This window comes from Lentzea sp. NPDC102401 (assembly GCF_044765805.1).
In the GTDB taxonomy this organism is placed as follows: domain Bacteria; phylum Actinomycetota; class Actinomycetes; order Mycobacteriales; family Pseudonocardiaceae; genus Lentzea; species Lentzea sokolovensis.
Window position 1 is genome coordinate 1 of the sequence record NZ_JBIWKS010000002.1, and the last position, 115343, is coordinate 115343.

General features: G+C 69.0%; 102 protein-coding genes and 1 pseudogene (1 of these 103 running past the window's edge). 58 read left to right on the forward strand and 45 right to left on the reverse strand.

Annotated features, from left to right (window positions below; genetic code table 11):
• Nucleotides 1-739: 739 nt before the first annotated feature.
• From ACIRG5_RS06080 to ACIRG5_RS06105, 6 genes are all read right to left on the reverse strand, one after another.
• Nucleotides 740-1906 carry a hypothetical protein gene (locus ACIRG5_RS06080; RefSeq protein WP_402900928.1) on the reverse strand — a complete coding sequence of 389 codons (1167 nt, stop codon included), beginning with the start codon at nt 1904-1906 and terminating at the stop codon, nt 740-742.
• A 183-nt stretch (nt 1907-2089) separates the two neighbouring features.
• Nucleotides 2090-2767 carry a hypothetical protein gene (locus tag ACIRG5_RS06085; protein WP_402900931.1) on the reverse strand — a complete coding sequence of 226 codons (678 nt, stop codon included), beginning with the start codon at nt 2765-2767 and terminating at the stop codon, nt 2090-2092.
• A gap of 82 nt (nt 2768-2849) precedes the next feature.
• Nucleotides 2850-3107: a phosphopantetheine-binding protein gene (locus ACIRG5_RS06090; protein ID WP_402900934.1), complete on the reverse strand. Its 258-nt coding sequence runs from the start codon at nt 3105-3107 to the stop codon at nt 2850-2852.
• A 291-nt stretch (nt 3108-3398) separates the two neighbouring features.
• Nucleotides 3399-3527 carry a hypothetical protein gene (locus ACIRG5_RS06095; RefSeq protein ID WP_402900936.1) on the reverse strand — a complete coding sequence of 43 codons (129 nt, stop codon included), beginning with the start codon at nt 3525-3527 and terminating at the stop codon, nt 3399-3401.
• A gap of 180 nt (nt 3528-3707) precedes the next feature.
• Nucleotides 3708-4448 carry a PIG-L deacetylase family protein gene (locus tag ACIRG5_RS06100; protein ID WP_402900939.1) on the reverse strand — a complete coding sequence of 247 codons (741 nt, stop codon included), beginning with the start codon at nt 4446-4448 and terminating at the stop codon, nt 3708-3710.
• Nucleotides 4449-4575: 127 nt separating this feature from the next.
• Nucleotides 4576-5919: a condensation domain-containing protein gene (locus tag ACIRG5_RS06105; protein ID WP_402900942.1), complete on the reverse strand. Its 1344-nt coding sequence runs from the start codon at nt 5917-5919 to the stop codon at nt 4576-4578.
• A gap of 227 nt (nt 5920-6146) precedes the next feature.
• Between ACIRG5_RS06105 and ACIRG5_RS06110 the strand changes: the two genes are divergently transcribed.
• From ACIRG5_RS06110 to ACIRG5_RS06120, 3 genes are all read left to right on the forward strand, one after another.
• Nucleotides 6147-8030 (forward strand): ABC transporter ATP-binding protein, encoded by a 1884-nt coding sequence (locus ACIRG5_RS06110; protein ID WP_402900944.1) that lies wholly within the window; start codon nt 6147-6149, stop codon nt 8028-8030.
• Nucleotides 8030-9814: an ABC transporter ATP-binding protein gene (locus ACIRG5_RS06115; RefSeq protein WP_402900946.1), complete on the forward strand. Its 1785-nt coding sequence runs from the start codon at nt 8030-8032 to the stop codon at nt 9812-9814. Before ACIRG5_RS06110 ends, ACIRG5_RS06115 begins: the two co-directional genes overlap by 1 nt.
• A 107-nt stretch (nt 9815-9921) precedes the next feature.
• Nucleotides 9922-10971, forward strand: coding sequence for a ParB/RepB/Spo0J family partition protein (locus ACIRG5_RS06120; RefSeq protein WP_402900949.1), 1050 nt, complete (start codon nt 9922-9924; stop codon nt 10969-10971).
• Nucleotides 10972-11016: 45 nt separating this feature from the next.
• Here ACIRG5_RS06120 and ACIRG5_RS06125 read toward each other — a convergent pair whose 3' ends face one another.
• Genes ACIRG5_RS06125 through ACIRG5_RS06145 form a run of 5 tightly spaced genes read right to left on the reverse strand, consistent with a single transcriptional unit; the run spans nt 11017 to nt 16219 of the window.
• Entirely contained in the window at nt 11017-12192 is a 1176-nt protein-coding gene (locus ACIRG5_RS06125; protein ID WP_402900952.1) for an MFS transporter, read from the reverse strand.
• A gap of 8 nt (nt 12193-12200) precedes the next feature.
• A complete protein-coding gene (locus ACIRG5_RS06130) occupies nt 12201-12695 on the reverse strand; it encodes a GNAT family N-acetyltransferase (RefSeq protein ID WP_402900955.1) in 495 nt (164 codons plus the stop codon).
• Nucleotides 12688-13878, reverse strand: a complete 1191-nt coding sequence (locus tag ACIRG5_RS06135) for a type III PLP-dependent enzyme (protein ID WP_402900958.1) — start codon at nt 13876-13878, stop codon at nt 12688-12690. The genes ACIRG5_RS06130 and ACIRG5_RS06135 overlap by 8 nt, the downstream gene beginning before the upstream one ends.
• Nucleotides 13875-15185: a DUF6271 family protein gene (locus ACIRG5_RS06140; protein WP_402900961.1), complete on the reverse strand. Its 1311-nt coding sequence runs from the start codon at nt 15183-15185 to the stop codon at nt 13875-13877. The genes ACIRG5_RS06135 and ACIRG5_RS06140 overlap by 4 nt, the downstream gene beginning before the upstream one ends.
• The gene (locus tag ACIRG5_RS06145; RefSeq protein WP_402900964.1) at nt 15167-16219 is read right to left on the reverse strand and encodes a phytanoyl-CoA dioxygenase family protein; all 1053 of its coding nucleotides are present in this window, start codon (nt 16217-16219) and stop codon (nt 15167-15169) included. Before ACIRG5_RS06145 ends, ACIRG5_RS06140 begins: the two co-directional genes overlap by 19 nt.
• 314 nt (nt 16220-16533) lie before the next feature.
• On the opposite strand from ACIRG5_RS06145, the gene ACIRG5_RS06150 reads away from it, so the two are divergent.
• The 8 genes from ACIRG5_RS06150 to ACIRG5_RS06185 are packed head-to-tail and all read left to right on the forward strand — an operon-like array spanning nt 16534 to nt 24426.
• Nucleotides 16534-18009 carry a glycoside hydrolase family 3 protein gene (locus tag ACIRG5_RS06150; RefSeq protein WP_402900967.1) on the forward strand — a complete coding sequence of 492 codons (1476 nt, stop codon included), beginning with the start codon at nt 16534-16536 and terminating at the stop codon, nt 18007-18009.
• A 26-nt stretch (nt 18010-18035) separates the two neighbouring features.
• Entirely contained in the window at nt 18036-18734 is a 699-nt protein-coding gene (gene pgl / locus ACIRG5_RS06155) for a 6-phosphogluconolactonase (protein WP_402900969.1), read from the forward strand.
• A complete protein-coding gene (locus ACIRG5_RS06160; RefSeq protein ID WP_402900971.1) occupies nt 18731-19801 on the forward strand; it encodes an ROK family protein in 1071 nt (356 codons plus the stop codon). The genes pgl and ACIRG5_RS06160 overlap by 4 nt, the downstream gene beginning before the upstream one ends.
• Nucleotides 19798-20931, forward strand: a complete 1134-nt coding sequence (locus ACIRG5_RS06165) for a sedoheptulose 7-phosphate cyclase (RefSeq protein ID WP_402900974.1) — start codon at nt 19798-19800, stop codon at nt 20929-20931. The genes ACIRG5_RS06160 and ACIRG5_RS06165 overlap by 4 nt, the downstream gene beginning before the upstream one ends.
• Nucleotides 20928-22025, forward strand: a complete 1098-nt coding sequence (locus ACIRG5_RS06170) for a hypothetical protein (RefSeq protein WP_402900977.1) — start codon at nt 20928-20930, stop codon at nt 22023-22025. The genes ACIRG5_RS06165 and ACIRG5_RS06170 overlap by 4 nt, the downstream gene beginning before the upstream one ends.
• A 22-nt stretch (nt 22026-22047) precedes the next feature.
• On the forward strand, nt 22048-23139 hold the full coding sequence (locus ACIRG5_RS06175; protein ID WP_402900979.1) for a DegT/DnrJ/EryC1/StrS family aminotransferase: 1092 nt from the start codon (nt 22048-22050) through the stop codon (nt 23137-23139).
• 16 nt (nt 23140-23155) lie between these two features.
• Nucleotides 23156-23821: a ribulose-phosphate 3-epimerase gene (locus ACIRG5_RS06180; protein WP_402900982.1), complete on the forward strand. Its 666-nt coding sequence runs from the start codon at nt 23156-23158 to the stop codon at nt 23819-23821.
• Nucleotides 23818-24426, forward strand: a complete 609-nt coding sequence (locus ACIRG5_RS06185; protein ID WP_402900985.1) for an HAD-IA family hydrolase — start codon at nt 23818-23820, stop codon at nt 24424-24426. The genes ACIRG5_RS06180 and ACIRG5_RS06185 overlap by 4 nt, the downstream gene beginning before the upstream one ends.
• A 40-nt stretch (nt 24427-24466) precedes the next feature.
• Here the strand turns inward: ACIRG5_RS06185 and ACIRG5_RS06190 are convergent, their stop codons facing one another.
• From ACIRG5_RS06190 to ACIRG5_RS06200, 3 genes are read right to left on the reverse strand one after another with little or no spacing between them, the layout of a single operon-like run.
• Entirely contained in the window at nt 24467-24718 is a 252-nt protein-coding gene (locus ACIRG5_RS06190) for a phosphopantetheine-binding protein (protein WP_402900988.1), read from the reverse strand.
• A complete protein-coding gene (locus tag ACIRG5_RS06195; protein ID WP_402900991.1) occupies nt 24708-27149 on the reverse strand; it encodes an acyl-CoA dehydrogenase family protein in 2442 nt (813 codons plus the stop codon). Before ACIRG5_RS06195 ends, ACIRG5_RS06190 begins: the two co-directional genes overlap by 11 nt.
• Nucleotides 27146-28630 carry a class I adenylate-forming enzyme family protein gene (locus tag ACIRG5_RS06200; protein WP_402900994.1) on the reverse strand — a complete coding sequence of 495 codons (1485 nt, stop codon included), beginning with the start codon at nt 28628-28630 and terminating at the stop codon, nt 27146-27148. Before ACIRG5_RS06200 ends, ACIRG5_RS06195 begins: the two co-directional genes overlap by 4 nt.
• Before the next feature lie 217 nt (nt 28631-28847).
• Here ACIRG5_RS06200 and ACIRG5_RS06205 point away from each other — a divergent pair, with 217 nt between their 5' ends.
• The 4 genes from ACIRG5_RS06205 (at nt 28848) to ACIRG5_RS06220 (ending at nt 32907) form a co-directional block, all read left to right on the forward strand.
• Complete coding sequence (locus tag ACIRG5_RS06205; protein ID WP_402900996.1) at nt 28848-29780, forward strand: hypothetical protein; 933 nt, start codon at nt 28848-28850, stop codon at nt 29778-29780.
• A gap of 505 nt (nt 29781-30285) precedes the next feature.
• Nucleotides 30286-31242 (forward strand): ParB N-terminal domain-containing protein, encoded by a 957-nt coding sequence (locus ACIRG5_RS06210; RefSeq protein ID WP_402900999.1) that lies wholly within the window; start codon nt 30286-30288, stop codon nt 31240-31242.
• A gap of 44 nt (nt 31243-31286) precedes the next feature.
• On the forward strand, nt 31287-31865 hold the full coding sequence (locus tag ACIRG5_RS06215; RefSeq protein ID WP_402901002.1) for a hypothetical protein: 579 nt from the start codon (nt 31287-31289) through the stop codon (nt 31863-31865).
• Between the two features lie 64 nt (nt 31866-31929).
• Complete coding sequence (locus tag ACIRG5_RS06220) at nt 31930-32907, forward strand: hypothetical protein (RefSeq protein ID WP_402901005.1); 978 nt, start codon at nt 31930-31932, stop codon at nt 32905-32907.
• A 20-nt stretch (nt 32908-32927) separates the two neighbouring features.
• Here ACIRG5_RS06220 and ACIRG5_RS06225 read toward each other — a convergent pair whose 3' ends face one another.
• Genes ACIRG5_RS06225 through ACIRG5_RS06245 form a run of 5 tightly spaced genes read right to left on the reverse strand, consistent with a single transcriptional unit; the run spans nt 32928 to nt 37942 of the window.
• Nucleotides 32928-33467 carry a hypothetical protein gene (locus ACIRG5_RS06225; RefSeq protein WP_402901008.1) on the reverse strand — a complete coding sequence of 180 codons (540 nt, stop codon included), beginning with the start codon at nt 33465-33467 and terminating at the stop codon, nt 32928-32930.
• 7 nt (nt 33468-33474) lie between these two features.
• Entirely contained in the window at nt 33475-34014 is a 540-nt protein-coding gene (locus tag ACIRG5_RS06230; protein ID WP_402901011.1) for a hypothetical protein, read from the reverse strand.
• 52 nt (nt 34015-34066) lie between these two features.
• Nucleotides 34067-35566, reverse strand: coding sequence for an aldehyde dehydrogenase family protein (locus tag ACIRG5_RS06235; protein ID WP_402901014.1), 1500 nt, complete (start codon nt 35564-35566; stop codon nt 34067-34069).
• A 26-nt stretch (nt 35567-35592) separates the two neighbouring features.
• On the reverse strand, nt 35593-36711 hold the full coding sequence (locus ACIRG5_RS06240) for an alpha-hydroxy acid oxidase (RefSeq protein WP_402901017.1): 1119 nt from the start codon (nt 36709-36711) through the stop codon (nt 35593-35595).
• Nucleotides 36712-36769: 58 nt separating this feature from the next.
• A complete protein-coding gene (locus ACIRG5_RS06245; protein ID WP_402901020.1) occupies nt 36770-37942 on the reverse strand; it encodes an SPL family radical SAM protein in 1173 nt (390 codons plus the stop codon).
• A gap of 471 nt (nt 37943-38413) precedes the next feature.
• Here ACIRG5_RS06245 and ACIRG5_RS06250 point away from each other — a divergent pair, with 471 nt between their 5' ends.
• From ACIRG5_RS06250 to cysC, 3 genes are all read left to right on the forward strand, one after another.
• The gene (locus tag ACIRG5_RS06250; RefSeq protein WP_402901023.1) at nt 38414-40135 is read left to right on the forward strand and encodes a carbamoyltransferase; all 1722 of its coding nucleotides are present in this window, start codon (nt 38414-38416) and stop codon (nt 40133-40135) included.
• Between the two features lie 100 nt (nt 40136-40235).
• Nucleotides 40236-41129, forward strand: a complete 894-nt coding sequence (gene cysD / locus ACIRG5_RS06255; RefSeq protein WP_402901025.1) for a sulfate adenylyltransferase subunit CysD — start codon at nt 40236-40238, stop codon at nt 41127-41129.
• The gene (gene cysC / locus ACIRG5_RS06260) at nt 41129-42958 is read left to right on the forward strand and encodes an adenylyl-sulfate kinase (RefSeq protein ID WP_402901028.1); all 1830 of its coding nucleotides are present in this window, start codon (nt 41129-41131) and stop codon (nt 42956-42958) included. Before cysD ends, cysC begins: the two co-directional genes overlap by 1 nt.
• Before the next feature lie 70 nt (nt 42959-43028).
• Here the strand turns inward: cysC and proS are convergent, their stop codons facing one another.
• Nucleotides 43029-44477: a proline--tRNA ligase gene (gene proS, locus ACIRG5_RS06265; RefSeq protein ID WP_402901031.1), complete on the reverse strand. Its 1449-nt coding sequence runs from the start codon at nt 44475-44477 to the stop codon at nt 43029-43031.
• A gap of 28 nt (nt 44478-44505) precedes the next feature.
• Nucleotides 44506-45348, reverse strand: a complete 843-nt coding sequence (locus tag ACIRG5_RS06270; RefSeq protein WP_402901033.1) for an alpha/beta hydrolase — start codon at nt 45346-45348, stop codon at nt 44506-44508.
• A gap of 214 nt (nt 45349-45562) precedes the next feature.
• Between ACIRG5_RS06270 and ACIRG5_RS06275 the strand changes: the two genes are divergently transcribed.
• Entirely contained in the window at nt 45563-47350 is a 1788-nt protein-coding gene (locus tag ACIRG5_RS06275) for an AMP-binding protein (protein WP_402901036.1), read from the forward strand.
• Between the two features lie 74 nt (nt 47351-47424).
• Here ACIRG5_RS06275 and ACIRG5_RS06280 read toward each other — a convergent pair whose 3' ends face one another.
• Entirely contained in the window at nt 47425-48201 is a 777-nt protein-coding gene (locus ACIRG5_RS06280) for an SDR family NAD(P)-dependent oxidoreductase (protein WP_402901039.1), read from the reverse strand.
• A 516-nt stretch (nt 48202-48717) separates the two neighbouring features.
• Between ACIRG5_RS06280 and ACIRG5_RS06285 the strand changes: the two genes are divergently transcribed.
• The 5 genes and pseudogenes from ACIRG5_RS06285 to ACIRG5_RS06305 form a co-directional block, all read left to right on the forward strand.
• Entirely contained in the window at nt 48718-49872 is a 1155-nt protein-coding gene (locus tag ACIRG5_RS06285; protein ID WP_402901042.1) for a cystathionine gamma-synthase, read from the forward strand.
• A 218-nt stretch (nt 49873-50090) separates the two neighbouring features.
• Nucleotides 50091-51287, forward strand: coding sequence for an amidohydrolase (locus ACIRG5_RS06290; RefSeq protein WP_402901044.1), 1197 nt, complete (start codon nt 50091-50093; stop codon nt 51285-51287).
• A 70-nt stretch (nt 51288-51357) separates the two neighbouring features.
• Nucleotides 51358-52467: an aminotransferase class I/II-fold pyridoxal phosphate-dependent enzyme gene (locus ACIRG5_RS06295; RefSeq protein WP_402901047.1), complete on the forward strand. Its 1110-nt coding sequence runs from the start codon at nt 51358-51360 to the stop codon at nt 52465-52467.
• On the forward strand, nt 52467-53981 hold the full coding sequence (locus tag ACIRG5_RS06300) for an NAD(P)-binding protein (RefSeq protein WP_402901050.1): 1515 nt from the start codon (nt 52467-52469) through the stop codon (nt 53979-53981). The genes ACIRG5_RS06295 and ACIRG5_RS06300 overlap by 1 nt, the downstream gene beginning before the upstream one ends.
• Nucleotides 53978-54673 (forward strand): annotated as a pseudogene (locus tag ACIRG5_RS06305) (nitrilase-related carbon-nitrogen hydrolase); the annotation flags it as partial. The gene ACIRG5_RS06300 and the pseudogene ACIRG5_RS06305, both read left to right, overlap by 4 nt.
• 28 nt (nt 54674-54701) lie before the next feature.
• Here the strand turns inward: ACIRG5_RS06305 and ACIRG5_RS06310 are convergent.
• The 3 genes from ACIRG5_RS06310 to ACIRG5_RS06320 form a co-directional block, all read right to left on the reverse strand.
• Nucleotides 54702-55646 carry a sporulation protein gene (locus tag ACIRG5_RS06310; RefSeq protein ID WP_402901051.1) on the reverse strand — a complete coding sequence of 315 codons (945 nt, stop codon included), beginning with the start codon at nt 55644-55646 and terminating at the stop codon, nt 54702-54704.
• Nucleotides 55647-55844: 198 nt separating this feature from the next.
• Nucleotides 55845-56114, reverse strand: coding sequence for a GlsB/YeaQ/YmgE family stress response membrane protein (locus ACIRG5_RS06315; protein WP_402901053.1), 270 nt, complete (start codon nt 56112-56114; stop codon nt 55845-55847).
• A gap of 102 nt (nt 56115-56216) precedes the next feature.
• Nucleotides 56217-56978, reverse strand: a complete 762-nt coding sequence (locus tag ACIRG5_RS06320; protein WP_402901056.1) for a DUF998 domain-containing protein — start codon at nt 56976-56978, stop codon at nt 56217-56219.
• A gap of 33 nt (nt 56979-57011) precedes the next feature.
• Here ACIRG5_RS06320 and ACIRG5_RS06325 point away from each other — a divergent pair, with 33 nt between their 5' ends.
• The 3 genes from ACIRG5_RS06325 (at nt 57012) to ACIRG5_RS06335 (ending at nt 59059) form a co-directional block, all read left to right on the forward strand.
• Nucleotides 57012-57458, forward strand: coding sequence for an alpha/beta fold hydrolase (locus tag ACIRG5_RS06325; protein WP_402901059.1), 447 nt, complete (start codon nt 57012-57014; stop codon nt 57456-57458).
• Between the two features lie 105 nt (nt 57459-57563).
• Nucleotides 57564-57911: a hypothetical protein gene (locus tag ACIRG5_RS06330; RefSeq protein WP_402901061.1), complete on the forward strand. Its 348-nt coding sequence runs from the start codon at nt 57564-57566 to the stop codon at nt 57909-57911.
• Nucleotides 57912-58525: 614 nt separating this feature from the next.
• Nucleotides 58526-59059 carry a hypothetical protein gene (locus ACIRG5_RS06335; protein WP_402901064.1) on the forward strand — a complete coding sequence of 178 codons (534 nt, stop codon included), beginning with the start codon at nt 58526-58528 and terminating at the stop codon, nt 59057-59059.
• Between the two features lie 133 nt (nt 59060-59192).
• On the opposite strand, the gene ACIRG5_RS06340 is transcribed toward ACIRG5_RS06335, so the two are convergent.
• Nucleotides 59193-59846: an integrase core domain-containing protein gene (locus ACIRG5_RS06340; RefSeq protein WP_402901067.1), complete on the reverse strand. Its 654-nt coding sequence runs from the start codon at nt 59844-59846 to the stop codon at nt 59193-59195.
• Between the two features lie 494 nt (nt 59847-60340).
• On the opposite strand from ACIRG5_RS06340, the gene ACIRG5_RS06345 reads away from it, so the two are divergent.
• Nucleotides 60341-60490 (forward strand): hypothetical protein, encoded by a 150-nt coding sequence (locus tag ACIRG5_RS06345; RefSeq protein WP_402901070.1) that lies wholly within the window; start codon nt 60341-60343, stop codon nt 60488-60490.
• Nucleotides 60491-60559: 69 nt separating this feature from the next.
• On the opposite strand, the gene ACIRG5_RS06350 is transcribed toward ACIRG5_RS06345, so the two are convergent.
• The 3 genes from ACIRG5_RS06350 to ACIRG5_RS06360 all read right to left on the reverse strand — a co-directional run bounded on the left by ACIRG5_RS06350 (nt 60560) and on the right by ACIRG5_RS06360 (nt 63437).
• Nucleotides 60560-62140 (reverse strand): MDR family MFS transporter, encoded by a 1581-nt coding sequence (locus ACIRG5_RS06350; protein WP_402901073.1) that lies wholly within the window; start codon nt 62138-62140, stop codon nt 60560-60562.
• 144 nt (nt 62141-62284) lie between these two features.
• Nucleotides 62285-62902, reverse strand: coding sequence for a TetR/AcrR family transcriptional regulator (locus ACIRG5_RS06355; protein WP_402901076.1), 618 nt, complete (start codon nt 62900-62902; stop codon nt 62285-62287).
• A gap of 178 nt (nt 62903-63080) precedes the next feature.
• Nucleotides 63081-63437: an integrase core domain-containing protein gene (locus tag ACIRG5_RS06360; protein ID WP_402901079.1), complete on the reverse strand. Its 357-nt coding sequence runs from the start codon at nt 63435-63437 to the stop codon at nt 63081-63083.
• Nucleotides 63438-65048: 1611 nt separating this feature from the next.
• On the opposite strand from ACIRG5_RS06360, the gene ACIRG5_RS06365 reads away from it, so the two are divergent.
• From ACIRG5_RS06365 to ACIRG5_RS06390, 6 genes are all read left to right on the forward strand, one after another.
• Nucleotides 65049-66575 (forward strand): hypothetical protein, encoded by a 1527-nt coding sequence (locus ACIRG5_RS06365; protein WP_402901081.1) that lies wholly within the window; start codon nt 65049-65051, stop codon nt 66573-66575.
• Nucleotides 66576-66638: 63 nt separating this feature from the next.
• Complete coding sequence (locus ACIRG5_RS06370; protein WP_402901083.1) at nt 66639-67043, forward strand: hypothetical protein; 405 nt, start codon at nt 66639-66641, stop codon at nt 67041-67043.
• A 145-nt stretch (nt 67044-67188) separates the two neighbouring features.
• A complete protein-coding gene (locus ACIRG5_RS06375; protein ID WP_402901086.1) occupies nt 67189-68619 on the forward strand; it encodes a sialidase family protein in 1431 nt (476 codons plus the stop codon).
• Between the two features lie 364 nt (nt 68620-68983).
• Nucleotides 68984-70495: a sulfatase gene (locus ACIRG5_RS06380; protein ID WP_402901089.1), complete on the forward strand. Its 1512-nt coding sequence runs from the start codon at nt 68984-68986 to the stop codon at nt 70493-70495.
• 1 nt (nt 70496) lies between these two features.
• Entirely contained in the window at nt 70497-72485 is a 1989-nt protein-coding gene (locus ACIRG5_RS06385; RefSeq protein ID WP_402901092.1) for a hypothetical protein, read from the forward strand.
• Between the two features lie 61 nt (nt 72486-72546).
• Nucleotides 72547-72960, forward strand: coding sequence for a cysteine/serine endopeptidase inhibitor (locus tag ACIRG5_RS06390; protein WP_402901095.1), 414 nt, complete (start codon nt 72547-72549; stop codon nt 72958-72960).
• Between the two features lie 176 nt (nt 72961-73136).
• On the opposite strand, the gene ACIRG5_RS06395 is transcribed toward ACIRG5_RS06390, so the two are convergent.
• The 4 genes from ACIRG5_RS06395 to ACIRG5_RS06410 all read right to left on the reverse strand — a co-directional run bounded on the left by ACIRG5_RS06395 (nt 73137) and on the right by ACIRG5_RS06410 (nt 76482).
• A complete protein-coding gene (locus ACIRG5_RS06395; RefSeq protein ID WP_402901098.1) occupies nt 73137-73919 on the reverse strand; it encodes an IS630 family transposase in 783 nt (260 codons plus the stop codon).
• Complete coding sequence (locus ACIRG5_RS06400) at nt 73808-74278, reverse strand: helix-turn-helix domain-containing protein (protein ID WP_402901101.1); 471 nt, start codon at nt 74276-74278, stop codon at nt 73808-73810. Before ACIRG5_RS06400 ends, ACIRG5_RS06395 begins: the two co-directional genes overlap by 112 nt.
• Nucleotides 74279-74351: 73 nt before the next feature.
• Complete coding sequence (locus ACIRG5_RS06405) at nt 74352-75311, reverse strand: response regulator transcription factor (protein WP_402901103.1); 960 nt, start codon at nt 75309-75311, stop codon at nt 74352-74354.
• On the reverse strand, nt 75301-76482 hold the full coding sequence (locus ACIRG5_RS06410) for a LuxR C-terminal-related transcriptional regulator (RefSeq protein ID WP_402901106.1): 1182 nt from the start codon (nt 76480-76482) through the stop codon (nt 75301-75303). Before ACIRG5_RS06410 ends, ACIRG5_RS06405 begins: the two co-directional genes overlap by 11 nt.
• 129 nt (nt 76483-76611) lie before the next feature.
• On the opposite strand from ACIRG5_RS06410, the gene ACIRG5_RS06415 reads away from it, so the two are divergent.
• From ACIRG5_RS06415 to ACIRG5_RS06440, 6 genes are all read left to right on the forward strand, one after another.
• Nucleotides 76612-76842, forward strand: coding sequence for a hypothetical protein (locus ACIRG5_RS06415; protein ID WP_402901108.1), 231 nt, complete (start codon nt 76612-76614; stop codon nt 76840-76842).
• A gap of 97 nt (nt 76843-76939) precedes the next feature.
• Nucleotides 76940-77407: a MarR family winged helix-turn-helix transcriptional regulator gene (locus tag ACIRG5_RS06420; protein ID WP_402901111.1), complete on the forward strand. Its 468-nt coding sequence runs from the start codon at nt 76940-76942 to the stop codon at nt 77405-77407.
• A 44-nt stretch (nt 77408-77451) separates the two neighbouring features.
• A complete protein-coding gene (locus ACIRG5_RS06425) occupies nt 77452-78186 on the forward strand; it encodes a thaumatin family protein (RefSeq protein WP_402901114.1) in 735 nt (244 codons plus the stop codon).
• 11 nt (nt 78187-78197) lie between these two features.
• Complete coding sequence (locus ACIRG5_RS06430; RefSeq protein ID WP_402901116.1) at nt 78198-79034, forward strand: glycoside hydrolase family protein; 837 nt, start codon at nt 78198-78200, stop codon at nt 79032-79034.
• Nucleotides 79031-79711: a chitinase gene (locus tag ACIRG5_RS06435; protein WP_402901119.1), complete on the forward strand. Its 681-nt coding sequence runs from the start codon at nt 79031-79033 to the stop codon at nt 79709-79711. The genes ACIRG5_RS06430 and ACIRG5_RS06435 overlap by 4 nt, the downstream gene beginning before the upstream one ends.
• 60 nt (nt 79712-79771) lie before the next feature.
• The gene (locus ACIRG5_RS06440; protein WP_402901121.1) at nt 79772-80281 is read left to right on the forward strand and encodes a peptidase inhibitor family I36 protein; all 510 of its coding nucleotides are present in this window, start codon (nt 79772-79774) and stop codon (nt 80279-80281) included.
• Here the strand turns inward: ACIRG5_RS06440 and ACIRG5_RS06445 are convergent.
• The gene (locus tag ACIRG5_RS06445; RefSeq protein WP_402901124.1) at nt 80173-81054 is read right to left on the reverse strand and encodes a helix-turn-helix domain-containing protein; all 882 of its coding nucleotides are present in this window, start codon (nt 81052-81054) and stop codon (nt 80173-80175) included. The genes ACIRG5_RS06440 and ACIRG5_RS06445 overlap by 109 nt on opposite strands.
• Nucleotides 81055-81181: 127 nt before the next feature.
• On the opposite strand from ACIRG5_RS06445, the gene ACIRG5_RS06450 reads away from it, so the two are divergent.
• From ACIRG5_RS06450 to ACIRG5_RS06470, 5 genes are all read left to right on the forward strand, one after another.
• Complete coding sequence (locus ACIRG5_RS06450; RefSeq protein WP_319973659.1) at nt 81182-82033, forward strand: SDR family oxidoreductase; 852 nt, start codon at nt 81182-81184, stop codon at nt 82031-82033.
• Nucleotides 82034-82058: 25 nt separating this feature from the next.
• A complete protein-coding gene (locus ACIRG5_RS06455; RefSeq protein ID WP_402901128.1) occupies nt 82059-82760 on the forward strand; it encodes a type 1 glutamine amidotransferase domain-containing protein in 702 nt (233 codons plus the stop codon).
• 1 nt (nt 82761) lies between these two features.
• Nucleotides 82762-84213, forward strand: a complete 1452-nt coding sequence (locus ACIRG5_RS06460) for an NAD-dependent succinate-semialdehyde dehydrogenase (protein ID WP_402901130.1) — start codon at nt 82762-82764, stop codon at nt 84211-84213.
• Nucleotides 84213-85577, forward strand: coding sequence for a 3-carboxy-cis,cis-muconate cycloisomerase (gene pcaB, locus ACIRG5_RS06465; RefSeq protein ID WP_402901133.1), 1365 nt, complete (start codon nt 84213-84215; stop codon nt 85575-85577). The genes ACIRG5_RS06460 and pcaB overlap by 1 nt, the downstream gene beginning before the upstream one ends.
• Nucleotides 85578-86120: 543 nt before the next feature.
• Nucleotides 86121-87005, forward strand: a complete 885-nt coding sequence (locus ACIRG5_RS06470; RefSeq protein ID WP_402901135.1) for a peptidoglycan-binding protein — start codon at nt 86121-86123, stop codon at nt 87003-87005.
• Nucleotides 87006-87133: 128 nt separating this feature from the next.
• Here the strand turns inward: ACIRG5_RS06470 and ACIRG5_RS06475 are convergent, their stop codons facing one another.
• Nucleotides 87134-88105, reverse strand: a complete 972-nt coding sequence (locus tag ACIRG5_RS06475; RefSeq protein ID WP_402901138.1) for a helix-turn-helix transcriptional regulator — start codon at nt 88103-88105, stop codon at nt 87134-87136.
• A gap of 110 nt (nt 88106-88215) precedes the next feature.
• Here ACIRG5_RS06475 and ACIRG5_RS06480 point away from each other — a divergent pair, with 110 nt between their 5' ends.
• Nucleotides 88216-88896, forward strand: coding sequence for an alpha/beta fold hydrolase (locus ACIRG5_RS06480; protein ID WP_402901140.1), 681 nt, complete (start codon nt 88216-88218; stop codon nt 88894-88896).
• A gap of 183 nt (nt 88897-89079) precedes the next feature.
• Here ACIRG5_RS06480 and ACIRG5_RS06485 read toward each other — a convergent pair whose 3' ends face one another.
• Nucleotides 89080-89742 (reverse strand): response regulator, encoded by a 663-nt coding sequence (locus tag ACIRG5_RS06485; protein WP_402903064.1) that lies wholly within the window; start codon nt 89740-89742, stop codon nt 89080-89082.
• A complete protein-coding gene (locus tag ACIRG5_RS06490) occupies nt 89742-91064 on the reverse strand; it encodes a sensor histidine kinase (RefSeq protein WP_402901142.1) in 1323 nt (440 codons plus the stop codon). The genes ACIRG5_RS06485 and ACIRG5_RS06490 overlap by 1 nt, the downstream gene beginning before the upstream one ends.
• A gap of 138 nt (nt 91065-91202) precedes the next feature.
• Between ACIRG5_RS06490 and ACIRG5_RS06495 the strand changes: the two genes are divergently transcribed.
• From ACIRG5_RS06495 to ACIRG5_RS06505, 3 genes are read left to right on the forward strand one after another with little or no spacing between them, the layout of a single operon-like run.
• Nucleotides 91203-91982, forward strand: a complete 780-nt coding sequence (locus tag ACIRG5_RS06495; RefSeq protein ID WP_402901145.1) for an ABC transporter ATP-binding protein — start codon at nt 91203-91205, stop codon at nt 91980-91982.
• A 3-nt stretch (nt 91983-91985) separates the two neighbouring features.
• Nucleotides 91986-93926, forward strand: coding sequence for an FtsX-like permease family protein (locus tag ACIRG5_RS06500; protein WP_402901147.1), 1941 nt, complete (start codon nt 91986-91988; stop codon nt 93924-93926).
• A 13-nt stretch (nt 93927-93939) separates the two neighbouring features.
• Nucleotides 93940-94110: a hypothetical protein gene (locus ACIRG5_RS06505; RefSeq protein ID WP_402901148.1), complete on the forward strand. Its 171-nt coding sequence runs from the start codon at nt 93940-93942 to the stop codon at nt 94108-94110.
• A gap of 53 nt (nt 94111-94163) precedes the next feature.
• Here ACIRG5_RS06505 and ACIRG5_RS06510 read toward each other — a convergent pair whose 3' ends face one another.
• The 6 genes from ACIRG5_RS06510 to ACIRG5_RS06535 form a co-directional block, all read right to left on the reverse strand.
• Entirely contained in the window at nt 94164-95705 is a 1542-nt protein-coding gene (locus ACIRG5_RS06510; protein WP_402901151.1) for an AAA family ATPase, read from the reverse strand.
• 15 nt (nt 95706-95720) lie between these two features.
• The gene (locus ACIRG5_RS06515; RefSeq protein WP_402901154.1) at nt 95721-96230 is read right to left on the reverse strand and encodes a hypothetical protein; all 510 of its coding nucleotides are present in this window, start codon (nt 96228-96230) and stop codon (nt 95721-95723) included.
• Nucleotides 96231-96235: 5 nt separating this feature from the next.
• Nucleotides 96236-96388 carry a hypothetical protein gene (locus tag ACIRG5_RS06520; protein WP_402901157.1) on the reverse strand — a complete coding sequence of 51 codons (153 nt, stop codon included), beginning with the start codon at nt 96386-96388 and terminating at the stop codon, nt 96236-96238.
• 2 nt (nt 96389-96390) lie between these two features.
• Nucleotides 96391-98070, reverse strand: coding sequence for a hypothetical protein (locus ACIRG5_RS06525; RefSeq protein ID WP_402901160.1), 1680 nt, complete (start codon nt 98068-98070; stop codon nt 96391-96393).
• 56 nt (nt 98071-98126) lie between these two features.
• Nucleotides 98127-98585 carry a hypothetical protein gene (locus tag ACIRG5_RS06530; protein ID WP_402901163.1) on the reverse strand — a complete coding sequence of 153 codons (459 nt, stop codon included), beginning with the start codon at nt 98583-98585 and terminating at the stop codon, nt 98127-98129.
• A gap of 81 nt (nt 98586-98666) precedes the next feature.
• Nucleotides 98667-99233, reverse strand: a complete 567-nt coding sequence (locus ACIRG5_RS06535; RefSeq protein ID WP_402901166.1) for a hypothetical protein — start codon at nt 99231-99233, stop codon at nt 98667-98669.
• An 86-nt stretch (nt 99234-99319) separates the two neighbouring features.
• Here ACIRG5_RS06535 and ACIRG5_RS06540 point away from each other — a divergent pair, with 86 nt between their 5' ends.
• Both ACIRG5_RS06540 and ACIRG5_RS06545 read left to right on the forward strand, forming a co-directional pair.
• Nucleotides 99320-100138, forward strand: a complete 819-nt coding sequence (locus ACIRG5_RS06540; RefSeq protein WP_402901168.1) for a hypothetical protein — start codon at nt 99320-99322, stop codon at nt 100136-100138.
• A 27-nt stretch (nt 100139-100165) separates the two neighbouring features.
• On the forward strand, nt 100166-100921 hold the full coding sequence (locus tag ACIRG5_RS06545) for a hypothetical protein (protein WP_402901171.1): 756 nt from the start codon (nt 100166-100168) through the stop codon (nt 100919-100921).
• A gap of 44 nt (nt 100922-100965) precedes the next feature.
• Here ACIRG5_RS06545 and ACIRG5_RS06550 read toward each other — a convergent pair whose 3' ends face one another.
• Nucleotides 100966-101604, reverse strand: a complete 639-nt coding sequence (locus ACIRG5_RS06550; RefSeq protein WP_402901174.1) for a TetR/AcrR family transcriptional regulator — start codon at nt 101602-101604, stop codon at nt 100966-100968.
• A gap of 66 nt (nt 101605-101670) precedes the next feature.
• Here ACIRG5_RS06550 and ACIRG5_RS06555 point away from each other — a divergent pair, with 66 nt between their 5' ends.
• Complete coding sequence (locus ACIRG5_RS06555; protein WP_402901177.1) at nt 101671-103737, forward strand: 2Fe-2S iron-sulfur cluster-binding protein; 2067 nt, start codon at nt 101671-101673, stop codon at nt 103735-103737.
• Here ACIRG5_RS06555 and ACIRG5_RS06560 read toward each other — a convergent pair.
• Nucleotides 103727-104698 carry a helix-turn-helix transcriptional regulator gene (locus ACIRG5_RS06560; RefSeq protein ID WP_402901179.1) on the reverse strand — a complete coding sequence of 324 codons (972 nt, stop codon included), beginning with the start codon at nt 104696-104698 and terminating at the stop codon, nt 103727-103729. The two genes, ACIRG5_RS06555 and ACIRG5_RS06560, sit on opposite strands and share 11 nt — an antisense overlap.
• A gap of 62 nt (nt 104699-104760) precedes the next feature.
• On the opposite strand from ACIRG5_RS06560, the gene ACIRG5_RS06565 reads away from it, so the two are divergent.
• The 6 genes from ACIRG5_RS06565 to ACIRG5_RS06590 form a co-directional block, all read left to right on the forward strand.
• The gene (locus tag ACIRG5_RS06565) at nt 104761-105222 is read left to right on the forward strand and encodes a VOC family protein (protein ID WP_402901182.1); all 462 of its coding nucleotides are present in this window, start codon (nt 104761-104763) and stop codon (nt 105220-105222) included.
• A 173-nt stretch (nt 105223-105395) separates the two neighbouring features.
• A complete protein-coding gene (locus tag ACIRG5_RS06570; protein WP_402901184.1) occupies nt 105396-106406 on the forward strand; it encodes a beta-ketoacyl-ACP synthase III in 1011 nt (336 codons plus the stop codon).
• A gap of 139 nt (nt 106407-106545) precedes the next feature.
• Nucleotides 106546-107295 carry a PP2C family protein-serine/threonine phosphatase gene (locus ACIRG5_RS06575; RefSeq protein ID WP_402901187.1) on the forward strand — a complete coding sequence of 250 codons (750 nt, stop codon included), beginning with the start codon at nt 106546-106548 and terminating at the stop codon, nt 107293-107295.
• Nucleotides 107292-108452 (forward strand): FHA domain-containing protein, encoded by a 1161-nt coding sequence (locus tag ACIRG5_RS06580; RefSeq protein ID WP_402901190.1) that lies wholly within the window; start codon nt 107292-107294, stop codon nt 108450-108452. Before ACIRG5_RS06575 ends, ACIRG5_RS06580 begins: the two co-directional genes overlap by 4 nt.
• Entirely contained in the window at nt 108449-109918 is a 1470-nt protein-coding gene (locus ACIRG5_RS06585) for a serine/threonine-protein kinase (protein WP_402901193.1), read from the forward strand. Before ACIRG5_RS06580 ends, ACIRG5_RS06585 begins: the two co-directional genes overlap by 4 nt.
• 105 nt (nt 109919-110023) lie before the next feature.
• Nucleotides 110024-115343 carry the 5' portion of an Ig-like domain-containing protein gene (locus tag ACIRG5_RS06590; RefSeq protein ID WP_402901195.1) on the forward strand. It continues 839 nt past the right edge of the window, so 5320 of the gene's 6159 nt are visible here — the first part of the coding sequence; its start codon is at nt 110024-110026; the stop codon falls past the right edge of the window.

Genomic DNA, 115343 nt, shown 5'->3' on the forward strand with positions numbered 1-115343 from the left:
GAACCCGCCAGCACCCGACACCCCGGACCCGCCACCATCCGGTTCTACCCACTTCAACCCCACACCAAGATCAACTTAAGCTACGTGGCATTGGGTCAAGGGGTCGCAGGTTCAAATCCTGTCGTCCCGACGGTCTGAATCAGCCCGCTGATTCTGGGTGAAAGTCCAGGTCAACGGGCTTTTTTATGCGCTCGAAACGATCTTTGCTTGATCATCAATTCCGTGATCAACAGGCAGATCAAGGAGCGAATCAGGAGCCGCTGGCTCCTTATTTTTGACCAACGGCAAGTGGGGTCGTCCACGAACGGGTGAACTTGCCAAACGGCGCTGAATCGGCGCGAACTGACCTGATCGACCTCGAACTGAGCTGTCCCGCAGCCCACGTGTGTTGGTCTCGGCGCAGTTCAGGTTCCTTGCAAGCAGCCTGTTGACGAGCTCTTCGCTCGGACACAGTATGAAGGGCGGTACTACGTCCAGACATCAAATGCTGTCTACGCCCGGCCACTCGCCTCCACCTGTCCATTCGCCGGTAATGAGCCAGATCTCGTAGTGGTAGAGCCATTCGGCCGTCCATGGCAGGACAGTGTCGGCAATGGGCTTGTTCGATCGCCACTCGCCAGGTTCGTACAGGCAGAGCTTGTCACCGGGATAGACGTGTGGCAGTCCTGGCACGTGAGGCTGAGCAGGAGTCCCTACAGACCGGCGGCCGCGTTGTAGGCGGGGACGACGACGCTGATCTTCACGACAGCGCCTCGGCGGTGACCTTGTCGCCCTGGTTCCAGCGGGGCCGGATCTCGTGCTGGTCCGGCCGCCACAGCGCCGCGAGTCCGGGCCAGTGGTCCACCGCAGAGAAACCGGAGCGCATCGCGGAGATGCACAGCGGGGTCAGCTGCTCGGCCAGGCGCGCGAGGACGGCACGGGGGTACGTCCGGCGCAGCGCGCTCGCGGGGAACGTGCTCAGGGCGGTCCGGGCCCAGCGGTTGCCGTCGAGCGCCGCGTCGAAGTCGAGGGAGCCCTGGTCGCAGAGCATCGCCCTGGCGACGTGGCCCTGGATGAATGCCGCGGTCCACAGCTGGAACAGGAGGCTCTCGCTCAGTCCGTTCGCGGTCGCCTCCGGGTGGTAGTCCAGGTCGCTGGCGAACGCCTCGCCCAGCTCGACAGCGGTCATGCCGTAGGTCATCAGGACCTCGGGACCCGGCGCCGTCGACGACCGCGGCCAGCCGATCAGTGGGTCGTAGTGGCAGAACGACTCGAAATCGCCCCGCCCCAGGTTCGCGACCGCGGGCGGTGTAGCGATCCGCTCGGTGAACGGTGCCGGACCCACGTCGGCCGACGCCGGGAACACCGTGGAGTGACGCGCCCCGTAGAGCAGGTCGTTGAGCAGCAAGCTCTGCGTGGGACGGTGCTCCACCAGGTTCGGCACCGAGACATAGGTGGTCAGGTCGCGGTCGGCCAGGTACTCGGCCATCGCCCGGTTGTCGGGCTTGTCGCTGGCGTACTGCTCTGCGAAGCCCGCGAACCCGCGCGCCACCTCGGCGGGCAGGACCAACGCCAGGGTGGGCGTCCACGAGTCCACCACCGGTGTCCACGAGGCGCCGCACACCGCCGCGAGCCGTATCGCCTGCGCGGTGGACATCGTCCAGCACGCGAAGAACGAGATCGCACCTTCCGGCGCGACCTGCAACCCGTGGTGCATGAGGGAGCTGAAGTCGGTGCAGAGCTGCACGTCCTCCTGCAACACCATGTGGTGCGTGGCTCCCTCGCGAATCTTGCTCCACGCGAGCTTCGCGGTGCGCAAGGTGGCTGGTTTCCCGTCCGGCTCCGGGTCCAGCACGATCTCGATGCCGAGGTCGGGATGGCGCCGCTGGAGCTGCTCCGCCTGGTGCAGGCGAGCGGGGTGAGTCATCACCACGGTCGAAACCCGAATTTCCCCCACCGTCTTCACACTCATGCCTTTCGTCTGGTTAGGAGCGGTGACCGTCTTCGTCAGCCGGCGCGGTGGCGCAATGCGAACACGGACCACGAACTGCGGTTGGACGCGAGCACGAGGATCGGCGCGCCGTCTGGCAGCGGCCGGTCCTCCACGAGATCAGCCAGACCTCGCAGCACATCTGTGGAATGGCAGTGTCCGGCCGTGACGGCCGGCACGACTGGCGCGCGATCCCGGACGCGTGTGCGAGAAATCGCCGTGCCCCGACGAAGTACGCGCCGACCAGCATTCCCTCCACGTCCTGTGCCGTCCACCCCGCGGCGTCGAGCACGACACCGGTGGCCCGCTTGACGCCGTCGTCCGCAGCGCGGCGAGCTGGAAACCAGGGTCGGCCGGAGGTCCGGCGGTGACGGTGCAGACACCGACGGCATCACCGAGGAGGCTCATGCTGTCGGTCAGCACCCGCACGTCAGGATGGGCCCTGTCCGCAGACACGACGGCGACTGGGCCCGTCCGCCGGCACTGCTCGGCGGCGTTCAGCAACGCGAATCCCAGGTTCGCACAACCGTTTCCCGTCACCGCGCAGGCGGGAGTGAGCTCGCGCCCCGACAGGTGCATGAGTCTGCCGATCAGGTCCGACGGCGCGGAGCCCTCGAAGTTCTCCGTCGTGTATACGACGCTGGTGATGGCCTCTTCCCGGTCCTGTGCAAGGCGCAAAAGGCCGGCCGCCGTCACCACCGCCGGTTCGTCCGACACTGCCGCACCGGTGGCTCCGGCATCGCGAAGTGCCTCGCGGTTGGCCACGACGTTAGCGCCTTGCAGCTCGTCGAGCGGCACGGTCTGTCCTAATGCGACTCTGATGTCTGACAGGTGGACCCCGGTGTCGCCGCTGGATGTCATGTGGCCGGCTGCTCGCTCGTCAGCGAGCGACGACGGCCGCGATCGAGCCGGCGGACTCGAACGTCTCCAGGCGCAACGCCGAGTCGGGCAGTTCGACGGCGAACGCCCGCACCAGCGCGATGAGCACCTGCATCAGCCGGAACGAGGTCATTCCGAGGTCCAGCAACCTGTCGTCCGGCGTGAGGTCGGTGCCGCCGGGCAGCGAGCCGAGGATCTCCCGCAGAATTCCCACCACGAGCTCCTCTGTGGACCCGGAGCCGGTCCACGAATCGATCATGGACTGGTCTCTTTCGGTTTGCGCGCGTTCCGCGAACTCGGACAAGCCGCGGAAGTGTTGCCACGCCGAGGCTTCCAGACACTCGTTCAACCGCACACGGATCCCCGGTTGAACGACGCGGGGTCCTCGATGTGTCACGACGTCCGTGCCATGCTGCGGCCGGTGCGCGCACGCGGGACAGCGGGTGAAAGGCACCACGTGATGTCCGGTTCCGAAATGATTGCACTCAACATTCGTGAACATCGACTTGGGCGATCAAGCCCCGCCGTCATCATTCACGAACAACCGCCGTCAGAGAACGCGGATAGCGCCACCCTCGACATGGTCTGCTTCGCGTGCGAAGTACTCCTCCGGGACGAACATCGGGAAGTAGGCATTCTGGACGCCGGCCGCCTTGATCCGCGCGTCGATCTCACTCACCACGCGCTCCCACAGCGCACAGCCCGTCGGCCGGATCACCATCGTCCCCCGCACCGGCCCGTTGTCGGCCAGCTCCGCATTGCTGATGATGTCCTGGTACCAGCGGGGGAAGTCGTCGGCCCGCCGGGTGAGTACGTTCGCCTCGGCGCAGACTCCACCCGAGGGCCGGCACCCGATCGGTCAAGCGGTGTGGACGACCTGGAAGGCCTCGACGAGCCGCCCTTCGGGCAGCCCGAACCGCTTGGCCGTGAGTCCCATCCACTCGGTGGTGTACGCCTCCACGTCGAGGTGGGCGACCTGTGAAACGTGACTGCTGAGCGCTGCCACCTTGCGCTTGACGACGTCGGTGACGTCCACCGTGTGATCGGCACGCTCGGTGCCGTAGAGCCACACCTCGCTCGCCGCCCACGCCTGGAGTCCCTCGTCGTCCAGCAGTTCCGGGAAGGCGAACGGGTTGCGGGCGTCGGGGTACACCGCGCGCAGCGTCGCCTCACCGGTCGCCAGGTGGTCGGGGTGTGAGTTGTCGATCCACTGCCAGTTCCGCTCGGGCGAGCTGGTGACGACCCGCTGCGGCCGGACCTCCCGGATCACCCGTGCGAGGTCGCGGCGCAGGTCCAGGCTCGGCTCCAGCCGGCCGTCCGGGTACCCGAGGAACCGCACGTCGGTCACGCCGACGGCGGCCGCCGCGGCGCGCTGCTCGGCCTGGCGCAGCGGTCCGATCTCCTCGCGCGCCACCTTCTCGTCGAAGCCGCCGGCGTCGCCGTCGGTGAGGATGCAGTAGGTGACCTCGGTGCCGGCCGCGGTCCACGTCGCCACGGTGCCCGCACTGCCGAAGTCGAGGTCGTCCGGATGTGCGGCCACGCACAGCGCGCGCTCGACGTGCTCGACCGGCCCGGACGGACGCTGGAATAAGTTGCTCACTCCTCCGAGCCTAACTGCGACGACGGCATCGGACGAGTGGCGCGCGGCGACCGCGTGTTTCAGAAAAGGTTTGACAGGAAGGAAAAGTCTGCTCGCACTCGCGAGCAGACTGGACGAACTCCCGATCTCACAAGGGTGTTGCGGCCGACACGACGAGGTTCTCGATCTCCCGAAGCAGGTGTTCCGTTCGTTCCCTGGACAGGACGTGCGTGTCAACCAGGGCGTGGTGGACGTCGACTCCTTCGAAGTTGCTGACCCAGTACCAGAGTTTCGTCTCCTGGCGCGGGAACGGTTCCTCCCACTGCAGCTCGGTGGGGCTGAGGGGGTCGAAAGCCGGTTCGTCGTCGGTGGGCGCGGGTGTGCGGATGTCGTTGAACCCGCAAGCCAGCTCGATGTCCACCTCGCCGCGTTCGGCACTGACGTCGGCGCGAAGTTCCGCCAGCGCAACAGGATTGCACCGGGCTCTGCGGTAGGCCCGCATCGATGCGCCGGCGGTGTCGCGGATGACCTCGGCGAAGGTCCTGTCGCGGGTCGGGACCAGGACGACGGTGCTGCCCAGGGCGATGCCCACGAGGTCACGGAGGCCGGCGAGGCCGCGGTTGGACGCGATCAGCTTCAGCGGCACGGCTTCCTTGGAGGTGACTCGGCAGAGCACGACGCTCAGCGCCGCCATCAGCACGGTGGTGCTGCTGACCTCCAGCCTGCTCGCCACCGTTCGGGTGGCCGAGGTCAGAGCGGGTGAGGTCATGGTGAGCTGGGCGAACCTGCGCGGGTCGTCCTCTGGTGGTGGAGGCTCGCTCGGCGAGTCGAACGTGGTGGCGGGTGCGGCGCGGAGCACCTGTTCCCAGTACCCCAGTGCGGCGGCCGATCGCTGCTGATCCAGCTCCGTCGCCTCGCTCGCGGCCTGGTCGAACGGCTGGTGCCGCGGGGCGGCCGGGGTGTCGTCGCCGGCCAGGAGGGCTTTCAGCTCGTCGGTCAGCAGGCCCAGACCGGCGTAGTCGATCGTGACGTGGGACAGCACCAGCACCAGGTGCGCGGGCTTCTCGTCACTGGCCACTATGGACACACGCAGCGGCAGCTCGGCCGACAGGTCGAACCGTTGGGCGCGCAGGCGCTCGCACAGTGCGGAGGCGGCCTCCTCGTCCGGTTCCGGTGTCTCGTAGACGGACACCGAGAACTCTTCGGTCGGACGCAACTCCTGATACGGGGCTCCGGTCGCGTCGACCGGATACCTGGTGCGGAGACATTCGTGCTTTCGCACCAGGTGGGCGATAATGTCCGCCACGCCCGGCAGGTCGTGTCCGGGAGGAACGGCGATCACTCTGCCGTGGTTGAAGTGATGATCGTGCGGCTTCATCCACTCCGTGTCGTTCCACTGCACGCGCTGCGCCCACGTGAGAGGAGCCTGGCCGGTGCGGTTGTCGGTGACGGACAGCGGAAGGGACTGCGCGGGAACGGAATGGTCGCTCACCTCGCCCATGCTCAGTGCGGTGTCCCGAAATCGTCAATCGACGCGTGTTCAAGTGGGGGACGTTGGCGGTTGAACGCGACCAGGTTGTCCCTATTCGTCTGCGGTGACCGGACACGGCCAACCGGAAACGTCGCGACGCGCCGATTCGCCTTGACAGTGCACATGTCTGCTGACACGGTTTTGGTCTGAACCAGTACGGTCACTTTGGGGGAGGGACCAGGTTGGTAGTGCTTTTACGTGCGCACAAGCTGTCGGTGGCACTCGGCAGGCGATGGCAGCACTGGCAGTCGATCTGGCGCCTCGCGCTGGAAGCCGGCTCCGCACGCGTGGTTACCGCGCTGGTCATCAACGTCGTCCTCGGCCTGCTTCCCCTGTGTTTCATCGTGCTGATGGCGGACGTCCTGGCGCGCGTACCGGTGATCGTCTCGCAGTTCGCCGCAGACCAGCACTGGCAGCAGGCCACTGCGGCGGTGGTGCTCGCGGTCGGGGCCTTCGCGGTGGAACAGGTCGCGACGCCCTTCCGCTTCGCCGTGGCGGAAGGCATCGCACGGCGGGTCGACGATCACTGTGCCGCACGCCTGATGTCGGCGGCGTTGTCCCGCGTGCCGTTGCGCTCACTGGTGCGGCAGGACAGCCAGGACCTGCTGGAACAGACCAGGGGAGGGTTCGAGAAGTACTCGCTCTCCCCCGGCGACGCGGTCGCGGCGACGCTCCTGCTGGTGTACCGGTACGTGAACCTCGCGGGGGCGGTCGTGCTCATCGGCGTGGTGCTGGGTGCCGGGCCCGCCGTGCTGGTCGGCCTCACTGCGCTGGCGATCCGCTTCGGCCAGCGAGGATCCCTGGGACGCTTCGGCGCGCTGTGGGACCGCCTGGCGGCCAACCGCCGTCGCCTGCACTACCTGGCGGACCTGTCCTCCGGTCATCGCATCGCCAAGGAGGTGCGGGTGCTCGGGTTGCTGGACTGGCTGGTGCGCCGCCTGGGCACGGAGACCGAGGGCTTCCTGCGTCCGTTGTGGATCGGTAGGAGAAAGCTGCTTCTCTGGCCGTTCGTCCTGCTCGGCGTCGCGGGCCTGCTCGGCGCGGCCGCGGCTTTCCTCGTGCTCGCGCAGGCGATCTCGCGCGGCGGCACGTCCCTGTTCGAACTGGCGATCGTGCTGCAGAGCGTTCTCGTCCCGCTGCGGTTCGGCGTCTACTTCCCGGAGAGCGACACCAAGACGCAGTACGGGATGAGCGGGTTCAGGTCGTTGCGGGAGTTTGAGAAGCTGGCGACCGATCCGGTCGCGGACAGCGGCAGCACGGCGGAACTGCCGGGCACCATCCGGTTCGAGGACGTCGTGTTCCGCTACGACGACGGCGAACGGACCGTGCTCGACCACCTCGACCTGGAGATCGAGGCCGGGCGATCCACTGCGATCGTCGGGCTGAACGGCTCTGGGAAGACGACCCTGGTGAAGGTGCTGACCCGGTTGCACGATCCGGAGTCCGGGCGGGTGACCGCGGGAGGGGTGGATCTGCTTGACGTGCACCCGCGGGTGTGGCGACGCCGGTGCGCGGTGGTCTTCCAGGACTTCGCGCGGTACGAACTGTCCTTGCACACCAACATTCGCATGGGCGCGCCGCACGTGACCGAGCCCGGTGCGGTCCGCGCCGCGCTGGAGCGGGCGATCGACAGAGCGGGACTGCGCGCGCTCGTCACCGAGCTGCCCCTCGGCGGTGAGACCGTCCTTTCGCGACAGTACGAAGGCGGGCGCGAGCTGTCCGGCGGGCAGTGGCAGCGCGTCGCTCTCGCACGAGCCTTTTACGCGGTCGAGCACGGCGCCCGCGTGCTCGTGATGGACGAGCCGACCGCACAGCTGGACGTGCGCGCGGAGGCGCGGTTCTTCGACGAGTTCCTGGAACTCACCCGCGGCCTGACGAGCGTGGTGATCTCCCACCGGTTCTCCGCGGTGCGACACGCGGACCAGATCGTGGTGCTGGAAGAAGGAAGAGTTCTCGAACGCGGGTCGCACGACGAACTCGTGGCGGCCGGAGGCCGATACGCCGAGCTCTTCCTGTTGCAGGCCAGCCAGTTCGAGGACACGGTGGACCGCATCGCGGCGGGTGGTGCCTGATGCGCACGGCCTTCGGCGCCGTCTTGCCGGTGCTCATGCCGTCCTTCCGCGCCCATCCCCGAAAGATGCTGGGCGCGGCACTGCTCCTGGTGGCCGGCTACCTGGCCACTCCGGGGATCGCCCTGCTGCTGAGGGAGATCACCGACGCGGCGGTCGGCGGTGCGTCCGGCGTGGTGGTGTGGCTCGCGGTCGCGACCGCCGTGGTGCTGGTCGTGGAACTGCTGATGGGTCACTTCGCGCACCTGCTGTACTACGAAGCCGGTGAGTCCCAGGAAGCGGCGCTGCGGGAACGCCTGGCCCGGATCACCAACGGGGTGCCGGCCATCGCGCACTTCGACGACGAGAAGTTCGCCGACACGCTTTCCGTGGTGCGCAGGGACCTCTCCGACACCCGCGCCGCTCTGGAGGCGGCGCTTCAGCTGTGCGGCCTCGTCCTGCAAGCACTCGTGACCATGGTGCTGCTCGGGATGCTGGTGCCGTGGCTCGCTCTGCTGCCCGTGGCGGCCGTGCTGCCGGTGCTCGCCAGCCGCCGGGCCGACGCGATCTTCGACGGCGCCAAGGTCGCGAGCGCGGCGGACGAGCGCCGCGCCATGCACCTCCTGACGTACGCGACCTCTGCGGACACCGTTCGCGAGTTGCGGTTGAACGGTGCCGAAGACGAGATCGTGCGGCTGTACCGGGCGAGCCGGGCCAGCGCGAACCGGCTCGCCAACAGCGCCCAGCTGCGCGCCGCGGTCACGCGCGCCCTGGGGCAGTTGTTCTTCGCGCTCTGCTACGGCACGGCGATCGTCCTCGTGGTGAGCGCTGCGCTGCAGGGCCGGGCGGGAGTCGCCGACCTCGTCCTCGTCGTGGTCCTCGCGGTCCAGGTCAGTGCGCAGGTCGCCGCCGTGCTCAGCCTGCTGAGCACGGTGCAGAGCGCCGGGCGCACGCTGTCCCGGCTCGCCGACCTCGAACGCATCGCCACCGGGGAACAACGGCGCCCGGCCACGTCACCGGCCCCTCGTGCGTTGTCCCGCGGCATCACGCTGGAAGGCGTCGGTTTCCGCTACCCCGGAGCGGGGGAGAAGCGGCTCGACGATGTCAGCCTCACCCTTCCCGCCGGAAGCACCGTCGCGCTCGTCGGCGAGAACGGCGCGGGGAAGAGCACACTGGTCAAGCTGCTGTGCGGGATGTACCAGCCCACCAGCGGGCGCATACTCGCCGACGACACCGATCTGAGCGACATCCCGGCACCGGAGTGGTCCGCTGGAGTCGCACCTCTCTTCCAGGACTTCGCCCGGCTGGAGCTGCTCCTGCGCGAGAACGTCGGCGCCGGCGCCCTGGCTCACCTCGACGACGACCACCTGCTCCGCGAGGCGGTGCGGTCGGCCGGCGCCGGACAGCTGCTCGACCTGGTGCCCGGTGGGCTGGACGGTCTGCTCGGGCACGGCTACGGCGACGGCGCGGAGCTGTCCGGTGGGCAGTGGCAGAAAGTCGGCCTTGCCAGGGCTCTGGTGAGACGGGGACCGCTGCTGCTGGTCCTGGACGAGCCGGCCTCTGCGCTGGACGCGACCGCGGAATCCGCTTTGTTCGCACGGTTCCACGAACTGGCTCGCTCCGGTGCGAAAGCGCGCGGAGCGGTCACTTTGTTCGTCTCCCACCGGTTTTCGACGGTGCGCACGGCGGACCTGATCGTCGTGCTCGACGGAGGACGGGTGGTGGAAGCAGGTACGCACGCGGAACTGGTGGACAGCGGCGGAACGTACGGCGAGTTGTTCCGGCTGCAGGCGCGTGCTTATCAGTGAACGGGGGTACACCGGCACAACAGTTCGCCACGTGGGCGCGGGGGGCCGCGCTGAGAGCTTGGCCGAGCTGAGATGAAATCCGTACGATTTGGGGGCTACGGAAGAACATGACCATCGTTGAGAACCCGGCGGAGACAGGTGTGATTCTGCTCGGCCAGTCCGGTGCGGGAGAGGTGCTGTCGGTTCCGATCGCCTTGTTGCACACGGCCGACTCACCGCGCTTGCAGGCGGAAGATCCCGACTACGTGCGCATGTTGACGCAGGTGGAAGGTGAACTCCCGCCCATTGTGGTGCACCGGCCGACGATGCGCGTCGTCGACGGCATGCACCGCGTCCGCGCCGCACTGCTGCGGGGGGACGACCGAATCGCCGTGAGGTTCGTCGACCTTCCGGAAGAGGACCTGTTCCTGCTCGCCGTGCGCCTGAACGCCGACCACGGGATGCCGCTCTCGCCCGCGGACAGGCGAGCCGCGGCCGTGCGGATCCTGGGGTCGCACCCACACCTGTCGGACCGGGCGGTCGCCGCGGCCACCGGACTGGCCTCGAAGACCGTGCGGAACGTTCGCGCGCAACACGGAGCGAGCTCGTCGGCATCGCAGACCCGCATCGGACGAGACGGCCGGCGCCGCCCGTTGAGCGCGGCGGAGGGGCGCAGGTCGGCGGGTGCGTTGATCAGGGCCGATCCCCGCACGCCGCTGCGGCAGATCGCGAAGCAGGCTGGCATCTCGCTGGGCACCGCGGCGGATGTGCGGGATCGCGTGCTGCGCGGTGAGAACCCGGTGCCCGGCGAGGAGAGGACGGGCACCGCGGCGGCGGGCGTCGAGGAGGGGGCGAGCGTCGAGAGCGACTCCCACACAGCGGCGCCGGTCGTGTCCACCCAGCGCAGGGTCCCGCTGCCGGAGTTCGGCGGGCAGCGGGACGCGGCGGTGGTGATGCGGATCCTGGTCAGTGATCCGTCGCTGCGGTTCACCCAGAGCGGCAGGGAAATGCTGCGCTGGCTCAGCACCCGCGTCATCGACCCGCAGGACTGGCGGGCACTCGTGGACGAGATGCCCGCCCACTGCACCGGCACGGTCGCGGACCTCGCCCGCCGGTGCAGCGACACCTGGCGGGACTTCGCCGACGAGTTGGAGCGACGGCACCGCACCTCGGCCTGACTGATTTCCGGTGGTGGTGGCGAACCTGCCGCCACCACCGGAACCTCAGCTGCTCGTGCTGCCCGCCGGCACTGCGTCCATGCGGATCGGCGTGACACAAAGCGTCACGAGGAACGCGGACAGCGCAACCGCTCCCATGCCCCACACCATGCCGGACGCGTTGGCGACGAATCCGATCACCGGCGGGCCGACGAGCAACCCCGTGGTCCCCATGGTGGCCACCAGTGCCAGCGCGTTCGTGCCCTCCTTCGTCGCGGCGACGTAGAGGCTGGGCGTGACGGCGGCCATGCCGAGGCCGACGCAGGCGAACCCGAGCAGCGTCGGGACCAGACCGCCCAGCACGAGCGCGACCGTGAGTCCGGAGAACGCCAGCGCGGCGCCGACGAGCACGACTCGCCGGTCGCCCCAGCGGGCGCGCCACCCGTCGGCGAAGAGCCGCGCCAGCAGCATCATCGCGGACACGGTGGCCACCCCCAGCGGCACCAGTTCGGGCGCGGCGTCGACGACGTCTTCCAGGTACAGCGCGGACCAGTCGTTCATCGCGCCTTCGGTGACGGTCCCGAACACCATCGCCGCGCCCAGCCACAGGGTGGTGCGGTTCGGCAGTGCCCACCGCTTCTTCTTCTCCTTCGGCGCGGCGTCCGGGAGGTCGTCGGCGGGCAGGCCGCCGCGGGCGAACGCGGTGAGCACCACCATGACCGCGATCGCGAGTCCGAAGTGGACGAACAGGGACGACGTGGCGGCGGTGACGGCGGTGGCCAGCAGGGCCGCGAGGAACGTCCCGCCGCTGAAGACCGCGTGCAGCTTGGCCATCGTGCTGCGTTCGTACCGCACTTCGAGCGCGGTTCCCTGCGCGTTCATCGCCACGTTGAGACAGGCCACGGCCACGCCGTCGACGAGCATGATCACCAGCGCGGCGGGGTAGCCGGGCAGCGCCGCCAAACCTGCCAGCGCGACCATCAGGACGGCACAGGAGACGATTGCCAGCCGCCGCGATCCCAGCCGCCGCATCAGCACCGCCACCGCCGGGAACGCCGCCACCGCGCCGATGCCGGTGGCCAGCAGCAGCACCCCGATCTGCGCCGGGGTCAGGCCGAGCTCGTCCTTGATCGCGGGCAACCTGGTCGCCCAGGTGGCGTACTGGAAGCCGAGCAGGCCGAACAGGGCTCCGGTGGCCAATTGGGCACGCCGGAAGCCGCCTGCGGCATCGATCATGGTCATCCGCCTCGTCAGATAGGTTTGGACATGTAGATCGCGTTCTCGCCGTAGGTGCCGGGCACCTCGACGTCGGCGTCCGGCTGGAATCCCGCGGCGGACCAGAAGGTCTCGCTGCCCGCAACGGCGACCAGCGAGATCCGTTCGTACGCCTGGGTTCTCGCGATCGCGGCGAGCCTGCGGAACAACAACGCCCCCAGGCCTGCCCCGCGCGACTCCTCGGCGATCACGAGGTCGTGCAGGTGCAGGTTGTTCGACCGGAACGCCGTGTGCTCGCGCCGGGTGAGGTCGGGAACCTGCGCGGCGGGGTACGGCAGAGCGATGACGTACCCGGCCACTCCGTCGCGGGTTTCCAGCACGAGACACAGCTCCGGCGTGGTGCCGGCCCGGGAGGCGAGCACGGCCGGGCCCTCCGACAGGCCGGCTGCGGCGTAGGCACGCTCTTCCAGCTCGGTGATCCGATGCCAGTCGCCGGCCTGCATCCGCCGCGTTCGGACGTCGTCAGACATGTGCCTGAGACTTCAGGGCGCCGTGCAGTGCGGTGACCCGCAGCGGGGCGATTCCGTTGAACCCCTGCGTCATGTAGCTCGTGGCGTACGCACCGCTCGACAACACCCACACCGGATCCCCGGAAGCCACGGCGGGCGGTACCAGGAGCCGGGTCTGGCCGCGCCCGAACGTGTCGTCGCTATCGCAGGTGGGCCCGGCGACCACGGCCGGAACCCGTTGTTCCGCCGGATGGCCGGGGAACACCAGCTGGTAACACAGCTGATCCATCTCGTACAGGCCGTTGAACTTGCCGCAGCTCAGGTACAGCCAGGAAGAGGTGGAACCGTCGGGTCGCTCTCTTGTGGACAGTCGTACCGCGTGCGCCCGGATCGCACCGTGATCGGCGACCAGGTGGCGGCCCGGCTCCACGATGAACGTGAGCGGCGAGCGGGAAATCCGTTGCAGCCCTCGCATGCCCGCCCGGATCGACGCGAGGATGCCGGCCAGCGGCGGATGCAGCGGCGTGCCGTCGCGGTCGAGGTAGCCGAGTGCGGGCAGCCCGCCGCCCAGGTTGACGTGATCGACGTGGACACCTGCGGCGTTCAGCTCGACGAGCGTCCGCGCCAGGTGGTCGAAGGCGTCCTCCCAGGCGCGCACGGTCATCTGCTGCGAACCCACGTGGATCGCGAGGCCGGACGGGACGAGGCCGGCGTCCCGCGCCGCCGTGAGCACCTGCACGGCGTTCCCCGCCGAGCCACCGAACTTGCCGGTGAGTCCCCACAACGCGCCCTGCCCGCTGGTGGCGAGGCGGCAGAACACCCTCGCCCCTGGTGCGTTGGCCGCGATCCCCGCGACGTCCTCGACGCTGTCGGTGGCGAAGTCGCGCACGCCCAGGCGGTAGACCTCGGCGATGTCGCGATCGGACTTCACCGTGTTGCCGTAGTGGACGTCCTCGACCGGCACGCCCGTGGCCAGTGCCTGCGCGATCTCGGGCGGACTCGCCGCGTCGAAGCCGGCGCCGCGGCGTGCCAGGCACGCCAGCACGTCGTCGACCGGACAGGCCTTGATGGCGAAGCGGATGTGCACGCCGGGCAACTCGCCGGCCAGTGCGTCGTACGTCGCCTCGACACCGGCCAGATCGAAGAAGATCTGGTCCTCGGTGGCGGCGATCAGTGCAGCCCGCAGCCGTGTGCTCAACCTCATCGCGCTGACCGCACCTGAGGCAACGGGACGGCCCTGCTCCGGAGAACGAGCGTCTCCCACTCCTCGGTCAACGTCGCGAAGTCGGCGATGTCCTGCTCCGCCTCGGCGAGCAGCCGCGGTCCGCGCTCGGCGACGAGCGCGGCCACGTCCGCGTACCTGCCGCCCAGCTTGCGGTACGAACGCACGAGAACGTCGACCCGTTCGGCGTTCTCACCCTTGGGGAGCGCGGTGCTCTCCCTGATGATCTTCGCGACCAGCGGCGCGCGGACGTCGAAACCGTCGTCCAGCAACGAGGAACCGGCTTCGGCCATCCTGTCGTAGATGAAGTTGAGGTAGTGCATCGACAGGAAGAACTTGGCCAGCCGCAGCTGGTACGCCGCGAACCCCTGCGGCGTCTTCCTCTCGGCGGTGTGGAAGTTCACGATGTGCCGGTTGTGCACGACGCTGGGCAAACCGGTGTGGTGCACCAGGTGGTGCAGGAAGTAGTCGCTGCCGATGGTGTCGGTCGCGGGAGCCAGTGGTACCTGATCGTGCACCCGGTGGAACGCGATGTTGCACATGTCCACGCGCATCGGATCCACAACGGACAGTGTGGAGCGGTCGCGCTCGAACACCTCGTCGCGGGCGCCGGCGAAGGCTTCATCGACGAGTTCCTTCTTGCGGTGCTCCGGCCAGTCACGCGGTGCCCACAGGCTGACGACGTCGTAATAGACGTCCGGTGCCTGGCTCGCGACCTCGCCGAGGTCCACCGAGAGCTCACCGACGAACGAACCACCCACCAGCACCACGGGTTTGCCGCTGTCCGCCGGGTCGAGCCGGACCTCGGTGACGCCACCCGCCGCGGCACCGGCCCGCTTGCCGAGCGAGGTCAGTTCGTGGTGAACGGGGTAGACAGGGGTGCCACCGATCCACTGGTACCTGCTGTCGGAGTCCCTGCGGTGCACCGAATCGCAGCCGAGCGCGGCGGCGATCAGGAACGCCCGGTTGGTGCACGCGCCGTAGGACAGGCCGGCGGGCAGCAGGAGATCCAGCAGCAGGTCCGGCTTGGTGCCGTCCTGCACCACCGAGGTGAGGAACTCCCGCTGGGCGTCCTCGTCCAGGTGCAGGACGGTGACGTTCGCGGGCAACGGGGTCTCGGCGATGGTGCGGGCGTGCCGAGCCCGCGTCGCCTCGTCCGACGAGTCCAGGATCAGCAGGGTCACCTCGACCGGGAAGTGCTCGGCCGCGTACACCGCCTCCCCCGCGACCGCGGTGATCGTCTCGGCGCAGGCCCGGTTCGTGGGCAGCGTCAGGCAGACTTTGCGCATTCGGGACCTCCGATCGCGCTGTCCGCTCTCGCCCAGTCGTCCAGTCCCAGCAGCCGGCGGCCGAGCCCGTTCAACGTCGCGGCGGGATACCGCTGCGACTCGTGCCGCACGGCGTCGCCGAGGAGCGTCTGGTTCCACTCGGGTGTCGAGAGATCGCGCCATGAACGGACGCGGGACTCCCGCAGCTCCTTGTGCGACTCCAGCGCGGGCATCATGGCGAGGTACTGGACCGCGCGCACCCCGTCGCGAGAGGTGTTCGGTGCCACCCCGTGCGCGAGCATGCCGTTGAAGATGAGCAGATCACCTGCTTCGAGTTCCGGGCGCCGCACGGGGTACTCGGTGCGATCGGCGGCGGGGCGGTACGGGTCGCGCCCGTCCGGTTGGACCGCCTTCCACCGGTCGAACTCGCGGAACAGCTCGGGGGAGCACTGGAAACCGCCGTGCCCCTCCTCGGTGTCGGTGAGCGCGATGATGCCCTGAACGCGTTGCGGTGGAACGGAAAGAGTGGTATCGACGTCCCAGTGCAGGGTGATGTCGAACCCGGTGTCGGTGGTGGGGATGAGCGCGCGGTCGCGGTTGCCGACGTTGGGAGGGTTGAGGTTCAACCTGTCCAGCGACACCCACAGCTCCTCGCAGTCCCAGACGTCGACGAACGCGTCGTAGACCCGTTGTGCCTGACGGCTGTCCCACAGGAGTTGGTGCTGGTAGGCCTCGACGAAGCCGTAGACGTGCAGATCGCGGTCCAGATCGGATCGATACGGCCGCTCCGGGTACCAGGTCTGCGGGCGTTCCGGGTCCATGCCCTGGAAGTCCCAGGTGAACCGCAGGAGCGCCGCGGCGGCGGAGCGGGCGATCGCCTGCTTGACCACGACGTAGCCGTAGGTCTGCCAGTGCTGGAAGTCCTCGTCGGACAGCACGCGCAACGGCAGTGACTTGGTCAGGTCCCGCAAGGGTGTTCTGGCGAGGTACGTCTCGGCGTCCGCGCTGAAGTAGGGAGTTTCCGATGTCGCTCGATGCAGAAAAGGTTCAGACATTGGGAACTTTCCAGGACTCGAGGCGCGGTCTGCTCGGACGACCGAGGCCGCGCGGCGGCGAATGAATGACGAATCCGGAGTCGGTAGGAATTCCAGCCAACGGTCACTCGACTGTCAAGGATTAACCATCTGTGGTGGAACGGTCGGCCTTGTTCAAGTGCTGAGCCGTCCTCGGTCGAACGCTCGCAACGGTGGGCGCACTCGCGTTCAACTGCTCCGTGCGGGGTCGGACGCGTTGCGCGCCAATAGGTGTGGGATGTCTACTGCGGTTCAGGTCGCCGAGCGCCTGACCCGGAGAACCGCGAGGTATGCCGATGACGTCACTGTCCACTTTGGTCAATTCCTGCCTGCTGCCCGCCTACGGCGGCGCGGTACCCGCTGACTGGCTGAAGCGCGACCTGGACGACGGACTCGCGGGCATCGTGTTGTTCGGTGCCAACCTCGACCTGATCGACGGCCAGATCCGTGCCGTCGTCGCGGAACCGTTGCGCGCCCACCAACCCGACGTGATCATCGCGCTCGACGAGGAGGGCGGTGACATCACCAGGGCGGAGTACCACCGGGGCAGCAACTACCCCGGCAACTTCGCGCTCGGCGCGGTGGACGAACCGGAGCTGACCTTCGAGGTGGCCGCCTCGATCGCTGCGGACCTGATCGAGGCGGGTGTCTCGGTCAACCTCGCGCCCAGCGTCGACGTCTGTCCCGGGCAACGCATGCCGCTGATGGGCACCCGGTCGTTCGGCGCCGACGCGGCCAGGGTCGCCGCACACGCGGCCGCGTTCGTCGAAGGCGTCCAGCGGCACGGTGTCGCGGCGACCGCGAAGCACTTCCCCGGCATCGGGTCCACCTCGGTCGACTCCCACTTCCAGCTGCCCACGGTGCACGACCCGGAACCGGTGCTGAGGGCCAGGGACCTGCTGCCGTTCGAGGCGTGCGTCCGCGCCGGGGTGCGGGCCGTGATGACCGGCCACGTCGTCGCGCGCGCGATCGACCGCACACCCGCGACGTTCAGCAGGCGGTTCATCACCGACGTCTTGCGCGGCGAGCTGGAGTTCGACGGCGTGGTGATCAGCGACGCGCTGGACATGACGGCGGCACGAGGGGACGCCGGGTTCGCCGTCGCGGCCGTGCGGTCCCTGCAGGCGGGCGTCGACCTGATGATCCTCGGACCGCAGGACGGCGAGGAGACCTGCGCGCTGATCAGGGACGGTGTCCGGCGGGCGGTCGAGGACGGCGGTCTTCCCCTGTCCCGCCTGGAGGAAGCGGCGCGGCGGGTCGCCGCGTTGAAGGAGTGGAGCAGCGCACCGCGCGGTCCGGAGGCGGATCTCGGCGGGGTCGGGTTGAGTGCGGCCCGGCGCGCGCTCCAGATCGGCGGGCCGACGCCGGTACCCGCGTCGTGGTTCGTCGTCGAGGCGCGCGGGGAGCCGAACATCTCCTGCGGCAGCGTGCCGTGGGGACTGCAGGAAGTGTTGCGCAGACTCGGTGGCACGGTCGGTGGCGTCCAGATCCACGAACGCGGTGACATCGCCGGAGTGCGGTTCCCCGCTGATGTCCCGGTCGCGGTCGTCGTCCGCGCCGAGACCGCCGACTCGTGGCAGCACCAGGTCGTGGCGGCAGTGCTGCGCCAGCGCGCCGACGCTGTAGTGGTCGACATGGGTTTCTGCGACGTGCCGGTCCCGCCGGGTACGTCGGTGGTCAAGACCCGGGGTGCCGGTCTGGTCAACGCGGTGGCGGCGGCCGAACTGCTGTCCGGCCACCGGACGACGGGCGCGCCGAGGAACTGGTTGTGAGAACGGGCATGACTTCTATTGGGGGTATGAGGGTGGATTCCGGTCGTTCACGCATTTTCCAGACCGCGGACGACGTGGCGGACGCCGCGGCCGACCTCGTCGCGGACGTGGTGCGGCAGACCGTTGCCGAGCGCGGATCGTGCGTTCTCGCGCTGACCGGGGGCAACACCCCGGTCGCGACGTACCAGCGGCTCGCGAAGCACGACCTGCCTTGGCACGCGGTCGACGTCGTGCAGACCGACGACCGCGTGCTGCCCGACGACGAGCGGGGCCTGAACTGGAAAACGATCACCGAGCACCTGCTCGACGTCGCCGCGGTGCCGGCCGAGCGACGGCATCCGATGCCGGTGCACGGCGATCCGGCCGCGGGTGCCGCGGCGTACGCGGAACTGCTGAAGTCGTTGACTCCCAGCGGAAGCGCTGACCTGGTGCTGCTGCAGCTCGGCCCGGACGGTCACCTCGCGTCTTTGTTCCACGGCGAGTACGACCCGGCGGACCCGTCCGGTGTCGTGGCGGTCGCAGCCAAGGCTGGTGTGGTGCGGATGACGCAGACCCTGCCCTCGCTGACCGGCGCGGCGACGCGTCTCGTGCTGGCGACCGGAGCGGGGAAGGTCGAGGCGGTCGCGAAGGTGCGGGCGGAGTCGGCGGACACGCTGGCCACTCGCACGTTCCTCGCCTCCGGTGGCCTGCTGCTGCTCGACGCGGCGGCGGGCGAGACTCCGTGACCGCTGGCCTGGCCGCCGGCTTCCGCGCTGAGCAGGCGCGGGCGAGCGAGCAACCGGTGCTGGTGCTCGACCTCGGCGGCACCTGGTTCCGATCGGGGGTGCTGACCGGCGCCCGTGACGTCGTCGAGGTCGAGCGCTCGCCCGCGATCACCGTCCGCTCGTCCGCCGGTTCGGGTGAACAGGTGAGGCAACAGATCGTCGACTGGCTCGTGACCACGTTCGACCGGGCCTCCCGACGTGTGCGGTTCGAGCGCTGCGCGGTCTCGCTCGGCGCGGCCGTGGACGCCAGGATGGGCCGGGTCGTCGGCGCGGCACCGTTGTTCGGCGCCGAGCAGGTCGACTGGTGGCCGGAGGCCGAGTTGAGCGCGCTGCGGCCGGGCGTGCGCTGGACGGTCGTCAACGACGTCTCCGCGCTCGCGTACGCGTTGCTGCGGGAAGAGGAACTGGACCAGACGGTCACCGCCGCCGCGGTGACCATCAGCACCGGGATCGCCTACCGGACGATCGAACTGCCGACCGGCCGCATCCCGTACGACTCCGACCACGGCCTGCAGGGCGAGATCGGACACCTGCCCGCCTGGGTGAGCTGGGACGGCGAACCGGTCTCCGCCCGGTGCGACTGCGGGCGACCCGACCACGTGAGCGCGTTCGCCTCCGGCCGCGGCATCGCCGAGTTCCTGCGCAGGGTGCCGGTGTCGCGCTGGGGCGCCGAGAACGCCGACGTCGAGTCGTTCCGCCGATCACTCCACAATGGACACGCGGGTGCGGTGGCGGTGCTCGACGCGGTGACGATGCCGATGGCCCAGGTCCTGCTGGCCCAGGCGACGCTCAACCCGCAGGTCGAGCGCACCGTGCTCAGCGGCGGCGTCGTGGACAACCTCGGCGAGCACTACCTGACGAGCCTGATCGGCAACCTCAACCGCCTGGGCCTGTACGGGATCTCGGAGGCAGACCCGGGCTATTTCGCCAGGAGGATCGTCCGCGGGGACTCCGACGGACTGAACGCACTGCGCGGCGCGGGTGTCTACGCGCGCGGGCTTCCGGACGAAGGAGCAGGCCCGGCATGAGCTTCGGTGATTGGACGGTTCGCGCGGCCAGGCAGGTCTCCTACCGCGTCACGGAAGTGACCGACCTGCTCGCCCCGGACAACGACGCCCTCGCGGAGGCCGCGCGGCTGAGCGCCGGCGCGTGCCGGCTGGTCCTGGTCGACGAGAACGTGCTGGCGTTGCGCGGCACCGAGATCGAGGACTACTTCCGCGTCCGGAACGCCAGGGCGCAGGTGCTCGGCATGCCCGGTGGCGAGGAGAACAAGACGCTCACCTGGGTGGAGGAGATCGTGCTGGCCGCCGACTCGGCCGGCATGTCGCGCCGGGATCCGATCGTCGCCATCGGCGGCGGTGTGGTGACCGACGTGGCGGGAACGGCGGCCAGCCTGTACCGCAGGGGAACCCCGTACGTCCGCGTGCCCACCACCCTGATCGGCCAGATCGACGCGGCGATCGGCGCCAAGACCGCTGTGAACGTGCACGGCACCAAGAACAAGCTGGGGGCCTACCACCCCGCCGACCACACGCTGGTCGACCGGTCGTTCCTGAAAACGCTGGGGGAGCGGCACATCCGCAACGGGCTCGCGGAGATCATCAAGATGGCGCTCATCCGCGACGAGTTCCTCTTCGCGCTGCTCGACGCGGAGATCGAGCAGCTGGTGCGGTGCCGCCTCGACGGAGTGGCGGGGCAGCGGGTCGTGCACCAGGCGATCACCGGCATGCTGGAGGAGCTCCAACCCAACCTGTGGGAACACGATCTGCGGCGGGTGGTCGACTTCGGTCACACCCTCAGCCCGGCCGTGGAGATGGCGACCCAGCCAGGTCTGCTGCACGGCGAGGCCGTGTCGATCGACATGGCCATCTCGTGCGCGCTCGCGGTGGACCGGGGCACGTTGGCACGCGCTGACGCCGTCCGCGTGCTGAACCTGTTGCGCCGGACCGGTCTGCCGGTCTGGCACCCGGTCTGCGAGGTGCCGTTCCTCTGGTCCGCGCTGGGCGAGTCCGTCCGGCACCGCGACGGCGCTCAGAACTTCCCGCTGCCCCAGGGGATCGGCGGGTGCACGTTCGTCAACGACCTGACCGAGGCAGACCTGGCGCGTTCGGTGTCGTTGCTGCATCGGATGCTCGACAGCGCGGGGATCATGGCATGAGCGACCTGGCTTGGACGCGGACCTCAGACGGTGGGCTGCGGCTGGTGCCGCGCCCGGATGCGGCGTCACACCGACTCAGGATGCTGCGGGTGGGGATCTGCGGGACGGACCTGCAGATCCAGCGCGGCGCCAGGAGCGACGTCGCCGCCGTGCTCGGGCACGAGGGGCTCGCCGAGCAGCGGACGGCGGACGGGGTCTCCAGGGTGATCTTCAACCCGGTCGCCTCCGACGACCAGGACAGCATCCTCGGGCACTCCTACGACGGCGTGCTGTGCCGGAGTTTCTTCGCCGCACCAGGCGATGCCGTGCTGCGCGACCTCGTGTCGGCACTGCCGGGACTGGCCGCGGACCTGGCTGCCCTGGTCGAGCCGCTCGGCGCGGTGCTCTACGGGTGGGATCTCGTGGACCCCGCCGGCGCCGTGGGGATCTGGGGCGGCGGCACGACCGCCGTTCTGGCCGCGCTGGTGGGTGAGCTCGAAGGACGGCCCGTCACGCTGGTGCACCATCGCGCCGACCGACTCGACTACCTGCGCCGCCGCGAAGTGTTGCCGTACGCGGACTTCCGCACCCAGGGCCTGTTCGGCGAACTGAGCGGCGCGTTCGTCTGCCTGCCGAGGGAGGCTGCCCCGCAGGCGCTCACGCAGGTGGTGCACGCCTTGGCGCAAGACGCGACCGCCGACCTGCTCGGAGGGTTCAGCGTCGGCTCGCGGCACGAGCTCACCGGAGCTGTCGACCTCGGTGAGGTGCGGCGCGCCAACGCCTGCGGACTTCCGGTACCGGGTGCCGTGTCCCCGGTCGTGCTGCCCACCGGCAAGCGGGTGCGGCTCACCGGGCACCGGGGCACCTCGGCGCGGCACCTGGTGCGCGCCCAGGAGTTGTTGTGCCGCCATCCGGAACGGTTTGGCAGGGTGCTGAGCCACGTCTGCTCCCTGGAGTCGGCGGGGCCGGTGCTGCGGTCGATGGCGACGGACCCGCCGGGCCGGAGGATCACCGGGGAGCACCTCAAGGTGGTGATCGACCCGACGTTGCCACCGGGTACGAGCCGGGTGCCGGATCTCACCACGACCGTTGCCGATGTCCCGTGTGGACTTTGACCCGATCTCGCGGAGGAACGTCATGTTGGTCGCGCGCTACGGATATCCCGCGCAGTTCACCGACCTCGAAGGGCTGAGCGGGCAGATCACCGAGCTGCTGCTGTCCGGAGACTACGTCAGCGGTCGGCCCGTCGCGGCGTTCGAACAGCGGTTCGCCGACTACCTCGGCGCCGAGTTCGCGGTCGCGGTCAACTCGGGCACCGACGCCCTCGTTCTCGCGTTGCACGCGCTGGACGTCGGGGCGGGCGACGAGGTCATCACGGTGGCCAACACGTTCCACGCCACCGTGCTGGCGATCGCGCGGACCGGCGCCCGGCCGGTGCTCGTGGACTGCACGGACACGGACTACCTGATGGACGTCGAGCTGATCAAGGCCGCGATCACGCCTCGCACCAAGGGAATCGTCGTCGTCCACATGTTCGGCGAAGTGCTCGACATGACGAGGATCGCGGCCTTGGCCGACGAACACGGGCTCGTGCTCGTCGAGGACTGCGCCCAGGCCGTCGGCGCCCGCTGGTCCGGCCGGTCGGTGGGCACCTTCGGCGACATCGGCTGCTTCAGCTTCCACCCCTCGAAGAACCTGGCCGCCGCCGGAGACGCCGGGGCCGCGGTGACCGGTTCACCGGAACTGGCCGCGCGGCTGCGCCGGTTGCGCAACCTCGGCCAGCAGGACCAGAACCACCACACCGAACTGGGTTTCAGCAGCCGGATGTCCTCGATCCAGGCCCTGGTCCTGGACCACAAACTGTCCTTCTTGGACGACTGGAACCAGGCCCGGCGCGAGATCGCCGCCCGGTACACCGAGGCGCTCGCGACCAGTCGGGCACGGGTGCCGGCGGCCAGCGAGGACCACGTCTTCCACATGTACCAGGTGATCGTGCCCGACCGGGACAGGATCCTGGCGGAGCTGCGGGATCGGGGCATCGACGCCGTGGTGCGCTATCCGGAGCCCATCGCGCGGCAACCCGCGTTCGCCGCCTTCGGGTTCGACCCGGCCGCGTTCCCGAACTCGGACTTCCTCGCCGTCAACGCGTTGTGCCTGCCGTTGCGCCCGGACCTGACCTCGGCCGAGGTCGATCTGGTCACCAGCACGTTCCTGTCGATCGTCGGTTGAACCGAGGAGATTCCTGATGCGTGACACGACCATCGTGCCGTCGTTGTTCGGCGCCGACCCGCTCGAGTACGGACAGGCGGTTGCCGACGTGGCCGCTGTCGACGTCGAGATCCTGCACCTCGACGTGATGGACGGGGTGTTCGTCCCGGACATCAGCTTCGGCCTGAAGGCGATCAAGTCGATCCGCAAGGCCTTCCCCCGGCGGCTCGACGTGCATTTGCAGGTGGACCGGCCCGAGGCGTACCTCGACGGGCTGGCCGCCGCCGGTGTCGATCTCGTCTCGGTGCACGTGGAGGGCACCGCGCACATCGGGAGGGTGTTGCGGGACCTGGAGAAGGCCGGCATCGCCCGCGGTGTCGTGCTCAACCCCGGCACGCCGGCCTCGGCGATCGAGGAGATCGCCCACCTGGTCGAGCAGGTGGTCGTGATGGCCGTGAATCCGGGAACCAGCGACTTCCTGCCCTACACCGTGGACAAGATCCGGCGACTCCGCGCGGACCTCGACAGCAGGGGCCTGCAGCACGTTCGCATCGCCGCGGACGGCGGCATCACGGCCGAGCGAGCGGCCGCACTGCGGGAGGCCGGCGCGGAACGCCTGATCGTGGCGTCGGCGTTGTTCCAGGGTGCCGCCGGGGTCGCGGAGACCTACCGGGCGTTGAGCAGGAGGGCGAGCGGCGCGTGACCCCGACGTTCCTGTTCGACATCGACGGCACGCTGGTGGACTCCAGCCTGCTGATCAGCGACGTGTGGCGGCAGGTGGCGGAGGAGTTCGGCGCCGACGTGCAGGAGATCCTCGCCGTGTGCCACGGCCGCCGCGACAGCGAGATCGTGCCGATGTTCTTCCGCGACGCGGACGTTCCCGCCGTGCTGGCGCGCATCCAGGAACTGGAGGGCGCGGGCACGGATCTCGTCCGCGCCATGCCGAACGCGCTCGCGTTGCTGGAGCGGCTGCCTGCGGACCGGTGGGCGGTGGTGACCTCTGGGCCGCGTGCGTTGATGGCGGGACGGCTGCGCAGCTCCGGGCTGCCGGTGCCGGCGGTGTTCGTCGCGGCCGAGGACGTGACGAAGGGCAAGCCCGACCCGGAGGGCTACCTGGCCGCCGCGTCGGCACTCGGCGCGGACCCCGGCCGGTGCGTGGTGGTGGAGGACGCCCCGGCGGGGGTGGCCGCCGGGCGACGCGCCGGCATGCGCGTGATCGCCGTGACGACGACGCACCGCGCGGACGAGATCCAGGAAGCCGATGTGATCGTCGGCGGGCTCGCTGAGATCGATCTCGTGACCGAATGAGTCAACGCTCGGGCGGGTCGTCCCCGCCCGAGCGTTGACGTCAGTTCTGCGTCAGTTCGTCGAGAGCCGCCCAGATCGCGTCAGGAGTCGCGAAGACGGCCGGGGTGAGCATCTCGTCCGGAATGGACACCTGGAACTCGTCCTCCAGGCTGATCAGCAGCTGCACGGTGCCCAGCGAGTCGAGACCGAGCTGGGCGAGCTTCGCTCCGGAGGTCAGCGGGTGATCGGGTGCCAGCAACGGCAGGTGTTCCCGCAGCACCTTCTCGAACGCGTCCGTCCACTCAGGACTCATCTGGTTCTCCGATCTGTAGTGGCCGGGTGTCGCCCAGCAGCCGCACCGCCTGGTCCGCGAGACACAGGGTGCCGGTGGCGACCAGCAGGCGGTCGTTGGAGTAGTTCAGGCTCGCCGACCGCAGATCACGCAGGTGACGTTCCAGCGGGACGGGGGAGTCGGCGCGGTAGCCGAGACCCATGCCCGCCAGCTGGACGCAGTTGTCGGCCGCGCGGTAGGTGAGCTCGGACGCGAGCACCTTCAACGTGTTGAGGTGGATCTGGACGGAAGTGTCGGTGACCTCGGCATCCCCCGCGCGGCAACGGATGATCTCCCGTTCGGTCTGCCGCAGGTAGGCGCTCACGGCCTCGACGTCGGCGCGGATCCGCGCGAGCCGCTCCGCCACCAGATCGGACTTCAGGTCCACAGAGGACGGACGTCGGGGCGATCGGAACGTGGCGATCAGATCGGCGAGTCCCTGCCGTGCGGCGCCGAGCCAGCACGCCGCCCAGCCGAGGTGGCCGAGCGGGATGAAGCTGCTGACGGCGACCTCGGAGAACTCGCCCCTGGTGCCTACGATCTGATGCGGCGGCACCACCCCGGACAGCCGCAGCGCGACGCTGTGCGTGCCTCTCATGCCCATCGGGTTCCACTTGCCGCTCGCCTGCACGTCGAGCTGCGCGCGTTCGGCGTACACCAGGGTCACCTGCCGGGCCGGCGCGTCCGGCCCGTCGCGCATCGTGAGCAGGAACCCGTCGGCCACCGCGCCACCTGTGACGACGGGGCCCTCCCGCTCGACGAGGAGGCCGTCCGCGACCTCCCGCAACGGCGCGGCGCTGGTGAGCAGGTGACCGCCGGTCTGCTTCTCGGACGTGATCGACGCCAGGTAGACCTCGCCGGCCGCGATGCGGGGGAGGAGGTCCGCCCGCAGCTCCGGTGTGCCGAACCGGACGACGGCGTCCACCTGCTGGCAGTGCATCGACCAGATCATGGCCGTGGACAGGCACACGGACGCGAGGATCTGGGCCACGTCGAGGAGTTCGGTGACGCCCAGGCCGAGACCGCCGTACCGGGCGGGGACGAGCAGCCCCATGAGGCCGCTCTCGCGCAGTGCCGCCAAGGACTCGGCCGGAAACCGGGCTTCGGTGTCCGCCCGGCGCGCGTTCTCCCGCACCACAGGCAGAATCCGCCTCGCGCGATCGGTCGCGCTCTGGTCCCGCGGCGGCCGGGTGAGTGCGACTCGGTGCAGCTTCAACCGGGACGCGGACACGACCTCGCCGTCGAGGACGGCGACCTCCGCGGGCGCCGGCCTGGACAGAAAACCGACCAGGCTCGCGGTCAGTCCGTACGCGCCGGTGTTCGGGATGGTCAGCAGATCACCCTGCTCCGGCAGCGGCAGGACGACGTCGCGGCCGACTACGTCGCTGGGCGTGCACAGCGGGCCCACGAGCGTCACCTCCTGATCAGCCGCCGTGCCGCCGACCACGACCGGGTCCGCGTGCACCGGCGGCAACCGGCGCAGGCCGCTGAGGCCGCCGAGCGCGTTCACGCCGGCGTCGAGCACCACGAACGTGCGGTTCTTGCTCTGCTTGACGTCGACGACGCTCGTCAGCAGCTGACCGCAGCCGCCGCTGAGATGGCGCCCCGACTCGAACGCCACCTCCACCGCACCGGTGCGCCAGAGCGGGAAGTGCTCGTCGAGCTCGTCCTCCAGGGCCGCGCGCAACGTCGGATAACTCGGCCGGTCGCCGCGGACGGCGTACGGCTGCGCGAACCCGCCGCCCAGGTCGAGGAACTCCACCGGAATCCCGTGCTCGACCTGCAGTCGCCTGGCCGTGCGCACGTTCTCGGCGAGCTCCCGGACCAGGCTGGCCTCGTCCGCCGCGTTCGTGATGCTGAACAGGTGCAGGCCCACCACCTCGATCTTGGCGTCCTGGGAGAGCTCGGCGACCTCGGGCGCCCACCGCGCCACGTCGGCGAGGTCGAGCCCGAACTGCGAACTGGCACCGGTCATGCGTTGACCGGCCAGGCCTGCGGCCGAGTCGCCGTTGATCCGCACCAGGCACCGGGCGGTGACGCCCTCCCGTGCGGCTGCCGCGCCGATGCGCCGCAGATCGCCGACCGACTCGGCGGAGTAGAGTCGGACGCCGGAGCTCATGGCGTGATCGAGTTCCGCCGTGGTCTTGCCAGGGCCGGTGTAGAGGCAGACCGCCGCGTCGTGCCCGGCGAGCAGCGCGGCGTCCAGTTCGCCGGTCGAACTGACCTCCGCGCGGCAACCGGCGACCCGCAGCGTGCGCACGATCTCGGGGTGAGGATTCGCTTTGAGCGAGTAGAAGAGGGTCGATCCGGTCGGGAGCTGCCCGCGCAACGCAGCGGCGGACGCACTCGCCCGTGCCAGGTCGTAGACGTAGAGGGGACTCCCGAACTGCTCGACGAGCGCGTTCGCGTTCATGCCTTCGTGCTCCTCACCGCGTCGGCCAGCCGCTTCTTGTCGACCTTCTGGTTGGGCGTGAGCGGAAGTTCGTCGAACGTCACGCACCGGTCCGGGATCTTCGCGGGCTCCAGCCGTTCCACGAGCCCGCGGACGATCACGTCGGACTCGGTGCCGGTCGTCGCGACGCACAACACGAGCACGCCGTCGTCGACGACCAGTGCGGCGGCGGCCCGGACCCCCGGGATGTCCACGGCCGCGGCTTCGATCTCCGTGAGGCCGACCCGCACACCCTTGCGTTTGACGATGTCGTCCTGGCGTCCCGCGAAGTACAGGTGGCCGTCCTCGTCGAGGTAGCCGTAGTCGCCGGTGTGCAGCACGACCTCACCGGTGTCGCGGTCGCGCCGGAAGCGTTGTTCGGTGAGCTCGGCTGCACGCCAGTACCCGTTCATGACGTGCGGCCCGCGGACCACGAACTCGCCGTGCTGCCCCGGTGGCTGCACCTTGCCGTCCTCGTCGACGACGACCACGGCGGTGCCGGGGAGGGGACGCCCCACCGAGCCCGGCTTCGTCAGGTCGCCGTCGGGAGCCAGGATCGAGATCCGCTTGCACTCGGTCGTGCCGAACATCAGCACGATCCGCGCGCCGGGAAAACCGTGGCGCAGCGCCGCGCGAAGAGGCTCGGTCAGCACGGCGCCGGTGTTGGTGAACATCCGCACCGCCGTGGGTGAGCCGTCTCTGGCCGTGAGGTGCGTGAGCAGCTGCGCCAGGGAGGGGACGACCGGCACGATCGTCGCGTTCGCGGCGCGGAGCCTGCGCAGGAGCGTCGTGTCGTGTCCCGCCGGGGCGAGCACGACCTGTGCGCCGCTCAGCGCGCCGAGGAAGATCTGGTAGAGCCCGTAGTCGAACGAGAGCGGGAGGCGGAGGAACACGACGTCGTCCTCGCGGTACCGCAGCACGTCGTTGATGGAGTGGGCTGCGAACACCACCTGCCGATGTGGGCACACCACGGCTTTGGGCGCCGACGTGCTGCCCGACGTGTAGATGAGCAACGCGATGTCGTGGGAGGTCACCGGACCGGCACCGCCCGCGTGCGGTTCGGTCTGCTCGATCTCCTGCCACGCCTCGTCCACGCCGAGCAACGGTGCTGCCGTGAGAGACCGCACCTCGCCGGTGTCCTCGGCCAGCACCAGCTCGGGACTCGCGTCCGCCAGCACACCGGTGAGGTGGAACGGCTTCATGTCCGGGTTGACCGGGACGAGCACGGCGCCGACGCGGGAGGCGCCGTACAGCAGCGCCACCAGTTCCCGCCGGTTCGGCAGCCGGGTGAGGACCCGGTCGCCGCGGCGGATTCCCCGGCGCAGCAACCACTCCGCGACCCGCAGACTCACCTCGCGCAGCTCCGCGCAGGTCCACGATCCCGCCTCGTCGGAGACGGCCACCGAGTCCGGACGTCCAGCCGACGCGTGGTCGAGCAGATCATGGACGAAACCGTGAACCATGCCGTCCTCCGGGTGCCGTCCTGACGGGCGCGTCATAAAGCCCGGGGATGACATTCGGGCTGTTCTTTCGCAACGTCAACCGTTCAAGCCCGCAGCTCGTGTTCAAGTGCTGAAAGCACGTGGTTGAACATGGTTGGCATCCATTGACGGTGTTCTGATCGGATAAGTGTGAGAAATGGGGCTCACTGAATCTGACGCCATCGAGAGAAGGCAGTGGATGAACCGCGACAACACGGCCGTGTACCTGTCCGCGATCGGGTCCGCCCTCGGTGAGCGGACTCCGCTGGACCAGGTGGCAGCGGAAGACCTCGACGGGCAGCGCGAGACGTTGCTCGCTGAGGGTCTGCGGCACGTGCTGGTGTCGGACCGCGCGGTGCCCGATCTCGCCGTCGAGAGCGCCCTGCGCACGTTCGCCGCCGCGACCGTGCCGGTCGACTCGGTCGTCTACTGCACCGACACCCGGCCCGACGTGTCGGCGACCGTCGACCTGCGCACGTTCTTCCGCGGGATCGAGCGCGTCGACCTCACCGGCACCGTGGTCGGCGGGGCGGACTGCGGCAACTTCGGCCTGGGCCTGGCCGCAGCCAGGGGAACCCTGCTCGCTGGCCAGGCCGACGCCGTGCTGCTCGTCACCGCGGACCGCGTCCTCGGCGGGCGGCGCTACCTGGCCAACGGTGTCACCGTGCTCAGCGACGGCGCCGCGTCGTGCGTCGTCAGCCGGCGGCGCCCGGAGCGCGGGCCTGCCCTGCGCGTCCTCTCCGCGGCCACCACCGTCCAGCGCGACGTGGCGGACTCGGACCGGCCGCTGACCGTCGCCCGCACGACCAGCAGGGCGATCTCACGGGTCGTGCGGGCATCCCTGGAACCGTTGTCCCTCACCGCGACGGACGTGCGTCACCTGGTGACCGGCCACTACGGCGACGGCTCGCGGTCGTTCCTGGCCATGGCCGCCGGGGTGAGTCCTGAGCGCGCCCACGGGCCACGGCGGGCCGAGGTCGGTCACTGCTTCGCGGCGGACGTCCTGCTCGGGGCGGCCGGCCTCCTCGACGGCGTCGCCGAGCCGGGGGACCTCGTGCTGCTGCTGGCCTCCGGGCCGGACACGTGGTCGGCGGTGGTCGCCGAGTGCGTCCCAGAACTCAGCTCAGAATGATCGTGGTCGAAAGTGGATTGGATTCGTGATGTTCAAGCGAGGAACGTACTCGGTTGAACGCGGCTGTATGCCTCCGCCGGGTGCGGTTACCGTTCTGAATTGCCGTGAGGCGCAGACCGGTCTTGACGCCGTTTGGTGCTGCTGAGACGGTTTTGGTGGCGTGCGCACGCCCGGCAGAACGGGGGTTGGCCCACCCGCCGCAGTCGCATACGTTAAATGCAATTCGTTTAGATCAATCGTTTGTGATCGCTACGTCAAGTTTGGGCCGCAACAAGGTTGATCAGCTTTATGGCAGCTGTCGATGCCAACGTGTTGCCACCCGTTGTCCGGGCTTGGCTCATATTTGCCGCGTGTCAGTTCGTGTAGCGCTGTCGCTACGAGCGCGTGGGGTTGCCTGCTTGAGCGACGAAGTATTGGGGGAACTGTGGTTGACCAGCGGTCCGGGGAGGACGAGGGGCCCGAGGGCGGGCTCCCGTTCAACGCGATGATCCGCCAACTTCCGGTTATGGCTGTGCCGGTACGGCTCTTGCACTCGGCTGATTCGCCTAGGCTTGAAGGTGCGGATGACGCGCATGCGAACGTCCTCGCTGAATCTGAAACGCGTTTACCTCCCATTCTGGTACACCACAACACAATGCGCGTCATCGATGGCGCGCACCGGCTGCGCGCCGCGACGCTGCGCGGTGAGCAGGAGATCCAGGCCAGGTTCTTCTGCGGCAGCGAAGCCGACGCCTTCGTCCTCGCCGTCGAGGCCAACGTCACCCATGGCCTGCCGCTCTCCCGAGCAGATCGCCACGCGGCCGCCGAGCGGATCATCAACTCCCACCCTCAGTGGTCCGATCGGACTGTCGCCACCACCACAGGCCTGGCGGCGAAGACGGTCGCCTCGATCCGCAAGCGCGCCACCATCGCGGGAGAAGTCCCTCTGTTGTCCGCCAGGGTGGGCCGTGATGGTCGGGTACGGCCGGTCGATGCCGCGAACGGGCGGCGCAAGGCCGGAAGTCTGTTGCGGGAGAACCCGACTGCGTCGGTTCGCCAGATCGCCGCCAGGGCCGGTGTCTCGCAGGGCACGGTCCGCGACGTCCGCGACCGCCTGGCCCGCGGCGAGGACCCGCTGCCGCCCCGACAGCGTGCCGACTCGAAGCCGGACGGGGGCTCTGAGAGCCCTGCCGGGTCGGTCGCCCGCCGCCGAATACCCGAGATCGCCGCGACGTCGCAGACCCGAGTCGTGCTCCTCGAACGCCTCAAGCAGGATCCCTCGCTTCGCTTCTCGGAGGCAGGGCGTCGCCTCATCCGCCTGCTGGACGTCCACTCGGTCGGCGAACCCGAGTGGGACCGGTTGCTCGGCGCTGTCCCCGCGCACTGCCAGCTCACCGTCGCCGAGCTAGTGCGGGCTTGCGCGGACATGTGGCAGGACCTCGCCAGCAAGATCAGCCAGGACACCCACACCGAAGCCCGCTGAGAACACTGCGGAGTCGAGGAACTGGACGGGGAACGGTGATACCGATGCTGGAGAAGGTCGAACCGCCGGCCCTCGAACTGCCCGCACGGCCGCACCCGCTGCCCGTCGAACCGGCTGCGCCCGCGCGTGTGATCGACATCGTCGGTCTCTACCTGGGACAGCCGGAGCACGTGCTCGCCCTTGCGGTCCAGCGGGGCGGCCACGGCAGTGTGTCGCCTCCGATCCTGCCCATGGACCTCGGGGTGTCCTCTCTGCTCGACGAACTGGCCGCGGTCACGTCGATGCTGACGCCGCAACGCCCTGGTGTCGGCCAGCTGTCGGCGCACCGAGCCTTTCTGTCCGATGTGGACCGTGCCGTACCGGTCGAGTTGGACGTGCACCTGATCTGCCTGGCACCCGCGGCGGGGCCGGCGGTTCGCCACGCCGGGCGCTTCTCCACCTCCCGCGCGGCTACGGAGAAGCACTGGGGCGACCAGATCAGCCACTTCCTCGGGCATCGCGGCGCCCGGCGGCTGCGGGGGCGCACCGGGCAGATCAGCGCCGCGCTGCACAGATGGCTCAGCACGCGTACTGCCCAGCAGCGGCACTTCGCCTGGGTGTGCGAGCAGAGCCGGCGCGGTTGACACCGCATCACCCAACGCACGGGGATTCCCGTTGACACGTGGTCAACACAGTGGAGGTGAAGGAATGCCGGAGAACCTGGCCGACCTGGCCAATGCCGGGTACATGCCCACGGAGGTCGACCTCGACGGCGGCGTGGTGCGACTGGCGAGGTTGGCGGCGGCCGATTTCGGGGAGGTCTGGTACAACGACACCGCGGCCGCGACCGGCCACACCAGGAGCGTTTCGATCGCCGCGTTCGTGGAGCAGTTCGGCGAGCGGCGCGCCGGCGAGCACCTCCGGCTGATCGCCCACGTCTCCCGGTGCGGCTCGACGCTGTTGGCGAACCTGCTGACCCTGCGTCCGACGACGATGGTGCTCAAGGAGCCGGACTTCGTCACGGTCCCCGCCCGGATGATCGCGCTGGCCGCGGACGACGCGGCGGCTCGCGCGCATCGCGACCTGCTCACGGCGCTGCTGAACTACAGCTGCCACACGGCGGCAGTGGCTGGACGCACCCTGGTTGTCAAGATCACCAGCTGGACCGTGCCGATCGTGGTGAGCTGTCTCGACGGCGTCCCCGACACCACGTGGCTGTTCCAGTGGCGGGAACCGGCGGAGATGGTCGCGTCCAACACTGCGAACCCGTCGACGTGGGGCGAGGACACCGCGAACGGGCGCGCCGCCCGTCGCCTCGCGGGTGCCGGTGTGCTCCCGTCGGACGTTGCCGGGTTCTACGCCACCACGTGGGCCCGGATCGTCGAGAGCGTCCTTTCCGCGGAGGACCTGCGCTGGCGCGCATTGGACTACCAGGACCTGGTGCGGGACAAGGCTTTCTCCTTGCTGGAGACCGAGCGGTGGTTCGACATCGCCGCAGGTGCGTTGCCCGCGGGGTTCGACGTGGAAGGCGACCGGTACTCGAAGGGCGGGCGGGGTCAGGCGTTCGAGCCCACCGGCACCCATCGTCGCGGCGGGCTGGAGCCCGCGGTCGCCGAGCGCATCGGCGCGATCACCGAGCCAGTACGTGTCCGGCTGTGCGAGGAGGAAGGGCGCCGTCTGTTCTGACGGTGCCCTTCCCCGAACGGTCAGCCCGCGGCGCGCATGATCCGGCGGATGTCCCAGAGGTGGTGCGAAGCGTCGTGCGCGTTGTTGCGCGCGACGTCTTCGGCCCGTTGCTCACCCCGGGCCGCGTGCCAGAGGACGACGTTGTCGGCGACCGCCCGCGGAACCACGTCGCACCAGGCCGCGGCCGCCCCGGCCAAGGACCAGAGGGCGGCTTCGGGCGTGATCCGGTCATAACGCCGAGCCTTCGCGAGCAGGTCGGGCTCATAGCCGGGGACCGGCACCCTGGCGGACAGCTGCAAGCCCGCGCCGAGTCCCTCGGCCCAGGCACGCAGGTTGTCGGCCACGTGACAGACGTAGCCGACGGGACCCCAGGCCAGATCGGGGTGGCGTTCCCCGCCGGTGCACTGGTCCAGCAGTGCGCGGAACCGGGCTGGTAGCCCGTCGACGATCCGCACCGCTTCCGTTGCTGTCACCGACCAGGCGTAGCCACATCCGGCGCAGGGATCGCCGTACAGGTCGGCGCCCCACCGTTCCGTCGGGACGAATGCTTCGTGTCCCATGGTCGGCTCAGAGCCAGCTGGAGCGGATCAACCCCGTGGTGCCGGACGCGGGTGCTCGGCCCAGCTCGCCTGCCCGCACCTGGTCCAGCATCCACTGCACGGCGTCCAGGATCTGCGGCAGGGCCAGGCGCAGTTCGGCCAGATCCGCCGGGCTCGCGGCATCCGCGGCCACACCCGCTCTCGCCAGCACGGCGGGCAGGTCCGAGAGCTGCTTCTCCAACCAGCCCACCGGGTCAGCGGACATCTCTTCGTCGAACACCCGCTCGCTCTCGTCCCAGCCGGTGAACCGCGGGTGGTGATGGGTCCGGTCGAAAGGCGTCCGCAGGCCGTCCACCGACTCCAGCAGGTCGACCCGCCACAGCGGCTCGGCGACCGCGATCGGCCGGGCCGAGTACACCGAGCCGCGCAGCTCGCCGGCCTCGATTCGGCGCAGCTCCAGCCGCACCCCGTGCTCGGCCCCCTCCTGCCCCGCCGGCGGGTCGGGGTGCTGGAAGTACAGATCGGCCGCTACCAGGGCCAGCTGGTCGAATCCGAAAACGCGGAGCATGGGTGTTCCTCTCACGGGGCAACATGTCAGGTGGAGTGAGGCCTTGGCTCCGTCACCCTCCGAGATGCACCCAGGTGGTCTTGACGTCGGAGTACTTGTCGAACACGGCCAGCCCCTTGGTGCGCCCGTAACCGGACTTGCCGACACCGCCCGCAGGCACGGTCATGTCGTCGCCCTCGAAGCAGTTGACCCAGGCGATGCCCGCCTTCGCCGCGCGGGTCACCCGGAACGCCCGGTCGAGCGAGGAGGTCCAGACCGACACGCCCATGCCGTATCCGGAGGAGAACGCCACCGCCAGCGCGTCGTCCACGTCGTCGAACGGGCGTGCGGCCAGCACCGGGGCGAACACCTCGTCGGTGAAGACGCGGCTCGTCCTCGGGGCGTCGGCCAGCAGTGTCGGCGGGAAGTAATGACCACCGTCGACTGCGGCCACCGCCTCGCCGCCGCGAACGACGCGGCCGCCGCCTGCCACGGCCTCCTCGGTCGCGACCTGCGCGTCCGCCAGCTGTCGCGCGGTCGTCAGCGCACCTACCGTGGTGCCCCAGTCCAGCGGGTCGCCGACGCGCAGCTTGTCGACCTCGACGGCCAGCGCGTCCACGAACTCGTCGTACACGTCGCGCTCGACCAGGACCCGAGAGCAGCCGGTGCACATCTCGCCCTGGTTGAAGTAGGCGCCCCAGGCCACCATGCGCGCGGCCTCGGCGAGATCGCCCGCGTCGTTGAACACGATCGCCGCCGACTTGCCACCCAACTCCGGCCACACGCGCTTGCCGTTGCTCTCACCGCTGGCGCGCATCACCGCCCGGCCGGTGGCCGCCGACCCGGTCACCGCGACCGCGTCGATGTCGTGGTGCCGGCCGATCGCCTGGCCCGCTCCGACGCCAAGGCCTGTCACGACACTGATGGCGTCCCTCGACACGCCTGCCTCCACGGCGAGTTCGCACGCGCGCAGCACCGACAGCGGCGACTGCTCCGAGGGCTTCACCACGACCGAGTTGCCGAGCATCAGCGCCGGCGCGACGTCGTAGCCGACCAGCGCCAGCGGGAAGTTCCAGGGGAGCAGGATCCCGACCACGCCGACCGCTTCCCTGCTCACCAGGGCCAGGTCGTTCGCGCCGACGTCCGGATGGTCGCCGTGCAGCTTGTCCGCCAGCGCGGAGTACCAGCGCAGGGCGCGCACCACGCCCGCGAGGTCGATGCCGAGCGCGTCACGGATGGGCTTGCCGGTCTCCAGGCTGATGAGCAGGGCGAGTTCGGCCCGCTCGACCTCGATGGCGTTCGCCCACCGGCCCAGGATCTCGCCGCGCATCTTCGGGGTGAAGTTGGGCCAGCAGCCGTGCTGTTGCTCGGCCCTCGCGTGCGCGACCGCGCGGTCCACCTCCGCCTCCCCGCACGCGGGGACCTCGCACAGCACACTGCCGTCGCGGGGGCTGCGCAGGGCGAACGTGTCGACGTCCAGGTCGACCCGCGCGCCGTGCAGCAGTGGACGCGGGTCCAGCGCGACCTCGTCGGCCATCGCCTTCCAGTCGGTCGAGATGCCGGGCTCGGTCATCGGGACTGCTCCTTCTCGTTCGTCGCTCAGAACCCGTGCACGGTGCGCGGCTGCACCACGGAGCGGTCCAGGTCGGCGATGGTCCGGCGGCCGGCCAGGAGCATCGACCGCTCGAACTCGGCGCGCAGCAGGGTCAGGGCGGTGTACACCCCGTTCGCCCCGTCGGCAGCCAGGGCCATCGCGATCGGCCGGCCGACGAGCACCACGTCGGCCCCCAGCGCCAGCGCCTTGAGCACGTCGGTGCCCCGCCTGATGCCGCCGTCCACCGCGACCGGGACGCGGCCGCGGATCGCGGTGACCACCTCGGGCAGCTGGACGATGGTCGCGGGCAGGCAGTCCAGCTGCCGCCCGCCGTGATTGGAGACCATCACGGCGTCCATCCCGGCGGCGACGGCCGCCTCGGCGTCCTCAGCGGTCAGCACCCCCTTGACCAGCATCGGCAGATCCACTCGGGACCGCACCCCGGCCAGCGTCTCCCACGTCCAGTCCGAGCCGGTGCCGGAGCGGAGCCGGTCGGCCGCGGAACCACCCGCGGCGCCGTAGTTCCCGCTCCACTGCTGCGCGGGAGTGTCGAAGCGGCGCGTCATCGGCCGCTCCCGCCACCCCAGGGTGGGACAGTCGATGGTGACGCACAGCGCGGAGTACCCGGCCAGGGCCGCACGCCGGGCGAAGGCCAGGAACTCGTCCGGCTCGCCCCAGGCGTGCAGCTGCATGATCTTCGGCCCGTCGCTGGCCTTGGCCACCGTCTCCAACGGGAAGGGCGAGGCCTCGGACACGATCGGAGCGATGGCCGCCATCGACGTCGCCGAGGCGATCTCGCACTGGCCGCGCTCGTGGAACAGGCCGTCGCCGCCGATCGGCGAGGTGAGCACCGGGAAGGCCAGCTCGATGCCGAGGAACGAGGTGCTGGTGTCCAGCTCGGTGACTCCGCTCAGGTACCGAGGCCGGAAGCTCCACTGTGCCAGCGCGGCGGTGTTGTCGTGCAGGCTCTGCTCGGCCCCGGCCCCGCCGTCGAGCACCGCCCAGGCGTCTGGGCTGAGCTGATCCCGCGCGCACTCGTAGATCTCGCCCAGCGTGGCGAACCGTCTGCTGGTGGCGGCTTCGATCGAGGTCTCGACCGCCTGCTCGTCGGTTGAATTCGTCATCGTTCGCGTTCCTTTCGACCGGAGCCGGCCACGGTCGGGCGCGCCCCCGCCCGGCAGCTCAGGCCACGGGTGTGCGCTTGGCGACGAGGGTGTGGTGGGCGGGCAGCATCAGCTCGCCGCCGCCGGTGTAACCGGTGCCCTGGCGGGCCAGGTAGGTGCCCAGGAACAGCTCGCCGTTGTCCCACAGCGACTTGACCAGCTCGACGAGCCGGTCGCTCGGCCGGAAGTCGCGGTACCAGTCGAGGAAGTCGGGCCACTCCACGACCCCGCCCCTGGCCTGGACCCAGCTGGACATGTCGTAGACGGTCGGCAGCTTCCAGCGGTAGATGCCGTTCTCCAGCGGACCGGTGGTGAGGAAGGGGTAGTTCTCCGAGACGTAGGTGGCGCCGCCCTCGGTGACGCCGTCGCGCAGCGGGGTGAGCGCGGGCAGGGCGTACTCGAAGTCGCAGGTGCCAGCGGCGTCGCGGCTGAAGTCGAAGTCGCGCGGGTAGGCCCGCTCGAAGGTCTCGAACGACCCGCAGGCGTCGGCGATGGCGTCCATGCCCGCGTAGAACGGCTTCCAGTACGGCTTGCGAGCGCCGAGCATCGCGCTGAAGACGTGGCTGCCGCACGCCTCGGCGAGCCGCTTGCCGAAGGCGGACAGGTTCTCCGGGGTGTCCAGGCCGGGGATCAGCGGGGCGACGTGGAAAGCCACCGGGATGTCCTTGGCCGCCAGCTCTTCGGCCACCCGCAGGCGCTCGGTGGGACTGGGGGCGTTCGGCTCGATGCGGGTCGTGATGGCCTCGTTGAGCGTGATGATCGACAGACACACCTCGACCAGGCCGTCCTTGGCCAGCTCGCGCAGCAGGTCGACGTCGCGCAGCACCAGGTTGCCGCGGGTCAGCACGAACAGCGGGATCCTGATTTCGAGGGCTGCCTCCAGGATGGAACGGGTGATCTTCTGGTCGGCCTCCATCGGCTGGTACGGGTCCGTGGTGGTGCCGATGTCGACGATGCCGAGGTCGGCACGGGCAGGGATCGACCCCTTCACCGGCTGGACGTGCCGGCCGTACTCACCAGGTCCCTTGTAGAGGCAGTACTGGCACTCGAACTCGCACCCCTTGTAGGTGTCGGTGTAGGAACGCCAGTGGTGGGCGCGCAGAGTCTCCGCGGAGGTCTGGAACTCGAAGGCGCTCGGCAGCCGGTGCATGTACTTCCCCTCAGAAATCGACACGAACAACAATTCGGTCATCGTCGGCACGGGCACGGCAAAATAAAGAGGCGTATCGACCCGGAACGAGTCAGTCGAGCTGCGGTGGACGAGCGACAATGCCGGACGGGCCTCGGGGCCGGGTCTTCACGCGAATAAGTGGCACCGACAGTGCGAGGTAAACGTCAGAGTAGTGCTCATCATCTACCTTGAGAAGGGCGCTCTCTGATCGCTGTGGAGAGGGTGCGCAACTGCTGCGATTCCCCGGTTGCGCACCCCGGGTCCTGCGACTTCGTGCGCGAACGACGGTATCGGATCGCGCCGGCGCTCAGCCTTGCAAGGCCCGCCGGGCCTCCGTAGCTTAGAGGTCACGCGCATCGTCCTCCATACGAGAGAGGGCGCTCCGAACCGTTGTCACCGAACTGATGTTCACTGATTAATCAGTCATATTCGACGAGCGCCGCCTGTGTCGGCGTGTGTGCGCGGGGCATCGCCGATATTCCTGGAGGGGAAATGGCAGCGGCATTCCTGGGGTTGAACATCCTGCACGACACGTCGGCGGCGATCGTCGTCGACGGGGAACTGGTGTGCGCCGTCGAGGAGGAGCGCTTCAACCGCGACCGCCACACCGCCGCGTTTCCGCACGCCGCGATCGAGCACTGCCTGCAGGAGGCGGGCGTGCGCCGCGAGGACGTCCTCGGCGTCGGCCTGACCTTCGACTACGCGAAGTTCCAGCACAACGCCAACGCGTTCGACCAGAACCTGATCGACCACGACGACCTGAGTCCCGCCGGCGTGGAGCTGATCAAGAAGCTCAACACGGAGACCTGGCTCGAGGCCAAGGGACAGCTGGAGCGGAACGGGCTGGCCAACGCCCGCCACTTCCAGCACCACCTCACGCACGCGGCCTGCGGCTTCTACCTCAGCGGCTTCCCCGAGGCGAACGTCCTCGTGATGGACGGCCGCGGCGAAGAGGAAAGCACGTCGCTGTGGCATGCCACGGGCACGACGATCGACCACCTCGACTCCTACGGCGTGGCCGACTCGCTCGGGCACCTCTACACGTACGTGACCGACCTGTGCGGCCTCTACAAGCGCAGCGGCCGTGGGGACGCCGCGGGCCACCTCGGCGCGATCGGCAACGAGGGCAAGACGATGGGCCTGTCCGCCTACGGCTCGGGCAAGATCAGCTTCGACGACGTGGTCACCTACTCCGGCGGTCGTTATCACGTGCACCGCGACCGACTCCGCGAGTTCGACGCGCTGCGGGCGCAGACCGGCCATCCCGACGAGAACTCCCGCGAGCTCGCGCACGCGGTGCAGCGGAAGCTGGAGGAGGTCTACTCCTTCCTGGCGGAACAGCTCGAATCCCGCACCGGCAGCCGGCGGTTCGTACTGGCCGGCGGGGTCGCGTTGAACTGCAACGCGAACGGCGCTCTCGCGGGCTCCGCTCTCGCCGACGCGGTGTTCGTGCCCCCGGCGGCCAACGACGCGGGAGCAGCGGTCGGAGCGGCGTTTCTGCAATGGGTCGAGCACTCGGGCCGCGCCCCTAAAGTGCCGGTGGACCAGGTCTACTTCGGCGGCAACATCGAGCGGGAGGACGTCGACCGAGCGGTCGTGGCCAGTGGCGTTCCCCAGGTCGCGAAGGTGGCCGACCCCGCCGCCGTCGCGGCCGCGGCGATCGCCGCCGGCTACATGGTCGGCTGGTGTCAGGGCCGCATGGAGTTCGGCCCCCGCGCGCTGGGGAACCGTTCGATCCTGGCCGATCCGCGCGACCCCGGCATGCCCGACAAGATCAACCTGCAGGTGAAGTTCCGCGAGCCGTGGCGCCCGTTCGCGCCGTCAGTGCTGGCGGATCGGAGTTCCGACTGGTTCGAGCCCGACATCGACTCGCCGTACATGCTGCTCGCCCTCACCGTGAAGCCGGACCGTCGGACGACCGTGCCCGCGATCACGCACGTCGACGGCAGCGCCCGCGTCCAGACGGTCACGGAGGCCGCCAACCCGCTGTACTGGCGCCTGATCAGCCGCTTCGCCGAGCTGACCGGTGTGCCGCTGGTGCTCAACACCTCGCTCAACATCAAGGGCGAACCGATCGCGCGCACGCCGGAGGACGCGATCCGGTGCTTCACCGACTCCGGCCTCGACGTCCTGGTCATCGCGGACACCGTGCTGTGGAAGGAAGGCGTCGACATCGACGTCGACGCGGTCGGCACCGGCGACGCCGACAGCTGAACCATCGGTGACGCGCTGAAGAAGTCCGTGCCGGAGCAGACCGCGTCCCGACGGCGCTCCCGCCTGGTGAGGGGTGAACGAGCTGACCACCGCATACGAAATGTCCCACCTCGACGCGCTCGTAGCCGAGTCGGTGCACGTGTTCCGCGAGGTCGCCGCCACGTTCGAACGGCCGGTGCTGCTGTTCTCCGGCGGTAAGGACTCGGCGGTGATGCTGCACGTCGCGGCGAAGGCTTTCGCGCCCGCGCCGCTGCCGTTCCCGGTGCTGCACGTGGACACGGGGCACAACTTCGACGAGGTCGTCGAGTTCCGCGACGCCACCGTCGAGCGGTCGGGCTTGCGCCTGCTCGTCAGTCGAGTGCAGGATGACATCGACGCTGGCCGTGTCGTCGAGGCCACCGGCCCGCAGGCCACCCGCAACCGGCTGCAGACCGCCACACTGCTGCGAGCGATCCAGGAGCACTCCTTCGACGCCGTCTTCGGCGGGGCGCGCCGGGACGAGGACAAGGCTCGCGCCAAGGAGCGCGTGTTCAGCTTCCGCGGTGTGGCGGGCCAGTGGGACCCGCGCAACCAGCGGCCCGAGCTGTGGAACCTGTACAACGGCAAGCACCGCAAGGGCGAGCACATCCGGGTGTTCCCGCTGTCCAACTGGACCGAGCTCGACGTCTGGTCCTACATCGAGGCCGAGAGCGTCGACCTGCCCTCGCTCTATTACGCCCACCGGCGCGCCGTCGTGCAGCGCGACGGAATGCTGCTGGCGCACACGCGGTTCCTCACGCTGCTCGACGGCGAAGAGCCCACCGAGGCATCGGTGCGGTTCCGCACCGTCGGGGACGCCACCTGCACCGGTTGCGTGGAGTCCACCGCGACCACCTCGGCCGAGGTCGTCGCCGAGGTGGCGTCGGCGCGAGTCACCGAGCGGGGTGCTACCCGGGCCGACGACCGGATCTCGGAGGCGGGCATGGAGGATCGCAAACGGGAGGGGTACTTCTGATGACCCGACAGCTCCTGCGCCTGGCCACGGCGGGCAGCGTCGACGACGGCAAGTCCACGTTGATCGGCCGCCTGCTGTTCGACTCCAAGACGGTCTTCGCCGATCAGCTCGCGGGCGTTGAACGGGCCAGCCGCGACCGCGGCGACCGCCATCCCGACCTCGCGCTGCTCACCGACGGCCTGCGAGCCGAACGGGAACAGGGCATCACCATCGATGTGGCGTACCGCTACTTCGCCACACCCCAGCGGCGGTTCATCGTCGCCGACACCCCGGGGCACCTGCAGTACACCAGGAACATGGTCACCGGTGCTTCCACCGCGGATCTGGCGCTGATCCTGGTCGATGCGCGCAAAGGCGTGCAGGAGCAGTCGCGCCGACACGCGTTCCTGGCCTCTCTGCTAGGGGTTCCGCATCTGGTGCTGTGCGTGAACAAGATGGACCTGGTGGGCTGGTCACAGGAGCGGTTCGAGGAGATCCGCGAGGAGTTCACCCAATTCGCCGTGCAGCTGGACGTGCAGGACCTGACGTTCATGCCGCTGTCAGCGTTGCACGGCGACAACGTCGTGCAACGTGGCGCGAGCATGCCTTGGTACGACGGTGTTCCGCTGCTGCACCACCTGGAGCAGGTGCGCGTCGCATCAGACCGGACCACGGTCGACGCACGGTTTCCGGTGCAGTACGTGATCCGGGCCGACGGCGGTGACTTCCGGGGCTATGCGGGCACGATCGCCGGTGGGGTGTTCAAGCCGGGCGACGAGGTCGTCGTGCTGCCGTCCGGAATCAGCAGCGAGGTGAAAGCTGTCCGCGGCCCTGGCGGGGAGCCTCTCCCGGAGGCGTTCGCGGCGCAGGCGGTGACCCTGCAACTCGCCGACGATCTCGACGTGGGCCGCGGCGACCTGATCTGCCGCCCAGGGAACCTGCCCCACACCGGCCAGGACCTGGATGCTGTGGTCTGCTGGTTCGCCGACGACAGCACGCTCAGGCCCGGCGCGACCTACACGATCCGCCACACCACGCGCGCGGCTTCGGTGCAGGTGCGCTTACTGGACTACCGACTCGACGTCACCACGCTGCACCGGGACGAGACCGCGACCGCGTTGGCGGTCAACGAGATCGGACGGGTGCAGTTGCGCACCGCGCAGCCGCTGATGTTCGACTCTTATCGCCGCAACCGCGCAACCGGTGGCTTCGTGCTCGTCGACGACATCACCGGCGGCACAGTCGGCGCGGGCATGATCACCGGGCCCAGCCTGCCCGCCTCCCACGTCGTGTGGCACGCCGCCGCGGTGGGCCGGGAGGAGCGCGGCGGCCGGGGACTCACGGTGTGGTTGACCGGATTGTCCGCGTCGGGCAAGTCGAGCGTCGCGGTGGAGCTGGAACGACGGCTGGTCGCAGCGGGACGAGCCGCCTACCGGCTCGACGGTGACAACCTGAGGCACGGTCTCACCGCCGACCTTGGGTTCGGCATCGCGGACCGGGCCGAGAACGTGCGCCGCGTCGGCGAGGTCGCGGAGCTCTTCGCGGACGCGGGCGTGGTGGCGGTGGTGTCGCTGATCAGCCCGTATCGTGAGGACCGGGACCGGGTGCGCAGCAGTCACGAGGACGCCGGACTGTCCTTTGTGGAGGTTTTTGTGGACACGCCCGTCGAGGTGTGCCAGGCGCGTGATCCGAAGGGGCTGTACGCCAAGGCCCTCGCGGGCGAGATCCGCGGGTTCACCGGCGTGGACGATCCGTACGAGGCACCGCTGGCCCCGGACGTCGTGCTGCGGCCCGAGGACGGGGATCCGGCCGCGATGGCCGCCGCCGTCCTGCGCGAGATCATTTCCTGATGTGATCGTGGAAAAGTGTTGCGGCAGAGCGTTTCCGGGGTGCCAGCCGTGGCTGGCACCCCGGAAACGATCAGTAGGCGCGCCCGAAGATGACCCGCTTGCCGTAGGCCGAAGGCAATCCACAACGGACGCACGGTCCGGATTCCGCCGGCGCCTCGCTCGGGATGCATCGAGGCGTGGCCGCGGTGTCGGCCTTGATCTCGTCCTCGCACGAGGACTGTCCACAGTGGAGAGATCGGGCCCAGCCGGTCGCGACCTGCGCGGCGAACTCGTCCCAGCTGTCCGCGTCGGCGGTGTGCTCGTCCCGGAACGTCTCGGCGCGGTGCAGCAGGAAAGCCTGGAAGTCCTCGAGAATGCCAGGGATCACGTCGGGAGCCTGGTCGATCGGCACCTGCTCCTTGCCCTGCCCCTCGAAGGTCGGCAGCCGCCGCGCGAGGGTGACGACGCCGCCCTCGAGGTCACGCGGGCCGAGCTCCAGACGCACCGGGACGCCGCGCATCTCCCAGTCGTTGAACTTGAAACCGGGGGACAGCTGCGGGCGGTTGTCGTCCACGTGGGTGCGCACACCCGCGGCACGGAGCCGGCCCGCCAGCTCGTTCGCGGCGGCCGTGGTGCGCTCGAGCAGCTCGTTGCGCCCGATCGGCACGATCACGACCTGGTACGGCGCCAGCCGCGGCGGCAGCACTAGGCCCTTGTCGTCTCCGTGGGTCATGATCACGCCGCCGACCATCCGGGTGCTCATGCCCCAGGACGTGGTGTGCGCGAGCTGCAGTGCGCCGGCGTTGTCCTGGTACTGGATCTCGAAGGCCTTGGCGAAGTTGGTGCCCAGGTAGTGCGAGGTGCCGGACTGCAGCGCCCTGCCGTCCCGCATCATTCCCTCGACGGTGTAGGTGCGCACGGCGCCGGCGAACCGCTCACCTGGGGTCTTCTCGCCGGGCACGACCGGGATGGCCGCGATCTCGCGCGCAACAGCGGTGTAGGTGTCCAGCGCCCACATCGTCTCGCGCATCGCGTCGGCCTCGTCGACGTGCGCGGTGTGCCCTTCCTGCCAGAGGAACTCGGTCGTGCGCAGGAACAGCCGCGGCCGCATCTCCCAGCGCACGACGTTGGCCCACTGGTTGAGCAGCAGCGGCAGGTCCCGGTGTGAGTCGATCCACTTGGCCATGTACTCGCCGAAGACCGTCTCGGAGGTCGGCCGGACGACCAGCGGCTCCTCGAGCTCCTTGCCGCCTGCGTGGGTGACGACGGCGAGCTCCGGGGAGAACCCCTCGACGTGCTCGGCCTCGCGCTGGAGGTAGGACTGCGGAATCAGCGACGGGAACGCGACGTTGCCGTGGCCCGCAGCCTTGATGCGGGCGTCGAGGTCCGCCTGGAGGGATTCCCACACTCGGTAGCCGTACGGTCGGATGACCATGGTGCCGCGCACCGGTCCCCGCTCGACCAACTCGGCACGCACGACGATGTCGTTGTACCAAGCGGAGAAGTCCTCCGACATGGGCGTAACGCTCTTCTCACTCACGGAGTGAGGATAGCCACCGCACTGTGGGCTATAGCGCGCGACCCGTGGTAGCCGGGTCCGTGGCCCCGCTGGTCATCCACGCGACGACGTGCCCGATGGCGTCCCCCTGCCATTCCAGCGTCCGCGGTTCGAGGAACCTGTCGTCACCCGGCACGGTGAACCGGTGGTCGGCACCCTCGAACTCGATCAGCTCGCTGCCCTCGATCTGTCGGACGGCGGACCGGGAGGACTCGACGGGGACGAGACCGTCCTCGACGCCGTGCAGGAGGAGGGTCGGAGTCGTGATCGCACCGAGGACGGTCCGCGCCCGGATCCAGAAAACCTCGTTGAGCAGGGCACGACCGGTCCGGACCGAGGCGGAGTGGTCGAGATAGCCCCGTTCGCTGAGCTGCCGGGCGTGCTCCTCGTCGAGGACTCCGTCGACCCACCAGGGCTTCTCGTCGATGAACCGGCTCTTGTGGTCGAGTTGGGGGTTGAGCAGCACCAGCCGAGTGACTTCCGCGGGTCTGCTCGCGGCGTACCAGGCTGCCAGGCCGCCGCTGAAACTGGTGGCGACCAGGCTCGTGGCCGTGGCCCCGGTCGCCTCTCTCAGGTGCGCGAGGCCGGCCTGGACGTCGTTCAGATGCGCCGTCAGAGTCCGGTCCTCCTGCCGCCCCTCGCTCTCCCCGTGGGCGCGCAGGTCGAACCGGAGGCTGGGGACGCACGCCCGCCCGAGCGCGGCGGCAAGCCGGGTGAACAGCCCGGACTCCTCTCTGGTCACGCCGTTGCCGTGCAGGAGCAGCACCGCTGGGGCTGCGTGCTCGTTCGGCAATGTCAGCGTGCCCGCGAGGCGAAGGCCGTCGAGCGCCCGGAACTCGGTTTCGAGTTGCATCCGACATCATCCCTCCCGCCCGGATCATGATCGCAGCTATCCGCCGTCGGCGTCTATTGATTGGGCTGAACGCGGTCGGCCTGTACCGTGGGGTTCTGACCTCGTGAACCGGTGAAAGTGGACCGGTGAAATCTGTACATCGGATTTCAGTCGGGTCACATCGGCTCGGATTCCATCGAGCGGTTCTCGAGAACCAATCATTCAAGGGGGACTCATGTCCGAAGCATCCGGGACTGAGGTGGGCGCTCGGCGGAAGGAGCTGGAGCGACAGTGGCTGGCGACTCTGGGGCGAGATGGCGAGGATGCCGTCGCGGATGACGAGAACTTTTTCGAGGCGGGCGGTCGGTCGCTTGACACCATCGCGCTGTACGCCTCTGTCACTGGGTTCTTCGGTGAAACGATGACTTATGCGGACTTTCTGGATGTCATTGCAGACGGTGACTTCGGGGAACTGGTCCGATCGGTCATCGTGAAGACAGAAGCCACGGCTTCGATCACCGGGCCTGTCGGCGAAAGTCAAACACTCACATCGCTGTCCGAAGGTCTCATCCGCATCGGCGACAGAATCGCCGTGCTGGCCTCTGAGCGTCCTGACGATGCCGCGATCATCCTCGTCGGGCCGAGAGGGCGCGAGAGGAAGTATTCGTGGGCCATGCTGGAGGCTCAGGCCAATGCGGCAGCCCGGGTGCTGCGTGACAGGGGTGCCGCAGGTGGCATCACACTCATCGCCTTGCCCAACGGAATAGAACACATCGTCGCCACCATTGCGACCTGGAAGATCGGCGGCATCGCCGTACCGGTCAATCCGGCGCTGCCGGAGGGCAGAATGACCGAACTGTGCGGCATGATCCCGGAAGCGGTCGTCGTCGGCGACCTTCCAGGTGCGTTGGCCCCGGCCGAGCTGCTCAAGAGCAGCCATGACGCAGCCTTCCCGTCTATGGGGACACCGCGCTCCGCGGTGCTGACCGGAGGCAGCACAGGCCGGTCGCGAGTCGTCCTGCGCAAGGCCCCGTGGGTCTACGACATGAACGATCTCAAGCCCGCGGGTTACGACGTTCCTGGAATGCGACCGGGGCAGATCCAGCTGGTGGCACTACCGATGTTCCACGGTGGGTTCATCGAGCTGCACAACGGCCTGGCCCTCGGTCATACCGTCGTCGTGATGGAGAACTTCTCACCGCGAAGCTTCTTGCGTCTCATTCAAGAGCACCGCGTCAACTTCGTCAGCCTCGTGCCCACTCTCATGCGCACCATCATCTCTGTCGAAGACGTCGACCAGTTCGATCTGAGCAGTGTGGAGGCCGTGTACCACGGTTCGGGGCCATGCCCGGAATACGTCAAACGGCGATGGATCGAACTCGTCGGACCTCATCGGCTGTACGAGATCTACGGCGCGGCGGAAAGCATCGGGTTCCTTCTCATCCGAGGAGACGAGTGGCTGAGCCATCCCGGTAGCGTAGGTCGCCCACAGCCCGACAAAGGAGCGGACGGCCATGCTGTCGAGGTGCGGATCTTCGACGACATCGGGGACGAAGTCGCGTGTGGCGAGATCGGCCAGGTTTATCTGAAGTCAGCGAACCCGCGGCAGCCGACCTACGTCGGAGGCGGCCGGAAGCTGAGTGAGCGTGCGGGCTTTCTCAGCGTCGGCGATCTCGGCTTTCAAGGCTCGGACGGGTACGTCTATCTCGTTGATCGTCGCAATGACGTGATCAACGTAGGCGGTGCGAACGTCTACCCGACCCAGATCGAGAACGTTCTGCTGGAGTGCGACGGCGTTGGCGACGTCGTAGTCGTCGGGCGCCTTCACGACATTCTTGGTGCGCAGCCGCATGCTGTTGTCGTTCGATCGCGGCCGAACTTGACGGAAGCTGATTTGGTCGAGTTCTGCCACGAGCGCATGGAGCTGGAGATGATCCCGAAGTCGTTCGAATTCGTCGCCGCTCTGCCTCGGGACGCTGCGGGTAAAATTCGACGAACCGGATTCAGCGCGTCGAACGGATGAGTTCACCTGCCCTTCCACCGAGAAGGGCGAGGGGATCCGGCGCAGGCGAGGAGCCTGCGCCGGAAGAAAACCGCCTACTGGGTGGTCCAGCCGCCATCGACGACGACGGTCTGCCCGGTCACGTGTCGGGCGGCGTCGCTGACGAGCCAATGGACAGCACCGGTGAAGTCGTCGAACGTGGCCTGCCTGGGCAGAGGTTGGTTGCGCGCCAGCCACTGGCGGAACTGTTCGTCCTGGAAGAGCTCGTCGTTGATCTCGCTGCGGAAGAACCCCGGGGCCACGCAGTTGATCCGGATGCCGTTCCGCGCCCATTGCACGGCCAGCTCAGCGGTCAGCCCGGCCAGACCCTGCTTGCTGGCGGCGTAGGACGCCTGCGGAAAACCAGGGATGCCGACCTGTCCGCTGATCGAGGTGATGTTGACGATCGAGCCGTGCCCCGCGGAAGCCATCAACGGGAAGACGTCCTGGCACAGCCGGAAAGGCGCGACGAGATTGAGGTCCAAGGTGCGCCGGATCGCTTCGATCGGCTCGGCCTCGGCCGGGTCCCGGCTGAAGATGTCGCCCGCGACGTTCACCAGGATCGTCGGCGCCCCCAGGGCTTCCGCTACCTGGGAGATGAGCCCGCCGAGCTGGGCGTCGTCCAGCAGATCGCACGGAAAGGCGGTCCCGCCCGTCTCCTGCGCCAGCGCCGCCAGCCGATCCTGCCTGCGTGCCACGAGGGCCACGCGAGCGCCCGCCGAGGCGAGGGTCCTGGCGATCTCGGCGCCGAGGCCGGAGGAAGCGCCGGTGACTACGGCCACCCGGTCAGTGAGGTCGAAGTTGCGTGGCATCGACGATGCGGAAGAGGTCAAGGAAATAGCCCTTCTCGTGGTCAGGGACGGCGACGATCGCCAGTGCCGCAGCTGGATGACTGATTCCACGAAGATCATGTGAAGTGGGCCTGCGAACTGCTCTGCCTGGCCGTCGCTCAGGTACTGCTGGGATGCCACCGCGAACGCCGTTGGATCCGGCACACATGTCTACATCGCTCCCCGATGGCGGGCAATGTTTCCCTGTCTGGCAGGCAAATCGGGCTGTCGCAACCGGGCCGAGAAATCGGAACCGTTGCTGTGCAAGGCAATGCTGATCTCGGCTGCGTGCTCGATCACTGCGTCTGCTGCGCTCGGACCGCGAAGACGACGCTACCGCAACGACAACACGGCGGACGCGCTCCCGCAGGCGTGTTCAACTGCGTACCTCGGCGCCTGCTGGCCATGGCCTTCGCGATCTGGCACAACTGTACAAACCGGAGCGACCAGCAAGCGATCACCGACCGCCTTTGATCACGGAACACCACTTCACGGAATCGATCATCGAGGGAACGCGCTATGGACATGAAGTCCCCCGAGCCCGGGTTCGCCACTCGCGCCATCCACGCCGGTCAGGAGAGCGACCCGCTGACCGGCGCCGTGGTGCCGCCGATCTACGCGGTCTCCACCTTCGAGCAGGACGGCGTGGGCGGCCTGCGAGCTGGATACGACTACAGCCGCAGCACCAACCCGACCCGCACCGCGCTGGAGACCTGCCTGGCGTCGCTGGAGGGCGGCGCCCGCGGCCTGGCGTTCGCCTCGGGGCAGGCGGCCACCGACGTCGTGCTGCGGACGATCTGCGCCCCTGGTGACCACGTGCTGATCCCCAGCGATGTCTACGGTGGTACGTATCGGCTGTTCTCCACGGTGTACGCGCGCTGGGGAGTCGAGTACACGCCGGTGCCGCTGGAGGATCTCGACGCGGTCCGAGCCGCGATCCGTCCGACGACCAAGCTGATCTGGTGCGAGACTCCGACCAATCCGCTGCTCCGGCTCGCCGACATCGCCGCCCTCGCCGAGATCGCGCACAACGCGGGGGCGCTCTTGGCTGTGGACAACACCTTCTGCTCGCCCGCATTGCAGACGCCGCTCACCCTGGGCGCTGACGTGGTCATGCATTCCACGACCAAGTACCTCGGCGGGCACTCCGACGTGATCGGCGGCGCCCTGGTGGCCCGCGACGCGGAAATGGGTGACGCGCTGTACTTCCACCAGAACGCCCTCGGCGGGGTCGCCGGCCCGTTCGACGCCTGGTTGGTGCTGCGCGGGATCAAGACCCTCGAGCTCCGGATCGAGCGGCACTGCGCCAACGCCGCAGCGATCGTCGAACTGCTTCAGTCTCACCCTCAAGTCACCCAGGTGTACTACCCAGGCCTGCCGGACCACCCGCAGCACGAGATCGCGGCCAAGCAGATGCGTGGCTTCGGCGGGATGGTCTCGTTCCGGGTGGCCGGAGGGGCCGCCGCCGCGCTCGCGGTGTGCGAGGGGACGCAGTTGTTCAAGCTGGCTTACTCACTTGGTGGCGTCGAGTCGTTGATCGAGTATCCGGCGAAGATGACTCACGCCGCAGTCAGCGGCTCCTCGCTGGAGGTCCCGGACGACCTGGTCCGGCTCTCGCTCGGTGTCGAGAACGTCGAGGACCTGATGGCCGACCTGCGCCAGTCACTCGGGTGATCAGCTGCTCGGCCGCAACGGCGAGAAGACCAACCAACATCACCGAAAACCGCACCACAGAACGAAAAGCTGTATCTGCGTGCGGTCGAGGACTTCTGCCCCAACAGGATCGTGGCTACTCCATCGACTCCCAGGCGAAGTCCCGCAGCAGACCCGTTCCTCGGCCCATCGACATGTCTCTCATTGGGCCCGCCTGATCGCGACAAGGGAGGCTCGCCGTGAATCGTGCGGGAGAACTGAAGGTCCGCGTGTGCGCCGAGGTGGACGCCTGGGCCGAGGAACTGGTGAGCATCTCCCGGGCGATCCACGCCCGGCCAGAGGTCGGGCACCAGGAGTTCTTCGCCCACGACCTGCTCACCGATGCGCTGAAGCGAGGCGGACTGACCCCCGAGCGCAGCGCCTACGGCCTGGCCACCGCATTCGCGGCACGGGCGGGGAACGACGGACCCGCGGTCGCGGTTCTCTGCGAGTACGACGCGCTGCAGGACATCGGGCACGCGTGCGGACACAACGTGATCGCCGCCGCGGGATTGGGTGCCGCGCTCGCCGCCGCCACCGTGGCCGACGAGGCGGTCGGCAGACTTCTCGTGTTGGGGACGCCGTGTGAGGAAACAGCGCCTCAGGGCAAGATCGTCCTGGCCGAGCGAGGTGCCTTCGATGGTGTCGACGCCGCCATGATGGTGCACCCGGCCGACGCCGACCTGTGGGAGATGGACACGCTGGCCAGCATCGGCCTCGTGGTCACTTACACCGGCCGGGCGGCGCACGCCGCGGCGGCCCCGCAGCACGGACGGAATGCCCTCGACGCCGCAGTTCTGGGATACAACGCTGTTGCCGCGCTCCGTCAGCACATCGCGCCGGACGAGCGCATCCACGGCGTGTTCACCGAGATGCCTCAGAGGGTCAACGTGGTGCCCGACCGCGTCGTTGCGCGGTGGAGCCTGCGCTCGGCGACGCTGGCCCGCGTCCAACAACTGGAAGCACGGGTCGTCGCGTGCCTGGAGAGCGGGGCGACGGCCGCCGGCTGCGAGATCCACGTGACGAACCTGGGAGTGACGGAGGAGGTCAGGACCAATCGCGCGCTGACCGCGAGCTACGTCGCCAACATGGCTGCGCTGGGTCGTACCGTGGGTGACCCTGCCGGCGGCGCAGGAACGGTCGGGTCGACCGACATGGGTCACGTCAGCTACCGGATGCCGGTGATCCACCCCCTGATCGCGGTGGCTCCTCCAGGGGTCAAGATCCACGAGGTGGAGTTCGCGGCAGCCGCCGCGTCCGAGGCCGCCGGCCAGGCCGTCGTCGACGGCGCCAAAGCCATGGCGATGACGATGGTGGATTACTGGACGGATTCGTCCGTGCGCGTGCGGGCCCGGTCGGAGTACGAGTCCACTTCGGCCAGTGGCATTGACTGCTGAGTTCGTTCTGTGGCAACGACTAATTCAGTCTTCATCGTGAAGTTCATCTATTCATCGTGAGGTTTCTATGATGTTGCCATCACCCGTTGCCGATGCAGGCCGCATCGACGATCGGGAGCTGCTCTTCTCCGAGCTCTCAGCGCACGACCGGCTCGGCGACGCCCTGATCGAGCGACCGGGCTCCGTCTTCGTGTCGGACTGGAACGGCGACCACCCTTTCATGGATCAGTTCCTGGGCGATCTCGGCGGGGTGCCGATCGGCAAGCTGGGCTCGCTCGGGACGTACAGCCGCATGGATGAGGACCTGGAGCTGTCGGACGCGGTCGCCGAGTTGCACGTGCGGCGGTACGGCGAAACCTCCGTCACGCCAGGACGGTGCGTGACGGGGGCCGGCTCGACCAGCTTTCTCACCACGCTGCTGATGTACCAGTTCCTCCAGGGGGTCCGGGAGATCTCCTACCTGCCGCCGGTCTACTACAACGCCGCGTGGTGGATCCGCAAACTCGGGATGGGTGTGCGCCGAGTGGCGTCCGACGTCGACTTCTCCGACAGCGCGGAGTTGAGCTTGCCGGAGGGCCGCGGGCTGCTGTGGCTCACTGACCCGGTGTGGTTCGCGGGCGTGCCGCTTCGGGATGCCACCATCGACCGGATCGCCGACTGGCAGCAGCGCACGGGTTCGACGGTCATCGTGGACGGCACCTTCCAGTACATGAGGTGGGACGGCGCCGCCAAGGAGGCGAGTGATCGCCTCGATCCTGACCTGACGTTCCGGCTGGTGTGCCCCACGAAGACCTTGGCGATGCACGGATTCCGCTTCGCCTACGCCATCGTGCCGCCTCAGCACGCGGCCGCGTTCACCGAGCTCCACAAACGACTGCACGGAGCCGCGGGCCTGGTGGACCGCCTGTTCGCACACCGAGCGGTCGAAGTGCTGGGTACGCAAGAAGGTGCGCTGCCGTTGATGAGCTTCGCGCGCGACCGCTACCAGCAACTGCTGGCCAGCGGTGCTGTGACGGAGGCGGTGGAGCCGGAGTCCGGATTCTTCGTCTTCGGCCGTCCGTCGGTGGATGCCACCACCTACGTGGCGATGGACATCAACTGCTTCGGCGGAGAGGGGTACCCGGGGTTCGTGCGGGTCAACCTCCTGAACCCGGCAGCCATCTCTCTGCTGACGCGTTGATGACCGCGCGACCGACGGACTCCACCGGATACGAGCTCTGCGTCGTCGGTGCCGGGATCGCCGGTCTCAACGCGGCGTTCGTCGCCGGCCGCTACCTGCCCGAGGGCGCGCGGGTGTTGTTCCTCGACCGGCACGAGCAGCCGGGTGGCATGTGGAACGACGCCTATTCCTACGTGCGACTGCACCAGCCGTACTCCTTCTTCACGGTCGGCAACATCCCGTGGAGCCTGACCGCTGATCGCGGCTACCTCGCACGAGGAGACGAAGTGCAGGCTCATTTCCGCCACTGCTTCGAGGTCATCTCGCGCACTCTCGACGTCGACGCGCGATGGGGCTCGGAGTATCTGTCGCATGTGGAGGGTCCCGAGGACGTTGTGATCCGAACCCGCGATCGCGAAGGGCGGGAGCACACGTTCAGGGCCGCGCGACTCATCCACGCAGCCGGGTTCGACGTGTCGGTCAACCCCCCGCTCTCGTTGTCCAGCAGGCGGGTGCGGTCGACCGCACCACACCTGTTGGCACAGGACGGTCTCCTGTCGCCGGATGACGACGGACCGGTCTGGGTGATCGGGAGTGGCAAGACGGCGATGGACACCGTGCAGGCTCTGATGGCCGGGTCCGGCCGAAGCATCGGCCTCGTCGCCGGATCGGGAACCTACTTCTTCGACCGCGACAAGCTCTACCCGACCGGCGTGCGACGGTGGTGGGGCAGAACGTCGGCCAGCGCGATGTTTGCCGAGGCGCTACGGCTGTTCGACGGGACGAACAGCGAAGAGGTCTCCCGCTGGGCACGGTCTCGCTACACCACCAGCCCTGTGCACGACCCGATCCACAACGTGGGCGCGATGCTCTCCCGCATCGAGACCGATGTCGTGCGGAACGGGGTGAGCCGAGTTCTTCGCGATCACCTGGTCGACGTCGAAGACACCCTTGCCGGGCCGGTCATGGTGCTGCGCAGCGGTGCCCGCACGTCGATCCCCGACGGCAGCTGGATCGTGAACTGCACCGGCTTCCTCGGCTCACGCGACGTCGCGCACGAGCCGTACGTGTCGCCGGGAGGACGGACGATGTCGGTCAACCTCACCTCGACCACGACCGGGGTGAGCGGGACGGCCGGATACTTCCTCACCCACCTGATGATGCTCGACGAGCTGACCACCGTCCCGCTCTACGCGCTGAACTGGCACGAGCTGCGCCGCAGGGCACCGCAAGCGATCCCGTGGGTTCGCGGGTCGCTGCTCGCCCACAACCTCGGCCTGATCCGCGACGTCGTCCCCGAGTCAGCCCTCCTCGACTACGGCCTCGACACCGAGAGGTGGTTCCCCTGGCCCCGTCGGCTTCGTCACCGGATCACGAGCCGGGGCGACCGTGAGCGGACCCGCGAGCACTGTCGCCAGTCCCTCGACAACTTCAGCCGGGCCACCGGAGTTCCTTGTGCACCGCTCAGCACGATGCGGCAGGCCCCGGTGGAGTTCCAGCCGCTCCGAGGACCGGCAGAGGAGACCATCCGATGACGTCGGTCGTGGTCGCCTGCTGTCAGCTGGCACCCGTGGCAGGCGCGAACACCCTGAATCGTGAACGTGCGGAAGCAGCGGTGCGGACAGCGGCGGCGAACGGGGCGTCCGTCGTCGTGCTGCCCGAACTGGTTTCCAGCGGACACGTGGTCGAAGACGAGCGGGAGGCGTTCGCCTGCGCGGAGTCGGCCGAGGGCCCAACTGTGAGCTCGTGGGTCCGATTGGCGGCCGACCTCGATGTCGTCATCGTCGGCGGGTTCTGCGAAGCGTCGCAAGGACAGTTGTTCAACAGCGCCGCCCTGCTCGACCCACAGGGCCTCCGCGCGGTGTACCGGAAGGCTCATTTGTGGGACAGCGAGGTCAACTGCTTCGCGAGCGGCGACGCGGAACCGCCGGTCGTCGACACCAGGTTCGGGCGGATAGCCGTGATGGTCTGCTACGACCTGGACTTTCCTGAGTGGGTGAGGCTGGCGGCGCTCAGAGGCGCTCAACTGCTGTGCGCACCCACGAACTGGCCACGAGGGCCTGTGGCGGTCGGCGCGACGCCGATGGAGATCGTGCGGATCCAGGCAAGTGCTTCGGTGAACCGGATGTTCATCGCTGCCTGTGACAGAGCTGGGTCCGAGCGCGGGATGAGCTGGGTAGGTGCCTCCACCATCGTCGACGTCAACGGGTGGCCACTCGCCTCCGCCTGGACGCCGGGCGGATCGATACCGACCATCACGTACGCTGCCTGCGACCTCGAACGCGCGTCGACCAAGGACGTGGGGTCACGCAACAACGTCCACACGGATCGTCGGCCGTCGCTCTACCACGGCCTGGTCGTCGGACCCGGTAGCCGGGAGTGACCCTCAGTGGGCGCGACTGAGGATCGCGACCATGCCCGCGCTCGGCGACCTGTGCGAGCCCGCCGCTGATGGCCGCGGTCCAGTCGGTGACCTGTGCCTCCTGGTGGGAGAGCCGAAGGTGGTCGGTCGTGTCGCCGCCGGATGAGAACCCGCCGCGGCGCCGGTCGGCCTCCAGGACCACGTGCAGCTCGTTCGCGTTGGCCACGAAGGTCAGCTCGACCTGGTTCACCCTGCCCGCGAACTGGGCCGGCGGGAAGAACTCGAGCTTCTGGTAGAAGCCCAGCTCGTGCGGCACACCGGGCAGACGCCCGGCCTCGACGTCGGTGCTGCGAAACGAGAATCCGAGCTGTCCGAACGCATCCAGCACCTTGTTCCGCGAGGACAGTGGAGCGACCAGGACCGCGTCGAGGTCGCCCTTGTCGGGTGCGCCCGCGACGATCAGCTCGGTGCGCACACCCACGCTCAGCCCCGGCAGAGCCGCACCACCGACGGCCGTGATCGGCGTCTCCCACGGCACCGGCAGCTGGAACGGGATCGAGACCAGCTGACCCGCCGGCACCCGCAGCCCCTGCTGCACGACCATCCGGAAGAACTCCGCGACGTCGCCGTGCTCGTCGTCGCCGCCGAAGCCACCACGCTCGACCTCGACCTGGGTGACCAGCGACAGCACGACCTGGCCGATCTCGGCGTCCGAGCTGCCGCCCTGGATGCGGACCTGTCCGGTGATCGGCTGGCCGGGCGCGGCGTGCGGCGAGTCGAGCACGGTGTCGACGGACGGGCCACCGATGCCGAAGGCGCTCAGCATTCGACTGAACATGCGAAAGTCTCCTCTTTGGACGGATGAAATCTGTGCCGTGTCCCAGTGTTGTGGGTTCTTGGCGTTGGTCCCAGCTGCCGGGCGTCCGGAAGAACCCGCCACCCGGCTGGACTCGACCCCGCCGATCGGCCGGGCGGGTTGCGCGGTAGGCGTCGTCGAGGGGGTGGGGCGACGCCTACCGCGCGGGCTCGGGTGCGGCTAGAGGTGCCTGCGGCCGTACAGCCCGGCCGCCAGGCTGACACCGCCGGCGGCGAGGGCCATCTGGATGAAAAGCTCGATCCAGTCGATGCCGCGGGTGTCACCCACGCCGGGTGCGTTGGCGGCGAACGTGCCGATCAGCGCGGCGACGATGCCGATCAGGATGGTCAGCCAGAGGGGGATGCGTTGCTTGCCCGGCACGACCAGCCTGCCCAGCGCGCCGATGATCAACCCGATGAAGAGTGCGCTGAAGACGCCGGAAATGGCCACGTTGCCTCCTTGGACGTCAGTTCGGCCGAATGACCGAAGTCGTTCGTGACATCCGAGGAACTTCATGCGCAGCAACGGACATCATCACCAAGAAGGCAAATCTCATTTCGCTGCAAAATCTTCCCGGAATGCCATGACACAAGTGTCGCGGATGCCGGCCTGGTCTCCCAGCTGCCGGGTGTCTGGAGCGACCCCGCCACCCGGCTGGAGTCGGCCCGCCGGTTGACCGGGTTCCACAAAGGACCTCCACGCGGAGAACGACGCACGCGCTCCGAGAACCAGTCCGAACGCGACGGTCAGCAGCTGGACGCGTTGCACCAGCCCGGCGCCAGGCTGGTTCACCAGGACTGCGGACAGCACACCCGTCGCGGTGAGCAGCGAGACCACCATTCTGGCGTGCCACCTGCGGGTGCTCCGTTCGAGACCTGCGGCAGCTGCCAGGGCGCTGCCGAACGTCAGCACGCTGGTGACCTGATGCAGCCGGTGCCCGAGCGACACCGATCCGATCGCCTCGCGGTAGCGGCACAGCGCGTCCACACTTGTCGCGCAGTCCAGTGACAGCACAGTGTCGGCGAGGGTCGCGGCCGCGAAGACGAGCACAGACACGATGATCAGACGCCCGCGCATCCGGCGAACGGCGAGCAGTAGACAGCAGGCGGCCAGGGTGTCGGTGACGCGGAACACCCACCGGTACGGCTGGTCACCCGCGAGCAGCTCGCTCACGTAACTGTCCACGACGGACAGACCGGTCGGCAGCACCAGCTCGAGGAGCCAGGACGAGTACAGGAGTGCGGCCACTGCCAGCCACACGCCCGGCTGGTCGGGCCGGCGAGGGACGCGGCTGGAAGATCTTTTCGTCACCATGCTTCCCGCACCCCTTTCGTCATGCTGTGTCTTGTGATCAACGTCGTGGGCTCGAACTTGGACCTCGTGGCGGACGGACCGGAGGACGCGCCGCCGGTCGTGCTCACCTCGGGGCTGGTGGGCACGGTCGTCGACTGGGACGCCGTGACCCGGCTGCTCGCGCCTGCTGTGCGGGTGCTGCGGTTCGACCGGCCAGGCATCGGTGCGAGCACACCGTCGCCGTCGGCCGTGTCGGGGCGGCGAGAGGTGACCGTGCTGGACGCGGTGCTGGACTTCGCGGGAGGTCCAGCCGTGCTGGTCGGGCACTCACTCGCCGGGCTGCACGTCGAGGCGTACGCGCGGCTACGACCCGCACGCGTGCGAGGTGCGGTACTCGTGGACCCGAGCCTCGCTCCGCCTGGGATCGGTCGTCCGCTCGACCTCGACGCAGCGCTCGCGGCCGCCCTCGTCCGGTTCGGAGCGGCGACACCAGTGACCTGATGTTGTTGCTCGGCTGGACTTCCGAGGACATGCCGCGCCACTACGGCGAGAGCGCCGCAGCCGAGCGGGCGCAGGAAACGCGGCTGCGGATGGGGATCGGTGAGCATGTCTGAACAGATGTGTGTCCGCCGGGCCGTCGAAGTGATCATGGGCACGGTCGTCTGCCTGACGTTCATGTTCGGCTTCGGCAACGTGTTGAGCCTGGGGTTGAGGCTCGGTGTTCCCGGATGGGTCGCGCCGCTGGTTGATCCCGTGGTTGACCTATCGGTGATGGGCTTGCTGCTCGGCCTGCGGCAGCTGACGGTGAACGGCGCCGGCGCAGCACAGCTCAAGCCTGTTCGGCGCTTGCTGATGTTCTGCAGTCTGGTCACGCTGGCCCTGAACGTGGCCGATCCCGTCATCGCGGCGAGTACGGCAAGGCCGCCTTCGATGCGGTCGGGCCTCTTCTGTTGATCGGTTGGTCTGACGTCGGCCCCTTCCTGTTGCAGGGCATGAACGGCGCTCAGCTCGTTGACGCTGCCGTTGATGATCGACCGGTGTCGCTACCGGCCGCTGTCAACGCTGCAGATGACGAGACCGAGTCGGTCGAGGTGGAGCCGGTTGTCGTCCGCGACGATCTGTTGGAGCGCGCGAGGCGTGAGGACATTCGCCATCGGGAGCTCTACCAGCGGCCGATATCGTCGGAAGCGTTGCGTCAGCGGCTTCGAGTGGGCTCGGCGAGGTCGAGGAGGCTGGTGAGGGCTGTTCGGTCGATAGAACTTGCAGGCGCGTCGTCCGCAGCTCGTTGTTGATCGATATACCGCCCTCTTCGACGTGGATGTGCTGGAAGGTCCGTGGGGGAGCAGCTGTCGCGGCTTGCGAGTGCGTCCAATGCTCGTGGCAGGTATCTCCCGGAGATACCTGCCACGGAAGCGACTACATGTAACAACAGCCATATGCGCGGCGAACAAGTCGACGGTGCTCGTGACGAGCGAGTGCAGCGATGCACGCGGGAGGCGACCTTGACGACCAGTTCTGGTAGCCCTGCCAGTAAGGACAAGTGGCATTCCGCGCCATGGTGGACAGCAGTGAGCGTTGCTGTCGCCGTCATTGCCTTGATCATCGGCTACGCCGCCTGGCAGTACCCTCGTTCTCCGCAAGGTGGCCCGAATGCTCCGATGCAATCGCAGGGCACCAGCGTGACGCCAGCAATGATCAGCAGTCCGGCTGTGACATCGTCTGTGGTATCCCCGGCGCGTGAACCAACTTCATCAGGTCCCACTCCTGTGGTCACTCATGTTCGGTCGGCGGGCTCACCCTTGTACTTGAATGTCGATGGTTCCTACAGCCAGTACAAGGTCAGGCCTGACCAGTACCGAGCTGATCACGACATCAAGTTCACTGTGCATGTTACCGACGACATGGGCGATGTCAGCTCAGGCTGTTACGCCACGATCACGGCGCTACAGAACGGCAGTGTAATCAAGAAAGACGAGTCCGGTTGCTATCCAAGCTATGGGTGGATCAACCTTCACGCGGGTGCCTACACGATTCAATTCGACGTGATTACAGACTGGGGTGCCAGCGGCCGGAAGTCCGTGGAGGTTCAGATGGTCCCGTAGCTGTACTCGCTATGCGGGCCGACTCCTGATAATGAACATTGGCTTCGAGTTTGCCGACAGGGGTGCGCAGGTTCGAATCCCCGGCAAGGCGCCATGCAGACCTTGTGCTTGCCGAAAATGTCGTCCGTGCAGGTCAAGCAGCATGGTGGTACTCGTTGAGGATGCCGCCCAGTCGCTGGTGTCGGCGGATGTCGAGCTGGGTGACTGCTGTCTGATCGGTGGTCGGATGTGGGAGCGCGTGTAGGGGTCGGGCGTTAGCGATGCCCTGGTGGGGTCGATGCGTGTTGTGGAACTGTTCGTACTCCCGCAGGGCGTGGAGCAGATGTTTTTGGTTCCAGATGAGGGTGCGGTCGAGGAGTTCGCGGCGGCAGCTCTGGACCCAGCGTTCCATGATCGCGTTCATCCGCGGAATGCGGACTCCGCTGAGGACAACCTGGATGCCCGCATCGGCGAAGATGGCATCGAATAGGGCAGGGAACTTCCCGTCGCGGTCTTGGATCAGGAACCGTGCGGAGCTGCTCGCGTCGTCGAGGACCATCACGAGGTTCTTCGCTGCCGGGGCGACCCAAGCTGCGGTCGGGTGCGCCGTGGCGCCCGGAACGCGGATCCGGCGACTGCTGTGTTCGATGACCGCGAGCACGTACAGGCGGGTGCCGCTCAAGGTCGCGACTTCGAAGAAGTCACAGGCCAGCAGGGCTTTAGCCTGGGAATGGAGAAAGTCGGCCCAGGCGGTGGAGGTGCGATCGGGTGCTGGGTCGGTTCCGGTGTCCTGGAGGATCTGCCACACGGTGGATGCGGCGATCGTGATGCCGAGTACGAGTAGCTCGCCGTGGATGCGGCGGTAGCCCCAGGTGGGGGTTCTCCCGTGCCAAACGCAGCACCAGGAGCCGGATCGAGCGCACGGTCCGTGGACGGCCGGGGCGCTTGGGGCGAGATCTGGCCGCGTGGCGGCGGGCGAGCAGGTCTCGGTGCCAGCGCAGCACCGTTTCCGGGCGGACCGGCAACTTGAACTGACGAAGCACCTTCTCCGGGAGCCGGTGCAGCAATGCCGCGAGGAACGCTCGATCGGCGGGGAGAACCGAAGTTGAGTTTTTTGCGCAGTTGGCGTTCCAGGACGGTGATCTGGTGCCGTAGCACGAGGATCTCCACGTCCTTGTCCTGGTCGCTTATGGGTAGCAGGCGCAGTAGGGCGGCAGCGTGATCACGACTGCGTCCTCGCGTGGGTCTCTGTGAACCCCCTGTCACCTGCATGGATGAGGTTTTCGGCAACCACAACGCGCCATGTTCCAGGTCGTGGTGTGCGAGGAGGGCACCGGCTTCGACGGCGACGACCTGCGCCGGATGATCGAGACCGCGGGCCTCAGCCTCGTCTCGACCGCGAAGATGCCCAGCAACCACACCGTTTTCGAGTGTGTGCTGCCGGACGCCTGACGACGTGCGCGAGAACGGCGAAGGCGGGCCCGGCGATCATCGCCGGGCCCGCCTTCGCTGGGGAGTGGGTCAGTTGGTCTTGGGTGCTGCCGGAGCAGCTAGTTGTGCGCCAGGGCGGTTGTCCACCAGCGGAACCTCGCGGATGAAGTACGCCGAGACCAGCGCGATCGCACCGGTGATCGCTGCACCGATCGCCACGACGTGCAGACCGCTGGTCACCGCCACCGACCAGGCCAGCCGGACCGGCTGCTCCAGGTGCTGCAGCTGGTCGGGGTTCAGCCTGGAGGCCGACGACAGCAGGTCGCTCCCGCCGGGCCCGAGCTTCTCCGTCAGCGTGCCGGCCATGGCACCGACGTACAGCGTGCCGAACAGCGCGGCGCCGATACCGCTGCCCAGGGTCCTGGTCAGCGAGCCCATCCCCATGCCGGCGCCGATGTCGCGTGGCTCGACGCTCGTGCGGATGATCAGGATCGTGTTCTGGATCAGGCAGCCGAGGCCGACGCCGAGCGGGATGCCGACCAGCGACGCGATCAACGGGTTGGTGTCCGGTCCGAGGAACAGGACGCCCAGCATACCGATCGTGACGCCGGCGCCGCCGATGATCGGGAGGATCCGGTAGCGGCCGGTGCGGCGGATGTACTTCGAGCTCTGCGTCATCACGACGACCAGGCCGGCCATCATCGGGATCAGCAGGAAGCCGCTCAGCGCCGGCTGCACGCCCAGGGCGTTCTGGAAGTACAGCGGCACGAAGTTCACCGTCGCGACCATGACCACGTTGAACGCGAAACCGAGCACCTGCGCCAGGGCGAAGTTCCTGGTGCTGAACATCCGGAACGGCACCAGCGGCTCGGGGAACCGGCGTTCCACGATCACGAACAACGCCGTCGCGACAACGACGACCGCGCACAGCCCGAGGATCACCGGCGAACCCCAGGAGTACTTGGTGCCGGCCCAACTCGTCACCAGGGTGAGGCTGACGACCGCCGCGATCAGCAGCACGGTGCCGACGTAGTCGATGCGCACCTTGTCCGTCTTCTGCCTCGTCGGCACCGTGACCCCGACGACTGTCCCGACGAGGCACAGCATGCCGAACGGCACGTTGACGTAGAAGATCCAGTTCCAGGTGAGCGCGTCGGTGATCACACCACCGATGAGGGGACCGGCGATGAGCGCGACGCCGAGCAGCACACCGGTCCAGCTGGAGATCCTGGTGGACTCCTTGGGCGGCAACAGGACCTGGACCATCGCCACCGCGCCGACCAGCAGGCCGCCCGCGCCGATGCCCTGCAGTGCCCGGAATCCGATCAGCGCGCCCATGTTCGGCGACAGGCCGCACAGCATCGAGCCGACCAGGAAGATCACCACGGACCAGATGAACACGACCTTGCGGTCGAACAGGTCGCTGATCTTGCCCCAGACCTGCGTGGAGGCCGCGATCGCCAGTGCGTACGAGGTGATGATCCACGTCATCGAGCGTTGCCCGCCCAGGTCACCGACGATGCTGGGCAGCGCGGTGGCCACGATGTAGCTGTCCATCATGCCGAGGAACATGCCGAACAGGGCACCGGCGATGCCGATCTTGACCCGAGGGGTGAAGGGGCTCGCCTGCTCCGATGGCACGGCCGTACCGGCGGTCGTCGTGTCTGACATTCCTTCTCTTCCTTCCGGGTACCGCTCGAATTTCGGGCGCGCTCGAACCCGCCACCGGCCGTCGTCCGGTGGCCCGCGTTTTCCGGGCACGCCAAAGAAAGCAGGTCGCTCAGCGGAACTACCGCGGTGAAGCTGCAGGGGCTCTCAGGTCCGCGCCGGCGGCGGGAGTCCCTTGGAGATCTCGGTGAACACCTCGCGGAGCAAGGCGGACATCGACACGGACGGATCGGTCTGCACGTAGCGGTTCAGGACGGCGTTCACCGCGCCGATCGTGACCTCGGCGACCAGGCGGGGGTAGATGTCCGCCTTCGCGTCGGTCCCGGTGCGCTCGGCGATCGCCTCGACCAGGTCGTCGATGGTGTTGCGGGCTGTGGCGGCCTGCATCTCCGGCGTGGCGTTCAGCTTGCGCACCTCGAGGATCTGCTCCTCGGTCGGCCGGCCGAACGGGACACCGTCGTCGCGCAGCGGCTCGATGAGGGCCTCGGCGATGGCGGTCCACAACGGTTCGTCCGCGGGCCGGGTGAGCAGCAGTTCCGCGCTGCGGCGCATCCGGTGAGTGACCCGGTAGGCCAGCGCGTCGTACTTGCTGGCGAAGTAGTTGCTGAACGTGCGGACCGACACCCCGGCCCGCGCCGCGATGTCCTCCCGCACCACGTTGTCCAGCCCGCGCTCGAACATCAGCTCCAGCGCCGCGTCGCTCAACGCCTTGCGCGTGTCGAGCTTCTTGCGTTCCCGCAGGCTAGGACGTGCCTTTTCGAGCATGACACCAAGGGTAGCCGAAAAGTGCCCAGTCGGCATAATTGCCCACTAGGCACTTTGACTTAGCTGGTGAACCAGGTGTGCAGCGCCTCGGAGAGCCCGTCGGAACCTGTGCCGCTCGAAAAGTCATCGCTGCACGTCACGCGGCGGGTATCGAGGTCATGCACCGCGGCGGCGTGCTCTACGGCATTCGGTGGTAGCTGGTCGCGGAGTGGTGAGGCCGATGCTCGTTGTAGTGCATCTGGTAGGCCGCAAGGACTTGGCGCGCGTGGGCTTCTCCCATGATGAGGATGTGGTCGAGTACCTCGCGCCGGATGCTGCCGATGATCCGTTCGCAGTGGGCGTTCATCCGGGGCACTTGCGGCGCACTCTTGAGCACGTGCAGTTCCTCGGCCTCGAAGACGGCGTCAAATGCCTCGCCGTATTTGCTGTCGCGGTCGCGTAGCAGGAAGCGCAGGGACTCCGTCCGTGTTCCGAGGTCGGCGGCGAGATTCCTGGCCTGCTGCACAGTCCAGTCGCGCGTCGGATGGGTGGTCACACCGGTGATGTGCAGGCGCCTGGTGTCGTGTTCGAGGAATGCCAGCGCGTACAGGCGTTCGCCGACTGCTGTGTCGATGTGGAAGAAGTCTGTGGCGATGATGCCTTGGCTTGGGCTGTGAGGAATTCGCGCCAGGTGGGGCCGGATCGACGTGGCGCCGGGTCGATGCCTGCCGCGTTCAGGATCTCCCAGACGGTGGAGGCGGCGATCGGATGGCGGAGTCGGGCCAGCTCACCTTGGATCCGTCGATGTCCCCACCGCTGGTTCTCTCCGGCGAGCCGGAGCACGAGTGCGTTGATCCTGCTCGGGTGGGCGGACGTCCGGTTCGTCGGCGCGCCGTGTAGTCCCACTTCCAAGCGATGAACCTGTGGTGCCAGCCGAGCAACGTGCCGGGAGTGACCGGGAAGGTCTCGCGCCAGCGGGAACGATGTATCAGGCGGGACAGGGCGGCGAACCAGAATCGGTCTGCGGGCTCGTAGCGGACCGGGCCGGCCAACTTCGCATCCTTCACTGCCTCGCGGCGGAGCAGCACCGACGGGACGGACAGCAACTCGCGGGTCACCTTGTACAGCAGGGACACGATCACCCGAGCAGGCTCTCAGCCGGGGCAACCTCGCTGCTCCCACAGCGACGATGACTTTCCGAGCTGCACAGCAGGAACGGTGTTCACTCCCAAGGATGGGAAGGATTGGTTTGACAATGTTCTCCGATGAACAGGGCGATCGAGGCGCCAGGCCTCCGTCATCGTCCTCAGTGTCGACCAGTTCGAAGTGATCTTCCAGGTCACGCATCAGCTGTCCAGTTCCAGGAGTCCCGCCTTGTGGAGCTTGGATGTACGGCGGCCGACCTGCAAACGCTGATTGGCGCGATTCGCGAGATTGATGCTCGCGTGGCTGGAGCTTCGCGAGTCTGCATCTGGCTCCACGACGATGAGAAGGAAATCTCCGTCAAGATTCAAGTTTCGTCGAGCGAGATGAATGATGTAGGCGCTCCGGGTGTGGCGGTCATGGCGACTCTTCCGATGCGAATCGGCAGGCACTGGTATGCGCTCGTGCAGCTAGTTGTTTCGGCTTTGGGGTCCCGAGAACTGTTCCTGCGTACGGGGTAGGGGTCTGATGAGCAACTGGGTGCGACGATGGCAGCGCAGCACGATGCGCGAGGTGACTAGCCAAACCCCCAATGCATAACGCCGGCTGCCCCAGGAATCCCAGCGCTGCACACAGCGAACCGACTCGCGATCTCCGTGTCAACGGTCTGGAGTGGGCCGGTCATGGCGCCACTCGTTCGGCTCAGCGGAGCGATGAGGGTGCCCTGGGCTGATCACGACGCCGCTGCGTGACGGCCCGGCAGCAAGGCCGACGCCTCGATCAGATGCTCATGTTCGCATTCTGGCGACACTCTTCGCGCATTCGGCGGCATTGGGGAATCTGATGAATCAGATTTGATCCCCGGGCCTATAAGTCGGGTACTTGGTCCCTGTTTGTGAAACGCGTTTCAGATGACGCTTCTTGGACTCTTTTCAACGAGCGGAGCGAGGAGCCAATGCGTTGCATGCCATTTCGCGACGAATACCGCAGTAGACGCACGCTAATTTTCGCGGTTAGCGTGCTGGTGGCGGGCACGCTGTCCGCACCGGCAGCTAGTGGTGCCGCACCGGCCCGCATCAGCACGCAGAGCGGTGCTGTGGCGGCGGGAGCACGTGTCACCGCGGCGGTGTCGGACCAGCCGCGTAGCTACACCACAGGACAGATCGCCGAGCTCACTGCGCGCAAGCAGGAGAAGGACAGCCATACCGGCAACCTCGGCAAGCAGGGGCCGGAGCCGCGTCACGGTGCTCTGGGGCAGCAGATGGCGGTGCCCGGCGGGATCAGCACCGCGTCGGCGAGCGTGCTGCGCGACTCCGCGATCCCTGCGAGCGGGTTGTCCGGCGGCTCGTCGTTCTCGTCGTTCACGCAGGAGCCGAGCACGGATGCCAACGGCGGCAACATCTTCCAGGTCGGCAACTGGTACGCGACCCGGTCGACGAACAACGGGGCGAGCTGGAACTTCCTTGATCCGTTCACGTTGTTCGGGAGCGGGTTCTGTTGTGACCAGGTGACCCAGTACGACGCCGCGACGGGCCGCCAGTTCTGGTTGCTGCAGTACAACAACAGGCTGGTGCTCGCCAACGCCTCGGCCGCGGGCGCCGGCGCGTTCACCAGCTGGTGCTACTGGAACATCGACGCCACGTGGTTCGGCCTCGCCGCGGGCACCACACTGGACTACAACGACATCACCATCGGCAACAACAACGTCTTCATCTCCACCAACTTCTTCCCCGCAACCGGCCCGCAGGGGTCGGCGATCGTGCGGCTGCCGAAGGTCCCGATGAGCACCTGCAGCGGGTTCAGCTACAGCCGCCTCAGCCGCACTGACAGCTTCACCTTCAAGCTCGTTCCGGGTTCTACCGACACCCTGTTCTGGGGCAGCAACTGGGGCCAGACCAACGGCTCGTCGTTCCGGATCTACGCGTGGGCGGACAGCTCCGGCAGCTACTCCTTCTGGGACCGCACGGTGGCGTCGTACGGCTTCTACACCCGCAACAGCGGGCAGAACTGCGGCAGTACGGACGGCGTGGTGAAGAACTGGTGCCAGTTCGCTGACTCCCGCACGCTCGGCGCGTACCGCGTCGGCGGTGTTCTCGGTTTCTCCTTCAGCGCCAAGCAGGACGCTTCGCACCCGTTCCCGTACACCCGCATCGTCTGGTTCAACGAGTCGACCAAGGCCTACATCGGTGCGGGAGACCAGTGGGCCACCTGGGGGGCGATCCAGTTCATGTCGATGGCGCCCAACAGCCTGGGCCGCGTGGGCACCACGTTCGCCTGGGGTGGTGGCACCGGCACCACGCACTACTACCCCGGTGGGGCAGTGAACAACTCGCCGGCCAGCGCGATCGACACCTCCCCGAACTACTACCTGTGGGGTTCCGGGAACACCTGCACCTCGACCGGCGGCCTGTACCGATGGGGTGACTACCTGACGGTGCGGACCTACAAGGCGAACCCCGCCCAATGGGTCGCCGCGGGGTACGCGATGACAGGTGGGAACTGCGGTGCGGCGGGTGCCTGGCCGCAACCGCACAACGTGCTCTTCTCCTGACAAGCTGAAGGTGGCGGGCCGACCTCGGCCCGCCACCACGTTGATCCAGTGGTGGTGTTGCCGATGAGGAACCTGACCGCGGTGCTGGCGCTCGTTCTGATGGCTGTCGGTTGCGGACAGGAACCAGCGGCTCCGCAGGATTCCGGTGTCGAAGGGGTGACGATGGTGGACGGCGGGTGTCCGCCGGCTCGCGATGCGCCGCCGTGCCCGGACAAGCCGCTGTCCGCCAGGCTCAAGGTGACCCGCGCAGGTTCAGACGAAACCGTCGTCACGGTCGACAGCGGCGAGGACGGACGGTTCCGCATCGCCCTGGAGCCGGGCGACTACACCCTGCGTCCCGCGAATCTCGCGGGTACGCCTCTGCCGATCGCGCGGCCGATCGATGTGCACGTCGTTGCGAACCGGGTCACCGTCGTGGAGGTGCCCTTCGACTCCGGTGTCCGCGATGCTCCGAGTCCACCCGCCTGAACCGGCCAATCGCATGCGCAACGATCCGGTCCGCTACGACGATTCACCCATGAGGGGGAATTGGACATGCGGAGGTGCCCCTATGCATGCGACCAGACGGCTCACCGCGGCTGCGGCAGTCGTCCCTCTGATCCTCTTGAGCATCGTGACCGGGGCATCGGCGGCCCCGTTCTCCGCCGGGCCCGACGTGCTGGTCAGCGGCCCGTCGACGCTGACCAGCTGTCCCTTCGGCGCATCAGCGGACTTCGCCACCGCCTACGACGACACCGAGGTCGAACCGCAGGTAGCGGTCAATCCGGTCAATCCGGCGGAGATGATCGGCGCGACCCAGCAGGACCGCTGGCCGGACGGCGGCGCGCGCGGCCTGTCGTCGTGGATGACACATGACGGTGGTGCCTCGTGGGCCAAGCTGCCGGACGTGCCGTGGAGTGGCTGCCAGGGCGGCCCGACTCGGTTCGGCCGCGTCACAGACCCCTGGGTGACCTACGACAAGGCCGGCAACGCCTACTTCATCGGCCAGCCCATCGACTCGGCCGCGCTCGGCCTGTCCGCGATCTCCGTCACCAGCCTCGACCGGACCACCGGGACCTGGCGGCCGCCACAGATCATCCAGGAGGACGCCGGTGACCGAGGCGTCTTCAACGACAAGGTCTCCATCACCGGCGATCCGACCCGCCCCGGCTACGCCTATGCGACGTGGATCCGCGGGACCTACCCCAACGACGGCCAGCAACACCCCATCGCGGACCTGCACTCGTTCGCCTACCGCGGCAAGCCGATGTTCTCCCGCACGACCGACGGCGGGCTGACCTGGTCCACTCCGGTGCCGATGCGTGACTCGAACACCTACATGCAGGGCAACCAGATCGCGGTCGGTCCGGACGGCACGCTGTACAACGTCGCCGCGAACCTCTTCACCGGCGCGGGGCAGAACGACAAGGGCGTCTACATGGGCGTCATGACCTCCCGCGACGCCGGGCTGCACTGGTCGGCGCCCGCGAAGATCGCGCCGATCCAGTTCGCCCAGCTGTTCGTGCCCGACGACAACTTCCCGATCCGCGCCGAGGACTACCTGCCCGACATCGCGGTGGACATGACCACCGGCGCGATCTACGTCGTGTGGGCCGATGGGCTCGGCACCACCCTGAACAAGGTCGTGCTGGTCAAGTCCACCGACGGCGGCGGGCACTGGAGCGGCCCCACCATGGTCGCCACCGGCGGCGCCGGCGTGCAGTCCTACAACCACGCGATCGACGTGTCGGACACCGGCATGGTCACCCTGACTTACTGGGACGACCGGAACAACGTGCTCGGCGACGGCATCGCCACCACCGACATCTGGGTCCGCCACTCGCACAACGGCACCCAGACGTGGGAGCCCGAACAGCACCTGCACGGGCCGTTCAACCACTACACCGCACCGATTTCGTACTTCGCCCCAGGCGATCCCCGCGGCCTGTTCCTCGGTGACTACATGGGACTCGAAACGATCTCGGGCAACAACACCATCGCGTTCTTCACCTCGACCAGCAATGACGGAGCCGACGTCCACGCCGTGCGGCTGAACCATCCCTGACAGCGTGACGGGTGCGGGCGGCCGAGCGGTCCGCCCGCACCCTCGCGCTACGAGAAGGAGTGGATCTTCGGGTCTTTGACCAACCGTGGTTAACCTGCTTGATCAAGGGCCAACTGCGTACAGCTGTGCGAAGCGTCGCGTTTCTGCAGGTCAGACACTGCGGAAGCCCTCTTTTTTGATCTTGCCGAGTTCTGCCGGGGCGAGCATGCCGCTCATGGACCCCTTTACTCCGGTGGTTGTGCCGATATTTTGCTGTTGTTCGCGTGGGCTGGTGAGCTTCTCGATGAAAACCGCGGCGTGAATACATTCTGGGGTCGCACCGAAGTAGTGCGGGACCAGCCGGCGTCACTAGCGTGCCGGGAGTATGAGACGGTTCGTTTTGGTGCTGCTGATGCTGGCCGGCACGGTCGCGGCGACGGCGCCGCTGCAGGCACAGGCCTCCCGGCCCAACATCATCTTCTTTCTGGTCGACGACCTGTCGTCCGACCTGTTGAAGTACATGGACAACACCAGGTCGCTGGCGGACGGCGGGACGCGGTTCGCCAACTACTTCGTGTCGAACTCGCTGTGTTGTCCCTCGCGTGCCTCGATGTTCACCGGCGAGCACCCGCACAACACCGGGGTGTTGACGAACGAGGGTGCCGACAACGGTGGGTATCCGGCGTTCGAGCGGCATGAGGGCCGTACGTACGCGCCCGCGTTGCGCCAGCAGAACTACCGCACCGGGTACATGGGCAAGTACATCAACGAGTATCCGGTCGGCGAGAACTTCAAGGTGCCGGTCGGGTGGGACGAGTGGCACGTCGTCGGAGGATCCGGCTACGCCGAGCGCGACTACGGGATCACCGACTACGTGCGCGAGACGGGTGTCAGGCGGCTCGTGCGAGACACGGACACTTATTTGACCGACCGGCTGGCGCGTACGGCCGAGGACTTCATCGAACGGTCGCGGGCGCAGGCGCCGAACCGGCCGTTCTTCTTGCAGGTGGCGACGTTCGCGCCGCACCAGCGCGTGCCGTTCCAGCCCGGTCAGGGTGAGCCGCGGTTTCCTCCCGCGCCTCGTGACCGGCCGGGAGGCGAGTTCCCCCAGGGCGACTGCGGTGGACCTGGTTGCCTGAGCATCGACGTGGCGCAGGAGCTGCCGTCGTTCGACGAGGACACCTCGGACAAGCCGGGCTGGGTGAGGCGGGAGCCGTTGGGCGACAACGTGGTCGACGAGTTGCGGACCGACTTCCGCAACCGCGTTCGCATGGTGCAGTCGGTCGATGACATGGTCGGGCGGGTGCTGGCCAAGCTCACGCCGGCGGAGCGGGACGAGACGTTCATCGTTTTCGCCTCGGACAACGGGTTTCACCTCGGTCAGCACCGGCTGGTCCGCGGTAAGGGCACGGCGTACGACCACGATGTCAACGTGCCGCTCCTGGTCAAGCGGCCAGGACGGACGGGCGGCGGCAACGTTGTGCGCCAGGAGATCGCGCAGAACGTCGACCTGTTCGCGACCTTCCTCGACATGGCCGGCGCCGGCTCGGCTGACCGCGACGGGCGGAGCCTGCTGCCGTTGATCCGGAACCAGGACCAGCCGAACTGGCGCAACGCCGCGCTCGTCGAGCATCGCAGGCCGCAGGGGACCGAGGCGGATCCCGACTTCGACGATCTCGCCGCGGCCACGCCGTCGTACCAGGCGGTTCGCACCATGAACGACCTGTACGTCGAGTACTCGAACGGGGAGAAGGAGTACTACGACCTCAAGGCAGATCCGTTGCAGCAGAACAACAAGCCGAACAACCCGCGGGCGGGGCAGCTGGCCGGTCCGCTGCGGGAGCTGGCCGGGTGCCGGCAGAACTGCTGGGCCGCGGCTCACGTGCGGGGAGGCTGAGTTGAGACTGCACAACGCACTCGCGGTCGCGCTGGTGGCCATGGTCGCCAGCGCGCCCGGCAGCGCGGCGGCCACGGCCGAGCTGACCGTGTTCACGGGGGAGAACGAAGGGCCTGTGCCCGGCGCGTTTCTCGGTGTCAACCACCGTTACACGTTCGACGGCTACGGCACGTGGGACTCGGTGAACGACCGGCCCGCACCCGACGCGCTGGAGAAAGCCCGGTCGATGGGCGTGAAGGTGTTGCGCTGGCCCGGCGGAACGGTGGCCAACACGACGCAGTGGAAGGGCACGATCGGCGCAGATCGTCGTTGCCAGCGCGACGGGCGGATCGAGCTCGGCGACCTGGGCGACCCCGCGGACGACGTGCTTTCCGCGAGGCTGCCGTCGTACGGGCTCGACGAGCACATGCGGTTCACCGAGGCGCTCGGTGCGCAGGCGCAGATCATGGTGCCGATGGCGATCGGCACCACGGCGGATGCCGCCGACCTCGTGGAGTACCTGAACACGCCGGCCGGTGATGGCGTCAACCCCAACGGCGGCGTGGACTGGGCCGAGCTCCGGCCCGCCGGTCACCGTCAGCCCTACGGTGTCACGCGGTGGGAGCTCGGCAACGAGAACTTCCACCCCAACCAGCGCTACTGGATGTCGCAGAACGAGAACGAGGCGCTCGAGCAGTACATCCGCGGCGGCTCCCGGCGGATCGACGGCGAACGGCTGGGCAAGCTGTCCACGCCCGGTGGGGCGTGCGGTGGCAGTACCGCGGACGTGCTCAGCGACGGCACCGCGAGCCAGGTGTTCGACCTCAACTACCCGACCGCGAGGCCCGGCGACTTCGAGCTGCGCGTCGGCGGCGAGGTGTGGCAACGAGTGGAGACGCTCGGCGGTCCGCAGGCCAGGCAGTACGTGCTCGACGAGTTTCGCGGCTCGGCGACGTTCGGCGATGGCCGGCGAGGAATGATCCCGCCGAGGGGTCAGGCGGTCGTGGCGTCCTACACGTCCGTCCACAAAGGATACGCGGAGTTCCGTGCGGCGATGCGGGCCGTCGATCCGGGCCTCGAGGTGTGCGCGTCGTGGGGCGAGCCCGCGTTCGTGCTGAAGTTCGAGGCCTTGAAGGGCAACGGGATTCCACCGGGAAGCGAGTACGACTGCCTCACCACGCACCCGTACACGCACTTCCAGGGGAGCAACACCGCAGACTGGGACTCGAAGGTGGAGAGTCACGACTGGCACCTGCTGGGCGCTCTGAACGAACGCCGGAAGTTCGCGGCCTTGCGTGACGCGGTCCGGCGGAACGCCTCGGGCGACCCCCACCTGGCGATCTCCGAGTTCGGTGCGTTGTGGGGACCGGACGGCGGCGGGGTGTATCCGGAGTACACCTACTCGATGACGCACGCGCTCTACATGGCGAGCCAGTGGATCGACTGGCTGGAGCTGGGAGTGCCGTGGGTCGAGGGCAACGACCTGAGCTCCGACGGGATGTACACGGTGCTCGGCCGTGGACATGTGTACTCCGCCGAGGCATGGGCACGGGAAGCCGTGCGGCCGATGTTCGACGCCGGTGGCGTGCGGGTGCGGCAGACGCTTTCCGGCAACCCGCAGCGCAACCCCGACGACGCCGAGATGTGCGACGGGCGGGGGACGCCGCAGGATCGGTGCCGGGACGGGTACGGCAAGCTCGCCGTGACCGCCACGCGGGCACCGGACGGCACCGTGCATGTGCTGGTGGTGAACCGTTCTCCCGTGGCGGGCGACGCGGTCGACGCCAGGGTGTTGTTGCGAGGGTTCGTCGGCAACGGACGCGCGAGCGTGCGTGCGGTGGCGCCGGAGAGGTTCTCCTCGGCCAACACGAGGGAGAACCCCAACGCGGTGGGCATGTCCGAGTCCTGCCGCTCCGTCGGCTCCGACGCGTTCACCGCGAGTGTGCCGGCGCATTCGGTGACCCTGTTCACGTTGCCGCCGCAGGGTCATGCTGGATGCACTGGGGCGTAAGGGAAACTCTGGGGTCGCACCGAGATGGGCGAGAGCGCTGAACGTGAATAGCTTGGGTGACATGACAATCACGCGAAGGCTCCTCACCGTTCTCGGTGCGGCCACGGCAATCTCGTTGGTGGCGACGCTGGACGCCAGCGCCGCGGTCCCGTTCGGCAGGGTGGTCGACGGCAAAGCGACTTACTACGACGACGCGGGACTCGGCGCGTGCGGCCAGAACATCGATGCGAGCGCCGAGATTCTGGTCGCGGTGTCGCCGGTCTACTGGACCGCACCGAACCCCAACAACGACCGGTTGTGCCGCAACGTCTTCGTCGAGGTGACGCACGACGGCAAGAAGGTCCGCGCCAGGGTCAAGGACAAGTGCATGGGCTGCGACCGCGACCACGTCGACCTGAGTCTGCCCGCGTTCCGCAAGCTGGCCAACCCCGCCCAGGGCGTCATCAACGTCAAGTGGAAGTTCGTCCGCGGCTAGAGACGCGTCTCGGAACGTTGGCGAGGTGATCCGCACTCAGCAGGGCGCCTCGCGGCGCCGCCCCCACGCCCCCGTACAACCAGTACGAGGACGTGGGGGCGGTACCACGATGCACCCGTCTGACCGCGAATTCCCCCGGCAACGTTCCGAGCCACACCACTAGTAGACCGTCGCTTCTAACCTTTGGGGTAGAGGTGGCGGAGTCGGGTGCGGGCGTCCTGGGTGGTGAATTGCCAGTCGACTCCGCGCTGGTGGGTGTTGGTGGTGTGCTGCCAGGCGGCGAGTTCGGTGTTGAGGGTGTCGAGGTCGCTGATGCGGCGGTCGAGGCATTGTCGTGACAGTGCGGAGAGTTCGATCTCGGCGATGTTGAGCCAGGATCCGTGTTTGGGGGTGTGGTGGATCTCCAGGCGCTGAGCCAGGGAGAAGGCCTCGCCGGGGTCGAAGGCCTCGTAGAGCGAGGCGATGCCGTGGGTGTTGAGGTTGTCCATGACCAGCACCACGGTCTCGGCGTCGGGATAGTCCACGGTCAACAGTTCTTTGACCTGCCCGGCCCAGTCGAGTTTGGTGCGCTGGGTAAGGGCGTGGACTCGGCGCCAGCCGCGCAGGGGTTCGGCCCAGACGAAGATCGAGCAGGTGCCGCGCCGGACGTATTCGCTGTCCTGGCGGGCATCGCGGCCCGGCCGGGCGGGCAGCGGGTCGCGGACCTCGCCGAGGAACTGGAAGGGTTTCTCGTCCATGCACACGACCGGACGGGCGGGGTCGTAGGGCCGGGCGTAGACGGCGAGGACGTCTTCCATGCGGGCGGCGAACTCCGCGTTCGCCCGCGGCGGGATGTTCCAGCACTTCCTCAGATGAGGACGCAGTTCCGTTTTTTCAACACCCGGCCGATGGTCGAGTGGTCCAGGTTCGGGATGTCCTCGGTGAGCTGAACGTGTTTCTCCAACAGCCGCAACGACCACCGGGCATGCCCGGCCGGCGGCTGCGAGCACGCTAGGGCGATCAGGCGGGCCTCGACCTCGCCGGTCACCGGCGACGGCACCGGCGGAAGATCCCGCTTCTTGCGCCCGATCGTGGCCAGGACATCGCCGCCGGTCTCGGCGAACCGCCTGGCGACCAGCCGCAGCATCTCGCCCGAGACCTGAAGCCGGTCCGCGATCACCTCTTTCGGATCAGGCTCACCTACCGAAGTATCCAGCGCGAGCAGCACCCGCGCCCGCCGGATCGCCGACGCCGAGTGCACGCCCGTGGTGGTCAGCCGGAATAACTCCTCACGATCCCGCGCCGACAACGTGACCGGACGCTTCAACTGGGAGGCCATAGCAACAGCCTCCCAGCCACAAGCGCCATCACTAAGCAGCGACACACTACTAGAGACGCCGGTGAAGCGTTGATCAGGGCGGCGTGGCGCCGAGCCGGAGAATCACCCGGCTCAGCTCACGCCGCCCTTTCACGCGCAGCTTGCGGTAGACCTGGGACAGGTGCAGCTCCACGGTTCTGGTGGTCACGCCCACCTCGGCGGCCACCTCGCGGTTGCTCATGGCACAGGCCAGCAAGGCCGTTCTCGACTCCTGCGGGGTGAGCAGGCTCAGCCGGTCCAGCCGTTCACCGAGCTCGCGGGTGCGCTCGATCCACAGTGGACAACCGAGCTGTCGTGCGATGGCCTGCGTGGCCGCGCAGGTTCGGGCGGCTTCGGCGTGGCTGCCCCTGGTGGCCAGCGCCTGCGCGAGGTTGTGCCGGGCGGGGAGCAGGCTGGTGGCCGACGTGCTGAGCAGCTGAACGGCAATGGTGAGGTGGTCGACGGCGCAGGCGGGGTCGCCGGTCAGCGCCACCGCGTGCAGGGCTCGGCCCACCGCGGGTGGCGCGCCCCAGCGGCGGGCGGCCACCAGCTCGGCCTCGGCCAGCGATCGTGCCACCACCGGCCTGCCCGCGTCGTGGGCGCTCAGAGCGGCGGCCGAGCGCCAGGGGAGTACCGCGGGGTTGGTGATGCCGCCCGCCTCGGCTGCCTGGCCCGCGGCCATGAAGTCCGCGTACGCGCGGTCGTGATGGCCCTGTTCCTGGTTGAAGCGGCCCCTGGCGAAGAGGTGCTCGGCGGACTCGTCGGGACGGAGAAGCACTTCCAGCGCCTCGTCGTGCAGGCCGGCATCTATCAACGCGGATGCGTGTGATGCGTCCGTGGGGTGTTGTGGTGGCTCGGCCGGCTCTCCGGCGTGGTCCAGCACGAGCAAGCAATGGTGCGTGTCGCAGGCCGAGGGATTCGACGCCAGTACGTCCCGGGCAAGCGCGATGACGGCGACGCGGTCCGTGCCCTGGTTGGTCAGCTGAACCGCGCGCACGGTGCGTTCATCGAGCACGCAGCGCTCCGGAGAGGTCCTTGCGGCCGTTGACGCCGAGCTTTCGGTACACATTGGACAGATGAGCCTCGACGGTGTGGACGGTCAGGAACAGGCGTTGCGCGATGGCGCGGTTGCTGAGACCCGCTTCGGCGAGCCCGGCGACCAGATCCTCCTGCCTGGTCAACGCCCGTGCGGGCACCGGAGCCAGCTGTGCCAGCGCTTCGGTGGCCTGCCGCAGCTGCGCGGGGTTCCCGGTGCGGGTGGCGGAGGTGTGCGCCGAGGCGTATTCACCGCGTGCCGCGCGGGTGTCGCCGCGGGCTGCCAGTCTGCGGCCCAGTTCGAGCCGGGTGGCGGCCAGTTCGTGCTGTGCGCCTGCCACGGCCAGCAGGTCGGCGGCATCGGTGAGCAGTGCCGTTCCGTCGTCTCCGCGCACGCGTCCGAGCGTGGACAGAGCGGTGCCGACGACGCGTGGTTCACCCCAGCGCCTGGCGGCGGCCAGTTCCGCCGCGGCGAGTTGCTGGGCGAGTTCCACGCGTTGCGCGGCGTGTGCCGCGAGCGCTGCCTTCCCGCGCCACGGCACGATTGCCGTGCTCGTCACGTCCATGGCGAGGAAGTCCTGCCCACACACGAGACAGTCGATGTAGGCGGCCAGCGAGTGGCCTTTCGCGAGGTGCACCGCCGCTCGGGCGGTGAGCAGCATCGGTCGCATCGCCGACGGTCTACGCAGCTCGTGGTCGAAGTCGTTGGCCAGCAAGGTTTTCTCGGCCTCGTCCACGTCACCCGCGTCGACCAGCACCTCGATCAGCAGCGCGGCGGACAGCAGCCGCAGAGAGCTCCTGGCCGGTGGTGTGTCCGCCAGCACGACGCGCGCCGCCGCCAGGTCGCCGGACAGGCGGGCGATCTGACCGCGGACCTGCGCGTGCATGGTGCGGCGGCGGCGTTCGTCGGCGAGGCCGGGGTTCACGTCGTCGAGCAGGCGTTCGGCGTGTGCGCCCGCGGTCACCAGGTCGCCGGCGGCGATGAGGCCGACCATGGCGCGCCAGACGCAGACCGGGTCGTCGCGGCACGAACGGGCGTCCAGGGCGGCGTGGGCGAGACGCGCGGCCTCGGGGAAGTTCGCACCGCGGAACGTCTGGTGGATGGCCATTGCGGCGAGACAGCCGGTCCGGCCGCTATCCGGGCGAGACATCGTGCGCATGCTGAGGTCCCCCAAGTCAACACTCGGCGCCTGCGGACTGGCGGGCTTTCGACGCCGGTGGGCAGGGCGGTGAGATCCGGCACAGGCACGCATCGCCTGGGCAGTCGCACCCTCTTCTTCTTGAGCGCCTTGACTGCCTTGGCGTTCCCCACGCGTGGCTTCGGGCACGGGCGGCATCGCGGCGGAGGTTTCCTCCGCTTCTCGGTGACGATCTTCTGGCAGCCGGCCTTGGCCGGCTGGAGTAACTCGACGCGCACGGCGGTGATCGCTGTCGCGTTGACCGGTGCCATTGACGCCAGCACGATCGCGAGAGCGCTCACACAAAGCGCTTGCGTGGTCGTCACGCGGTAACGGAGCACGCATGGGACCGTACGAGGCGACTGTGCGACTGTCAATGTTTGCGACAGTCGCATTGTGAGACTATTTGCCGGGTGGGTATCGTCTTGGCATGCAGCCCAGGTCGTTCGCCGGTTCGCCGGATGTGCAGGTCGTGACGGGTGACCGCGGTGCGAGGACCACGCCGGAACGGCTGGCGGTCGTGCTGCGCCGCTACCGCGAGGCGATGAAGGACGCGCTGGAGGCGCAGGACTACCGGCCGATCCCGCAGACCGCCTTCTGGTTCACGATCGAGCTGGCGCGCCGGCCGGGCACGGTCGGCGACCTGGCGCGCAGGCTCGAGATGACCAAGCAGGCCGCGAGCCGTCTCGCCGACCAGCTCGCCGCTCTCGGCTACTGCGATCGCGAACGCAGTGAGACCAACCGCAGGCAGGTGCTGCTGAGCGCGACCGCGGAAGGTCAGGGCGCCGCGATGGTGCTGCTGGCGGCCATCCAGAAGGTGGACGCGAGCATGCTCGCGTCATTGGACAAGGAGCAGCGCGAGGTGTTCCACCTGGCGCTCGGGCAAATGCTGGGGTAGCACCGTAGTACCCCGTGGACCTCGGCCTCACTAGCTTTCGAGGTGTGAGAACCCAATTACGTCCACTGTGGATAGTTCTGCTGCTGGCGCTGACGGCTTGCCTCGTCGCCCCAACAGCTTCAGCTGCTCCGCCGTACACCGTGAAGCTGGTCAACCAGACCGGCGGCCCGATCTGGGTGGGCAGCGGCGTGAACGAGGGGTCGGTGAAGATCGGCGACCTGCCGAAGCTCGAGGCGGGCGAGTCCGCCAGTGTCCACATTCCACTCGGGCCGGCGAACCAGTGGAGCGGCAAGTTCTTCGCCCGCCAGTACTGCAAGGGCGAACCGGGCTCGACGTTCCACTGCCTGGTGGGGGACTGCGGCGCGCGGCCTGCCCACTGCACCACCGGCGAACAGCCCGCCAGCCTGGCCGAGTTCACCTTCGAACCGCGTGACGATCCCGCGCCCTGGTACAACGTCAGCTACGTCAACGGCGTGAACGTCCCCATCACGATCAACCCCACGAACGGCCCGCCGCCCAACGGCCAGTTCTGCGGTGTCGCCGGATGCCCCGGCGCGCTCCTGCCCGCGTGTCCTGACGCGAACCTGCGCAGGCACCCCGGCACCGGTAAGCCGATGCTGTGCGTCAGTCCCAACCGCGACGCGCAGACGCCGTACAGCAACGCGATCGCCAGGGCGTGCCCGAAGGCGTACAGCTGGTCGAAACACGACACCGAGCCGGGCAATCGCACGATGTTCAGCTGTCGTGACTGCAACAAGCTGACCGTGACGTTCCACTAGTTGGGGGAGCTTTGTCAGACAAGGGAAAACGGGGACCGAGCCGTCGTGCCGTGCTGGCCGCGGCGATGGTGGCGCCGTTGCTGCCGCTGGGAACGGCCGCGGCGGCGCCGGTGCGGAAGAAGGGGGTGGCGACGTGGCACATGCCCGGCATCAAGGCCGCGCTGGACGACGTGGGCGCGGGGTGGTTCCACAACTGGGACTCGACGAAGGGTGACATCGACCCGCCACCCGGCGTGGAGTTCGTCCCGACGATCTGGGGCCGGGATCACGTGACGCCGGAACGGCTCCGCCAGGCGGCGGCGCAGGGCAGCCACCTGCTGGGTTTCAACGAGCCCGACCTCCCGCGGCAAGCGAACATGACGGTGGACCAGGCGCTGGATCTCTGGCCGCGGCTGGCCTCGACCGGCAACCGCATGGGCGCACCCGCCGTGGCGAGCGGCGCGGACCGGGAAGGTGGCTGGCTGGACCGGTTCCTCGCCGGAGCACGTGCGCGGGACCTCCGCGTCGACTTCATCCCGCTGCACTGGTACGGCGCCGACTTCGGGCCCGCCGCCGTCGGCCAGCTGCGCGGCTACCTGAAATCGGTGCACGACAAGCACCGCAAACCGTTGTGGGTGACCGAGTTCGCGCTCATCGACTTCTCCGGACCGGTGCCGAGGTACCCGACGCAACGGCAGCTGGCGACGTTCGCCCGCGACGCCGCGGAGATGATGCACGGTCTGCCGTTCGTCGAACGCTACGCGTGGTTCGCGCTCCCGGCCGACCGCGGCGGCACCGGTCTGTACCAGGGCACGACGCCCAACGAGGTGGGCCGCGCCTACCGATCCGTACAGGGGAGAGCCAGATGAAGTTCCGTGCCACAGGATTGGTGCTGGCGGCGGTCTTTTCGCTCGTCACGCCACCCGCGTCGGCCGACGGGTTCATGGTCACGCCGGCCCAGTTCGATCGGATGTTCCCCCAGCGCAACGACTTCTACACGTTCGCGAGCCTGCGCCAGGCGACGAACACGTTCCCGGCCTTCGCCAACGGTGACGACAGAACCGCGCGCAGGCAGGAGTTCGCGGCGTTCCTGGCGAACGTCAGCCACGAGACCGGCGGCCTGCGGTTCGTGGTCGAGCAGAATCCCGGTGGCGACTACTGCGAGCCCCGCCCGTTCGGCTGCCCGGAGGGACCCTCCGCGTACCACGGGCGCGGGCCACTGCAGCTCAGCTGGAACTACAACTACAAAGCGGCAGGCGACGAGCTGGGCGCCGACCTTCTGCACCGTCCGAACCTGCTGCAGACCAACGCGACCCTCTCATGGCGTGCCGCGCTCTGGTATTGGATGACTCAGAACGGCCCTGGCAGCATGACGCCGCATGAGGCAATGGTCCGCGGTCGTGGCTTTGGCGAGACCATCCGCAGCATCAACGGCGCTCTCGAGTGCGACGGCGGCAACCCGGCGCAGGTGGCCAGTCGCGTGCGCCTCTATCGCGAGTTCACCGGGATCCTCGATGTCCGGCCCGGTGACCAGTTGTCCTGCTGAGCCATCAGAGATCGGAAGTGCTGTCGTGAAACAGCAACCCTCTTCGCGGTGGCCGCGGCAGTGGCCGCCGGGCTGGCCGTCACCGCGGCGACGAACGCGGTCGCGGAGCCGAACTGCCCAGACGGCAAATACTGCCTCTGCGTCGGAGCTGACCGCACCGGGCGGTTGGTCGTGTCCGACACGATGATCGTCCGTCGGATGCCGTCACGTGCGGATGACCGGGCGTCCTCGATCATCAACAACACCGGAATGGACCTGACCGCAGTCTTCGAGCAGGTGCTGGTCGAGGCAGCCGGTGGTCGGCTCGAGCCGGCGGGCGGTGGCCGCGCCGATCACACCACCGCCGATGGCGAGGGTCGGCGTCGTCAGTCGCTTGCCCTGCACCCAGTCCTGACCACCGCGGTCACCATCGCCGGGATCCTCATCCGGCTCAGGACCGAACAGTCGGACAGGCCTCTGGTTCAGGCCTCTGGTTCGGACCGGCTCAGCCGCGTGCCGGGACCGGATGCCGTCCAACTGGCGAGGATGTCCATGGCCTGCCTCGACGGCGAGCCGGGCGCGGTGGTGTAGACGTACAGCATCGTGTCCGGATCGCCTGGCAGCACCAAGGACTCGTACTCGACGGTGAGGTCGCCGACCAGCGGGTGGCGCAGCCGCTTGGAGCCGTAGGTGCGCTGGTGCACGCGGTGCTGCTCCCACCACTGGTCGAAGTCGGGGCTGCGTTCGCGGAGCTCGGCGACGAGGGCGGTCGTGGCGGCGTCGGCGGGGTCCCTGCCGATCTCGAACCGCAGGCTCTCCACGGCGGCGCGGGCCTGGTCGTGCCAGTCGACGAACAACGAACGCGCGTCCTCATCGAGGAAGATCCAGCGTGCGTAGTTGCGCTCCTTCGGCGGGATCTTGTCGAAGTCCGCGAACAGCACCTTCGCCATCCGGTTCGCCGCGAGCACGTCGGTGCGGCGGCCGAGCACCAGCGCCGGTTCTCCGTCGAGCGTGTCGATGAGCTGGTAAAGGCCGGGACGTACGCGCTGCACGCCACGCGACCGGCGGGGTGCCGAGCTGGAGGGCAGCCCGATCAGGTCCCGCAGGTGGGTGCGCCCCGCCTCGTCGAGTTCGAGGGCGCGGCCGATGGCGTCGACGACGGCCGCGGAGGGGTTGATGCGCCTGCCTTGCTCGAGCCGGGCGTAGTAGTCGGTGGACACGCCGGCGAGCAGGGCGACCTCTTCGCGGCGCAGACCCTTCACCCGGCGGACCCTGCCGTCCGAGGGCAGGCCCGCCCGGGACGGGTCGACCTGGCCGCGTGCGCGGCGCAGGAAGTCGGCGAGTTCACGGTTGAGACCGGTCATGACATCCCATTGTCGTCGAGGATCCGGATTTGCGAGTGGACCTCTCAGTCCTAGGTTCGCGAGTCCGAGGTCGCACAGGGCCCGAGATGCGTCCCGAAAGGACCTTTCGCTGCACCAGTCTTGAGTCATGACCTTCCCCGCTGATCGTCCCGCCACCTGGTTCGTCACCGGCACTTCCCGCGGCCTCGGCCTCGAGCTCGTCGAGCAACTCCTCGAGCGAGGAGACAACGTCGCCGCGACGACCCGCTCGACAGAGCGCCTTCTGCAGGCGTTGAAAGCCGACACCACCCGGCTGCTCGCACTCGCCGTCGACCTCCGCGACGAAGAGGCTGTCGCCCAGGCCGTCCGGAAGACGACCGAGCGCTTCGGCGGCATCGACGTCGTCGTCAACAACGCCGGCTACGGCTACCTCGCCGCGGTGGAGGAGACCACCGACCGCGACGTGCGCGACATGCTCGACGTGCAGGTCGTCGGCGTGTGGAACGTTCTGCGCGCAGCCCTGCCGATCCTGCGCGAGCAGCGCGGCGGCCACGTCGTCAACGTGTCCTCGGTGCTCGGCCTCACCTCGGTTCCGGGCTGGGGGCTCTACTGCGCCGGCAAGTACGCGCTGGAGGGCCTGACCGAGGCGCTCGCGGGTGAGGTCGCCGAGTTCGGCGTGAAGGTCACCATCGTCGAGCCCGGCTACTTCCGCACCGACTTCCTCACCACGGACTCGCTCGCGTTGCCCGACGACACCACCGCGGCCTACCCGGCGATCCGCGAGATGGTCGAGAACCACCTGGCGCTGCAGGGCAACCAGCTCGGCGACCCGGTCAGGGGTGCCCGGCTGATGATCGAGCGCGTCGTGTCCGGCGAGGGCCCGTTGCGCCAGATCCTCGGGTCGGACTCCCACGCCTACGCCACGGCCAAGGTCCAGGCGCTGCAGGCGAACCTCGACGCCGCCGCCGCGACCGCGTCCGCGAGCGACTTCCCCGCCTGACCCGTCTCCGAGGAGGAACCAGCAGATGAGCAAGATCCTGATCGTCATGTCCGCCGCCGACGTCTGGGAGCGCACCGACGGCTCCGCCTACCCGACGGGGTACTGGGCGGAGGAACTGGCCGTGCCGCACGAGAAGTTCACCGAGGCGGGCTTCACCGTCGACTTCGCCTCTCCCGGCGGCGTGCTCCAGCCGCTCGACGCGCACAGCGCCGACCCCGAGGTCGCAGGTCCGGACTGCGCTCACCACGTCCAGCACGCCGAGCGCGCGCTGCGCGAGTTCGGCCCGCTGCTCAAGCTCGACGAGGTCGACATCGCCGACTACGCCGCCGTCGTGCTGCCCGGCGGCCACGGCCCCGTGGTGGACCTGTACCAGGACGCCGACCTGGGCAGGCTGCTCGTGGAGGCGGACGCGGCCGGGAAGATCATCGGCGCGGTCTGCCACGGACCCGCCGGGCTGCTCTCCGCGGTCGGCGAGGACGGCTCCTGGGTGTTCGCCGGCCGGAGGATGGCGGCCTTCACCGACGAGGAGGAGCAGCTGTTCGGCACCGCCGAGAACGCTCCATGGCTGCTGGCCGGCACGTTGAGGAACAAGGGCGCGCTGCACTCCGGCGGACCGGCCTACCAGGCCCACACCGTTCGGGACCGCAATCTCTTCACCGGCCAGAACCCCGCGTCGAGCGCCCCGATGGCCGAGGAGATCGTCGCGGCCCTGACCGGGGAGAAGTGACGTGATCGACCGAGTCGAGAGGGAACTGCTCATCGCCGGGCGGTGGCGCCCGGCCGCGGGTGGCGGGACCTTCGTGGTCGAGAACCCCGCCACCGGCCAGGCGCTGTGCGAGGTGGCCGACGCGACGCCGGCCGACGCCCTGGCCGCACTCGACGCCGCCGACGACTCACAGCGTCGTTGGGCCGCAGTGCCCCCGCGCGGCCGTGGCGAGATCCTCCGCAGGGCCCACGACCTGTTGATCGAGCGCATCGACGAGTTCGCGCGGCTCATCACCCTGGAGATGGGCAAGTCGCTGGCCGAGTCCAGGGCCGAGGTCACCTACGGAGCCCACTACCTGCGCTGGTTCGGCGAGGAAGCCGTCCGGATCGACGGCACCTGGAAGGTCAGCGAGGACGGGACCGCCCGTGTGCTGGTCACCCGTCAACCGGTCGGGCCCTGCCTGCTGATCACGCCTTGGAACGCCCCGCTGGCGATGCCCGCGCGCAAGATCGGCCCGGCCGTCGCGGCGGGCTGCACGATGGTCGTGAAGCCCGCCGCGCAGACACCGCTGACGACAGCGGCGCTCGCGGAGGTGCTGAGGGAGGCCGGGCTTCCGGACGGCGTCCTCAACGTCATCCCCACCACGCAGGCGGCCGCGGTCACCGAACCGCTGTTGCGCGACGGACGCCTGCGCAAACTGTCGTTCACCGGATCCACGCCGGTGGGGCGGCTGCTGATGGCCCAGGCGGCCGGCACCGTCCTGCGCACCTCGATGGAGCTGGGCGGCAACGCGCCGTTCATCGTCTGCCAGGACGCCGACGTCGACGCCGCCGTGGACGGCGCGATGACCGCCAAGCTCCGCAACGTGGGCGAGGCGTGCATCGCGGCCAACCGCTTCCACGTCCACGCCGGCGTCGCTGAGGAGTTCACCGAGAAGCTCGTGGCACGGATGGGGTCGATCGTGGTGGGAGCGGGCACGGACCCCGGAACCCACATGGGCCCGATGATCGACGACCGCCAGCGGTCCCGCGTCGCCGGTCTGGTCAGCGAGACCGTCGCCGCCGGCGCACGACTGCGGGCAGGGGGAGAGGTGCCGGACGGTCCGGGCTACTTCTACCCGCCGACCGTGCTCACCGATGTTCCCGAGGGTGCGCGGATCAGCCGTGAGGAGATCTTCGGCCCGGTCGCGGCGATCCAGACCTTCACCTCCGAGGCCGAGGTGTTGCGGGCGGCCAACGACACCGAGTTCGGCCTCGTCAGCTACCTCTACACGCGGGACCTGGGCCGTGCGCTGCGCATGGTCGAGCAGCTCGAGACCGGCATGATCGGCCTCAACCGCGGCTACGTGTCCGATCCCAGCGCTCCGTTCGGCGGGATGAAGCAGTCCGGTGTCGGCCGTGAAGGCGGCAGCACGGGCATCGACGAGTATCTGGAACAGAAGTACGTCGCCGTCGACGCAGGGGAGCGGGTGTGATGGCGAGCAGCACGGTGTTCGACTCGTTCCTGTTCCGCGACATGTTCGGCACACCGGCGATGCGTGAGGTGTTCAACGACCAGTCCTTTGTGGATGCGGTCGTGCGCACCGAGGTAGCGCTGGCGACGGCACAGGCACGGGTCGGGGTCATCCCGCGAGAGGCTGCCGAGAAGATCGCGGCATCGTGCGATTCCGCGCTGCTGGACCACGAACGGCTCCGCGTGGACACCGAGAACGTCGGCTATCCCGTGCTGCCGATCGTCACCCAGCTCGCCGGCCAGTGCGGTGACGCGGGCGGGTTCCTGCACTGGGGAGCCACCACGCAGGACGTCATGGACACCGCGCTGATGCTGCAGTGCGCCAACGCTTTGAGCCTGGTCGAGACACAGCTGGGCCGGCTCCGTGCCTGTCTGCGCGACCTCGCGGAGGCGAACATCGAGACCGTCACCGCCGGACGCACGCACCTGCAGCACGCCCTGCCCATCACCTTCGGCTACCGCGTGGCGGTGTGGCTCTCGGCGCTCGACCGCCACGCCGAGCGCCTTGCCGCCGTGCGGGAACGGGACCTGATGGTCCAGTTCGGTGGCGCCGCGGGCACCCTGGCCTCGCTCGGCTCACAGGGCCTGCGGGTGCGCGCGGAACTGGCCGCGGAACTCGGCCTGCGCGACCCGGAGATCACCTGGCACGTCGCCCGCGACGGGCTGGTCGAGATCGTCGGCCTCCTCGCCGCGATCGGCGGATCGGTGGGCAAGATCGGAGCCGACGTGGCGCTGCTCTGCTCGACCGAGTTCGGGGAGCTGGCCGAGCCCTTCACACCGGGCAGAGGCGCGAGCTCCACCATGCCGCAGAAGCGCAACCCGATCTCCAGCGAACTGGTGGTGGCCGCGGCCAAGCTGTTGCGGGACAAGGCATCGGCGATGCTCGACGCGATGGTGCAGGACTTCGAACGCGCCACCGGCCCGTGGCACGTCGAGTGGGCCGTCATCCCCGAGGCGTTCCTGCTGCTCTCGTCCTCACTGGCCCAGGCCACGCGCCTGATCGCCGGCTTGAGGGTGAACGAGGACCGGATGCGCGCGAACCTCGGCCTCACCGGCGGTCTGATCATGGCGGAGTCGGTGATGATGGCGCTCGCGCCGACCCTCGGCCGCCAGCGGGCCCACGAGCTCGTCTACGCCGCCTGCAGCCGGGTGATCGACACCGGCAGCGACCTCGCCACCGAGCTCCGGAGGCACCCGGTCGTCGTGGAAAGTCTTGGCGCGCAACAAGTAGATCAGCTCTGCGACCCTGCCACGTACCTCGGCAGCGCGCAGGCCATGACCAGGTCCGTCATGGACGGTGGGAACTGCTCCTCCGCATCCCCGTGATCGAGCGGTTCGCCGAACCTCATCCGGCTGTGGTGGTCGAGGGGCCGCGGGCTCAAGTCCTGTCGTCCCGACGGCCAAGAGGGTTCTCGCAGTTCAGATACTGCGGGAACTCTCTTTTGTGATCTTGCCGAGCTCTGCCGGGTCGAGCACGCCGCCCATCGACCCCCTTACTCGGAGGGCTTTCACCATCTGCGTGATTGGGACCGCACGCTGCGATCCGCCAGTCATCCGGAGACCACTCGCTACAACTATCTGCTGGCCGCCGCGCAGCTCGCGCGCTACCTGGCGGAGTACTCGCCCGACCCGGAGGCCGCCGGCCGCGCCGCCTCCCACGCGCGGCGGCTGCGAAACCAAGCTACCGACGACAGGCACCGTGCCGCTGGGGTTTTCGGCATCCCTGGCCGGGCCCGTGTCAGAAGGAACAGCCTCTGCTCACGGTCGTGTCAGAGCTTTGTCAGCGCCATGGCCGAGCCTTGTCGACAGGCACTGCGTTCGCGCTGCCCCTGAACCAGGACGAGCTTTGACCGGAACGGAAAAGACCGCATGAACACAAAGAGGAAGACCCAGGGTGCCACCACGGCGCTGGCGACCTTCGTTGTCCTGGGCTGCTTGACGTTGAGCGCGACGCAGGCTTCGGCCGCGGCCCCAGGGGCGCTGCCGTCCCAGGCCGGAGCCGTCGCGGCGCTGCCCGTCGTCAACATGGAAGCCACCGTCCTTGCCGCCCAGATCGATCCCCGGCGCGCGGACGACACGCTGACCCCAGGCGCCAAGGATTCCGTGCTGGCCGTCGAGCGGGCACTCCAGGCACGCAATCTGCTGGACGCCCAGTGGGTCGACGGCTACTTCGGAACCACGACCATCAAGGCGTACGCGGCCTACCAGCGTTCGCTCGGGTACACCGGACTGGCCGCGAACGGGCTGCCGGGCGCGAGTTCGCTGGCCACGCTCGGGCAGAGCAGGTTCACCGTCTCCCACGTGATCAAGCCAGGCCCGAAGGTCGCGCGTGACGGGTACGTCGTCGACACCCGTACCCAGGCGATGCTCACCGAGACCGAACGTCTGCTGGGACGTCACCTCAAGCTGGACCAGGGCTCCTACAACCCCGGCGGCGACCCGACCTCCGCCGGCACCCACGACGGCGGCGGCGTCGTGGACATCAACGTCGACGGCATGTCCGCCGACACCCGCACCGCCGTCGCCCGCGCACTGCGCCAGGTCGGCTTCGCCGCCTGGGTCCGCAGCCCCTCCCAGGGCGACTGGCCGTGGCACATCCACGCCGTGGCGATCAACGACACCGACCAGGCCACCCAGGCCCAGAACCAGGTCGGCGACTACTACCTCGGCTTCAACGGCCTCGCCAACCACCGCCCCGACGACGGGCCCCGAGTCCCGATCCGGACGTGGGAGGACTACCAGCGCACACGCTGACCAGAACCCCGGACTCCTTCCACGAAAAGGGAAATCCGCGAGATCGCACACATGATGCTCGCCGCCGCCAGGGCCGCACGGGCTCTGGCGGCGGCGAGCATCATGCGTTCTCGGAGTGTCGAGGTGGGTCAGAGCGAGCGGCTCTTCGCCACCAACGCTGCTGCGAATCGCGTCGCCACCGCGGCGACCGCTGTCCGCAGTTCGTCTCCGCCCTCGACCCTGAAGTCGAACGGCACGGCTGCCAGCCACTCCTGCGCGTACATCGCCGGATTGCTGGTGCTGCCGAGCAGCACGCACCCGGTCCCCGACGGGTGAAGTCGTCCCATGGGAGGCCGGATCCAGGGCGCGACTTCGGCCGGCGGGGCGTCGAAGACGACGTGGGTGGGGAACTTCCAGCCCGTGCTCAGGTTCTCTTCCAGCGCCGCGACCGGGTCGAGGTCGGCTGGTGGATCGAACTCGTGCTCGGTCTGTGCGACCGTGTGGACGCGGTCGATTCGATAGGTGCGGATCGCGGCCGCACGATGGCAGTGGCACAGCAGGTACCAGCGGCTGTGGCGGACCACCACCGCCCATGGGTCCACTTCGGACTCCCACTCGTTGCCGGTCTCGCTCCGGTACGCGATCCGCACCCGGTGTCCTGCCGCGACGGCGGCGACCAGTGCGCTGGTGATCGCGGGATTCGGGCCCGCCGAGTTCCGGTCCGGCGCGGCTTTCGCGTGCTCGTGCAGCGCGGCTGCCTGTCGGGCGACGTTCTCCGGCAACGCTTCGATCACCTTGCTCAGCGCGGCGCCGACCGGGTTGCCGGCTTCGGTGGCGGCCGGCTGGCCGTCCAGGACGGCCATGACCAGTCCCAGTGCCTCGGCCTGGGTGAACACGATCGGCGGCAGCTTCGTGCCGCGCCGCAGCCGGTACCCGCCGTGCGGGCCTCGGCTCGCCTCGACCTGGATTCCCGCTTCGCGCAGGATTCCGATGTAGCGGCGGGCGGCGCGGTCGGTGACGCCCAGTCGCTCGGCCAGTTCGTCGGCCGTCGTTCCGGGGCGCGTCCGGAGGATCTCCAGGGTGCGCAGTGCTCTGGAGGTGGGGCTGCTGTCGCTCGGCACAGGGGGAGGTTAGGAGATCGTCTTTTGTACCGGAAGCGGATCGTCCGGAATTGGCTTTAGCGTGGCGACGCACCGCGGCCGGCTCGGCCGCGAGGGAGGGAGAACAGCTCGTGGACATCCTGCTCATCGCAGGCCTGTGGCTCGACGGATCCGCCTGGGACGACGTCGCGTCCGCACTCCGGTCGCTCGGTCACCGGCCCGTGCCGCTGACTCTGCCCGGTCAGGGCGACGGGTCTGCCTCAGCCACGCTCGACGACCAGGTGGCGACCGTGCTCGACGCCGTGGACGCGGCGTCCGGCAAGCCCGTGGTGGTCGGGCACTCGGCCGCCTGCAGTCTCGCCTGGATGGCCGCGGACGCGCGGCCGGACAAGGTCTCCGCGGTCGTCCTCATCGGTGGCTTCCCGGTGGCCGACGGGAGGCCCTACGCCGACTTCTTCGACCTGGAGGACGGCGTCATGCCGTTCCCCGGCTGGGAGCCGTTCGCAGGACCGGACTCGGCCGACCTCGACGACGAGGCCAAGCGCGCGTTCGCCGCTGCCGCGATCCCCGTGCCCGGCGGTGTGGCCACCGGCATCGTGCGGCTGAACGACGAGCGGCGCTTCAAGGTGCCGGTCGTGGTCATCTGCCCTGAGTTCAGCCCCGCCCAGGCCAAGGAGTGGATCAACGCGGGCGACGTGCCCGAACTTGCCGAAGCGGAGCACCTGGACTTCGCCGACATCGACTCCGGCCACTGGCCCATGCACACCAGGCCGGCTGAGCTCGCCCGGCTGATCGCAACGCCAATGCCCTGACAGCAAACGGCTACGGCCACCTGTACGCGTTGGTCCCGCTCACGGACCTCGCCAGGCTGCTCCCGGTGATCAGGCTGGACCTGGTGATCTACGAGCGGAGCGACGTGGGTGCCGCGAAAGCCGCGCGGAGCGCAGGAGTTCCGGCCGTGTCGCACGTGATCGGACGGCCGTCCGCGTGGGCGGTCACGGGCGGTTCAGCTGCGCTCCGTCCCGCAGGTACGTGAGGGTCGCGAGCACTCGGCGGTTGCGATCGTCGCCGGGGGTGAAGCCCAGCTTGGTGAAGATGTTGCCCACGTGCTTGTTCACGGCGGCTTCGGAGACGACGAGGTTCTCGGCGATGCCGGCGTTGGAGTAGCCCTCGGCGATCAGGCCGAGGACTTCGCGTTCCCTGTTCGACAAGGTCGCCAGCGGGCTGCTGCTGCGTTTGAGGAGCTTGCGGACCACCTGGGGGTCCACGACCGTTTCGCCTGCCGCTACTCGGTGGAGGATCGCGATGAACTCCTGCACGTCGCCGATTCTGTCCTTGAGGAGGTAGCCGACGCCTATGCCGCCGCCGGAGTCGAGGAGGTCTGAGGCGTAGCTGGTCTCCACGAACTGGCTCAGTGCCACCACTCGCAGTTCTGGCCGTTCCTGGCGCAGTCGCACGGTGGCGCGCAGGCCCTCGTCGGAGAAGCCCGGTGGCATTCGGATGTCGGTGACGACCAGGTCCGGATCGTGTTCGGCCACGGCGGCGATCAGGGCTTCCGCGTCGCCCACGGCGGCCACCACCTGGAAGCCGAACCTGTCGAGCAGTGCTGCCAGGCCTTCGCGTAGCAGTGCGCCGTCTTCTGCCAGGACGGTGCGGATCATCGGTTGCTGCAAGGGAACTCCGCTCGCACGGTGGTGGGCCCGCCGATCGGGCTGGACAGGAACAGGGAACCGCCCAGGGCCGCGGCTCGGTCTGCCAGGCCGGTCAGGCCTGTGCCGAGGTCCGCGTCGGCGCCGCCGCAGCCGTTGTCGGTCACCTCGACGGTGAGCTGGTCGCTCCGGACGTGGGCGGTCACCTGGATTTCGGTGGCACCGCTGTGTTTGCCCGCGTTGCTCAGGGCTTCGGCGACCACGAAGTAGCCGGCGCCCTCGACCGCGCTCGGTGGTCGTCGCGGGACGGCGCAGTCCACTGTCACCGGGGTGGTGGAGCGGTCGGCCAGTTCTTGCAGGGCGGCCGGCAAACCCAGATCCGACAAGGCTTGAGGGTGAATGCCGTGGATGAACTCGCGCAGTTCGGTCAGCAGCAGCCTGGCCTGTTCGTGGGCGTTGGCAACGGGTTCGGCGCCGGGGGAGTCAGGTGGGATCTCCAGTTTCGCCAGACCCAGCTGCAGGATCAGGCTGACGACGCGTTGCTGTGCGCCGTCGTGCAGGTCCCGCTCGATCCGGCGTCGTTCCGCCTCGAAGGCGGTGACCAGGCGTTCACGGGACTGGGAGACCTCGACGAGTTCGGTCCTGAGCTGGTCGTCCGCCGCGCCGGACAGCAGAGCCCTGGCGATCGTCGCGTGGAGCGAGGCGAAGCCCGCGAACAGGTACAGCGTCACCGGGAACAACAGCACGCCGACCAGTGAGTACGGCACCGTGTCCGGCACGGTGCTCGCGTGCCCGAAACCGAGGGCGAGCGGGGCGTCCGGGGTGACCAGCAACGGGCTGACGATCAACGCGAGGACCATCGTCAGGATCAGCAGCAACAGGGCGCACGGCCCGACGGCCAGCGTCACCACGACGAGGTAGGCGAGCTCCCGCCAGGTCGCCGCCTCGGTGTAGCGGTGGCGCAGCCACCCCGGCCAGCCGTCCCTCGACGAGCCGTGCGGCGAGGGCACCGGGTCGAGGCGGACCAGGCGCAGGCGCAGTCGTTCCACCTGGGCCACGGGAATCGCCACCAGCGGGCCGGCCAGCACGACGAGCAGGAGGCCCGCCAGGGTCGCCAGCACCACCTCGCCCAGGGTGGCGGGGTCCGGGCTGACGAAGCGGAAGACCAGGTACGACCAGGGCAGGCTCAGCGCGGCGATCGGGACGCCGGCGACCAGCGACACCACCGGTGTGCTCAACACGTACGACAGGCCACGCCATGGCCACGTGGTCACGAGGAACTGGCGAAGCCCCACCGACTCCCAGATCGTGCGAGCGCTGCGTACCGACACGATGCCCACCGTAGTCAACATCGACTTCCCCGTTCGGGGGTAGAGGTTCTACTACCTCCAACTCGGAAGTTGAGGACAGTGACCTGACCCCCCGGAATGCGGTTGGCTGCAAACGTTGCACCGAACACGGGGGTTTTCATGTCTTGGAATCAGCACCTCACCGCCGGTCAGCGGCAGGGGGTGCCGAACGCGGGTTACCCGGCTGTGGAGCTGCGGCAGGTCACGCGGCTGTACGGATCGAAGAACACCGGTGTCGCCGCACTCGACAACGTCAGCCTGCGCTGCCCGGCGGGCACCTGGACCGCCATCATGGGGCCCTCCGGTTCCGGCAAGTCCACGCTGCTGCACTGCGCGGCCGGCCTGGACCAGGTGACGAGCGGACGTGTCGTGCTCTCGGGCCGCGACATCACCATGGCGCCCGACAGCGTGCTCACCGAGCTGCGCCGCCGCACGATCGGCTTCGTGTTCCAGAGCTTCAACCTGATCAGCTCCCTGACCGCCGAGCAGAACGTCGCGTTCCCGTCGAAGCTCGCCGGGGTGCGGGTGTCGAAGAGCGACGTCCGGCAGACCCTCGCCAGCGTCGGGCTCGCCGACCGCGCGAGCCACCGGCCGCGTGAGCTCTCCGGTGGTCAGCAGCAGCGCGTCGCCATCGCCCGCGCGATGATCTCCCGTCCTGCCGTGCTGTTCGCCGACGAACCGACCGGCGCGCTGGACTCGCACTCCGCGAAGATCGTTCTCGAACTGCTTCGAAACATGGTGCAGACCGTGGGGCAGAGCATCGTCATGGTGACGCACGACCCCGCGGTCGCGGCCAGCGCCGACACAGTGATCTTCCTGGCGGACGGCCAGATCGTGGACCGCGTGGACATGCCGACCATCCACGACGTCGCCGAGCGGCTCGCGCGGCTGGAGAGCTGAGCCATGTTCCAGATGTCGTTCAGCACGTTCCGCGAACGGTGGGAACTCTTCGTCGGCGCCATCCTCAGCGTGGGCGTCGGCGTGGCCCTGGTGCAGGCCTCGATGCTGATCCTGGCCGCCACCGGAAGTCCTCAGGTCCCACCAGGGCTGCCTCGTCAGGCCGAGGACAAGATCCGCGAGGGCTACGTGGCCGCCGCGACCGTCATGGGCATGACCGCGTTCCTCGCCATGTTCCTCGCGGTCTTCATCGTGAGCTCCACGTTCAGCTTCACCGTGGCGCAGCGACGCCGTGACCTCGCTCTGCTGCGTCTCACCGGTGGCAGCCGCGGCCAGCTGCGGGCGTTGCTGCTGTCCGAGTCGTTGCTGCTCGGCGTGGTCGGTTCCGTGCTCGGCGTGCCCTTCGGGGTGATCGCGAAGACCGCGCAGACGTGGCTGCTCGTCGAGATCGGCCTGCTGCCGGAAGGCTTCTCCGCCCCGTGGGAGATGTGGGCGGTGATCGTCGCGGGGTGCATCGGCATCGGCGTCTCGCTTGCGGGCGTGTTCACCGCGTCCCTGCGCGCGGCCAAGATCCTGCCGCTGGAAGCACTGCGGGAGACGGGCAAGGCCGCCAGGGTGATGACCCTGTCGCGGTGGTTCTTCGGCCTGTCCTTCGCTGCCTGCACGTTCGCCATGGTGGTGTGGGCACAGGGCGCCAACCTGATCGGCGCGATGATGGCCGCGCTCGGCATCGCCATGTTCGGCGCGGTCGCGATGAGCATGCTGAGCCCTCTGGTCGTGCCGTTCATGGCCTGGTTGTTCGGTGTTCTCGTGCCCGGCAGCACCCTGGTCGGCCTGGCGCAGGCCAATCTGCGGGACGGGGTGCGGCGCAGTGCCGCCACCGCCTCTCCGCTGATCGTGCTGGTCGCGCTGCTGCTCGGACTGGCGGGCACCTTCGGCTCGCTCGCCGCCGCGGGTGGCGCGGAGGCGCAGAAATCGGTGAACGCCCAGCTGGTGGTGACCTCCACGGGCGAGGACGCGGAACGGCTGGCGGGCATCGAGGGCGTGGCCGTCGCCTCCCGGCAGAACGCCGTGGACATCACGATCACCGTGGAGAAGACGCAGAACAAGCGGGTGATCACGAGGAACTTCTACAGCGGGATCATCGCGGTCGACGCCGCGGACTACGCGCGCACGCACACTCTGCCGCCGTCGTCCGGCGATCTCGGCGCGCTGACCGGCAGCACGGTGTTCACCGGCCCTGCCCGGCACGCCGACCGGATCGACCCCGGCCGGGTGCTCGTGGGGGACGCCGGTGGGCAACCGCTGCAACTGACCGTGGTCGGTGGGCTGCCGGAGACGCTCGAGATGGGGGACAGCTTCCTGGTCCCGCGCTCGGCGTTGCCCAGGCAGGTGTGGGCGGGCGCGCCGACCGAGACCGTCGTCCAGGTCGCGCCGGGACAGGACCCGGACGACGTGGCCGGACGGATCAAGGCGGCGGGCTTCGGCGAGGTGCGGGCCGTGTCCGACTGGGCGACGGCCCGGGCGGAGACCGCCCAGGACGGCAACGTCAAGATCTTGACCGTCCTGATGGGACTCGCCGGGCTGTACGCGCTGATGGCAGTGGTCAACTCGGTGGTCATCGCCGGCACCGAACGACGGCGTGAGTTCGCCGTCTCCAGGGTGACCGGGATGACGCAGCCGCAGGTGGTCCGCACGGCCGTGGTCGAGGCCGTCGCCGTGGCGGTCATCGGTCTGGTGCTCGGATGTGCGGTGGCGGGGGCGGGGCTGATCGGCATCGGGGGCGCCGTGCACAAGGCGATCGGCACCACCGTCGTGTTCATCCCGTGGACGCTGTTGACAATTGTCGCAATTGGATCGATTGGCATCGTCGCGGTGACGAGTGCAATCACGGCCGCCATCGCGACAAAGGAGCGTCCTGTGTCTCTGGTCACAACAAAGGAATGATTCCAACCGGCGAGTGGCGGTCGGCGCGCTGTTCCCCAACGTGCGCAAGTTCCTGCTCAGCGAAGCCACCCGCACTGTCGGCATCGACGAATGGCTCGGCGTCTTCGGCGAGAGCGGCTGGAACCTCGACAGGATGCACCGGATGGAGGTTCCGGCCGCGTCAGTGATCTTCGAACTGAGTTGAGCCGTGGCTGGAAGTCCCAAGAGGACTGAACGCGTCCTCTTGGGACTTCGGTGTCAGCCGAGCACGACGCGGCGGGCCGCGGCCGGCTGGTCGGCGGCGCGGGTCCGTCCGGACGCCGGGATGGCCCGGTCCCGCAGCTGCCTGATCTCCTCGACCTTCTCCGGCGCCGACCGCAGCAGCGGGATGACGTTGCGGAAGCAGCTCACGTAGTAGTCGCGGGTGACGTTGTGGTCGCCGATCCGGATCGCCTCGTGGCAGATCTCCGTGACCGCCGACTGGATGTCGGAACCGGCGAACCCGTCGGTGATCCGGACCAGCTCGTCGACCAGGTCCGGGGCGACCGGGGTGCGCAGGTACTTGCGCAGGTAGATCGAGATGATCTCGCGGCGTTCGTCGGGCTCGGGCAGGTCCACGAAGAACATGTCGTCGAAACGGCCGCTGCGCAGCAGTTCCTGGGGCAGTGAGCGGACGTCGTTGGCGGTCGCGACGACGAACACCCTCGCGCGTGACTCCTGCAGCCAGTAGAGGAACTGGCCCACCAGGCGCGTGGTCACGCCGGTCGAGTCGGTGCCGGAGCCGGCCAGGCCCTTCTCGATCTCGTCGATCCACAGCACGCACGGCGCCACGGTGTCCGCGGTCGCGAGGGCTTCTCGCAGGCGTTTCTCCGACTGGCCGACGTACGCGCCGAGCACCGAACCCATGTCCAGCCGGTACAGGGGGAGCTGCCAGTCCGAGGCGATGGTCTTGGCGGACAAGGACTTTCCGCAACCCGGCACGCCGACCAGCAGCACGCCTCGCGGTGCGCGGATGCCCCGGTCGCGCAGGTCCATGGTGAGCAGGTCGCGTTTGCGGTCCAGCCACTGCCGCAGGCCGGTCAGGCCGCCGACCTCGTACTCGCCGGAGCGCAGCACCACGCGTTCGATGCCGGACAGCTCGCTGAAGATCGAGTCCTTGGCCCTGGTGAGCTCCACGAGGTCGGCCTTGGTGATCTCCTTCTTCACCACGAACGTGGCGAGGATGTTCAGCGCCTCGGTCTTTGTGACGCCCGCGAGCATCGACGCCGCCTGCTCGTAGTCCGCAGGGCCCCACTCGATGCGGATGTCGGTGGCGTACGGGCGGAGGAACTCCCTGATCGCCTGATGCATCTCGTCGAAGTCGGGAAGATCGAGCCGCACCGACATGCCCATGCGCTGCAACGTGCTCCACACCGGGTCGGACGTGATGATCACGATGCAGCCGCCGTGCTCCTCTGCGAGCGCGGCCAGGTCGGCGAACCGGCGCGACACGTCGTTGTCGTCGGAGAGGTGCTGCACGTCGGTGAAGACGATCGTGAGGTTCGACCTCGACTGGAACCACTCGCCGGCGAGGTCGAGCGCGCCCAGCAACGACTTGTCGTCGCTGATCACGGTTCTGCTGCGCAGGTCGCGCAACCCCTGGCTGAGGGTGTGGACCAGGACGTCGAGCTGCTTCTCACGGGCCAGTTCGCCGAGCGCGTCCAGCACGCGGGCGCGCTCGACGGTGCGGATGGAGACGAACGGGATCCGGGCGAGCAGGTACGACTCGACGCGGGCCTTGGTCTCCGCTCCGTTGGGCATGTGGTTCTCCGATGCTCAGATGATCACTCGGCGGCCCGGGCCTGGCCCGCGCGGCGCCGGGGGAGGAGGTGCCGGCGCGGCCGTCAGCCGGTTCGCGTGCACCACCGCCTGCAGTTCGGTCGACGCGTGCCTGACCGAGTCTTCGAGGCCGCGCTGGGAGGACCGCACCGTCTCGTCCAGTGCGGACTTGAGTTCGTCGCGCAGCGCCGGTGGCATCGCGGGGAGGGTGCAGAGCCGGCGCAACGGCGCGAGCCTGGTGCGGGCACTCGTCATCGCCGCCGCCAGCGCGTGTGCCGCCCGACCCGGATCGCCGAGCAGTGCGCCCAGGTCGCGCTGGAACGTGTCCGCCCAGCGGCGTTGCCGTCGTGCGAAGGCCTCGGAAATGTGCCGCATCAACCGTTCCTGCACGTGCGGCCCCATCTGCTCGTCGATCGGCGCGAGGTGACCGGAGGGCGGATCGGTGCCCTCGGCGAACGCGTCGAGCCACTCGCGCCAGTCCGCGTACGGGCCGGGAGCGGGTCGCATCGCGGTCACCGCCTCCGGTGGCGGTCGAGGAACTCCGCCGGTGGCAGGAGGTCCCACTCGGGCAGCTCCAGCGCGATGTCCCGTTCGGAGACACCGTGGCGTGGCTCGGTCACCGGCAGGCGCGTGGTCTGCTCGTGGCTGTGGGCCGGTCCGGGCATGGTCAGGCTCCTCGCGGCTGGTCGGGTGCGATGGCGACGAAGGAGGTCGCGGTGAGTCCCTCCGCGAAGGTGCGCAGCGACTGCGCGTTCGCGATCTCCCGTTGCCATTCGCCGCGCAGGTCCACGAGCTCGGCGATCGCCCCGCGCAGCCGCACCACGGCGGCGACCCGGCGTTGGTCGCCCTTGCGGCGGATCTCGTCGCGGCGGGCAGGCAGCGCGCGGAGGTCGAAGGCCACCCACATGCCGAGTGCGGCCGCCACTAACAGGAGGAACAACGCGAACCCGCTGGCGCCGCCCACCGCCGCGCTCAGTGCGACCAGCAACGCCAGGCCGCCGAAGACGCAGCCGACCTGTGCGGCGGTGCTCATCCGCACCTCGCTGACGGCCTGCGCGGTCTCCCGGTCGATGTGCTCGGACAGCGATCGGACCAGCTGCTGTTCGTCGGTGTCGCCGTCCACCCAGCCGGTCCAGCCCTCGGCGCGCAGCTCGACGCGGGACGGCATCGAGGCGATGTTGTCCGCTTCGAGCCTGCCCGCGCCCTGCACCAGCCAGTCGCGCGCCAGCGCCAGCGTGAACCGCCGGGTGCCGGGTGAGGCACCCGCCCGGTCGCCGTGCAGCGCGGCGTTGCTGAGCAGGGTGAGGAAGTCGACGGTCTGCTCGTGCAGCGGGTCCTCCGCGGCCATCACCCTCTTCGCCACGTCGTGGTCGCCGTTCGCGTCCACGACGGCCTGCAGCCACGCCTCCCGCTTGCGGTACGGGGCCTCCTCGGCGTCGAAGTCGCGCACCAGCCCGTCGAGGATGTTGTCGACCCGCACGTGGAGGTCGTGGCTCTGCGGCACCGGCCCGTCGAACGCGGCGCGCAGCATCTCCTCCGCCGCGCCGTGCACGGTCGCGCCCTCGAGCATGTCCTTGAGCTGTGGCCAGGTCGGGCTGAGGTCGGGCAGCAGTTCGTAGCGCGGGTCGGCGGGGCGCCGCATCGTGTCGATCATCTTGGCCCAGCGGTCGACCTGTCTGTCCACAGTGTCCTGTTCCTGGCTCAGGCGCTCGTACCACTCGGACATCTGTTCCAGCAGCATCGGTTTCGCCTCGCGCCCGAACGTGCCGGTCGACACGGCGTCCAGCACGACGACGAACTCCCGCGACAGCCTCGCCGGGTCCTGTCGTGCCGCGTACTGCCGCACCCAGGCGGCGGTCGCCCGGTCGCGCTGGTGCCGGCGCAGCACGAGGGCGAAGAACAGCGAGGCCTTGTCGTTGTCACGGCGCAGCGCCTCCCCGACCGCCTTGGCCGCGAGCTCCGGTTCGTCCCTGATCCAGGAGGCGACCGCGATGAGCGCGGGGGCGAGCCAGTAGCCGGGGGTGCGCAGCATCAGCTCCTCGGACAGGTCGCGGATCGCGCCCTGCGAGACGATGCCGGCGTCGAGGGCCTGCAACGTGCCGGTGGCGAGCTCGCGCACCTCGGCGAACTTCCCGAACCTGTCGTTGAGCTCCCCGCGCACCTCCAGGATCTGGACCTGGGCCAGTTGGAGGTTCTGCCGCAGCTCGTCGCGCCGGACGTACTCGACGAACTGCGCCTTGAGGTCCAGGAGCTCCCGCTGGGTGCTGTCCTGGTTGCGCTGCACGGTCGACATGGCGTTGTGCAGGACGACCTGCTGCTCGCCGAGCGCCTGCTGATTCCGCGTCATCTGGTTCAGCGTGCTGACCACTTTGGAGAGGTCGGTCACGGATACGTTGGTCGTGTTCACCGGTCACTCTCCAGCAGAATGGTCGAGCCGTCGGGGCGGACGCACACCAGGCGGTCCGGGTAGACCTCGATGGCGAGGTAGTGGTCGGACTCCGCGAGGGCACGTGCGCGGTCCATGCCGTGCGGCAGCGGTTCTCCGGTGCGGTAGTGCGAGATGATGGAGCCGTCCATCGCGAGCGTGTGGACTTCGTACGGAGCGCCGAGGTAGCAACGCGAGACGATGCCAAGCGGCGTGGCACAGAACTTGTCGGCGAACTCCCGGTACACGGCGTCGACGAGCTCGCTGACGTCGACGGTGCCGACCTTGCCGGAGCCGTCGAGTGCGCGCAGCGATCGCAGGTAACTCGCTGAGCGGCGCCCTGCGAGCACCTTCGTCCCCGCTCTGGCGGTCGCGCCGGTCGTCCGCCCGATCCGCGCGGCGGAGTCGGACGCGTTGTTCATCAGTGGCCTCGGCACGCCGGTCTCATCGGACGCGGCGGGAAAACCATTACGTCAGGCGGATCTTCCGCGGCACTGTCACTCGGTCGGAGCAATGTCTCAACGGGAGAGCACGAGCAGCCACGCCACGGCCAGCGACGCGCCGGCCCACAGCGCGACGGTCAGCAGGCCGGCTCCGCGCGCGATCCGTTGCGGCAGCGGCAATCGAGGGCGGCACACCCGGCCGTCGTCGGTGATCAGCTCGCGCACCAGCGCTGATCCGGACCTGTCCACCCGGCCGTACACCTGCACTCCGGTGCCCTCCGGTGGCAGGTCGTGCGGCACCACACCCCTGGCGCGACAGGGATGTTCGGCACCCGTCACGTCCTTGACCCAGAAGGGGTGCACGTCGACCTCTCCGGGCTTCGGGCCCCAGCGGTGCACGGCCAACACCGCGGCCGTGACCACTGCGATGACCAGAACGGCCTTGGCCAGCAACGACACCCCGCCCACCAGTGGGCTGAGCGCCGCTTCGGCGACGGCGATCGCGGCACATCCCCAGGCGGCGAGGAGCGTGGTTCTTCTCGCGGGAGGTTCCTGGCGGACGACGCCGATCCGGGTGATGGTGCCGACCGCCACGCGGCCCGGCACGCGCTGTTCCTCCGCCGCGGAACGGCCGGCGGTCATCGTGCTCTCCTCGTCATACCGGAAACATCGCGCGAGGTGGTGGCGATTGTTTCTGGTGGACGTGGTCTCTGGAAGGACGGTCCGGCATGGAAGACGCCGAGAACACCGGTGTGACAAGGGACAACGCGGCTCCGCGGCGGGTTCCGCTGTGGGGTCCGGCGCAGCCGGAGTCACCTGGAATACCGACGTACGAGTACCCGCCGGAGCCCCCGGTAGACGTGTTCGCGCCGCCGGTGGAGCCGCGGGAACCGAAGCAGGGCAAGGCGATCATCGCGGCCGTGATCGTGGCGTTCGTGGTCGTCGCAGCCGTGGTGGTCGTGAGTTACGTGCGCGGCGAGAGCCAATCCTCTGCCGGGCCGGACGTCGTCGGGGCGCCAGTCCCTGCGACGTCGAACAGATACGTCACCACGACCACGACGCCACCGAGGTACACGTCCACTCGTCCGTCCACTTCGGTGTCCAGTGCTCTGTCCACTCCGTCGGGCTACCGCGAGGTGACCGGTCCGAACGGGGTCTTCGTCGCGATCCCGGAGACCTGGACGGTCGCCGCTGGCAGCCAGCCGACCAACCACCAGGCCGACGATCCCGCCACACCGGGTGCTGTCGTCCGGTACGGCGCGAGTGCCTCCGAGGCGAGGCCGCTCTACGACGCCGTCGCGGCCAACGAATCCGGTGTGAAGACCGGATACCAGCGGCTCAAGCTCGCCACCGTGTCGTCCGGCGCCCCGGTGGTGGAGTGGGAGTTCCTGTACACGGCAGAAGGCGTGCAACGGCACGCGTTCGCGCGCTACTGGCGTCGAGCGGGCCTGGACTACATCGTCTACGGCGCTTCGAACGTCGCTGACTGGTCCCAGATGCAGCAGGTCGTCCACGTGATGGTGTCCACGGCGGGGCCGGCCGCCTGAGCGTCCGATGTGAGGAGTCCGAGAGTCATGGCCGAGGCGATCAGTGACGCGCACGTTGCCGCTGTCCTCCGGGTTTTCGTGCGCGGCTGCGGGCCTGTGGTCCAGCGGTTGCGGGAACGAGGGGACCCGGTCGACGACGAGACCGATGTGGACGGTGGCCTGCTCGGCAAGGTGAGAGACCAGCTGGCGCAGGCGGCGTTTCCCGGTTCGGAGGCGTGGGCGCGAATGGACGCGGACGAACGGTCGGACTGGTGGGTCAGCAGAGTCGGGCGGCTGACCGCTTTGGTGGCGTCGTTCGCCGGGCTCGCGGGCGCGATCGGTGACCGGTTGCCGCTGAAGGACGCGCTCGGCTCGGCAGGGCAGGGACTTCTGTTGTGCGCCATAGCATCCGAACGTGGTGTCGACGACGTGGGCACGAAGGTGCGGTTGCTGGGCTCGGTGTTGTTCGGCCGGGACATCGACCCGGTCGTGGCGGCGGGTGGTGGCAACGACGAGATCGACGAGGAGCCGGCCGGGCGGACGGCAGTCCGCGCCGCCACCGAGGAACCGCCGGAAGGCAGGAAGTTCGGGGCCAAGGCCGCCGCGACCGTGTTGTGGCGGCAGGGCGAGATGCTCACGGCCGTCCGCGACGAGTTGGAGAGCCGACCCCGGGGGCACGGCTACCACCGGGCGCTGGGCAAGGTTCCGCTCATCGGCATGGCCGGCGGCTACCTCGGTGAACGGGCCGCGTTGAAGCGTTGCGCCAAGGCCGCGACCAAGTGGATCGCGTCGGTCGACGGCTGAGGCGGAGCGAGCCCGCCCGAACGACGAGTCGGCAAGGGTGTGCGTCAAGGAGTCACGCGGGACTCCTGGTCGCCGCGCAGGTAGCGGGTGACCATGTGCACGAGCTCGTTCTCGAACGTCTCGACCGGGGTCTTCCGCGGGGACGCGGCGAACCGGTGGGTGTTGAGCTCCACGGTGAACACGATGAGGTCGACCGCCGTGTCCAGGTCGTGCACCCGGACGTCGGGATGGCGGGCGAACAGGTCGCGGACCTGGGCGACGCGCTGGGCGCCGTGCCGGGTGATCGTGTCGCGCAGCTCCTGCGAGAACTGGCCTTCCTCGACCATGATCCGGAGCAGCTGGGGGTCGTCGCGGTGGTTGTCGATCGCGTCGCGGACCAGGGCTCGCACGACCGGTTCCAGGGTTCCCGGTGCCAGGTCGAGCTCTTCGGTTCCCGTCCACGTGCCGCGGTCCACGTGGCGCACCAGCAGCTCGGCGAGGATCGCGTCCTTGTTGGGGAAGTACTGGTACAGCGAACCGATCGAGACGCGTGCCCGTTCGGCGATGCGGTTGGTGGTGCCCGCCGCGTAGCCGTGCTCGGCGAAAACGTGAGCAGCCGCGGTCAGGATGCGGTCCCTGGTGAGTTCCGCACGGACCTGGCGAGGCTTCCGACGTGGGTCGATGTCGCGGTTGGCCGACGGCATGACGGTCTCCTCGATGGGCGGCAAAAGCGAGTGTTCAAGACCTGAGCAAAAGCTCATAATAGTGGCATGAGCTGGGAAAACAAGTTGGAAGACAGTCGTCTGCTCACGACGGTGGACGAGGTTGAGGCGGTGGTCGGACGGCCCGCGTCGATGGTCGTGTCGAAGCAGCTCAAGGCACTCGACGAGGGATGCGTGGAGGTGCTCTCCCACAGTCCGATCGCGGGGTTCGGCTACCGGGACGCGGAGGGCGCGACCACGACGTTCGTCGGCGGCAGGCCCGGGTTCGCACGGGTGCACTCGCCGACCCGGATCTCCTTTCCAGTGGACGGATCCGTCGCCGACGGGCCGGCGTCGCTGGTCTTCCTGCTGTCGGGCGTGGGGGAGACGTTGCGGGTCAACGGGGTCGCGCGTCGTGGCACCGAGGTGATCTTCGACGTCAAGGAGGTGTACGTGCACTGCGCGCAGGCCGTCCTGCGTTCCGGGTTGTGGCAACCACCCGCACCGGCGGAGCCGGCCCCTGAGATCAGCGACGGTCCACTCGCGCAGGCCGGTGTCGCGGACTTCCTCGCGGCGGCACCTTTCCTGGTTCTGTCCACATGGGACTCATCGGGTGGGAGCGACACCAGCCCGCGTGGTGATCAGGGAGCAGTCGTACGGGTCTTGGACGGTCGCAGGCTCTTGATGGCGGACCGCAAGGGCAACAAGCGCGCCGACTCGTTGCACAACCTGCTGCGGGACGACCGGCTCTCGTTCGCCGCGCTGGTCCCGGGACGGACCGGTGTGCTGCAGGTTCGCGGCCGGGGAAGGATCACCGTCGATCCCGCGCACCTGGAACCGTTGGCGCTGCACGGAACGCCGCCGCACGCCGCGTTGCTCATCGACGTCGAGGCCGCTGAGCTGGTCGTGAGCGAGGCCGTCGCGCGGGCGCGGATGTGGACCGCGGACGTCGATCGCGACGTGCCGGACCTGATGGCGCTGGCGGGCCGGCACCTGGCCGCCAACACGGGCAGCAGGTTGCTCGGGATCACCCGGCTGATCCCGGAGAAGTGGCTGCGGGCGGTCATGAACCTGGCCTACCGCTCCGGCCTGCGCAAGGAGGGCTACGAGATCGCGAGCCTCCGGCCCCGTGTCGTCGCGCAGGACCCGTTGCGGGAGGTGCGTGTCGTCGAGGTGCGCCGCGAGACGCCGAGCGCGGTCACGGTGGTGCTGGAGGACGGGAGGCCGTTCGACTTCAAGCCCGGCCAGTTCTTCACGCTGGTGGCCGACGTCGACGGCCATCGGGTGCGCAGGCCGTACTCGGCGTCCTCGGTGCCTGGTTCGTCGCGGTTGGAGGTCACGGTCAAGCAGGTCGAAAGTGGACGGTTCTCGACGCACGTCCACGGTCTCGCGGTCGGTGACCGGCTGTTCGTGCGCGGCCCCTCAGGCTCGTTCCACCTGCCAGAGGACTCCGGTGCCGGTGTGGTGCTCATCGCGGCGGGCAGCGGTGTCACGCCGATGATGAGCATGATCCGCACGCTCCTCGGCACACCCGGCACGGGTCGAATCGCGCTCCTGTACAGCAACCGCGGTGCCGAGGAGACCATCTTCGACACCGAGCTGGCCAGGCTGGGCGAGCACCACCCCGGCCGTTTCTCGGTGACGCACGTGCTGACGTCCCGGGAAGGACGCCTGGACGTCGCCGGCGTACGGCGGTGGATCACCGGCCTTGCGCTGCCCGGCCCCCGGTTCTACGTCTGCGGCCCGGAACCGTTGATGGACACCGTCCGGCAGGCGCTGGACGAACTGGGTGTCCCCGGCGAGCACGTCCTCGTCGAGCGTTACGCCAGCGGACCGTCCGCGGTCGTTGTTTCCGATGCACCGCAACGGATGCGCGTCGAGGACGGTGGACAACCCGTTGGGGCGGCGGTGGTCGAGCCCGGTCAGACCCTGCTGGACGCGGGGCTCGCGGCCGGCCTGCCGATGCCGTACTCCTGCACCGTCGGCAGTTGCGGCGAGTGCGTGGTGAAGCTGCTGGGCGGCAGGGTCTCGCAGCAGGAACCCAACTGCCTCACCGCGCGGCAGAAAGCCGCCGGGCAGGTGCTCGCCTGCACCAGCACGCCGCTGACGGAGGTCACCGTGGACGTCAGGGGCTGAGCGCGGCCCTGGCGGCGCGGCGGGACAGATCGGCGAACGCGTCGCGCAGGGCCGGCGGGCCGATCACCTCGACGTCGGCGTCGAAACCGGCCAGCTTCGCGGCGAGCGCGGCCCACGACCACGCGCCGGTCAGCAGCCTGGTCCTGGTGCCGGCCTCCTCGGCCGTGTCGCCGCCGGCGAACGGCGCCACCTCGGCGAGCGGCAGGTCGAGGATCACCTCGCCGCGGCAGGGCCAGACGTTGGTGTCGGAACCCTTGAACCGGGCGGACAGGAACGTGGCGACGTCACCTCCCGGCACCTCGCGCGGCGGGAAGCGCGGGCCGTTGGGGGTGCGCAGGGTCATGCGGTCGGCTCGGTACGTCCGCCAGTCCTCGCGTTCCGGACTCCACCCGACCAGGTACCAGCGGCCCGCCCGGACCACGAGGTGGTGCGGCTGGACGCGGCGTGGCGGCCCCGGCGTGTCCGGACGGCCAGGGGCGGCGTAGTCGAACCGCAGTTCCTCGCAGGCCCGGACGGCGGTGCTCAGCGCGAGCAGGAGGTCGGTGTCCACCTGGGGGCCGCGGCCGGCCGGTTCGATCTCCAGCGCGTCGATGCGCTGACGCAGGCGGGACGGCATGACCTGGCGGACGGTGGCCAACGCCCGTGCGGCGGCCTCCTCGATGCCCGCGCCGGTGCCGACGGCGATCCGCAGCGCCACGGCGAGCGCGACGGCCTGGTCCTCGTCGAACAGCAGCGGGGGCACCTGACTGCCCGCTTCGAGCCGGTACCCGCCGTCGGGGCCCTTCACCGCGTGGACGAGGTAACCGAGCTCACGCAGCCGGTCGACGTCGCGGCGCACCGTGCGTTCGCTCACACCCAGGCGCTCCGCCAGCAGGCCGCCCGGCCAGTCGCGGCGGACCTGCAGCAGGGACAGCAACGACAGCAGGCGACCGGACGTGGTCGTCGACGCGGCGATCGGCATGCGTCCAGCCTCGCACAAGTAGAGGACGTTCCCTGTCCGCTACTGCTGACAGAGTCCCTCTCATGTCACTCAACGCAGTTACCCACCTGAACTTCCGCGGCCAGGCCAGGGAGGCGCTGGAGTTCTACCGCTCGGTGTTCGGCGGGCAGATCACCGTCATGACGTACGCCGACTTCGGCATGCCCGCCGAGGTGCCCGGCGCCAAGAACGTGGTGTTCGGCGAGGTCGTCGGCGAGAACGGCTTCCGCGTCATGGCCTATGACGTGCCCGGATCCGGCGAGCCGGTCGCGCCCGGCGAGCCCACCACCCGCCGGGTGAACGGCACCACGGTCACCGAGGAACCGTTCTTCCTGTCCGTGCGCGGCGAGAGCGTCGACGAGGTCGCGCCGGTCTGGGAACGGCTCGCGGAGGGCGCGACGGTGATCGAGAAGTTCGGCCCCGCGCAGTGGTCGCCCGCCTTCGGGATGCTGGCCGACCGGTTCGGCGTCACGTGGATCGTCGACGTGGCGGCCGCCCACGTCTGAGGCCGTTCAGGGGGCGGGATCACCCCCGCCCCCGCGGTCGACCTGGACCGGTCCAGGTCGCTGAAGTCCTTTCAACGGAACAACTCCGTCTCGTAGATGGGAAAAGGCGCCGCGCTCGCGCCCTGTACGTTCAATCTCATCCCCCTTTGAGGCTGTGAGAAAGAGGACGCACGGTGAGTGAGCACACGCATCGCCCGGTACCGGTGCTGGAGGCCGTGGCCGGAATCGTGCCGCCACGGGTGGTGTCCAATGAGGACCTTCCGGCGCACTGGGACACGAACGATGTCTGGGTTCGCCGGCGGACGGGGATCGGCACCCGGCACTGGGTCGACGAGGGCACCTCGACGGGGGACCTCGCGCTGGCAGCCGCGCAGGCGGTGCTGGCGAAGAACCCGGCCGGTGACGTGGACGCGGTGCTGGTGGCCACGTCGACGCCGGACCACCCGATGCCAGGAATGGCTCCCGTGCTGGCCACGCGGCTGGGGCTGGGCGGGGTGGCGGCCTTCGACGTGTCGGCGGTCTGCACGGGCTTCGTGTACGGGCTGGCTACGGCGAGCGGGATGATCGCGGCCGGCATCGCGCGGCGGGTCCTGCTGGTGGCGGCGGACGTCTACTCGACGTTGATCTCGCCGGACGACCGCGGTGCCGGTGTGGTGTTCGGCGACGGGGCCGGCGCGGTGGTCCTGCGCGCGGGCGAGTCCGGTGAGGCGGGCGAGGTGCTGGGGTTCGACCTCGGCAGCGACGGTGCGGGTCACGACCTCATCACCGTGCCCGGCGGAGGTGCGCGCGGCCGGGCGGAGCCGGGGCGGTACGGGCCCGCGGACGGTCATTTCCACATGAGCGGGCGCGAGGTCTTCCAGCACGCTGTCACTCGAATGACTGAATCTTCCCTTGCCGCGCTGAAGAACGTGGGCTGGACCACGTCCGAGGTCGACCGCGTCGTCGCCCATCAGGCCAACGCCAGGATCCTCTCCCTGGTGGGGCAGCGACTGTCCATTTCGGACGAGAAGGTCCTCGGCAACATCAGTCGCGTGGGCAACACCGGCGCGGCCTCGATCCCGCTCGCGCTGGCCGACGCCGTGGCCCGCGACGAGATCCACGCCGGGGAGAAGGTGCTGCTCACCGCGTTCGGCGGCGGGTTCACCTGGGGTTCCGCCACCCTGGTGTGGCCCGAGGTCGCCTGAGCTCCGTCCGACGAGTGCATCGCTGCTCGCGGTCCAGACGTTTCCGTTTTCCCGTGGCCACTTTTTGTCCCTGAAACCGCATAACGCTTCGTGAACGCCGAGCGATGAGAGGTCCGAACGGCGGAGCGGAGGTGGTGCGGTGAGCGCGGTGCTGGCGGGCGTCGCCACGCATCCCGGTGTGGTGCGGGAAGTCAACGAGGACAACGCGATCGCGGGCAGGCAGGTCTTCGCGGTCGCCGACGGCGTGGGCGGCCACGCGGCCGGTGAGGTCGCGAGTGCGTCGCTCGTCGCGCGGCTGCGGGAGCTGGACCAGCTGGACGGACCGGGGCTGGAGGACGTGCGCGTCGCGTTGGCCGCCGCGGGCAGGACGCTGGAAGAGGCCGACCACGGTGGCATGACGACGGTCGCGGGACTCGCGCTCGTCACGTTGTCCGAACGGCCGCACTGGGTCGTCTTCAACATCGGTGACTCGCGGGTCTACCGGTTCGACGGCGCGGGGCTGGCGCAGCTCACCGTCGACCACTCCGAGGCGCAGGAGCTCGTCACGGCTGGGCTGCTGACCGCGGACGAGGCCAGGAACTATTCGCGCCGCAACGTCGTCACCCGAGTGCTCGGCAAAGCGGGCATCGGCGACCCTGATCTGTGGTTGTTCCCGCCGCGCGTCGGCGAGCGGTTCGTGATCTGCACGGACGGGCTGACGAACGAGCTCACCGACGACGAGATCGAAGAGGTTCTCCGGCTGCACGCCGACGCGAAGGAAGCGGCGGCCGTGCTGGTGGATCGTGCGGTGGCGGCTCAGGCGCGGGACAACGTGACCGCGCTCGTGGTCGACCACCTGGTCGTGGCGGAGACGTCCAGCTGTGACACGGCACCTCGGAGCCCGAGATGACCGAGGTCGAGTACGTGCCCGGCACGTGGGTCGCGGTCGTGGGGGAGCGCACCTGGCTCCTGCTGGCCGTGGCACCCGAGTCCGCACTCGTGCGCCGGTGCTGGGAGCTGGTGCGGTCGGACGAGCCGCTCGACGAGGTGCTCGGCGCGATCGTCCTGGAGGGTTTTCGCGCGGTGAGCGGCTTCGCGCTGCTGACCGCGAACCGCGCGGTGGTACGAGGTGAGGCGCGGCTGCAGGTCATGAACGCGTCCGGCGCCGTCGAGGAGATCAGCGCCGCGGGCGTGGGGACGTGGGTCGACCGCAACCTCGACGACGTCGCACGGCTTCGTGTGGTGGCTGGTCCGAGCGGACCTGGCTTGCCCGTGCGCGCTGGAGTGGTGCTCGCGAACGAGCTTCTGGTCGCGTTGTCCGACGCTGCTCCGCAGCCGGTGTCGGTGCCGCAGCCAGTGCCGGTCGAGCACACCGTTGTGCAGCAGGAAGAAGCGGTCGAACTGACCGTCGTGCGTGAGCAGCCCGCGCCGCCGCCGACGTCACCTCAGATCACCCAGGTCACCGGCGTGATCCAGTCGTTCGACTGGGCACCCCGGAACACCCCGGCAGCGACCCCCGCGCCATCGGTTCCGGCCCGGCAGCCCGTCACGGAGACGGTGCTGCGCACGACCACGTTGTCCCCCAACGACACCCACATGCTGCAGGGCACCAGAACGGGACTGGTGCGGGCGAGGAAGTGCCCGGCGGGCCACCTCAGCTCGGACTACGCGGTGTACTGCAGGGTGTGCGAGGTTCCGCTGCCGGAGCAGGTCGCCGCGATGTTGCCCGTGCCGGTGCTCGGGTTGCTGCGACTGTCCAATGGAGACACGATCTCGCTCGACCGCAACGTCGTGATGGGCCGCGATCCCAGCGGTGACCGCGGCGGCGTGAACCTCGTGCAGGTCGGCCGGGAGAACGACACGGAGATCTCCCGGACGCACGTGGAGATCCGGCCGGCGAACTGGGACGTGCTGGTGCGCGACCTCGGTTCGATGAACGGCACCAGCATCTCGCGGCCGGGCTGCCCGCCGGAGAAGCTCGCCCCGCACATCGACGAGATCCTCTACCCCGGCACCCGCGTGACGCTCGGCGACCAGTTCTTCTTCACCTTCGAGGTGAGCGGATGATCCTGGGACCGCCGGACATCCCGCACTTCGAGTACCGCGGCGACATCGGCGGCGGCGGGTTCGCGATGGTGTACCGCTACTACCACCACAAGCTCAAGCGCGACGTCGCGGTGAAGGTGCCCAAGGCGACCGGACTGTCCGACGACGTGCGGGAGCGGTTCATCGCCGAGGGCGAGTCGATGGCGGAACTGGGCAACCACCAGAACGTCGCCACGGTCTACGACACGGACACGGCGGCCGACGGACGCCCGTTCCTGGTCATGGAGTACTGCCCCGGCGGCGATCTCGCGAAGCTCTCGGCTGCGGCGCCGTTGCCGGTCGGGGACGTGCTCGACATCGGGGTGCAGATCGCGTGTGCCGTCGAGACGGCGCACGAACGCCGGATCCTGCACCGCGACATCAAACCCGCGAACGTGCTCATGAACGAGTACGGCAAGCCGTGTCTCACCGATTTCGGCATCGCCGGCCGCTTCGCCGAGAACGACGCGGAGCGCCAGGTGATGCTGTCCGTGCCGTGGTCGGCCCCGGAACTGCTCACCGGCGCCGCGAAGGAGAAGAACGCAGTCCTGACGGAGGTGTTCTCGCTCGGGGCGACGCTGTGGCACCTGATCGTGGGGCACTCGCCGTTCATGCCACCCGGCACGGACAACTCGATCGGGGCCGTCGAACAACGGATCGTCTCCGGCTGGCTGCCGGCTGGGCTGCCCGCGCCGGAGGACCTGCGGCGGTTGTTGCTGGGTGCCATGGCGACGGAGCCGGAGGAACGGCCGCTGTCGGCGCTGAAGCTCGCCCTCGGACTGCAGAGAATCCAGAAGGCCCAACGGTACGGCGAGACCGCGCTCGTGCTGATGCCCGCCGTGGCACCCCGCAGGCAACCGGCACCCGCCGCCCCCGCGTTCGTGCCGCCCCCACCGCCGGTCGCGCCGCCGACGCAACGCAAGATGTTCACCTCTCCGCTTCCGGCGAGTTCGGCGCCGCACACCTTGGCGCGCAAGGAGATCCCGCCGCCGCGCACGATCCACGAGGCACCGCCGCCGCAGCCTGACCAGCCGGTCCGGCTGCGCTGGCCGCACTACGCGGCGGGCGCGCTGGCGACCGTCGCGATAGTGGGTGTGGGGGTGTTCCTGTTGTCCGGTCAGGAAAAGCCGGGCAGCGGACCGGCGGTGAGCACCGTCGCCGACGACGGTTCCGGCCAGAACGCGGGCGCGGACAACGCACCGCCGGGCAGGCCCGCGATCACCGCGACGAGACTGGACGCGAGAACTGTCCGGTTCGCTTGGAATTATTCGGCCCAGCAGGCGACGGACACGTTCTCCTGGCGCACTTCCGACGACGCCCGCAGCGGCGTCGCGAAGGAGCCGCAGGTGGACGTCGAGGGCGCGCAACCCCTTTGCCTGCAGGTCAAAGTGGTGCGCGCGGATGGAAGCAACGCGACCGCGGACTGGTCGCAGGAGAGCTGCGGATAATTCTTCGCCCGCAATCGGGTGAATGCTGCAACGAATTCGTGGATCGGCCCGATAGGCGGTTGACGGCACCGCCGATGAGGGCGCGCGATCTCTGCGAGGGGAACAGTGGGATTCTTCCGAAAGCACCGGACCACGCTCGCGTCCGGAACGGTGCTCGTTCTCGCGGCCGCCTCGCTCGTCGCCTACGCGTTCTCGTCGAACGGCAATCCGGTCCGCCAGGTCGATCTCAACGACGGCGGGGTGTGGGTGACGAGTGACCGCGACGGATTGTTCGGAAGGCTCAACAAACCCGTCGGGTCGTTGGACGCCGCGATCAACCCGCCGGGTGGCGCGCAGCAGAACTACCAGCTGGACATCGTTCAGGACGCCGCCGCGGTGGTCGCGCGGGACCGGGCGGGCGGCAAGCTCTACCCGGTCGACGTCGCCCGCTCGGTGACGCTGGGTGATCACGGACTGGTGCTGCCCAGCGGAGGCCAGGTCGCGCTCGCGGGCGGCACGCTCGCCGTGCTCGACCCCGCCGCGGGCAAGGTCTGGGCGAGTCGCGTCGACGTCGACGCCGGCGTGAGCGCGCTGGACCAGCTGAGCCAGGAGTCCCCGCCGCTCGCCACCCTCGACGGAGCCGATGCCGCCGCACTCGCCGTGGGACTGGACGGCACGGTGCACGCCGTGTCCGCCAACGGCCGCACGGTGAAGGTGACACCGGCCGAGACCGGGTTCGCCGAGCCCTCGTACGGCAAGCTCTCGACCGCACCCGAGGCACCGCGAATCACCGCCGTGGGTGGCGAGGCGATCGTGCTCGACGCCGAGTCCGGCACGCTCTACCTGCCCGGCCGCACGACCCAGGCCGGACGTGAATCCGTGTTGCAGCAGGCAGGACCAGCCGCTGACTCGGTCGTCGTGGCCACCAAGAGCCAGCTCAGGACGTTCGACCTCGACGGTGACGGCACGTCGACGCTGCACGAGGGCGTGGACGGCGCCCCGGCCGAACCCGTGCGGCTCGGCGAGTGCGTGCACGCCGCGTGGGCGGGCGCGTCCGGCGGCTACTTCCGCTCGTGCGGCGGCCAGAAGGCGTCGGCCGGCAACCTCAAGGACGCGAAAGCACTGGTCCAGCCGGTGTTCCGGATGAACCGCAGGGCGATCGTGCTCAACGACGTCGCGACCGGCGCGGTCTGGGACCTGGGCACCCAGAACAAGGTCGACGACTGGCAGTCGGTGCGGCCTCCGCCCGAGCAGAAGCCCAGCGACAAGGACAAGAACGACAACACCACCGAGTCGGCGAAGGACAAGCCGCCGAAAGCCACCGACGACACGCTCGGCGCGCGGCCCGGCCGCACGACGGTGCTGCACGTGCTCGACAACGACTCCGATCCCGCCGGCAACATCCTGTCCGTCACGGCCGTGAGCGACCTCGACCGCAAGGACGCCGGGCTCGCGATCGCCCCCGACGGCCAGACCGTCGAGGTGACGCTGCCGGAGCAGGCCCAGGACGTGCACTTCAAGTACACGGTCGACGACGGCAAGGGCCTCAACGCGACGGCCGCGGTCACCGTGCAGGTGCGCACCGAGGCGCAGAACGAGCCACCGGCCGTGCGCAAGGGCGCGGAGCCGTACGAGTGGTCGGTCGCGTCGGGCGGCCGGTTGACGCTGCCGGTGCTCGCGGACTGGCGCGACTTCGACGGCGACCCGGTCGTGCTCGTCGAGGCGGGTGCCAAGGCCGGTGTCGCGACGACGACCAACAGCGGGTTCGTCGAGTACGCGGCTCCGATCGAGGCGGGTCAGCAGACGATCGACTACAAGGCTACCGACGGCGTCGCGGACCCCGTGGCGGGTGCGGAACGCGTGCGCGTCCTCGATCCGGCCGCCCCCACCGCGTTGCCGCCGGTCGCCCGCCCGGACGTGGCGCGCGGCCAGGTCGGCACGCCGGTGCTCGTTCGCCCGCTGGAGAACGACCTCCCCGGCGCCGACCCCGTCGACCAGTCGGCCGAACTGCGGCTCGCCGCCGACGTGGCACCGCTCGCGGGAGTCACGGTCACGACCGACACCAAGACCGGTTTGGTGACGCTGACCGCCACCAAACCGGGCACCTACCCGCTCGACTACACCGCCGCGTTCGGCAACGCGCCGTTCGCCAAGGGCGCGATCCGCGTGGACGTCACCGCGGCTCCCGAGACGCCGCTGCCGCCGGTCGCGATGCCCGACAACGCGGTCGTGCGTGGCCAGGAGCCGGTCGTGGCCGACGTGCTGGCCAACGACTTCAGCCCCGCCGGATCGGTCCTCGGCGTGCAGCACGCGGAGAGCACCAGCGGGCAGCTGGAGGTGGCCGTCGTGAAGGGCCGGTGGCTGCGGATCAACGCGACCGCGCCCGCACTCGACCGCAATCCGCAGGTCGTGCGCTACACCGTGACCGACGGCGTGACCGGCCCGATCACCGGCGAGGTCACCGTCACCCAGCTCCCGCCGCCCGCCGACGACACCCCGGTGCCCAAGGACGACCGCGCGACCGCCCGTGCCGGCGACTCGGCGACGATCCCGGTGCTGGACAACGACATCTCGCCCGCTGGAGCGCCGCTCGCCCTGCAGTCGAACGTGCAGGGCACGCCGGGCACCGGCAGGCTGACCGTCACCGCGCGGGACGGCCGCAAGGACCCCGGCACCGCCTACGTCTCCGGTGACGTCGTCCGCTACCTCGCTCCCGACCGCCTCGACACCCCGTTCGTCGCCGAGGTCTCGTACGTGGTGCAGAACCCGGACGGCGACCAGGCCGTCGGCCGTGCGCACGTCACGGTCAACCCGGCGCCGACCCCGGCCAACCCGAACCAGCCGCCGGCTCCGGAACCCGTCGAGGTGCGGGCCGTCGCGGGCGACCGGGTGACGATCACGATCCCGTCCAGCGGCGCCGACCCGGACGGCGACTCGGTCGCGGTCACCGGCATCGCGTCCGCGCCCACCCTCGGGCGGGTCGTCGGGATCGCCGGCACCTCACTGGCCTACGAGGCGTTCCCGACGTCCAACGGCACCGACTCGTTCGGCTTCATCGTCACCGACACCTACGGCCGCGAAGGGCAGTCGCTGATCCGCGTGGCCGTGGTGCCGCCGGGAGATCCGCAGCCGCCGGTCGCCGTGGACGACGTCGTGACCGCCGCACCCGGTGCGCGCCTCGCGGTGAACGTGCTGGTCAACGATGTGCGGGCGCCCGGCGACACGATCACCGTCGAGCCGCTGAGCACGCGCAACCCGTCGTTGCCCGGTGACGTGTCGGGGCAGGACGGCCGGATCGAGCTGACCGCGCCGGACCTGACCGGCAAGCCGCTGGTGATCACGTACGGCATCACGAACGGCCTGGGGCAGCCGTCCATCGCGACGCTGACCGTGCGCAGCCGTGAGGACTACGCGATCCCGCCGGTCGCGGGCGAGCTGTTCCCGGTGGCGAAGAAGGAGGACAGCACGATCGAGGTGGATCTCGGTCCCGCGATCGCCGACCCGGACGGCCCCGCGGACCGGTTGGAGATCACCAAGGTCTTCCACGACCAGGCCAAGGTGTCCGGCCGCAAGGTGACGGTGCCGGTCGGCGACCACCCGCGCACTCTCGCCTACGAGGTCAAGGACGCGTCCGGCGCGACCGCGGCGGGCCTGATCCACGTGCCGTCCAAGGGCACCGGGGCGCCGAGGGCCATCCCGGACAAGCTGATCTCCGTGCCTGCCGACGGCTCGACGTCCGTGCAGATCAAGGACTACGTCGAGGTGCCGTCCGGCAAGCAGCCGAAGCTCACGACTGTCGACAAGGTGACCGCCGCGCCCGCGACCGGGCTGGAGGTCCGCAACGAGGGCGACACCGGGCTGGTCCTGACCGCTCGCGGTGGCTACACCGGACCGGCCGCCGTGACGTTCGAGGTCACCGACGGCAACTCGCTGACCGACCCCGAGGGCAGGTTCGCCCTGATCACGGTGCCCGTGCAGGTCGGCCCGGACACCCCGGTGCTGCGGTGCCCCGCGTCGGCGCTCACGGTCGTCGAGGGCGGGCTGCCGGTGAAAGTCGACGTCACCGCCGTGTGCCACGTGTGGGTCGCGGACCGCTCCAAGCTCGGTGACGTCCGGTACTCGGCGGCCTGGGCGGAACAACCGGACGGCGTCTCGCTCGAAGGCTCCGGCGAACGCACGCTGACCGTCACGGCGGCCGGCGGCGCGAAGCCCGGCACGACCGGAACGATCGAGGTCAGCGCCGGCGACGGGCCGAAGGGCAAGATCGCGGTCAAGGTCGCGGCCGCCCCGCCGCCCACCGTCGCCCCGGTGACGCTGGACGGAGTGAAGGCCGGGGACACCGCGTCTGTCGACCTCGTCTCGTACGTGCGTTCGCAGCTGCGTGACCCGAAGATCGCGGTCGTCTCCGTGAACCAGATCGGCGGTGCCGCGGCGAGCGCGAGCAACGACGGTTCGACCGTGCGCATCACACCGAACGGCGACGCGCACGGCGCCATCGACTTCAACGTCGTCGTGACCGACGTCGCCGACACCAGCCGGGAAGATCGCAAGGTCACCGGCCGGATCAGGCTGAACGTGCTCGGCGTGCCCGACGCCCCCGGCACCCCGGCGCCCGGCCGCACGGTGCTGAGCAAGGTCGTCGAGCTGTCGTGGAGCACGCCGTCCGGCAACGGCGCGCCGATCGACTCCTACGAGGTCGACTACGGCCGCGGCAAGCAGGTGTGTTCCGCCTCGCCGTGCACGATCAACGGCCTGTCCAACGGCACGGAGTACACGTTCACCGTGCGCGCGCACAACCTCGTTGGCTGGGGCAAGCCCAGTGGCGCGTCCGCACCCGCGCAGCCGAACACGGTGCCAGGCGCGGTGTCCGGGCTGAGCACGTCCACGCCGCGTGACGGCTCGTTGCAACTGAGCTGGGTCGCGGCGCCGAACGACGGCACGCCCGTGCTGCGACACGAGATCACGTGGTCCGGTGGTGGTCGCACGACGGCAACGGGCGGTGCCACGGGCGTGACGGCTACTGGACTCGACAACGACGCGAAGACCGTGTTCACCGTCATCGCGGTCAACTCGCAGGGCCCCGGCCCGGCGGTCACCGTCGAAGGACAGTCCGCAGGGGCACCGCAGGCTCCGGCGGCGCCGTCGTTCACCGCGACGAACGCCGCGAACGCGCAGACCCGTGCCGTCACGGTGTCGTGGGGCGCGGTCGGAGCCAACGGACCCGGCCCGACCAGCTACACGCTCACCCGCACCGGCGGCGGCACCAAGACCGTCTGCACCAAGGTCACCGCCACCACCTGCCTGGACGACGGCCTGCAGAACGACGGCACGATCTACAGCTACACCGTCGTCGCCGCGAACGCCGCCGCCGAGTCCGAACCCGCCGGCCACACCTCGCCCGCCAGCGCCGCGGCCCAGATGGAGGCGACCGCGACCCCGGACCCGA

Bases quoted from the DNA above. Each gene is read 5' to 3' on its own strand.
- ACIRG5_RS06080 (WP_402900928.1), bottom strand. From the start codon at position 1,906: ATGACTCACCCCGCTCGCCTGCACCAGGCGGAGCAGCTCCAGCGGCGC.
- ACIRG5_RS06090 (WP_402900934.1), bottom strand. From the start codon at position 3,107: ATGATCGATTCGTGGACCGGCTCCGGGTCCACAGAGGAGCTCGTGGTG.
- ACIRG5_RS06115 (WP_402900946.1), top strand. From the start codon at position 8,030: ATGCGCACGGCCTTCGGCGCCGTCTTGCCGGTGCTCATGCCGTCCTTC.
- ACIRG5_RS06120 (WP_402900949.1), top strand. From the start codon at position 9,922: ATGACCATCGTTGAGAACCCGGCGGAGACAGGTGTGATTCTGCTCGGC.
- ACIRG5_RS06125 (WP_402900952.1), bottom strand. From the start codon at position 12,192: ATGACCATGATCGATGCCGCAGGCGGCTTCCGGCGTGCCCAATTGGCC.
- ACIRG5_RS06130 (WP_402900955.1), bottom strand. From the start codon at position 12,695: ATGTCTGACGACGTCCGAACGCGGCGGATGCAGGCCGGCGACTGGCAT.
- ACIRG5_RS06135 (WP_402900958.1), bottom strand. From the start codon at position 13,878: ATGAGGTTGAGCACACGGCTGCGGGCTGCACTGATCGCCGCCACCGAG.
- ACIRG5_RS06140 (WP_402900961.1), bottom strand. From the start codon at position 15,185: ATGCGCAAAGTCTGCCTGACGCTGCCCACGAACCGGGCCTGCGCCGAG.
- ACIRG5_RS06145 (WP_402900964.1), bottom strand. From the start codon at position 16,219: ATGTCTGAACCTTTTCTGCATCGAGCGACATCGGAAACTCCCTACTTC.
- ACIRG5_RS06150 (WP_402900967.1), top strand. From the start codon at position 16,534: ATGACGTCACTGTCCACTTTGGTCAATTCCTGCCTGCTGCCCGCCTAC.
- pgl (WP_402900969.1), top strand. From the start codon at position 18,036: ATGAGGGTGGATTCCGGTCGTTCACGCATTTTCCAGACCGCGGACGAC.
- ACIRG5_RS06165 (WP_402900974.1), top strand. From the start codon at position 19,798: ATGAGCTTCGGTGATTGGACGGTTCGCGCGGCCAGGCAGGTCTCCTAC.
- ACIRG5_RS06170 (WP_402900977.1), top strand. From the start codon at position 20,928: ATGAGCGACCTGGCTTGGACGCGGACCTCAGACGGTGGGCTGCGGCTG.
- ACIRG5_RS06175 (WP_402900979.1), top strand. From the start codon at position 22,048: ATGTTGGTCGCGCGCTACGGATATCCCGCGCAGTTCACCGACCTCGAA.
- ACIRG5_RS06180 (WP_402900982.1), top strand. From the start codon at position 23,156: ATGCGTGACACGACCATCGTGCCGTCGTTGTTCGGCGCCGACCCGCTC.
- ACIRG5_RS06190 (WP_402900988.1), bottom strand. From the start codon at position 24,718: ATGAGTCCTGAGTGGACGGACGCGTTCGAGAAGGTGCTGCGGGAACAC.
- ACIRG5_RS06195 (WP_402900991.1), bottom strand. From the start codon at position 27,149: ATGAACGCGAACGCGCTCGTCGAGCAGTTCGGGAGTCCCCTCTACGTC.
- ACIRG5_RS06200 (WP_402900994.1), bottom strand. From the start codon at position 28,630: ATGGTTCACGGTTTCGTCCATGATCTGCTCGACCACGCGTCGGCTGGA.
- ACIRG5_RS06205 (WP_402900996.1), top strand. From the start codon at position 28,848: ATGAACCGCGACAACACGGCCGTGTACCTGTCCGCGATCGGGTCCGCC.
- ACIRG5_RS06210 (WP_402900999.1), top strand. From the start codon at position 30,286: ATGGCTGTGCCGGTACGGCTCTTGCACTCGGCTGATTCGCCTAGGCTT.
- ACIRG5_RS06215 (WP_402901002.1), top strand. From the start codon at position 31,287: ATGCTGGAGAAGGTCGAACCGCCGGCCCTCGAACTGCCCGCACGGCCG.
- ACIRG5_RS06220 (WP_402901005.1), top strand. From the start codon at position 31,930: ATGCCGGAGAACCTGGCCGACCTGGCCAATGCCGGGTACATGCCCACG.
- ACIRG5_RS06225 (WP_402901008.1), bottom strand. From the start codon at position 33,467: ATGGGACACGAAGCATTCGTCCCGACGGAACGGTGGGGCGCCGACCTG.
- ACIRG5_RS06230 (WP_402901011.1), bottom strand. From the start codon at position 34,014: ATGCTCCGCGTTTTCGGATTCGACCAGCTGGCCCTGGTAGCGGCCGAT.
- ACIRG5_RS06235 (WP_402901014.1), bottom strand. From the start codon at position 35,566: ATGACCGAGCCCGGCATCTCGACCGACTGGAAGGCGATGGCCGACGAG.
- ACIRG5_RS06240 (WP_402901017.1), bottom strand. From the start codon at position 36,711: ATGACGAATTCAACCGACGAGCAGGCGGTCGAGACCTCGATCGAAGCC.
- ACIRG5_RS06245 (WP_402901020.1), bottom strand. From the start codon at position 37,942: ATGACCGAATTGTTGTTCGTGTCGATTTCTGAGGGGAAGTACATGCAC.
- ACIRG5_RS06250 (WP_402901023.1), top strand. From the start codon at position 38,414: ATGGCAGCGGCATTCCTGGGGTTGAACATCCTGCACGACACGTCGGCG.
- cysD (WP_402901025.1), top strand. From the start codon at position 40,236: ATGTCCCACCTCGACGCGCTCGTAGCCGAGTCGGTGCACGTGTTCCGC.
- cysC (WP_402901028.1), top strand. From the start codon at position 41,129: ATGACCCGACAGCTCCTGCGCCTGGCCACGGCGGGCAGCGTCGACGAC.
- ACIRG5_RS06270 (WP_402901033.1), bottom strand. From the start codon at position 45,348: ATGCAACTCGAAACCGAGTTCCGGGCGCTCGACGGCCTTCGCCTCGCG.
- ACIRG5_RS06275 (WP_402901036.1), top strand. From the start codon at position 45,563: ATGTCCGAAGCATCCGGGACTGAGGTGGGCGCTCGGCGGAAGGAGCTG.
- ACIRG5_RS06285 (WP_402901042.1), top strand. From the start codon at position 48,718: ATGGACATGAAGTCCCCCGAGCCCGGGTTCGCCACTCGCGCCATCCAC.
- ACIRG5_RS06295 (WP_402901047.1), top strand. From the start codon at position 51,358: ATGTTGCCATCACCCGTTGCCGATGCAGGCCGCATCGACGATCGGGAG.
- ACIRG5_RS06300 (WP_402901050.1), top strand. From the start codon at position 52,467: ATGACCGCGCGACCGACGGACTCCACCGGATACGAGCTCTGCGTCGTC.
- ACIRG5_RS06310 (WP_402901051.1), bottom strand. From the start codon at position 55,646: ATGTTCAGTCGAATGCTGAGCGCCTTCGGCATCGGTGGCCCGTCCGTC.
- ACIRG5_RS06320 (WP_402901056.1), bottom strand. From the start codon at position 56,978: ATGGTGACGAAAAGATCTTCCAGCCGCGTCCCTCGCCGGCCCGACCAG.
- ACIRG5_RS06330 (WP_402901061.1), top strand. From the start codon at position 57,564: ATGTCTGAACAGATGTGTGTCCGCCGGGCCGTCGAAGTGATCATGGGC.
- ACIRG5_RS06345 (WP_402901070.1), top strand. From the start codon at position 60,341: ATGTTCCAGGTCGTGGTGTGCGAGGAGGGCACCGGCTTCGACGGCGAC.
- ACIRG5_RS06350 (WP_402901073.1), bottom strand. From the start codon at position 62,140: ATGTCAGACACGACGACCGCCGGTACGGCCGTGCCATCGGAGCAGGCG.
- ACIRG5_RS06355 (WP_402901076.1), bottom strand. From the start codon at position 62,902: ATGCTCGAAAAGGCACGTCCTAGCCTGCGGGAACGCAAGAAGCTCGAC.
- ACIRG5_RS06370 (WP_402901083.1), top strand. From the start codon at position 66,639: ATGAGGAACCTGACCGCGGTGCTGGCGCTCGTTCTGATGGCTGTCGGT.
- ACIRG5_RS06380 (WP_402901089.1), top strand. From the start codon at position 68,984: ATGAGACGGTTCGTTTTGGTGCTGCTGATGCTGGCCGGCACGGTCGCG.
- ACIRG5_RS06390 (WP_402901095.1), top strand. From the start codon at position 72,547: ATGACAATCACGCGAAGGCTCCTCACCGTTCTCGGTGCGGCCACGGCA.
- ACIRG5_RS06400 (WP_402901101.1), bottom strand. From the start codon at position 74,278: ATGGCCTCCCAGTTGAAGCGTCCGGTCACGTTGTCGGCGCGGGATCGT.
- ACIRG5_RS06410 (WP_402901106.1), bottom strand. From the start codon at position 76,482: ATGTCTCGCCCGGATAGCGGCCGGACCGGCTGTCTCGCCGCAATGGCC.
- ACIRG5_RS06420 (WP_402901111.1), top strand. From the start codon at position 76,940: ATGCAGCCCAGGTCGTTCGCCGGTTCGCCGGATGTGCAGGTCGTGACG.
- ACIRG5_RS06435 (WP_402901119.1), top strand. From the start codon at position 79,031: ATGAAGTTCCGTGCCACAGGATTGGTGCTGGCGGCGGTCTTTTCGCTC.
- ACIRG5_RS06445 (WP_402901124.1), bottom strand. From the start codon at position 81,054: ATGACCGGTCTCAACCGTGAACTCGCCGACTTCCTGCGCCGCGCACGC.
- ACIRG5_RS06450 (WP_319973659.1), top strand. From the start codon at position 81,182: ATGACCTTCCCCGCTGATCGTCCCGCCACCTGGTTCGTCACCGGCACT.
- ACIRG5_RS06455 (WP_402901128.1), top strand. From the start codon at position 82,059: ATGAGCAAGATCCTGATCGTCATGTCCGCCGCCGACGTCTGGGAGCGC.
- pcaB (WP_402901133.1), top strand. From the start codon at position 84,213: ATGGCGAGCAGCACGGTGTTCGACTCGTTCCTGTTCCGCGACATGTTC.
- ACIRG5_RS06470 (WP_402901135.1), top strand. From the start codon at position 86,121: ATGAACACAAAGAGGAAGACCCAGGGTGCCACCACGGCGCTGGCGACC.
- ACIRG5_RS06495 (WP_402901145.1), top strand. From the start codon at position 91,203: ATGTCTTGGAATCAGCACCTCACCGCCGGTCAGCGGCAGGGGGTGCCG.
- ACIRG5_RS06500 (WP_402901147.1), top strand. From the start codon at position 91,986: ATGTTCCAGATGTCGTTCAGCACGTTCCGCGAACGGTGGGAACTCTTC.
- ACIRG5_RS06510 (WP_402901151.1), bottom strand. From the start codon at position 95,705: ATGCCCAACGGAGCGGAGACCAAGGCCCGCGTCGAGTCGTACCTGCTC.
- ACIRG5_RS06515 (WP_402901154.1), bottom strand. From the start codon at position 96,230: ATGCGACCCGCTCCCGGCCCGTACGCGGACTGGCGCGAGTGGCTCGAC.
- ACIRG5_RS06520 (WP_402901157.1), bottom strand. From the start codon at position 96,388: ATGCCCGGACCGGCCCACAGCCACGAGCAGACCACGCGCCTGCCGGTG.
- ACIRG5_RS06525 (WP_402901160.1), bottom strand. From the start codon at position 98,070: ATGACGCGGAATCAGCAGGCGCTCGGCGAGCAGCAGGTCGTCCTGCAC.
- ACIRG5_RS06535 (WP_402901166.1), bottom strand. From the start codon at position 99,233: ATGACCGCCGGCCGTTCCGCGGCGGAGGAACAGCGCGTGCCGGGCCGC.
- ACIRG5_RS06540 (WP_402901168.1), top strand. From the start codon at position 99,320: ATGGAAGACGCCGAGAACACCGGTGTGACAAGGGACAACGCGGCTCCG.
- ACIRG5_RS06545 (WP_402901171.1), top strand. From the start codon at position 100,166: ATGGCCGAGGCGATCAGTGACGCGCACGTTGCCGCTGTCCTCCGGGTT.
- ACIRG5_RS06550 (WP_402901174.1), bottom strand. From the start codon at position 101,604: ATGCCGTCGGCCAACCGCGACATCGACCCACGTCGGAAGCCTCGCCAG.
- ACIRG5_RS06555 (WP_402901177.1), top strand. From the start codon at position 101,671: ATGAGCTGGGAAAACAAGTTGGAAGACAGTCGTCTGCTCACGACGGTG.
- ACIRG5_RS06560 (WP_402901179.1), bottom strand. From the start codon at position 104,698: ATGCCGATCGCCGCGTCGACGACCACGTCCGGTCGCCTGCTGTCGTTG.
- ACIRG5_RS06565 (WP_402901182.1), top strand. From the start codon at position 104,761: ATGTCACTCAACGCAGTTACCCACCTGAACTTCCGCGGCCAGGCCAGG.
- ACIRG5_RS06580 (WP_402901190.1), top strand. From the start codon at position 107,292: ATGACCGAGGTCGAGTACGTGCCCGGCACGTGGGTCGCGGTCGTGGGG.
- ACIRG5_RS06585 (WP_402901193.1), top strand. From the start codon at position 108,449: ATGATCCTGGGACCGCCGGACATCCCGCACTTCGAGTACCGCGGCGAC.